At 52.6% G+C, this 97242-nt stretch carries 87 protein-coding genes, 3 pseudogenes and 1 riboswitch; of the genes and pseudogenes, 51 read left to right on the top strand and 39 right to left on the bottom strand.

The annotated features are described in order from the left end of the window. Window positions 1-232 (bottom strand): hypothetical protein (locus ABYK60_RS02245; RefSeq protein WP_372870297.1); only part of this gene is annotated, 232 nt, incomplete at its 3' end. A 260-nt stretch (window positions 233-492) separates the two neighbouring features. On the opposite strand from ABYK60_RS02245, the gene ABYK60_RS02240 reads away from it, so the two are divergent. Continuing rightward, the gene (locus tag ABYK60_RS02240; protein ID WP_372870290.1) at window positions 493-2277 is read left to right on the top strand and encodes an ABC transporter ATP-binding protein/permease; all 1785 of its coding nucleotides are present in this window, start codon (window positions 493-495) and stop codon (window positions 2275-2277) included. Between the two features lie 69 nt (window positions 2278-2346). Beyond that, the gene (locus ABYK60_RS02235) at window positions 2347-2604 is read left to right on the top strand and encodes a hypothetical protein (RefSeq protein ID WP_372870289.1); all 258 of its coding nucleotides are present in this window, start codon (window positions 2347-2349) and stop codon (window positions 2602-2604) included. Here ABYK60_RS02235 and ABYK60_RS02230 read toward each other — a convergent pair. Further along, on the bottom strand, window positions 2601-2804 hold the full coding sequence (locus ABYK60_RS02230) for a hypothetical protein (RefSeq protein ID WP_372870288.1): 204 nt from the start codon (window positions 2802-2804) through the stop codon (window positions 2601-2603). The genes ABYK60_RS02235 and ABYK60_RS02230 overlap by 4 nt on opposite strands. A 262-nt stretch (window positions 2805-3066) precedes the next feature. Between ABYK60_RS02230 and ABYK60_RS02225 the strand changes: the two genes are divergently transcribed. From ABYK60_RS02225 to ABYK60_RS02215, 3 genes are all read left to right on the top strand, one after another. Then, entirely contained in the window at window positions 3067-3672 is a 606-nt protein-coding gene (locus tag ABYK60_RS02225) for a DUF5610 domain-containing protein (RefSeq protein ID WP_372870287.1), read from the top strand. A gap of 112 nt (window positions 3673-3784) precedes the next feature. Then, on the top strand, window positions 3785-4531 hold the full coding sequence (locus tag ABYK60_RS02220; RefSeq protein WP_372870286.1) for a ferredoxin--NADP reductase: 747 nt from the start codon (window positions 3785-3787) through the stop codon (window positions 4529-4531). Between the two features lie 191 nt (window positions 4532-4722). Next, window positions 4723-5316, top strand: a complete 594-nt coding sequence (locus tag ABYK60_RS02215; protein ID WP_372870285.1) for a glutathione S-transferase — start codon at window positions 4723-4725, stop codon at window positions 5314-5316. A gap of 100 nt (window positions 5317-5416) precedes the next feature. Here the strand turns inward: ABYK60_RS02215 and ABYK60_RS02210 are convergent, their stop codons facing one another. Next, window positions 5417-5920: a hypothetical protein gene (locus ABYK60_RS02210; protein WP_372870284.1), complete on the bottom strand. Its 504-nt coding sequence runs from the start codon at window positions 5918-5920 to the stop codon at window positions 5417-5419. A 303-nt stretch (window positions 5921-6223) separates the two neighbouring features. Between ABYK60_RS02210 and ABYK60_RS02205 the strand changes: the two genes are divergently transcribed. The 5 genes from ABYK60_RS02205 to ABYK60_RS02185 all read left to right on the top strand — a co-directional run bounded on the left by ABYK60_RS02205 (window position 6224) and on the right by ABYK60_RS02185 (window position 12772). After that, window positions 6224-7231, top strand: coding sequence for an extracellular solute-binding protein (locus tag ABYK60_RS02205; RefSeq protein WP_372870283.1), 1008 nt, complete (start codon window positions 6224-6226; stop codon window positions 7229-7231). An 81-nt stretch (window positions 7232-7312) separates the two neighbouring features. Further along, window positions 7313-8941 (top strand): ABC transporter permease, encoded by a 1629-nt coding sequence (locus ABYK60_RS02200; RefSeq protein WP_372870282.1) that lies wholly within the window; start codon window positions 7313-7315, stop codon window positions 8939-8941. A 1-nt stretch (window position 8942) separates the two neighbouring features. Beyond that, entirely contained in the window at window positions 8943-9968 is a 1026-nt protein-coding gene (locus ABYK60_RS02195) for an ABC transporter ATP-binding protein (RefSeq protein ID WP_372870281.1), read from the top strand. 53 nt (window positions 9969-10021) lie between these two features. After that, the gene (gene ggt / locus ABYK60_RS02190; RefSeq protein ID WP_372870280.1) at window positions 10022-11728 is read left to right on the top strand and encodes a gamma-glutamyltransferase; all 1707 of its coding nucleotides are present in this window, start codon (window positions 10022-10024) and stop codon (window positions 11726-11728) included. Between the two features lie 108 nt (window positions 11729-11836). Further along, entirely contained in the window at window positions 11837-12772 is a 936-nt protein-coding gene (locus ABYK60_RS02185; RefSeq protein WP_372870279.1) for a Dyp-type peroxidase, read from the top strand. Window positions 12773-12846: 74 nt separating this feature from the next. Here ABYK60_RS02185 and argR read toward each other — a convergent pair whose 3' ends face one another. Further along, complete coding sequence (gene argR / locus ABYK60_RS02180) at window positions 12847-13311, bottom strand: transcriptional regulator ArgR (protein ID WP_372870278.1); 465 nt, start codon at window positions 13309-13311, stop codon at window positions 12847-12849. 285 nt (window positions 13312-13596) lie between these two features. Between argR and mdh the strand changes: the two genes are divergently transcribed. The 8 genes from mdh to ABYK60_RS02140 all read left to right on the top strand — a co-directional run bounded on the left by mdh (window position 13597) and on the right by ABYK60_RS02140 (window position 23505). Next, window positions 13597-14532 carry a malate dehydrogenase gene (gene mdh, locus ABYK60_RS02175; protein ID WP_372870277.1) on the top strand — a complete coding sequence of 312 codons (936 nt, stop codon included), beginning with the start codon at window positions 13597-13599 and terminating at the stop codon, window positions 14530-14532. Window positions 14533-14699: 167 nt separating this feature from the next. Then, window positions 14700-15755, top strand: a complete 1056-nt coding sequence (locus tag ABYK60_RS02170) for an efflux RND transporter periplasmic adaptor subunit (protein WP_372870276.1) — start codon at window positions 14700-14702, stop codon at window positions 15753-15755. Window positions 15756-15757: 2 nt separating this feature from the next. Continuing rightward, window positions 15758-16831 carry an efflux RND transporter periplasmic adaptor subunit gene (locus ABYK60_RS02165; protein ID WP_372870275.1) on the top strand — a complete coding sequence of 358 codons (1074 nt, stop codon included), beginning with the start codon at window positions 15758-15760 and terminating at the stop codon, window positions 16829-16831. 9 nt (window positions 16832-16840) lie between these two features. After that, entirely contained in the window at window positions 16841-19912 is a 3072-nt protein-coding gene (locus ABYK60_RS02160; protein ID WP_372870274.1) for an efflux RND transporter permease subunit, read from the top strand. Window positions 19913-20063: 151 nt separating this feature from the next. Further along, window positions 20064-20654 (top strand): hypothetical protein, encoded by a 591-nt coding sequence (locus ABYK60_RS02155; protein WP_372870273.1) that lies wholly within the window; start codon window positions 20064-20066, stop codon window positions 20652-20654. Window positions 20655-20658: 4 nt separating this feature from the next. Then, window positions 20659-20994, top strand: coding sequence for a cupin domain-containing protein (locus ABYK60_RS02150; protein ID WP_372870272.1), 336 nt, complete (start codon window positions 20659-20661; stop codon window positions 20992-20994). Window positions 20995-21104: 110 nt separating this feature from the next. Continuing rightward, window positions 21105-23024 carry a U32 family peptidase gene (locus ABYK60_RS02145; protein WP_372870271.1) on the top strand — a complete coding sequence of 640 codons (1920 nt, stop codon included), beginning with the start codon at window positions 21105-21107 and terminating at the stop codon, window positions 23022-23024. Between the two features lie 103 nt (window positions 23025-23127). Beyond that, on the top strand, window positions 23128-23505 hold the full coding sequence (locus tag ABYK60_RS02140; protein WP_372870270.1) for a PH domain-containing protein: 378 nt from the start codon (window positions 23128-23130) through the stop codon (window positions 23503-23505). Window positions 23506-23549: 44 nt separating this feature from the next. Here the strand turns inward: ABYK60_RS02140 and ABYK60_RS02135 are convergent, their stop codons facing one another. After that, entirely contained in the window at window positions 23550-24725 is a 1176-nt protein-coding gene (locus ABYK60_RS02135; protein WP_372870269.1) for an AAA family ATPase, read from the bottom strand. A 60-nt stretch (window positions 24726-24785) separates the two neighbouring features. Then, window positions 24786-26306 carry a DUF3612 domain-containing protein gene (locus ABYK60_RS02130; protein ID WP_372870268.1) on the bottom strand — a complete coding sequence of 507 codons (1521 nt, stop codon included), beginning with the start codon at window positions 26304-26306 and terminating at the stop codon, window positions 24786-24788. 158 nt (window positions 26307-26464) lie between these two features. Here ABYK60_RS02130 and ABYK60_RS02125 point away from each other — a divergent pair, with 158 nt between their 5' ends. After that, window positions 26465-27040 carry a malate synthase gene (locus ABYK60_RS02125; RefSeq protein WP_372870267.1) on the top strand — a complete coding sequence of 192 codons (576 nt, stop codon included), beginning with the start codon at window positions 26465-26467 and terminating at the stop codon, window positions 27038-27040. 75 nt (window positions 27041-27115) lie between these two features. On the opposite strand, the gene ABYK60_RS02120 is transcribed toward ABYK60_RS02125, so the two are convergent. After that, entirely contained in the window at window positions 27116-27397 is a 282-nt protein-coding gene (locus ABYK60_RS02120; protein ID WP_372870296.1) for an antibiotic biosynthesis monooxygenase, read from the bottom strand. 50 nt (window positions 27398-27447) lie between these two features. Then, a complete protein-coding gene (locus ABYK60_RS02115; protein ID WP_372870266.1) occupies window positions 27448-29247 on the bottom strand; it encodes an aminopeptidase P family protein in 1800 nt (599 codons plus the stop codon). A 251-nt stretch (window positions 29248-29498) separates the two neighbouring features. Between ABYK60_RS02115 and ABYK60_RS02110 the strand changes: the two genes are divergently transcribed. Both ABYK60_RS02110 and ABYK60_RS02105 read left to right on the top strand, forming a co-directional pair. Beyond that, complete coding sequence (locus ABYK60_RS02110; RefSeq protein ID WP_372870265.1) at window positions 29499-30692, top strand: MFS transporter; 1194 nt, start codon at window positions 29499-29501, stop codon at window positions 30690-30692. An 86-nt stretch (window positions 30693-30778) separates the two neighbouring features. Next, the gene (locus ABYK60_RS02105; RefSeq protein WP_372870295.1) at window positions 30779-31558 is read left to right on the top strand and encodes an ROK family protein; all 780 of its coding nucleotides are present in this window, start codon (window positions 30779-30781) and stop codon (window positions 31556-31558) included. A gap of 34 nt (window positions 31559-31592) precedes the next feature. Here the strand turns inward: ABYK60_RS02105 and ABYK60_RS02100 are convergent, their stop codons facing one another. After that, entirely contained in the window at window positions 31593-34331 is a 2739-nt protein-coding gene (locus tag ABYK60_RS02100) for an ankyrin repeat domain-containing protein (RefSeq protein ID WP_372870264.1), read from the bottom strand. Between the two features lie 411 nt (window positions 34332-34742). Between ABYK60_RS02100 and ABYK60_RS02095 the strand changes: the two genes are divergently transcribed. After that, complete coding sequence (locus ABYK60_RS02095) at window positions 34743-35963, top strand: M24 family metallopeptidase (protein WP_372870263.1); 1221 nt, start codon at window positions 34743-34745, stop codon at window positions 35961-35963. Between the two features lie 356 nt (window positions 35964-36319). Here ABYK60_RS02095 and ABYK60_RS02090 read toward each other — a convergent pair whose 3' ends face one another. From ABYK60_RS02090 to ABYK60_RS02075, 4 genes are all read right to left on the bottom strand, one after another. After that, the gene (locus tag ABYK60_RS02090) at window positions 36320-36790 is read right to left on the bottom strand and encodes an FKBP-type peptidyl-prolyl cis-trans isomerase (RefSeq protein ID WP_372870262.1); all 471 of its coding nucleotides are present in this window, start codon (window positions 36788-36790) and stop codon (window positions 36320-36322) included. Between the two features lie 125 nt (window positions 36791-36915). Next, complete coding sequence (locus ABYK60_RS02085) at window positions 36916-37266, bottom strand: DUF1294 domain-containing protein (RefSeq protein WP_372870261.1); 351 nt, start codon at window positions 37264-37266, stop codon at window positions 36916-36918. Beyond that, window positions 37263-38423 (bottom strand): DUF418 domain-containing protein, encoded by a 1161-nt coding sequence (locus ABYK60_RS02080; protein ID WP_372870260.1) that lies wholly within the window; start codon window positions 38421-38423, stop codon window positions 37263-37265. Before ABYK60_RS02080 ends, ABYK60_RS02085 begins: the two co-directional genes overlap by 4 nt. Before the next feature lie 104 nt (window positions 38424-38527). Next, window positions 38528-39472: a sodium-dependent bicarbonate transport family permease gene (locus ABYK60_RS02075; protein WP_372870259.1), complete on the bottom strand. Its 945-nt coding sequence runs from the start codon at window positions 39470-39472 to the stop codon at window positions 38528-38530. A 107-nt stretch (window positions 39473-39579) separates the two neighbouring features. Here ABYK60_RS02075 and ABYK60_RS02070 point away from each other — a divergent pair, with 107 nt between their 5' ends. The 4 genes from ABYK60_RS02070 to ABYK60_RS02055 all read left to right on the top strand — a co-directional run bounded on the left by ABYK60_RS02070 (window position 39580) and on the right by ABYK60_RS02055 (window position 43407). Next, on the top strand, window positions 39580-40557 hold the full coding sequence (locus ABYK60_RS02070) for a LysR family transcriptional regulator (protein ID WP_372870258.1): 978 nt from the start codon (window positions 39580-39582) through the stop codon (window positions 40555-40557). A gap of 240 nt (window positions 40558-40797) precedes the next feature. Continuing rightward, window positions 40798-41349, top strand: a complete 552-nt coding sequence (locus ABYK60_RS02065) for a hypothetical protein (RefSeq protein ID WP_372870257.1) — start codon at window positions 40798-40800, stop codon at window positions 41347-41349. A gap of 274 nt (window positions 41350-41623) precedes the next feature. After that, entirely contained in the window at window positions 41624-42226 is a 603-nt protein-coding gene (locus ABYK60_RS02060; RefSeq protein WP_372870256.1) for an acetate uptake transporter, read from the top strand. Between the two features lie 317 nt (window positions 42227-42543). Next, window positions 42544-43407 carry a polymer-forming cytoskeletal protein gene (locus ABYK60_RS02055; RefSeq protein WP_372870255.1) on the top strand — a complete coding sequence of 288 codons (864 nt, stop codon included), beginning with the start codon at window positions 42544-42546 and terminating at the stop codon, window positions 43405-43407. A 56-nt stretch (window positions 43408-43463) separates the two neighbouring features. Here ABYK60_RS02055 and ABYK60_RS02050 read toward each other — a convergent pair whose 3' ends face one another. From ABYK60_RS02050 to ABYK60_RS02040, 3 genes are all read right to left on the bottom strand, one after another. Beyond that, complete coding sequence (locus ABYK60_RS02050) at window positions 43464-44363, bottom strand: universal stress protein (RefSeq protein ID WP_372870254.1); 900 nt, start codon at window positions 44361-44363, stop codon at window positions 43464-43466. Between the two features lie 182 nt (window positions 44364-44545). After that, on the bottom strand, window positions 44546-45943 hold the full coding sequence (locus ABYK60_RS02045; RefSeq protein WP_372870253.1) for an insulinase family protein: 1398 nt from the start codon (window positions 45941-45943) through the stop codon (window positions 44546-44548). Further along, window positions 45940-47394 carry a M16 family metallopeptidase gene (locus ABYK60_RS02040; RefSeq protein WP_372870252.1) on the bottom strand — a complete coding sequence of 485 codons (1455 nt, stop codon included), beginning with the start codon at window positions 47392-47394 and terminating at the stop codon, window positions 45940-45942. Before ABYK60_RS02040 ends, ABYK60_RS02045 begins: the two co-directional genes overlap by 4 nt. A gap of 104 nt (window positions 47395-47498) precedes the next feature. Between ABYK60_RS02040 and ABYK60_RS02035 the strand changes: the two genes are divergently transcribed. Next, complete coding sequence (locus ABYK60_RS02035; protein ID WP_372870251.1) at window positions 47499-48320, top strand: M14 family metallocarboxypeptidase; 822 nt, start codon at window positions 47499-47501, stop codon at window positions 48318-48320. A gap of 296 nt (window positions 48321-48616) precedes the next feature. Here ABYK60_RS02035 and ABYK60_RS02030 read toward each other — a convergent pair whose 3' ends face one another. From ABYK60_RS02030 to ABYK60_RS02015, 4 genes are all read right to left on the bottom strand, one after another. After that, complete coding sequence (locus tag ABYK60_RS02030; RefSeq protein WP_372870294.1) at window positions 48617-49531, bottom strand: L,D-transpeptidase family protein; 915 nt, start codon at window positions 49529-49531, stop codon at window positions 48617-48619. 127 nt (window positions 49532-49658) lie between these two features. Further along, complete coding sequence (gene norR / locus ABYK60_RS02025) at window positions 49659-51182, bottom strand: nitric oxide reductase transcriptional regulator NorR (RefSeq protein WP_372870293.1); 1524 nt, start codon at window positions 51180-51182, stop codon at window positions 49659-49661. A gap of 114 nt (window positions 51183-51296) precedes the next feature. Further along, window positions 51297-53573, bottom strand: coding sequence for a nitric-oxide reductase large subunit (locus tag ABYK60_RS02020; protein ID WP_372870250.1), 2277 nt, complete (start codon window positions 53571-53573; stop codon window positions 51297-51299). An 837-nt stretch (window positions 53574-54410) separates the two neighbouring features. After that, window positions 54411-55337 carry an LpxL/LpxP family Kdo(2)-lipid IV(A) lauroyl/palmitoleoyl acyltransferase gene (locus ABYK60_RS02015; RefSeq protein ID WP_372870249.1) on the bottom strand — a complete coding sequence of 309 codons (927 nt, stop codon included), beginning with the start codon at window positions 55335-55337 and terminating at the stop codon, window positions 54411-54413. A gap of 115 nt (window positions 55338-55452) precedes the next feature. On the opposite strand from ABYK60_RS02015, the gene hldE reads away from it, so the two are divergent. From hldE to ABYK60_RS02000, 3 genes are all read left to right on the top strand, one after another. Continuing rightward, window positions 55453-56883, top strand: coding sequence for a bifunctional D-glycero-beta-D-manno-heptose-7-phosphate kinase/D-glycero-beta-D-manno-heptose 1-phosphate adenylyltransferase HldE (gene hldE / locus ABYK60_RS02010; protein ID WP_372870248.1), 1431 nt, complete (start codon window positions 55453-55455; stop codon window positions 56881-56883). A gap of 47 nt (window positions 56884-56930) precedes the next feature. After that, window positions 56931-57752: a hypothetical protein gene (locus ABYK60_RS02005; protein WP_372870247.1), complete on the top strand. Its 822-nt coding sequence runs from the start codon at window positions 56931-56933 to the stop codon at window positions 57750-57752. Between the two features lie 144 nt (window positions 57753-57896). Then, window positions 57897-58385 (top strand): TetR family transcriptional regulator, encoded by a 489-nt coding sequence (locus ABYK60_RS02000; protein WP_372870246.1) that lies wholly within the window; start codon window positions 57897-57899, stop codon window positions 58383-58385. Between the two features lie 68 nt (window positions 58386-58453). Here ABYK60_RS02000 and ABYK60_RS01995 read toward each other — a convergent pair whose 3' ends face one another. Together ABYK60_RS01995 and ABYK60_RS01990 are read right to left on the bottom strand one after the other, a co-directional pair. Next, entirely contained in the window at window positions 58454-58717 is a 264-nt protein-coding gene (locus ABYK60_RS01995; RefSeq protein WP_372870245.1) for a hypothetical protein, read from the bottom strand. Window positions 58718-58972: 255 nt separating this feature from the next. After that, a complete protein-coding gene (locus ABYK60_RS01990) occupies window positions 58973-60244 on the bottom strand; it encodes an alpha/beta hydrolase-fold protein (RefSeq protein ID WP_372870244.1) in 1272 nt (423 codons plus the stop codon). Between the two features lie 149 nt (window positions 60245-60393). Here ABYK60_RS01990 and trxC point away from each other — a divergent pair, with 149 nt between their 5' ends. Together trxC and ABYK60_RS01980 are read left to right on the top strand one after the other, a co-directional pair. Next, complete coding sequence (gene trxC / locus ABYK60_RS01985; protein WP_372870243.1) at window positions 60394-60816, top strand: thioredoxin TrxC; 423 nt, start codon at window positions 60394-60396, stop codon at window positions 60814-60816. Window positions 60817-60882: 66 nt separating this feature from the next. After that, window positions 60883-61761, top strand: a complete 879-nt coding sequence (locus tag ABYK60_RS01980) for a hypothetical protein (protein WP_372870242.1) — start codon at window positions 60883-60885, stop codon at window positions 61759-61761. Window positions 61762-61857: 96 nt separating this feature from the next. Here ABYK60_RS01980 and ABYK60_RS01975 read toward each other — a convergent pair whose 3' ends face one another. Both ABYK60_RS01975 and ABYK60_RS01970 read right to left on the bottom strand, forming a co-directional pair. After that, complete coding sequence (locus ABYK60_RS01975) at window positions 61858-62301, bottom strand: Hcp family type VI secretion system effector (protein WP_372870241.1); 444 nt, start codon at window positions 62299-62301, stop codon at window positions 61858-61860. A 664-nt stretch (window positions 62302-62965) separates the two neighbouring features. Continuing rightward, window positions 62966-63796 (bottom strand): hypothetical protein, encoded by an 831-nt coding sequence (locus tag ABYK60_RS01970; RefSeq protein ID WP_372870240.1) that lies wholly within the window; start codon window positions 63794-63796, stop codon window positions 62966-62968. 264 nt (window positions 63797-64060) lie between these two features. On the opposite strand from ABYK60_RS01970, the gene ABYK60_RS01965 reads away from it, so the two are divergent. Both ABYK60_RS01965 and ABYK60_RS01960 read left to right on the top strand, forming a co-directional pair. Next, the gene (locus tag ABYK60_RS01965; RefSeq protein WP_372870239.1) at window positions 64061-64789 is read left to right on the top strand and encodes a hypothetical protein; all 729 of its coding nucleotides are present in this window, start codon (window positions 64061-64063) and stop codon (window positions 64787-64789) included. Window positions 64790-64861: 72 nt separating this feature from the next. Continuing rightward, window positions 64862-65275 (top strand): GFA family protein, encoded by a 414-nt coding sequence (locus tag ABYK60_RS01960; RefSeq protein ID WP_372870238.1) that lies wholly within the window; start codon window positions 64862-64864, stop codon window positions 65273-65275. A 65-nt stretch (window positions 65276-65340) separates the two neighbouring features. On the opposite strand, the gene ABYK60_RS01955 is transcribed toward ABYK60_RS01960, so the two are convergent. Next, complete coding sequence (locus ABYK60_RS01955; RefSeq protein WP_372870237.1) at window positions 65341-65610, bottom strand: DUF2999 family protein; 270 nt, start codon at window positions 65608-65610, stop codon at window positions 65341-65343. Between the two features lie 276 nt (window positions 65611-65886). Here ABYK60_RS01955 and hflX point away from each other — a divergent pair, with 276 nt between their 5' ends. Next, on the top strand, window positions 65887-67218 hold the full coding sequence (gene hflX / locus ABYK60_RS01950; RefSeq protein ID WP_372870236.1) for a GTPase HflX: 1332 nt from the start codon (window positions 65887-65889) through the stop codon (window positions 67216-67218). Window positions 67219-67257: 39 nt separating this feature from the next. On the opposite strand, the gene ABYK60_RS01945 is transcribed toward hflX, so the two are convergent. Both ABYK60_RS01945 and dbpA read right to left on the bottom strand, forming a co-directional pair. Next, a complete protein-coding gene (locus ABYK60_RS01945; RefSeq protein WP_372870235.1) occupies window positions 67258-68649 on the bottom strand; it encodes a sensor histidine kinase in 1392 nt (463 codons plus the stop codon). 346 nt (window positions 68650-68995) lie between these two features. Continuing rightward, entirely contained in the window at window positions 68996-70372 is a 1377-nt protein-coding gene (gene dbpA, locus ABYK60_RS01940) for an ATP-dependent RNA helicase DbpA (RefSeq protein ID WP_372870292.1), read from the bottom strand. A 248-nt stretch (window positions 70373-70620) separates the two neighbouring features. Here dbpA and ABYK60_RS01935 point away from each other — a divergent pair, with 248 nt between their 5' ends. From ABYK60_RS01935 to ABYK60_RS01925, 3 genes are all read left to right on the top strand, one after another. After that, the gene (locus ABYK60_RS01935) at window positions 70621-70743 is read left to right on the top strand and encodes a hypothetical protein (protein WP_372870234.1); all 123 of its coding nucleotides are present in this window, start codon (window positions 70621-70623) and stop codon (window positions 70741-70743) included. 645 nt (window positions 70744-71388) lie between these two features. Beyond that, the gene (locus ABYK60_RS01930) at window positions 71389-71922 is read left to right on the top strand and encodes a DUF2087 domain-containing protein (protein ID WP_372870233.1); all 534 of its coding nucleotides are present in this window, start codon (window positions 71389-71391) and stop codon (window positions 71920-71922) included. A gap of 88 nt (window positions 71923-72010) precedes the next feature. Continuing rightward, entirely contained in the window at window positions 72011-72427 is a 417-nt protein-coding gene (locus ABYK60_RS01925; RefSeq protein WP_372870291.1) for a GNAT family N-acetyltransferase, read from the top strand. A gap of 401 nt (window positions 72428-72828) precedes the next feature. Here ABYK60_RS01925 and ABYK60_RS01920 read toward each other — a convergent pair whose 3' ends face one another. From ABYK60_RS01920 to metH, 6 genes and pseudogenes are all read right to left on the bottom strand, one after another. Continuing rightward, window positions 72829-73773, bottom strand: a complete 945-nt coding sequence (locus ABYK60_RS01920; protein WP_372870232.1) for a calcium/sodium antiporter — start codon at window positions 73771-73773, stop codon at window positions 72829-72831. Between the two features lie 269 nt (window positions 73774-74042). Continuing rightward, a pseudogene (locus ABYK60_RS01915) lies at window positions 74043-74135 on the bottom strand (Mobile element protein); the annotation flags it as partial. A gap of 60 nt (window positions 74136-74195) precedes the next feature. Beyond that, a complete protein-coding gene (locus tag ABYK60_RS01910; protein WP_372870231.1) occupies window positions 74196-74780 on the bottom strand; it encodes a hypothetical protein in 585 nt (194 codons plus the stop codon). A 220-nt stretch (window positions 74781-75000) separates the two neighbouring features. After that, a pseudogene (locus ABYK60_RS01905) lies at window positions 75001-75138 on the bottom strand (transposase); the annotation flags it as partial. 647 nt (window positions 75139-75785) lie between these two features. Continuing rightward, a pseudogene (locus tag ABYK60_RS01900) lies at window positions 75786-75893 on the bottom strand (alpha-amylase family glycosyl hydrolase); the annotation flags it as partial. A gap of 394 nt (window positions 75894-76287) precedes the next feature. Then, window positions 76288-80028 (bottom strand): methionine synthase, encoded by a 3741-nt coding sequence (metH, locus tag ABYK60_RS01895; protein WP_372870230.1) that lies wholly within the window; start codon window positions 80026-80028, stop codon window positions 76288-76290. 253 nt (window positions 80029-80281) lie between these two features. Between metH and ABYK60_RS01890 the strand changes: the two genes are divergently transcribed. The 8 genes from ABYK60_RS01890 to cobO all read left to right on the top strand — a co-directional run bounded on the left by ABYK60_RS01890 (window position 80282) and on the right by cobO (window position 87690). After that, a complete protein-coding gene (locus tag ABYK60_RS01890) occupies window positions 80282-80965 on the top strand; it encodes a histidine phosphatase family protein (protein WP_372870229.1) in 684 nt (227 codons plus the stop codon). Window positions 80966-81011: 46 nt separating this feature from the next. Next, window positions 81012-81182: riboswitch (cobalamin riboswitch) on the top strand. An 86-nt stretch (window positions 81183-81268) separates the two neighbouring features. Next, the gene (locus ABYK60_RS01885) at window positions 81269-82066 is read left to right on the top strand and encodes an ABC transporter ATP-binding protein (protein WP_372870228.1); all 798 of its coding nucleotides are present in this window, start codon (window positions 81269-81271) and stop codon (window positions 82064-82066) included. Then, the gene (locus ABYK60_RS01880; protein WP_372870227.1) at window positions 82063-83121 is read left to right on the top strand and encodes a FecCD family ABC transporter permease; all 1059 of its coding nucleotides are present in this window, start codon (window positions 82063-82065) and stop codon (window positions 83119-83121) included. The genes ABYK60_RS01885 and ABYK60_RS01880 overlap by 4 nt, the downstream gene beginning before the upstream one ends. A gap of 34 nt (window positions 83122-83155) precedes the next feature. After that, a complete protein-coding gene (gene cobT, locus ABYK60_RS01875) occupies window positions 83156-84184 on the top strand; it encodes a nicotinate-nucleotide--dimethylbenzimidazole phosphoribosyltransferase (RefSeq protein WP_372870226.1) in 1029 nt (342 codons plus the stop codon). A gap of 5 nt (window positions 84185-84189) precedes the next feature. Continuing rightward, on the top strand, window positions 84190-84969 hold the full coding sequence (locus tag ABYK60_RS01870) for an adenosylcobinamide-GDP ribazoletransferase (RefSeq protein ID WP_372870225.1): 780 nt from the start codon (window positions 84190-84192) through the stop codon (window positions 84967-84969). Continuing rightward, a complete protein-coding gene (cobU, locus tag ABYK60_RS01865) occupies window positions 84966-85532 on the top strand; it encodes a bifunctional adenosylcobinamide kinase/adenosylcobinamide-phosphate guanylyltransferase (RefSeq protein ID WP_372870224.1) in 567 nt (188 codons plus the stop codon). Before ABYK60_RS01870 ends, cobU begins: the two co-directional genes overlap by 4 nt. A gap of 3 nt (window positions 85533-85535) precedes the next feature. Further along, window positions 85536-87059, top strand: coding sequence for a cobyric acid synthase (locus ABYK60_RS01860; RefSeq protein WP_372870223.1), 1524 nt, complete (start codon window positions 85536-85538; stop codon window positions 87057-87059). 16 nt (window positions 87060-87075) lie between these two features. Then, a complete protein-coding gene (gene cobO, locus ABYK60_RS01855; protein ID WP_372870222.1) occupies window positions 87076-87690 on the top strand; it encodes a cob(I)yrinic acid a,c-diamide adenosyltransferase in 615 nt (204 codons plus the stop codon). Window positions 87691-88019: 329 nt separating this feature from the next. On the opposite strand, the gene ABYK60_RS01850 is transcribed toward cobO, so the two are convergent. Next, window positions 88020-88688 carry a hypothetical protein gene (locus ABYK60_RS01850; RefSeq protein ID WP_372870221.1) on the bottom strand — a complete coding sequence of 223 codons (669 nt, stop codon included), beginning with the start codon at window positions 88686-88688 and terminating at the stop codon, window positions 88020-88022. Window positions 88689-88914: 226 nt separating this feature from the next. Between ABYK60_RS01850 and mpl the strand changes: the two genes are divergently transcribed. The 5 genes from mpl to ABYK60_RS01825 all read left to right on the top strand — a co-directional run bounded on the left by mpl (window position 88915) and on the right by ABYK60_RS01825 (window position 93320). Further along, window positions 88915-90288, top strand: a complete 1374-nt coding sequence (gene mpl, locus ABYK60_RS01845) for a UDP-N-acetylmuramate:L-alanyl-gamma-D-glutamyl-meso-diaminopimelate ligase (protein WP_372870220.1) — start codon at window positions 88915-88917, stop codon at window positions 90286-90288. A 12-nt stretch (window positions 90289-90300) separates the two neighbouring features. Next, a complete protein-coding gene (locus tag ABYK60_RS01840; protein WP_372870219.1) occupies window positions 90301-90963 on the top strand; it encodes a flavin prenyltransferase UbiX in 663 nt (220 codons plus the stop codon). Window positions 90964-90970: 7 nt separating this feature from the next. Continuing rightward, entirely contained in the window at window positions 90971-91501 is a 531-nt protein-coding gene (gene hpt, locus ABYK60_RS01835) for a hypoxanthine phosphoribosyltransferase (protein WP_126165908.1), read from the top strand. Between the two features lie 83 nt (window positions 91502-91584). Continuing rightward, window positions 91585-92553, top strand: a complete 969-nt coding sequence (locus tag ABYK60_RS01830; RefSeq protein ID WP_372870218.1) for an ABC transporter ATP-binding protein — start codon at window positions 91585-91587, stop codon at window positions 92551-92553. Beyond that, the gene (locus tag ABYK60_RS01825) at window positions 92550-93320 is read left to right on the top strand and encodes an ABC transporter permease (protein WP_372870217.1); all 771 of its coding nucleotides are present in this window, start codon (window positions 92550-92552) and stop codon (window positions 93318-93320) included. Before ABYK60_RS01830 ends, ABYK60_RS01825 begins: the two co-directional genes overlap by 4 nt. Here the strand turns inward: ABYK60_RS01825 and ABYK60_RS01820 are convergent, their stop codons facing one another. The 5 genes from ABYK60_RS01820 to pcnB form a co-directional block, all read right to left on the bottom strand. Further along, the gene (locus tag ABYK60_RS01820) at window positions 93321-93833 is read right to left on the bottom strand and encodes a DUF4124 domain-containing protein (protein WP_372870216.1); all 513 of its coding nucleotides are present in this window, start codon (window positions 93831-93833) and stop codon (window positions 93321-93323) included. Between the two features lie 193 nt (window positions 93834-94026). Beyond that, window positions 94027-94872 (bottom strand): pantoate--beta-alanine ligase, encoded by an 846-nt coding sequence (gene panC / locus ABYK60_RS01815; RefSeq protein ID WP_372870215.1) that lies wholly within the window; start codon window positions 94870-94872, stop codon window positions 94027-94029. Window positions 94873-94879: 7 nt separating this feature from the next. Next, window positions 94880-95674 (bottom strand): 3-methyl-2-oxobutanoate hydroxymethyltransferase, encoded by a 795-nt coding sequence (gene panB, locus ABYK60_RS01810; protein WP_372870214.1) that lies wholly within the window; start codon window positions 95672-95674, stop codon window positions 94880-94882. Window positions 95675-95731: 57 nt separating this feature from the next. After that, window positions 95732-96220 (bottom strand): 2-amino-4-hydroxy-6-hydroxymethyldihydropteridine diphosphokinase, encoded by a 489-nt coding sequence (gene folK / locus ABYK60_RS01805; protein ID WP_372870213.1) that lies wholly within the window; start codon window positions 96218-96220, stop codon window positions 95732-95734. Then, window positions 96217-97242, bottom strand: a 1026-nt coding sequence (gene pcnB / locus ABYK60_RS01800; protein ID WP_372870212.1) for a polynucleotide adenylyltransferase PcnB, incomplete at its 5' end; no start/stop codon positions are given. The genes folK and pcnB, both read right to left, overlap by 4 nt.

Raw genomic sequence — 97242 nt, 5'->3', positions numbered from 1 at the left:
AGCCAAACTTCCGAAGGAATTGATCAGATTGCGTCTGCCTTTTTCCTGTAACTCGGGATTGCCTGATTCCATCATCATCCATACCCAAGTCTGGATTAGCGTAAGAGGTGGGTACTGAACTTTTGAAGAATCCAACATAAATATCCCATAAGTCTTTGTAATTAATTAGATAATTTAATATTTTTTTGGGTTTTCCGGCGCTGGTGTTGCCAGCTACCTTTGGACTGGCCACAGATTAGCAAATTCTTTTTTTATGTATAACCACAAAGGGGGAAGATACCCAAAAAAAAACCTGTCAGTAGTATAAACAGGCTATCCAGTCTACCGCAATGTCAGTCTTAAGAATTACTAATTTACATTTTACAGGTTATTGTGCTGTAAATTGAGGGTTGAGATTTGATGGTTCTGCGGATGCCCTCTTTGTCAAACGCAGACGCGCAAGTATCGGTTGAAGTGTTAATATGACTGTCAAACCATTTGGACAGTCAATCTATGCGCCCATCAGCCTATTTCGAAGGCCCTGTCGATAAACTTAATTGGAAAGTGCTCAGGATGCTCTGGCCTTATTTGCTGGAGTTCAAAGGGCGTATTTTACTTGCGCTCGCTTGTCTGGTGGTAGCCAAGCTTGCCAGCGTGGGCATGCCTTTCTTACTTAAAGCGCTGGTGGATGACCTGGATGAAGGCAGAGTGCAGGCGCTGGTGGCAGTTCCCATAGGTTTGGTACTGGCTTATGGGGGGGCTAGGTTGGTGATGGCGCTGACAGGGGAGATCCGCGATACCCTTTTCGGCCGGGTGACCGAGCGAGCCATCCGGCGATTGGGGCTGGCAGTGTTTGAACATCTGCACCGGCTGGATTTGGATTTTCACCTCGAGCGTCGCACCGGCGGCTTGTCACGTGATATTGAACGTGGAACCAGTGGTGTCAGTTTTCTGATGCGATTTATGGTGTTCAATATCGTACCTACACTGCTGGAAATCTGCCTGGTTGTAGGTATTTTTTTTGTGAACTATGGCTGGCAGTTTGCCGCTATTACTCTGGTTTCAGTCCTGGCTTATATTGGCTTCAGCGTGGTAGCCACTGAGTGGCGCACCGGATACGTGCGAGAGGCGGCCAAGGCCGATTCCGTTTCGAATACCCGCGCCATCGACAGCCTGCTCAATTATGAAACCGTCAAATACTTTAATAATGAAAAGTATGAAGCAGACCACTATGACAAGGCGTTGGAGGCCTGGGAAACAGCCAAGCGCAACAATCGCTTGTCGTTGTTTGTCCTGAACGGTGGTCAGGCCTTTATCATTGCCGCCGCCATGACGGCCATGATGGCGTTGGCAGCAGCTCAGGTCACCGAGAGCAAGATGACTCTGGGGGACTTTGTGCTGATTAATGCCTTTATGATGCAGCTCTTCATGCCGCTCAACTTTTTGGGGTTTGTGTACCGCGAGATTCGCGGTGCTCTGGCCAACATTGAGCGCATGTTTGGCCTGTTGGATCAGACGCCGAAGATTTTGAATAAAGACACAGCACAGGCATTTCAGTGCCAGCGCGGTGAGGTTTGCTTTGAGCAGGTGTCTTTCCGTTATGACGAGCGCCCCATTCTTAACGAGGTGAGCTTTACCCTGGCACCCGGTGAAAAGGTGGCAGTGGTGGGTGACAGCGGTGCTGGCAAGTCTACTCTGATTAAGCTGTTGTTTCGCTTTTATGATGTCACAGGCGGACGTATCTTAATTGATGGTGTTGATATCCGGGATATGACTCAGGATAGTCTGCGCAGGGCTATGGCCATTGTGCCTCAGGACACAGTGCTCTTTAACGACACCTTGTTGGAGAATGTCCGCTATGGGCGTCCCGGTGCCAGCGATGATGAAGTGCGCGAGGTGATTAAGCATGCTCACTTGGCGGACTTTGTGGCCTCGCTGCCCCAGGGGCTTGAGACTAAAGTTGGTGAACGTGGGCTTAAGTTGTCGGGTGGCGAAAAGCAACGGGTGGCCATTGCCAGGGCTATGCTCAAGGGCTCGCCGATTCTGGTGTTTGATGAAGCCACTTCGTCGCTGGACAGCCGCTCCGAGAAAGCCATTCTTGATGCCCTCAGGGAAGTGGCTGTTGGGCACACAAGTTTGGTGGTGGCCCACAGGCTGTCGACCATAGTGGATGCCGACCGTATTGTGGTGCTCAGTCAGGGCAAAATTGCTGAACAGGGCAGCCACAGTGAACTGCTTGCCAAAGGCGGTTTGTACAGCCGTCTATGGCACATTCAACATGAACAAAAGATGAAGTGAAGTTCAGGTGTGATTCAGCAAGCGCCCATCATAATCCTTTAAAAACGTGGGCGTTATAACGGAGTCGCTATGAAAAATATCGCTTTGTTGGTCAATCTGGAAGGTATGCCGGAGAAAGTCACCACGGATTGGAATGCTGTCTCCACAACCTTGAGAAAGCGTCAGGTCAGTCCGGAAGGGCTAGAGGATATCTACGCCGATCTTTGTGCCGGACTCCGGGTATCTACCCGAGGTTTAACACTGGCCAAATTAAATACAGACCTATCACTGGATGGCATTATCGCAGAACGCGAGTCTGCACGCCAAGCCAGTGTCAGCTGCTGCTAATCGTCCTTCGTCGCCAGAGGAGAATCTGGCTTCCACCCTTCGCATAGCAGCAGGGGTTGTTTGTTTGCATCTGCAGGTAATAAGCGAATAATACGGCCATCCCTGAAGCACAGCTGCTCGCCTTCAATTTCCGTCAGTCGGTCGCAATTCTTGCAACTGGCACTTCGGGTTTTTGCTTCTGGTAACTTTGGATTGTTCACGCACGGTATCCTGATATGAGTGAGCGCGATACACCTCTCACATTTATCCTTTTGTGTGAGGTGTGTCAATAAAGGCTGGGCATTATACCTAAGCCTGCTTAACTTTGAATTAAAACTTAAGTCTAACTCTAATTTCCGGCCAACAAATGTAGCAGGTATTCAAAGCTGTTCAGGTTCAGCGCTCATCGGCTTTAATTGGTTAAAGTTGTGCAAAAAATGGTCGATAATAAGGTGGTATGCCATCGAGTTATCGAGGTGTGTTATGGAAATCCGTCCCAGTCAGCAAAATCACGGCGCCGAGGTATCGGCGATTGCCAAGGATAAGTCAACCCAGACTGGTCGTAATCACGGTCAGGATGTTGCCGTCGTCGCCAGTCAGAAAACTGCTGCCCACTCCAGTCGGGCGTTGATGAATGCTGCGATCCTCTCTGCGCAGCAAGAAGTGAGCTTAAGTGCCGCAGACGAGCCCATGGTGCTCTTGTACCGCGCCGCCATTGAAGCTATTAACGAGGAGTTGGCACCCGCCATGGGAGAACAGGCCATTCAGCGTCTGGCAGATGAAGGTGTTGATACCTCACCAGAGGCCACCGCCGGTCGCATAGTGGACTTTGCCACCCAATTTTTTTCCCTGCATCAGTCACAAAATGTCAGTCAGAGCTTCGATGAGCAACTCAGTGGCTTTATGAACATCATAGGTGGCGCAATCGATCAAGGCTTTAAAGAGGCACGGGATATCCTCTCGGGCCTCAAGGTGCTTGAAGGGGATATTGCTGCTGGCGTCGATAAGACTTACGAGTTGGTGCAAAAAGGGTTGCAGGACTTTATCGATAGTTTCAGCAATGCCGGCACTTCTGAGAAAACTGAGTGAAGCTCTCCATGCTGTCTCCGGGCAGTAAGTAAAGGCCTTTTATAAAAAGGGTTTTTATTTCGCTGTCCAGTGCTTATGCTGAAGACTAGGCTATATAGCAGCGAGAGCGAACATGTGGGTAGAAGGCACTATTCAGGGGCGGCGTGACTGGACTGATAAACTGTTCAGTTTGCAAATTAAAGCTGATATTTCCCCTTTTATCGCCGGGCAGTTTATTAAGCTCAGTCTGCAGCATGAAGAGCGACGGGTGGGGCGGGCGTACTCGTTAGTGAACCCTCCCGGCAGCGAATATCTTGAAGTGCTTGCTGTTGCCGTTGAAGACGGCCAGTTATCCCCCAAACTCCAGGACCTCGACGTGGGCGATACTGTGGAAGTATCGGCCACCGCCACTGGGTTTATGACCCTGGATGAATTACCCAGAGCCGACAGGACGGGACGTCAGCTTTGGATGTTGGCTACCGGAACTGCGATTGGTCCCTTTATTTCCATGTTGAAAACGCCTGAACCTGAGGCACGATTTGAGCATCTGGTGGTGGTTTATGGTGTCAGGCACGCCGAAGATTTGGCTTACCTTGCGGATTTACAGGCACTTGCCACGGCTAACCCAAATTTTCATTTGGTGCTTTCGGTTACCCGCGAACCTTTCCCTCAGGCTTTGCAACAACGTATTCCCCAGGCCCTTGCCTCGGGCGAACTGGAAGCTATGACAGGGCTTAGTCTGTCGCCAGAATATTCCCAGGTGATGATTTGCGGTAATCCGGGCATGGTAGCCGAGTGCCAGACGCTGCTGCTTGAGCGTGGGCTGGTCAAAAACCTGCGCCGGGCACCCGGTAATATCACAGTAGAAAAATATTGGTAAATGAGCCCGCGTTGATTTTTCGAGATGACGGTTTGTTCTGGTTGGCAAACCAGCAGCCTTGAAACAAGCAAGCTTGTGTAGTTAAGCCAATCAAATCAAATAGCAAGGGATAAAGATCAAGGGCTTTATCTGGTTCAACATCTGCTAAAAATAACCATAAAAAGTCACACGCTCTAAATAAGGATAAAGTCATGAAACTTCTGTGCTCGGCGCCGTCTCCATACTCACGTTTGGTGCGTATTATGGTGCGATACCTGGAACTCAAGGTTGAAGAGATTGGCACCAATCCGTTCGATAACGGCGACCAGTTGTTGTCGGGTAATCCGCTTGGGCAAATCCCCTGCCTGTTTTTGAACGATGGTTCAGCCCTGTACGACAGTGAAGTCATCAGTCGCTATTTGGATGTGACCTATGCCAAAGGACAGCTGTTTGGAGATCCTAATGCTGACTGGCAGGCGCAGTGTCAGTTTTCGCTGATAAAAGGGCTGATTGACAGTGCGGTGAAGCTGCGTCAGGAGCAGATGCGCGAAGATGAAGGAGTCCGTTCACCTTTCTGGACCGCCCGGTTCGAGCAGGCGCTGTTGCGGGGATTCAGGGAGCTTGAACGTCAGGGCGCAGGCAGTTCAGGACGTATAGATATCCGTGCCATGGCGTTGGTATGTTTGATTGAATACATTGAGTTCCGGCATCCCTCGCTGGAGTGGCGTAACCTCGCGCCAGCATTGGCGCTATGGTTTGACGACATCCGTGAGTTGCCCATTTTTGCCGAGACCCGGCCTAACTGAACCCTAAAAAAGGTTCACTTTTAATACTCAGGCCTGTGACACCCAGGCCTGAGTAACTTTTGGGGCCGGTTTTCTGCCCGCGCCGTGGGCCTGGGTGGCATCAGATGTCGGTGTGCCTGCGGCCCTTGGGCATCATACGTTTGTTGGTTTCGCCGAAATGGCCGTAAAGCTCTTCACTGAGGCCGTACCTTGCCCGTCGATCTGACCCTGGCACTCGCCTATCTTCATAGTGTTCGTAGTGGCATTGGCAGTTGGCCTGCTGGCAACCGGGTAACGGAAGTTGCGGGGCGTCAGCGGATAAAAATCGTTTCCCATCAATGGCTTTTCTGGCTTGGCAGTCCTCATTGCCAGCGGCAACCGCAACACAGTGGAAGGGATGATGACCCTGAGGAATACCTGCACTGTGGCGCACGTGCGCTTTTACGTCTTCCAGCGTTTCGCACAGAGTATGGTCTCTGAATTGGTTGGCAGCATGAATATCCTGTTGATGAAGATTATGTCTGTGTTTGCGTTGGCGCTGATGCCAGTGAGCTGACTGATAGCGGCTGTAGATAAACCAGCCCAGCGTTAATACTGAGGCCAGGATCAGCAACGACAGTGCCATGGGGTCTCACTCCTGAGTCCGAAACAATTAAGTTTCAGTTTAGTTTAGTTTGCGATACTGTGCGGTTATTGACCTTTAACCAGCTTAAGCATCAACAGTAAAATCTTTTTAAATCATGATGTAAGATAACATTTCGACGTTTTTTTGTTGCCAGGTTCCAGTCCTTGAATTACCCTTTATCGAAGTGATAATAATTATCATTAGTTAGATTGATAACGGATGGGGATAGCGGCCTGAGCCTGCTTAAAGCTGGCCTGCATGCAGCTCCATCTTCAATTGGCATACCTATCACCGGAGTTCGTCATGAAAATTTCCAAGGGAGTTCTGCTGGCCGGTCTGGCCTGTTTTGCTGGCTCGAGCATGGCTGCTGACAAGCTGACTGTTTATTCCTATCGTCAGGCATTTCTGATTGAGCCTATTCTGGCGGAGTTTACCAAAGAAACCGGGATTGAAACTCAGGTGGTGTTTGCCAAAGACGGCATTGCTGAGCGCTTGCAGCGTGAAGGCCGGCTGTCACCGGCGGATCTGGTGTTGACCTCTGAATTTTCCAAGCTGATGGAGCTGGTGGATAAGCAACTGGTGGATAAGGTCGACAGTGACGTGCTCAAAGAGAATATTCCGGCGCAGCTGCGCTCCGGCGATGATGACTGGTACGCACTGACCGTCCGGACCCGCAGCCTCTATTCCTCAAAAGAGCGTCTGGGTAAGCTGGATATCGACTATGAAGATCTGGCCAAGCCTGAATTCAAAGGCAAAATCTGTACCCGTAGTGGTAAGCACCCTTACAACATCTCGCTGGTGGCATCCATGATTGCCAATAAGGGCGAAGCTGAGGCCCGTACCTGGCTGGAAGGCCTCAAGGCCAACCTGGCGCGCAAGCCGCAGGGTAATGACCGGGCGCAGGTTAAGGCAGTGAAAGAGGGCCTGTGCGATATTGCCATTGGTAACAGCTACTACTTTGGCGCCATGATGCAAAACCCTGAGCAAAAGAGCTGGGCCGAAGCCGTTTACATTAACTTCCCCAACCAGAAAAACCGCGGTACTCACATCAATGTGTCGGGAATGGCGCTGCCCAAGCATGCTCCAAACCGTGAACAGGCGGTGAAGCTGATGGAGTTTTTGGCCTCGGACAAGGCCCAGCAGGCCTATGCCGAAGTGAACATGGAATACCCGGTAAAGGTCGATGTAAAACCATCTGAGATGGTGGCGTCATGGGGTGAATTTAAAGCCGACAGTCTGCCAATCGGCAAACTTGCCGAGTACCACGGTGCGGCAGTCAAGCTGCTGGATGAAGTGAAGTTCGATCTCTAATGGCGGGATAGCCAGGGGCAGGCGCAAGCCTTCCCCGACTGACAACGGCGCCACGGGAAGGCGCCGTAACCGGAAATATCTATGGTTGTTGGATTGCCCAAGCGCTGGTCGTTTCTGGGTTTTTTTATTGCATTCCTGCTGCTGACTCCGCTGCTTGCTCTGCTGATCACAGCGGCCTTGCCCGATGGTGAGGTTTTTTCGCATCTGTTTGATACGGTTCTGCCCACCTATGTGGCCAACACGGCGCTGTTGATGTTGGGGGTGTCACTGCTGTCGGTGCTGTTTGCCGTGCCAGCCGCCTGGCTGGTTGCCCGCTGCGAACTGCCGGGCAGACAGTTTTTTCAGTGGTCGCTGCTGTTGCCACTGGCCATGCCTGGTTATGTGGTCGCCTACGTGTACACCGATCTCCTGGATTACCCCGGACCGGTGCAGCGCTTTGTGCGGGGCTTACTGGATGCCACAGGCCCCGGCGACTATTACTTCCCAGAAATTCGAAGCCTTGGCGGCGCTACTGTGATGCTGGCGCTGGTACTGTTTCCCTATGTATTTTTACTGGCCCGCACTGCTTTTATGGAGCAGTCGTTAAGCCTGCTGCAAGCATCCCGTATCATGGGCGCCAGCGAGAAGACCAGTTTCTGGCGACTGGCACTGCCTATGGCGAGGCCTGCCATTGCCGCCGGCGTAGCTCTGGTGGCCATGGAAACTGCCGCTGATTTTGCCACTGTCAGCTATTTCGCTGTGCCTACGCTTACTACGGCGGTGTACGACACATGGCTTGGCTATGGCAGTCTGGCATCGGCGTCCAAGCTATCGGTGATTATCCTGGTGGCGGTGTTTTTGCTGATTTACCTTGAGCGATTCGCCAGACGTCGCCAACAGCTGTTTCAGCGCCAGGCCCTGACCGGGCAAATCCCCCGCCTGAACATTGGCCATTGGCGTTGGTTGGGGGTGAGTTATTGCACGGTGCTGCTGTTTGCTTCCTTTTTACTGCCGCTGGCAATATTGCTTGGCTACGCAATCGATTACTTCGATGTGAGTTGGCAAAGCGAGTTTTGGCAATACAGCTGGAACAGCTTTTTGCTGTCGGCCCTGACCGCGCTGCTGTGCGTGCTGTTGGCATTGGCGCTGCTGTTTGTGGGGCGGATAAGCCCAAGACCGATGGATAGCTGGCCTGCCAGACTCGGCGCCACCGGCTATGCGCTGCCGGGCACAGTGCTGGCTATTGGGGTATTGGGGCCGCTGACCTGGCTTGATTTCGGTATCAACGATTTGTGTGCCTGGCTTGGGCTTACAGGTCCGGGGCTGCTGTTTACCGGCAGCACAGTAGCGTTGGTGTTTGCCTTTTGCGTGCGTTTTGTGGCCATTGCCATTGGCGGCATCGAAAACTCCTGGCGCAGGCTGTCGCCCTCATTGGATATGGCGGCGCTCTCCATGGGTAAGGGGCCGATGGCACTGTTTTTTAAGGTGCATTTACCGCTGCTGCGTACCGGCATTCTGGCATCGCTGCTGCTGGTGTTTATTGAAGCCATGAAGGAACTGCCGGCGGCGCTGTTGCTGCGTCCCATCGGCTTTGAAAACCTTGCCACCCATGTGTTTGAGTTCGTATCGGATGAGCGGCTCGAGCAAGGCGCACTTGCCGCCATTGTGATTGTGCTGGTGGGGCTTATCCCACTGATTTTCCTGAATCGAAGTCTTGAGAAGGAGGGCTGAAATGTCCACCCTGCAAATCGACAATCTGCACAGTGATTACCGTGGCGCCGCCGTGCTCAAAGGATTGTCACTGACCCTCACTCAGGGGGAAATAGTGGCTCTGCTTGGCCCAAGTGGTTGCGGTAAAACCACGTTGCTCAGGGCCATTGCCGGACTTCAGGATATCAGCCAGGGCAAGATTGCCATTAATGGCGCTGCGGTGAGTGGCGATGGCGTATTTGTACCGCCAGAGAAGCGCGGTATTGGCATGATTTTTCAGGATTACGCGCTATTCCCCCATCTGACGGTGGCCGACAATATCCTTTTTGGTGTTCGTGGGTTGGACAAGGGCGCGCGGGCGCAACGACTTAATAAAATGCTTGCTTTGATTAAGCTCGATGGGCTTGGCAGTCGCTACCCCCACGAGCTGTCCGGCGGCCAGCAGCAACGGGTGTCGATTGCGCGTGCGCTGGCCTATGAGCCGCAGCTGCTGTTGCTGGATGAGCCTTTTTCCAACATCGATGCCCAGGTGCGCCGTGCGCTGATGCTGGAAATTCGTGCCATCCTCAGGGCTCACAATGTGAGTGCGGTGTTCGTTACCCACAGTAAAGACGAAGCTTTTGCCTTTGCCGATACCTTGGCATTGTTTGAAGAAGGGCGAATAGTGCAGCATGGGGTGCCTGAGGTGTTGTATCAGCTGCCGAAAACGCCTTATGTCGCTGACTTCCTCGGTACCAGCAATTATCTTGACGTCACTGTCAGTGGAGACTGCCTGCACAGTCCCCTTGGCTGCCACACACTGGGCCTGGATGTCAGCGGTTTGCCAGCCAGCGGCCAGTGGCTGTTGCGTCCGGAAGAGATTGAGATTGAAGCGGCAGATGACGGCGAGGGCGAAATTCTCGAGCGACGTTTCCTTGGCAATGGCTGCCACTATCTGGTGCGCCTTGGGCAGCAGGTGCTGGATATTCACAGCCATCTGGCCCATCTGGCCACCGGGAGTCGGGTACGACTAAAGGCGGAGGCAATTTCGCCGGTCATCTTTCCTTAAACAGGTGATTTGCAGCTGAAAACTGTGTACTTTGTGAGCACGGAGGTACTCGCATGAACAGATTTTCTACGCTGACCGCAGCCCTGACTCTGGGCTCGGTATTGGTTTCAGGAGGTGTTTGCGCCATGGACAGGATCACCGGAAAAGCATTTGCGTCCCGCTCTGAGGTATATGCCAGCGGTGGGATGGCGGCCACCAGTCAGCCTCTGGCAACTCAGGTAGCGCTGGATGTGCTTAAAGCAGGCGGCAGTGCCGTGGATGCGGCCATTGCCGCCAATGCCATGCTCGGGCTGGTGGAACCCACGGGGGCCGGTGTCGGCGGCGATCTTTTTGCCATTGTCTGGAGCGCCAAAGACAAAAAGCTTTATGGCCTCAACGCCTCCGGGCGCAGCCCCAAGTCGCTGACACTGGAGATGCTTCAGGCCAAGGGACTTGAGTTTTTACCCCCCTATGGCCCCTTGCCTGTATCTGTACCCGGCGCCGTGGATGGCTGGTTCGAACTCCATGACCGTTTTGGCCATCTGCCGATGAAACAGGTGCTGGCGCCATCGATTCGTTATGCCGAACAGGGCTTCCCCGTCTCAGAACTTATTGCCTATTATTTGGCGGGAAGCGCCCGTAAGCTGGGGCAGTTTCCTGGCTTTAAAGAAACCTATATGCCCGGCGGCAAGATGCCGGCCGTGGGCGAAATCATGAAAAATCCTGCCCTTGCCAATACTTACCGCAAGATAGCCGAAGGTGGCCGCGATGCCTTTTACAAAGGCGACATTGCCCGCAGCATAGACACTTATATTAAGGCCAATGGCGGCTACTTGAGTTATGACGATTTGGCTGGTCACAGCAGTGAATGGATTGAGCCTGTCTCGGTTAATTACCGTGGCTATGATGTGTGGGAATTGCCACCGAGTGGTCAGGGCATAGCTGCGCTGCAAATCTTAAAGAGCCTCGAAGGCTTTGATATTGCCGCCATGGGGCATGACAGTCCCGAATATGTGCACCATTTTGTTGAAGCCAAGAAGCTCGCCTTTGCCGACAGGGCTCGCTTCTATGCCGATATGGCCTTCGTCGAAGTGCCGGTAGCTGAGCTGATTTCCGAGAAATACAACCGCGAACGTGCTCATTTGATCGGCCCAAGAGCTGCCAAGTCGGTTGAGCCGGGCAATCCAAATTTACAGCAGGGGGATACCGTATATCTCACTACCGCCGATGGCGAAGGCAATATGGTGTCGCTCATTCAGAGTAATTTCCGTGGCATGGGATCGGGCATGACGCCACCGGATCTGGGCTTTGTGCTTCAGGATCGCGGGCAGCTGTTTGATTTGACCCCCGGCAGACCCAACTCCTACGCCCCGGGTAAGCGGCCGTTTCACACTATTATTCCCGCTTTTGTCACTAAAGACGGCCAGCCCTGGCTCAGCTTTGGAGTGATGGGCGGCGCAACTCAGCCTCAAATGCACGCACAAATCATCATCAACCTTATTGATTTTGGGATGAACCTGCAGGAGGCAGGAGATGCGCCGCGTATCCTGCATTCAGGTTCCAGTGAGCCTACCGGTGAAGTGATGAGCGACGGCGGCTATGTGAGTCTGGAGTCAGGCTTTTCGATGGAAACACGTCGCGAGCTGGTGAAGAAAGGCCATGTACTTCGTGATGCGCTGGGGGAATTTGGTGGCTATCAGGCTATTGGTGTGGATGTGAAAACCGGCGTGTATCGGGGTGCATCAGAGAGTCGCAAGGATGGGCAAGCGGCTGGATATTAATCATTAACTTGATGTAATCGCGTGTAATGTGCGCCGCTCGGTGATATTTTCCGTTAAAGTACCGGATAATGTGGCCGACAATGACATATTCAGTAAGGTCTTAATAATATGGATAAACAGGCTATGCCACGTGAACAATTGGGGGTGTGCGCTGAGGGGAATCTTCACAGCGTTTATCTGATGTTCAATGCCGCCGATGGCGTTGAGGCGTCACTGCGGGCTTCTCTGGCCAGCGTTGCCCAATACCTCTACGACCTGACAGACCAGTATGCCGACAGTGCTTTTAATGGTTTTGTTGCCGTGGGCGCCAATTATTGGGATAACCTCTTCGCAGGCTCGCGCCCCTCGCTGTTGAAGCCATTTCCGGCCATGCATAACGACAACCGGGATGCACCGGCGATTGAGTACGATTTATTTGTGCATCTGCGTTGTGACCGACTGGATATATTGCATTTGGTGGCCAACGAGGTGGATCAGATGTTGGAAGAACAAGTGGAACTCATTGAGGAAGTACGTGGTTTCCGCTTTATGGACAATCGGGATCTGACTGGCTTTGTGGATGGCACAGAAAACCCCAGAGGGCGCAAACGTCAGGAAGTTGCCCTGGTGGGGGATGAAGAACCGTCTTTTCGGGGAGGCAGTTATGTGCATGTACAAAAGTACGCTCATAACCTGTCGAAATGGCACCGCCTGCCGGTGAAAAAGCAGGAGGACATTATCGGCCGCACCAAAGTCGATAATATCGAGTACGCCTCGATTGATAAGCCGCTTACCAGCCATATCAAGCGGGTGAACCTGAAAGATGAGCAGGGCAGGTCGATGGAGATTCTGCGCCAGAGCATGCCTTATGGCTCAGTGAAAGAACAGGGACTGATGTTCATCTCCGTGTGCCGTACCCCGTTACACTTTGAAAATATGCTGGCTTCCATGGTTCACGGTGATGGTGAAGGTAACCATGATCACCTGATGCATTTTACTCAGGCGCTGACAGGTTCATCCTTCTTTGCACCATCGCTGGATTTCCTGATTCAGGAATTGGATTGAGTCCGGCCAAGAATAGCATCCATAAAAAACGCCTCGATTGAGGCGTTTTTTATGGATGCTATTTGTTGTCGACATCAGTCCGCGTAGTTAAACAGTGACTTCACCGTATCCAGGGTTTCTTCGATGGTCTTGATGCTGGAAGGGCAGATAAAAATGGTATCGTCACCGGCGATAGTGCCAAGGATCCCTTCGGGCTTGCCTATGGAGTCCAGCAGGCGCGCAATTAACTGAGCAGCCCCTGGGCTGGTGCGCACTACTATCATGGCTTGGTTGTGATCGACATCCAGCACTAGGTTTTTCAGCGGACTGCCTGCGGTGGGAACACCAAGTTCTGCAGGCAGGCAGTAAACCATTTCCTGCTTGGCATTGCGGGTGCGCACGGCCCCAAACTTGCTCAGCATGCGAGAGACTTTGGATTGGTTAATGTTGCTGAAGCCTTCGGCCTGCAGCGCATTAACTATCTCACTTTGGGAGCCAAAGCGCTCTTCCTTTAACAACGCCTTGAACGTTCTGACGAGATCATCTTGACTTTTTTGCATAGTAGGCGGCTTTGTAGTTATTCAAAAATCCTGCGCATTCTGCATATTTTTCAATAAAAAGTCAAGGTATTACCAGTTTCTGTGAATAAAAATTCACGCTGACGCAGCCATCCGGATGGCTCGTCAAACAGGTGTTTCAAAATGCTGACAATGGCAAGTAAATTTGTCGCAAAGCCAGACCCTGCGCGACTAAGGGATAATTGAAATTTGTGTGACTATGCTTTAATGTTGCGCCATCAAATACGGATCTACCTCACAAATATCCGAGATATAACGGAGATTACTATGAAAGTTGCTGTTCTTGGTGCCGCCGGTGGTATCGGCCAGGCTCTCGCCCTACTTCTGAAAACCCAACTGCCTGCTGGTTCACAGCTGTCTCTGTACGACATTGCTCCTGTGACACCAGGTGTTGCCGTAGATCTGAGCCACATCCCTACCGCCGTTGAGGTAAAAGGTTTTGCCGGTGAAGATCCAACACCTGCGCTGGAAGGTGCCGATGTGGTACTGATTTCTGCCGGTGTTGCCCGTAAGCCAGGCATGGACCGTTCTGATCTGTTCAACATCAACGCCGGTATCGTGCGTAACCTGATTGAAAAGGTTGCCGTTACCTGTCCGAAGGCGTTGGTTGGTATCATCACCAACCCGGTTAACACCACTGTAGCCATCGCTGCTGAAGTGTTGAAAAAAGCCGGTGTTTACGACAAGAACCGTCTGTTCGGTGTGACCACTCTGGACGTTATCCGCGCTGAGACCTTCGTTGCTGAAGCCAAAGGCGTTGACGTAGCCAGCGTGAAAGTAAATGTGATTGGCGGCCACAGTGGCGTGACCATTCTGCCTCTGCTGTCTCAAATCGAAGGCGTAAGCTTCAGCGATGAAGAAGTGGCTGCTCTGACCAAGCGCATCCAGAACGCCGGTACCGAAGTCGTAGAAGCCAAGGCCGGTGGCGGCAGCGCGACTCTGTCTATGGGTCAGGCGGCTTTCCGTTTCGGTATGTCTCTTATCCGTGGTCTGCAGGGCGAAGCCAACGTGGTTGAATGCGCCTATGTTGACGGCGGCAGCGAGCATGCAGTGTTCTTCGCTCAGCCAGTGCTGCTGGGCAAAAACGGCGTAGAAAAAGTACTGCCTTATGGTGAAGTGAGCGCGTTTGAAGCCAACGCCCGCGACGCCATGCTGGACACCCTGAAAGGTGACATCCAGCTGGGTGTGGACTTTGTTAAGTAAGCCTGACTGATATTAAAAAACGGAGCCTGGTGCTCCGTTTTTTTATGCTTGAAAAGTGGTTCAATTTATTGGCTTTATGTGCAGGTGTATATAAAACTGTTAGTATTTTTACCGGGTAGTTACCTGATTGCAATCAGGTGGCAAAAGCAACATTACAGGAGTTTCCAATGACCAGGTTCAGGCTGTTATCCCTGTTCTGGGTGAGTGTTCTGCCGGGAGTGGGGGGCGTGCACACGGCGTTGGCCGTTGAGGCACCAAGGCCAGTAAAAGTGGCTCAAATCTCTTTGGCTGACGGCGCGAGCCAACGAACTTTGCCTGCTGAGGTGAGAGCCTCTGAACGCGCAGGTTTGTCATTCAGGGTTGGAGGGGAAATTCAATCCATCCATGTGCGCCCCGGTGAAGAGGTGAAGGCGGGGCAGTTGTTGGCAGTGTTGGATCCGGCCCTCTATGAGCAACAGCTTGAAGTGGCTAAAGCCCAGTATGAGCTTGCTCGTGTTTTGTATCAGCGCAATCTGAATCTGGTTGAGCAAGGGGTGGTTTCCCGTAACGATTTTGACAAGTCAAAAAGCGATCATGATGTAGCCAAAGCCGCGCTCGATAAGGCCGAGGTTGAATTGGCCTATACCCGCCTCAAGGCGCCTTATGATGGTGTGATTTCCAAACGCGACAAGCGCCAGTTTGAGTTTGTTCGTGCCCAGGAACCGGTTCTGGGGATACGAAACGAGAACTCGATAGATGTGAGTTTTCAGTTGCCTGAGCAATTCATTGGTGTGATTCAGCGCAATCAGGCCAACGGTGGTCGCATAGTACCGCCTGAAGTCCGTTTCGACAGTCGTGATGCCTGGTTTCAGGCCTCGTTGAAAGAAATGAGCACGGTAGCAGACAGCGCAACAGGCACTTTCACCATGATTTTAACTTTGCCGATGCCACCGCAGCTGAATATCTTGCCGGGCATGTCTGCGTCGGTAAGAGTTACTTTGCCTGCGGCCGATGCTGGCCCTTCTCCAGAGATCCCTGCTGGGGCGATTATCAGTGACTCAGGAAAAACCTGGGTGTTTCGTTGGTTGGCAGATAGCCAAAAAGTAGAAAAAGTAGAGGTCGTTCTGCAGGGGCACAGACTCATTTCGGGGCTGGCTGATGGGGATTTTCTGGTTGTCGCCGGTGCTGAAGAATTAAAAGATGGTCAAGGCGCGGTACGCTGGATCAAGGAGCGGGGACTGTGACGATGAATAGATGGTTTTGTTTGGCACTGCTTCCGCTGATATTGGCTGGCTGCCGACAGGCGCCTGTAATTGAATCCGATCCGGTCAGGGTGAAGGTTTACACCATTCCCCATGCAGAAAATCATGTCAGTCGGGTATTTAACGGGGTGGCACGGGCTCAGGATCTTACCTCACTGGCATTTCGGGTGGAGGGACGAATTGCCCGTATCCCGGTGACTAAGGGGCAGCGGGTAAAAGCCGGAGAGCTGCTGGCGTTGCTTGAGAAAAACGATTTTCAAATCGTGTTGAACGACCGTCGGGCACGATTGGATGTCACGCAAAAGCAAGCTGAGCGTTCCAAAGTACTGGTCGACCAAAAGTTGATGGCTCAGGCCGAATACGATCAAATGCACGCTCAATATCTGGTGGCTCGTGCCGAGGCGCGCCAGGCAGAGCTGATGTTGGAATACACCGAACTTAAGGCGCCCTTCGATGGCGTGGTAGGCGATGTATATCTGGATTCTTTCGAAAACGTGCAGCCTGGCAGTGCGGTATTAAGCATCCATCGACTGGAACAAATTGAAGTGGATGTGCAGGTACCGGATCTTCTGATTGCAGTGTCCCGTCGCAGTGATCCAAAGGCGCAGAAAAAAGCGTTTGATGTGTCATTTGAAGCTTTCCCCGGCAAAACCTTCACCGGACGGTTGTTGGAGGTCAGTACTGAAAAAGATCCGGTTTCCCACACCTATGTTGCCACCATTGCTGTCGATATGGATCCGGACTTCAAAGTCCTTGAAGGGATGCCCGCCAAGGTCACTGTCGATCTGAGTACAGTGACTTACACCTATAGCCGTGAATATCTGATCCCCGTAAGTGCCGTGATTATGAGGGATGGCAGTGACATAGAAATGCAGGATGCTGGAGTCTGGTTGTACGACCCGGTTAGTGGTGTTGTGCAGTTTAAGAATGTCACTGTGGGTGTGATTGTTGGGCACAGCATTGAAGTGACCTCCGGGCTTGAAGATGGCCAGATAGTTGTGGTGCAGGGCCAATCGCGCCTGACTGACGGCCAGAAAGTTGAACTGACTAAAGGATAAGGACAGACAATGAGTGTTGCAGGCTATTTCGTCAAAAACTCAGTCATCAGCTGGATGTTTACCCTTATTCTGCTGATTGGCGGCAGTGTCGCCTTTCTTGGCCTCGGTCAATTGGAGGACCCACCTTTCACCATCAAAGATGCTGTGGTTGTGACCTTGTACCCCGGTGCCACCTCTACTGAGGTGGAAGAAGAGGTCACTTATTCGGTGGAGAAGGCAATACAGGCGTTACCCTACGTTGATAAAATCCGCTCTTTAAGTACATCCGGTCTGTCTCAAATCACGGTGACAATGAAAAATCACTATGGGCCTGAAGAGCTGCCGCAGATTTGGGATGAGCTCAGGCGCAAGGTCAATGATATGGCGCCCAGTTTGCCACCTGGTGCTCAGCCGCCCATGGTGAATGATGATTTTGGTGATGTATTCGGGATCATGCTGATGATCACCGGCAGAGATTACAGTTATCGGGATTTGAAAGACTATGTTGACTATGTAAAGCGTGAGCTTGAATTGGTTCCCGGAGTCGGAAAAGTATCCCTCGCCGGTGAGCAAAAAGAGCAAATTTATGTGGAAATGTCGCTAAATAAGGCGGCGAGTTCGAATCTTGATCCTAACCTGATATCCAATCTGCTCAATTCCCAGAATATGGTTTCCGACGCCGGTAACATTCAGGTGTCAGGTGATAATTTGCGTATTCGCACCAGTGGTGGTTCGCGCTCAGTCGAAGAGTTGCAGGAGTTGATTATTCCCGGCACCAGCGGCGATAAACTGATTTATCTGAAAGATGTCGCCACTGTGCGTCGGGGCTATCAGGAAATCCCCACCAATGTACTGAGCTTCAATCAGAATCGTGCTATCAATCTGGGGATCTCCTTTTCCAGTGGTGTCAATGTGGTGGCGGTTGGTGAGGCAATAGACGCCAAGCTGGCACACATCGATTCAGCCCGTCCGGCAGGGATGAAAATCGAGACCATGTACAATCAACCGGTTGAAGTGGATAAATCAGTTGGCAGTTTTGTCTGGAACCTGATTGCCGCTGTCGTGATCGTTATCGGTGTACTCTTGCTGTTTATGGGGGTAAAGAGTGGCATCCTGATTGGTCTGATCCTGTTTTTAACCTGTCTGGGTACCTTTATCCTTATGTTGCAGGCGCAAATTGAGTTGCAACGTATCTCTCTTGGGGCGCTGATTATCGCGCTGGGGATGCTGGTGGATAATGCCATCGTGGTGGTTGAAGGCATACTCATCGGGCGCCAGCAGGGTAAAACCACCCTGGAGGCCTCAGAGGCCATTGTAAAGCAAACCATGTGGCCGTTGCTTGGTGCGACAGTCATTGCCATTACCGCATTTGCGCCTATTGGTTTGTCGCCGGATGCTACCGGTGAATTTGCCGGCTCTCTGTTCTGGGTGCTGTTGTTCTCGCTGTTCCTGTCGTGGATCACCGCTATTACCATTACGCCCTTTTTCGCCAAGTTGTTTTTCGGTGGGCAGGGTGAGCCGCAGACGGGCGGTGAAACCAAGGACCCCTACGGCGGCGCTTTTTTTGTCTTCTATAAACGCATGCTGGATTTGTGCATGCGTTTTCGATACATCAGCGTGATTGCAGTTGTCATTGCCTTTATTGCTTCTGTGGTGGGTTTTGGTTTGGTTAAACAGTCGTTTTTTCCTCCGTCTACCACGCCTATCTTTTTAGTGGATGTTTGGTTGCCGGAAGGTACGGACATCCGTGAAACGCAAAAGGTAGTGACTGCCATGGAGGACCTGGCGTCTGAATTAGCTGATGTCGAGTTTGTGGCATCAACTGTGGGCAAAGGTTTCCCACGTTTTTTGCTGACCTACGGGCCGGAAAAGAACTATGCCGCCTATGGGCAAATCGCTATCCGCACCAGCTCATTTGATACGCTGGTAGGGGTCATGACAGGATTCCGGGCCCAAATGGAGCAGGGTTTTCCCCAGGCACAGCTTAAGTTCAAACGCCTGGAAGTAGGGCCTTCCACCGATGCCAAGATTGAGGCGCGGATTTCCGGTGCAGATCCGGACGTACTGCGTGCGCTTGGTGTTCAGGTTCAGGCTGTATTCGCATCCACTCCCGGTACTGTCAACGTGCGCCACGACTGGCGTGAACGGGTGAAGTATATTGCGCCGCAGTTTAATGAAACTCAGGCTCGCCGGCTTGGTATTGTCAAAAGTGAGGTCGATGAAGCGATTAAGTTTGCTTTCGCCGGGGTACAGATAGGCGTCTATCGTGAGGGCACAACCCTGTTACCCATTATTGGACGTTTACCGGATGATGAGCGAGTTGAAATTGAATCGTTGGAGAGTATCAGGATTTGGAGCCCTGTACTCAAGACACTGGTGCCCCTGCAACAGGTTGTAGATGGTTTTGAGGTCAAGTTTGAAGACCCCATTATTCAGCGTCGCGATCGCAAGCGTACCTTGACTGTTTTTGCCGACGCAGATTTTGAATATGACATTTTGCCCGCGGAGCTGTTTGCGACGATGCGTGCAGAGGTCGAAGCCATCGAAATGCCTGCAGGCTATGAACTGGTGTGGGGCGGTGAGTTTGAATCCTCCCAGGATGCTCAGGAGTCCTTATTTGCAACGTTGCCATTGGGCTTTTTGTTCATGTTTCTTATTACAGTGTTCCTGTTTAACTCGGTGCGTAAGCCTCTGGTTATTTGGGCCTGTGTGCCGCTTGCCATAATCGGTATTACCCTCGGCCTGTTGGTTTTGGACAAGCCATTCAGCTTTATGGCGCTGTTGGGTATGCTGAGTCTTTCAGGGATGCTGCTCAAGAATGGTATTGTGCTGCTTGATCAGATAAACCTTGAAATCAATGAAGGCAAAGAACCATTTGAAGCGGTATTTGAATCTACCGTCAGTCGGGTAAGGCCAGTGTGCATGGCTGCCATTACTACGATTTTAGGCATGCTGCCGCTGATCACTGATGCTTTTTTTGAAAGCATGGCTGCGGTAGTGATGTTCGGCCTTGGGGTTGCAACCATATTAACGCTCATCATAGTACCTGTGTTCTACCTGATCTTTTTTAAGATCCCGTATCGATCTTATCGGGAGTTCTGATAAGTCCTGCGTCTGTAAGCGACCGTTATTCGGTCGCTTTTTATTTTGGTGTTGCACAGGCAATTATGATGCTTTGATTGCTGGAAAATTGAACACTGTCCAAACCCATGTTAAATTTGCGCGGCAAATGCAAATTTTCATGATGATGGATATGGACAGTTATAAATTCTCTCTGGAAGAGCTGGACAGCTTTAAAGAGCTGTTTGCCATCGGGCAGGGAGATGAATTACCCGAAGCACACAGGTTAACAATTTCCACAGAAGTACCTGAATTGGTCGCGCGCCTGCTGGGGGCGGCCAAGCTGACGCTTCTGGCGGAGGTCAGCCATTACAAGCTGTTTTTCCCTTTATCGATGCGCCTAGATGAATGGGGGCAGTTCAACCCGGAACTGGGGATCCCCGAAGTACTCGATACCCGGGGCAGTGAGAGAAGCTGGCGCTTGACCGACCTTGATGGTGTAGTGGTTAAGGCCAGTGAAGGCGGCGTGCCCCTGCAGGTGCTGTCCCTGTCGAGTTCTGGTGTTACTTTGAAAGAACAGGGTGAGCTTCAGAGTCGCGGTGATATGCAATTGGAATTACCCGGTGGTGAGCTGGTGCCATTGGCAGTGGAGCCGGTGCGTAATGAAAACGGCGTGGTTGCGGCACGTATTCTGGCGAGCTGTGAGGCCCGAGAAGCCCTGAGACGCTTTCTTTTCGGACGTCACAGAGCCATCTATGCGGATCTCTACCGGGATTTAATGTAAGAAAATGCCTAATCTTTTTTCACCTCTGCCGACCGATATTACCAACGAAGTGTTTGACACCCTTGCCGGCTCATCAGGCTGTCGTATCGAGCGTATCGTATCCCATGGTCACACTACTCCTGCAGGAGAATGGTACGATCAGGACGACCACGAGTGGGTGATCCTGCTCAGTGGCAGCGCCGTGCTGGCATATGAAGATGGCAGCCGGCTGACATTGGCACCCGGTGACTATGTCAATATCCCCGCCCATGTGCGCCACCGGGTCGAAGCTACAGCAAAGGATAGCCCCAGCGTTTGGCTGGCGGTGTTTTACCGCCCTTCTGGCGCAGTCGAGGGTTGATTATTTTTTGCGCACAGGCTCATAAGTCTTTTCTGAAAGACTGGCTCTGCTATACTCTGCCTCCGATTTTTTCTCCCGGGCTTTTCCAGCTAAGCAGACGAGTTTGATTCATGAGTACAGAAGGCGTTGAAATTTTCATTCCAGGCAAATTCCAGGCCCAGGCGACCCCTGAGCCGGTAAAGCTTGCCGACAATAAGCTGGAGCTGTTGGCCCCGGCTAAAAACGCCGACTACGGAATTGAAGCCATTCGTCACGGTGCCGATGCGGTTTACATTGGCGCACCGGCCTTTGGTGCCCGCCATACCGCCGGTAACAGCATTGCCGATATCGCCCGTCTGTGCGAGTTTGCCCACCGCTACCATGCCCAGGTGTTTGTGACTGTAAACACCATCATGTTTGACTCTGAGCTTGAACAAGCCCGTCAGCTGATTTGGGATGTGTATGAAGCCGGAGCCGATGCCATTATCGTGCAGGATCTCGGTTTGCTTGAGATGGAACTGCCGCCGATAGCCTTGCACGCCAGTACCCAGATGGACAACCGGGTGCCAGCCAAGGTGGCCTTTCTGGAGCACGTGGGTTTCTCCCAGGCTGTACTCGCCCGAGAGCTCAGTCTGAGTCAGATCCGCGATGTGGCTGCCGAAACCAACTTGCGCCTTGAGTTTTTTATCCACGGTGCCCTGTGCGTGGCTTTCAGTGGCCAGTGCTATATCAGTGAAGCCTATACCGATAATCGCAGTGCCAACCGCGGTGAATGCTCGCAGCAGTGCCGCATGCCGGGCAATCTCAAGACCCGTCAGGGCGAGACCATTGCCACCAACGAGCACATGCTGTCGCTTAAAGACAACAATCAGACCGAAAACCTCGAGGCGCTGATTGATGCCGGTATCCGTTCATTCAAGATAGAGGGGCGTCTTAAAGACTTAAGTTATGTGAAAAACGTGACTGCCCACTATCGTCAGCAGCTTGATGCCATTATTGCCCGTCGCCCCGAATTTGAAAGTGCCTCCCATGGCCGCTGCAGCTACAGCTTTGTGCCGGACCCGGACAAGAGCTTCAACCGCGGTAAGACCGACTATTTTGTTCATGAGCGCAAGCCTGAAATTGCAGATTTCCGTACTCCAAAATACCTTGGCGTTGAGGTAGGGAAGGTCAGCAAAATCGCCAAAGATCATATTGTTGTGGATTCAAACGTCGAGTTTCACAATGGCGATGGTCTTGGCTTCTTTGCCCGTAATTATGAAAAGGCGCGTTTGTCGGACGATAAGCTTACCGGCTTTCGGGTAAACCGTGCCGAAGGCAAACAGTTGTATTTGAAAAGTATTCCAGAAGAGCTGCGGGTGGGCGTCACCCTGTACCGTAACCACGATCAGGAATTTGAGATGCTGCTGGCCAAAGAGTCTGCCGAGCGCCTTGTGACGGTCGATTTCGCGCTGGAAGAAACCCCTGCGGGCCTTTCTCTCTTTGCCGCCGATCGCCACGGCCACAGCGTGACCGTGAGCGCCGATTTTGAAAAGCAGCAGGCCAATGATGTTGCCCGCAACTGCGAAGGTCTGAAAAAGAACCTCGGCAAGCTGGGTAACACCGACTTTATGCTGGGCAAGGTAAATGTGGGCAACGCCGGTGGCGTATTTGCGCCAGCATCCATTATCAATGGCTTGCGCCGTGATGCCATCGAGGCGCTGTCCAAGGCCCGTATCGATGGCTATCAGCGGCCAACCCCATGGGAGCGTGATGACAGTGTGCGCTATCCACAAAAAAGCATGACTTACCTTGCCAACGTGGCCAACCAGAAGGCCAAGGACTTCTTTACCCGCCATGGTGTGGTATCGATTCGCGACGCCTATGAAGTGCGGCCAGTGAAAGGTGATGCACCTTTAATGATCACCAAGCACTGTATCCGCTACAGCTACAACATGTGCCCGAAAGAAGTGCCGGGCATCAAGGCCGAGCCACTGGAAATGGAACTGGGTGGCAAGCAGTTCAAATTGGTGTTTGACTGTCATAAGTGCGAAATGTTGGTTGTTGGCTGATGTGATAACCAAAAAACGGCGACATTGAGTCGCCGTTTTTATTTAGCCTTTACAGACAATAGGTTACTCTTGGTAGATAACAACCGGAGAGCTGGAGGTAAGAATGGGATTTCTCAATGCCCTGATGGGGAATGCAAGCGAAGTGGATTTGGCAGAACTGACTGCTGAGTTGTCACCCATAATGGGAGATAACGAAGAGCTACAGTTGGCCTACAAAGTCGTCAGGGACATGTTTGTATTTACCAACAAGCGCCTGATCCTGATTGATAAGCAGGGCATGACGGGCAAAAAAGTGAGTTATCACTCGATTCCCTATAAGGCGATAGTACATTTTGAGGTAGAAACCGCCGGTACTTTTGATATGGATGCCGAATTGAAACTGTGGATTTCCGGACAACATCAGCCTTTGATAAAAGAGCTGAAACGTGGCACGGATGTCGTAGGTATTCAAAAGACAATTGCTCGGTTCACACTGGGATAAAAGACTGGTTTTTAACCTGATTTAAGCCGCCTTTGGGCGGCTTTTTATCTGCTGTCCAGGTGCCAGTTCCAGCTGGGGGCACTAAGCAAATCCTGGCCTTGCACCGCTGTTTCGCCCAGCGCCTTGTCCAGCTCCAATAGCTGGCAGTTATCATCTTCGATGAGCGCATTGATCAGTCGCTGGGCATGGGATACCACCCACAGCTGGCTCTGGGTTGAGGCGAGGCGGATAAGTCGTGCCAAGGCGGGCAGTAAGTCCGGATGCAGGCTGGTTTCTGGCTCGTTGAGTACCATCAGGGCTGGTGGTCTGGGAGTGAGCAGCGCCGCAGTCAGTAGCAAATACCTTAAGGTGCCATCGGAAAGCTCGGCGGCTCTCAGCGGCCTTAGCAGCCCCTGCTGATGAAAGCGCAGCTCCAGCATGCCACCTTCCAGCGCTGCTATGGTCACCCTGGCACCGGGAAAAGCATCATCTACCGCCCGATGAAGGGTATCGCCGTGACCTATCTCGAAGATGGTTTGAATGGCGCTGGCCAGATCGCTGCCATCGTGGGCCAGCACCGGGGTGCGGGTGCCCAGTTGCATTTGCCGCGCAGGCGCGGTGGCATCGGTGCGAAAGTGATCGTAAAAGCGCCAGGCACGGATATCGTCACGAAGCCGCAATAGCTCAGGTGCTTTATGCGGGTCGGCAAGCTCAGTAAATATGCTGTCACTGAGGGCAATATGCTGACTGAGCACTTCCCAGCGTCCGGCTTGGTTTCGGCCCTTAACTACATGACCACGACGTTCAATCAGGGCGCTGGAAGGGCGATACTTGGCGCCATGCCATATGGCTTCGCGTTTGATTTGTGGGTCAAGGCCAAACAGGGTGGTGCCATCGGGCTTTGGCAGCCCAAGCTCAATCAGATAGCTGTAGTCAGTGCCGGCAAAGCCGAGCCGCACCCGTTTACTTTCCTGTCTGACCGTGGCTTCTATCGGGTATTCTCCCTGCTTTACCGCGCGGCTGAAATGTTCAGGGCCGGCCCAAAAACAGGAATCTATGCCGCCCTCGCGAGCCAATGCAGAGGTGACTCCCCCCTGCGCGGTGAGCGCGAGCAGGCGCAATGCTTTGTATAGATTTGACTTTCCGCTGCCGTTCGGGCCTGTGACCAAGGTAAGTTGCCCGAGGGGCAGTACCAGATCCCGCAGGCTGCGGTAATGTTGAATGGCTAAGGTAGTCAGCATAAAAGCCCCTGCACACCAAAAATTGCTACAGTGTGCCAGAGCGCCTCTGGGGACGCCAGCTTACATACCCTGGCATTCCCCCCCATAGCAGCTCGGTTTTCGTGGGCAGGCGGCACCACGGGAGCAGATCAGCCGGGCACCTTTTTCAATGCCGCGCTCAACCCAGTTGATATTGAGAATGCGGGCAATGCTCATCAGTTGACGACGAATGGGGGCAGGAATATCTCCCTGACCACCGGCCTCAATACAATGGCTCTTGAGAGACTCGGCCAACGTCAGCGCATCCGTGCCCTGGGCATCGATGGCGGGGTTTAAGTCAATGCCGGCGCACAATACATGGTGGTTGCCGGCAAGGTCCGTCACTTTGGTTGACTCACAGCAGTAGATGCGCGGGCTGCCTTCCACATCCAAAATGGATATCTGTGCCGAGGAGCCGCTTGATGGCTCACTGATCATCCGGAACACTGCCCAATGCTGGCAAGGGTCGGGTACCTGACGCATATTGCCCCAGGGTAGTGGAATACCGTTGCCACGGTATACGGCTTTGAGTTTGCCTGGGGCATAAGCATCGAAATAGTGCCAGTGGGGGTAGGGAGATACCACCGTCATACGGCGCATGGCCACCGAGGCAGATACGCCAATTTTTTTATGAGTATCAATTTCATAGCCACCACGTTCCAGGATCTGCCGGAACGGAACCTTAGGGCACAACAGGGCGCCGGCAAAAAAACTGGATTCAAAGTCGCGCCAGGCGCTGAGAATATCCTGAGCGTTTACGGTCGAGGATAGGGTATCCAACTCCCGCGCACTGCCGATGCCACGCCCCACCGCCAGCACATTTTTCAGACCATCTTTATTGTGCAGCACACTGTGGCCGATGTGCACCGCCAGATCGTATTTGAGGCGCTCCGGATTCTTCTTCAACACTTCGTTGATAAAGATGGTGCCCGGCGGCTCAAAATAGGAGGTAACCAGTTGGTGGGTAGATACGCCGTTATCGTCAACCTGCTCTTTTGATGGCTCTTTGAAAAAACGGACTTTCATCCCCATGCGCTTGCAGATGGCGGTGAGATCATCGCCACTCAGATTCAGCTGCTTTTCCCCAACCTCTTCTGCGGCCCGCTCCAGATCCGGAAAATGGTTCTGATGATGTTCCTGATGTGCCCGGATAAGCAAATGGGCAAACTGGCGGCCGCTGATCCCGGTCTGGGACAGCATCTCCGGAATGGCGATTTGCAAAATGTCCCTGGAAAACAGAAAGCCAGGTTCAAGCGCCATACCACTTATCCCACCGCGCCGTCCCTTGTCCGGCGTAATGGCTTCTTCCTCAGGTGCATCATCCAAAAACCAGTCCGGTGACTTCTCAAAAACCGTGGCAATCACTTCCAGCATGGCAGCGCTGGGTACCCGTTTGCCTCTTTCTATCATTGACAGATAAGACACAGAGGGCGCCGACTCAGGATCCACACGCACACATCGGGAAGACAAGTCTTCCATAGTTAAGTGGTTGCGTTTCCTTAGGTTTCTAATTTTCGTGCCCATAAAATGGGACTTGCGCATCAGACTTTTTTCACTGGCCATTTTGTAAAATTCACACTGTGAAATTTTTATTGTGAAATTGTAGTAAAAAATAACATAGACTAAAAATCAAGCGAAATCGACTGGCCGCCCGACAATAGTCACCAGGTCAGATTTTGCTGAGAACCTGACAATAATCTGCGGTGACCGAGGACAAGGCGATGAACATGACCATGATGAATACCCATAGCAATCAGCAACAACTGACACATTTCATCGGGGAAGCCATTGCCGCCGTGGTTAATGGTGCCAAACGGGGAGTGAGCCTTGAAAGCGCCACAGAGTTTCTGGACCGACGCTTTCCACTGACCCGAGGCTCTCACAAGTCGGTAAAGAGCTACGTGGTTTATTACCAACACCTGCTGGCCTTCTTTGACGATGGCAGCCACAGCGGTTTGGAAACCCCTTCGCAGTTTGTTGCACTATGTGGCCACAAGGAAAGCCCTGCGGCCATTTTACTGAAATCCGGTGATATTCACGTTGAAATGACCCTGGATAAAAAAGGTCATATGGGCAGTGCCAATCCAGCCCATATTGAAGATATACAGGTGGAGTCTCCGGGCTTTTGTTTGCGTGACAGTGATGAATGTGCCACTGAAGCCGTGAGCCAGTGCCGTAATTGGCTAAGCCTGTTGCACACAGAGCCTTGCAGTGACAATTGCCGTCAGAGCCGCGATCGCCGCTTTACCGCCAAAGATGGCAGTGACTACTGCCTGCCTTCCCTGGGCTTGTTCTGAGAGTAGTTAACAGGTTAATCCAAACGCCACCGACCGGTGGCGTTTTGCGTCAGCGCGTTGTAAAGCATTAAGTAATCAGCGTGACTGATAACGGCGCTTAATTTCCACCACTTCCACTGTGTAATCACTGTACCACTTATCCTGACCCAGCTTTTGTGCCATCAGGTGCCGACTCTCCTGCTTCCAGGCCTCGATATCTGCTTCGCTGTCCCAATAGGAGATGGCAACTTCCTGATCCCCTTCGGTGACTGCGATAAAGTCGCGGCAACGGAATTGCTCAAACGCCAGCTGCCGAAGACTTGCCGCCATGGCGGAATACTGGGGATCCAGGTCTTTGGCTGTGGCTCTGAAAATCACGGCGTACAAGGTTTTCTCCTTAAATAAAAAGCGCCCGCAGGCGCTTTTTATTAGATAGCTTGAGTGGCCTGTTTGAGCCAGGCCAGCTCATCGCCGGACATCAGCGGCGACAGGGTGGCGTACACCTTCGCGTGATAATCGTTGAGCCAGCTGACTTCCTCTGCGCTCAGCAGCGCCTTCTCGATAAGGCGGGTGTCGATAGGAATAAGCGTCAGGGCATCAAACTCATAGGTTTCACGCTCGGCACCTTTAAGGGCCTCACAGTGACGCACCACAATCAGGTTTTCGATACGGATGCCAAAGCCATCAGCGCGGTAGTACCCCGGTTCGTTGGAGACCACCATGCCCGGCAGCAGCGCCACGCCATTGCTGTTTTTGGCGATGCGCTGTGGCCCTTCGTGCACACTGAGGAAATGGCCAACACCATGGCCGGTGCCGTGGTCGTAATCGAAGCCATGTTGCCACAGGTGCTGGCGGGCAAAGGCATCGAGTTGCTGGCCGGTGGTGCCCTTGGGGAAGCGGGCCTTATCCAGTGCGATATGGCCTTTGAGCACCAGAGTCACCATCTTTTTGTGCTCGTCTGTCACTTCGCCAATGGCCAGGGTGCGGGTCACGTCTGTGGTGCCGTCCAGATACTGGGCACCTGAGTCCACCAGATAGATGCTGTTCATGGTGAGCCTGGCCGGAGTGCCATTGTTGTGGTTGTAATGGCACATGGCGGCATTGGCGCCAGCGGCGGAAATGGTGTCGAAACTGGGCTCGCGGTAGAGTGGGTCGGCGAGACGGAAGCTCTCAAGCTTATCGGCAAGCTCTGCTTCATCATACAGATGACCGGCGGCCACTTCGGTATCAAGCCAGGCGAGGAAGCGGCTTACGGCAACGCCATCGCGAATGTGGCATTCGCGCATGCCTTTGAGTTCAGATTCATTTTTGGCGGCCTTGGGCAGCGCAGCCACATCGAGTGCGGCAAGCAGCTTGGCTCCGGCGTCGCGGGCAGTCAACTGGCCCCAGGCGTTGCTGCTGGCGGGGTCGGCCAACAGCTTTTTGCCGCCAAGCTGTTTGAGCTCAGCTTCAAGGCTGGCTTCGGGTGCCACTGTCACGCCTTCACCCACGTGTTGATGGAAGTCTGCAGGGATTTTTGCTGTGTCGACAAACAGCTGCATCCGGCCGTCCTGCCACAACAGTGCCGAGCCCAGCACCACCGGCAAGCGGGGCACGTCGAAACCGCGAATGTTCAATAGCCAACTGATGGAGTCGAGCGCGGTGATAAGCGCCAGATTGCCACCGGCCTTTTTCACCAGCGCGCCTATCTCGCGGCGCTTCTCCAGGCTGGTCTTGCCCGCAGACTCATCGGAAAACAGCATCACTGGCCTGGCCTCGGGGATTGGGCGTTGCTGCCAGTGTTTATCGACTGGATTTTCGCTGACGGCCACAAGCTCGATACCGGCTTTATCCAGCACGGCTTTGGCCTGTTCATACCAGGCTAGGGTATGCATGCGGGCATCGAAACCCACCCGGGCACCGTCGCCCAAGGTCTCGGCCAGATACTGTGGCTGCGGCGTATCGGTCAGGCTTTCATAGGCATACAGGCTCTCATCTACCTGATCGCGTACCTGCACAGTGTAGCGGCCATCCACAAAAATCGCGGCAGTGTCTTTCATCACAATCGCCATGCCAGCCGAGCCGGTAAAGCCGGTGGCCCAGTACAAACGCTCGTTATGCTCGGGGACATACTCACCCAAATATTCGTCGGCGCGGGGAATGATAAAAGCATCGAGGCGCGAAGCGGCCATTTCGGTGCGAATGGCATCGAGGCGCTTGGCAATTTCGGTTGTTGGGATGGCTGACATGGGAGACCTTTATTAATTGACTGCTTGTGAGTTGCCCACAGGCTCCGGCCGGGGCTTATAGATATGCAGGGATTATCGCAACCGATGCTGACCGCTGCAACCGAAGTGAACGTGAAAAGCTTTAATGCCTCCGGGTCAGATTGCGCCGCTGGCTATTGACTCTGCTGTTGGAGCAATGTTTATTCTGTGTTTCTTTTTTCTTATGGAAGGAGCAGGGCTTGCTCCTTCCTTGGTGTTTTGCAGGAGAACTCATGCCGGTAAATGTTTGGTTGCTGATGCTGGCGCAGGCGCTGGCCATGAGCGCAACCCCGATCATGGTGCTGCTGGGAGGCTTGGTTGGGGCTAAAATCGCCCCTTCACCGGAACTTGCCACCGCGCCCATCGCCATGATGATTGTGGGGCTGGCGGCCTCAGTTATTCCGGTGGGATTGATTGGTCGCAGGTTTGGCCGCAGACGGGTATTTTCGCTCGGCAGTGTGCTCGGTGCCATTGCCGGGCTTGCCGCCGCGGCTGGGGTACATCAGCAGAATTTTGCGCTCTTTTGTTTAGGGGCGCTGTTTTTGGGCGCGGCCGGTGCCGTGGTGCAGCAATACCGTTTTGCCGCCATGGAGGCTGTGTCTCCCGAGCTTGCGCCCAAGGCGGCATCACGGGTGCTGCTTGGTGGTCTGGTGGCGGCTTTTCTTGGGCCTGAACTTGCGGTGCTGGGGGCTGAGTTGGTGCAAGGCTCCTATGCCGGAGCCTTTATTTTACTGTCATGTGTGTCGCTGGCAGCAGGGGGCGTGTTGCTTGCCTATCGCAATGAATCCCAGTGGCAGGCCAGTGGCATGGCATCAGTCACTGAGGCCGATCGCACTCTGCCAGAGCTGCTTGGGCAGAGCCAGCTCTGGGTGGCGCTGGGGGCTGCCGCCATAGGCTATGGCATGATGAGTCTTATCATGACAGCTACGCCACTGCATATGCATCATATGGAGCATCATTCGCTGGAAGACACCAAGTGGGTTATCCAAAGCCATATAGTTGCCATGTACCTGCCGTCGCTGTTCAGTGGCACCCTTATCGCCCGCTTCGGTCAGGGCAATATGATGTTTGCGGGCCTTGCGGCCTATGGCCTCACCATTGCCATGGCCTTGTCCGGCAGCGAGCTGCTGAACTACTGGACCGCTCTGGTGCTGCTGGGTATTGGCTGGAATTTCCTGTTCGTTGCCGGCACCTCGCTGCTGCCGTCATGTTACCGCGGCGGTGAAAAATTTAAGGTGCAGATGTTTAACGACTTCTCGGTATTCGGTTTTCAGGCCATGGCATCCCTTGGTGCCGGAGCACTGCTCACCGGTCTTGGATGGCAGGTATTGCTGGTGGCCTGCCTGCCTTTTATTGGTACCCAATTGATGTTGCTTGCATGGTGGAAACTCAGTAAAAGCAGTGTGTTACATCGTGGTAACAATTAATTTATTCAATCACCCAATCACAACACTGTGTTAAACTTCACTATCCCTGCTCGGGGTCAGAGCAGGGCGTATCAGTGGAGTATATGATGCAAAGGTTAACACTCGATGTGGGGGGAACCAACGGCCTGTTTGAACTCAGGCACGAAGGTCACACAGAACAATACAAATTCCCCACCGGTGATGGTTTCTCAATCCGTGATTTGAACGAGCAGATCCAGGCGTTCGAGCAGGACTTTGGTTTGGACGATTATCGTCTGGCCATTGCTGTGCCCGGTCTGGTGCGGGACAACCGCCTGGTCACCTGCAAGTCGCTGCCCGGTTTGACCGGGCTGAATCCATCGCAAATACAGTGCAGTGGTCAGCTTGCCTTTATCGTTAACGATATGGATGCGGGCATACAGGCTATTGCAGAGCCTCGCCATGACTGTGAAGTACTGGTAATGTGCGGCGCCGGGCTGGGCATGGCCATTGCCATGAACGGCCGGGTGTTCAGCGGCGCCAGTGGCTTTGCCGGAGAATTGGGGCACTGCCGGATCATGACGGAAGGCGGTGAATTATCTCTGGAGCAACTGGCATCGGCGGAACTGCTGCGTGGTCGTAAGCAGATACCGACCGAAGAGCTTGGTCAGGGCGGAACGTATCTGGGCATGGGGTTGGCGTGGGTGGTCAACCTGTTCAATCCCAACCGGATATGGCTCGCGGGCAGCATGATGAACAGTGCCGATTTCTACAAGGGCTGCATGAACAGTCTGCGGGATATGGCATTGGGCGCACCTATGGCGAATTGTCAGGTGCACAGGGTAGATGATATGGAAACCCTGGTGTGCCGTGGATTGGCCGCCATGCTGGATAAGCAGGAAAATTAAACTGAGAAAAAACGCCGCAGTCGCGGCGTTTTTTTTATGCCTGCAGCCGAGGCGGACTCAGGGGCAAATCTTGCCTGTTGTCATCCCAACTGGCCATAAAGCGGATTTCATCTTCATCGCGGCCCAAATGACCAAGAGAGGAGAGTAACTGAGGGCGCGCTGCATCTTGCTGTGCTTTTTGCCTGAGTCCCAGCAGCAGACTGATACTCCACCAAATGATAATGGCCGCAATTGTGTAGGGTAACCAGGCTGGGCGCAGTTGCCAGATCAGAGTAGTGGCCAGGCACCCTGGCAGCAAATACCACAGGCTTAACCGGCCTAGCCCATGTGATAATTTGTGCAGGTGAAACCAGATGCCACTGGGCTTGAGTCTTTCTGATGGTAGTTCGGGGGATGGAATGCCCAGTGCCTTGTAGTGGTCGTAGGCGCTGGTGCCGCTCTTATCCAACACACAGGCATCCGCACCCCGGGTTAACAAAGATGAGGCTCCGGAATGATTCAACATCAGCAGTGCTGTCATCAGAGGTGTTTGGCCATCCTGATTTTGTGCATTCAGCTCACTGCCTGCATCAATTAACTGAGTGCACAGATCCTCCTGATGCATAGCTCCCATGCGCGCGGCATGGTGTAGAGGGGTATCTCCTTTATCATCAATGGTATCCAGTGAAAGCCCTGCACTTAATAACACAGGGAGCAGCGCACCTTGGCCTCTGTAGCACGCGGTATGCAGTAAAGAGGCACCATTAAACCAGCTATGGGCATCAGCGCCCTGGGATAGCAGGTATTCTGACAATGCCAGATGACCATTGGCGACAGCAAAATACAAGGCTGTTGCACCATCGGTATCCCGGCTGTTGAGACGGGCACCGTGGCAAACCAGTAACTGCGCCAGTACCAGGTCACCAAGGTGTCCTACCCAGTTGAGCAGTGGCTGTATTCCCCCGGGGCGCAAGGGTTCTCTGAGTGCTTCAGCTTCTTGCCGTAACCGGCTCAGGGGGCCGAGCAATACGTCCAGACTACGTTGACTGCCAGTCGTTTTTTGGCTGGGAACCTTCAATTGATCCCTGGGGTTGGCCCCCGCTTCCAACAACAGTCGACAAATATCGGTAAAACCGTAAAGTACGGCAATGCCCAACGCCGTATTGCTGTCATGGTTGGTATGAGAAAGACGAACTTCTTTGTCCAGCAGGAAATGCACTATGTCGGTGGCGCCATGGCGACAGGCATGAATAAGCAAGCTATCACCCTGATGATTCAGGATCTGTTTCTCCCGTAACCGGTGCCAGCTTTGCTGAAAAGCATGGGTATCGCCAAGGGCAATCAGCAGCCAAATATGTTCACTGACCGGCAGTTCAAACAGCGCGCTCTGAAATACCCGATGCAGCGCTTCATCTCCGGGGCGCAGTCTGAGCATGGCTTCGAAAACGGTTTCACCGTCGAAATTGGTTTCTGCCGGATTTTCACCGGCGGCAAGCAGCATATGCGCTGCCATCGGGCTCAATTCTTCCAGATAATCGTGCAGAAGCGGTGTGCGATAGCGAAACGGCTTATTGGCTTTAAGCAAGATAGACAGGTTATTCAGCGCATTATGATGGATAGCCGTACCAATGGCTCTGTTGTGGTCAAAGTGTTGAATACGGCGGGTAATAATGGATATCAGCCGGCTGGCTCTGTCATCGGCGACAAGATACTCGATTAAATCAGCGCAGCAATCATCAATATTCAGTGCCAGGGATTCCGACTTCAACAGTAAATAAGCAACCAAACGGAAGGAACCACCGGCGGCTGCGCCTTGCAGTAGTTCAACCATGTCATCGCTGTGTTCCCCAAACTCCAGGCCAATTGACTCCAGGTACTTAAAGCCAACAAGATTGTCTACCTGGGCACAGATCCCGGCGAGCACCATGAGCTGGTCATGGTTCAATACTAAAGGTGAAAGCAGGCGCTCAAGCACCGGTTGGTCGTGATGGCAAATGGCGTGCTTGATTTGTTGCTCTGTGGTGCCCGATGCATAGATGTTATGGGGCCGGATATAAGGGAACCCTCGTCTGTGCAGCTGACCCGCCAGTTCATAATCCAGCGAGAAACAGTGCCAAAGTATAGAGCCGCCATCCTGTAATGTTTTTGCAGGATCCCACCCATTGTCCAGCAGACTCTGGATGAAGGGGATTAGTTTTTTGTCACCCTGACTAAGCAGGTGACTCATCAGATCCAGACCCTGTCCGTCTTTCTCTTCCCGGTCAGCGCCCCGACGCAGCAGCAGGTTAAATACAGACAGGCTGCGATGTAATATGGCATTGAAAACCAGTGGTTCGTCGCCAATGGGAGTATTGGGATTAAGCCCTTGAGTCAGAAGGCGTCCCAATTGGTCGGCATCCTGATTGGCCACAAGACTCTCGAGAGAATCTTCCGGCAAAAAGTGGCTAAGCAAGGCAGAGAGTTCTGTGTCCTGTGGTCGCCGGCCGTGAAAAAAGTAGCTGTCTTGAGTGGTATCCAGAACTGTGCAGCGGCTTTGTACTTTTATGAATTCAACCCCGATAGCCTTTGCAGCACGCATCAGACGGAAATTCATTGCACCATCACTGGCGATATCCAGTCTCAGATGGTTACTGAATGCCTTAAGATCCTCGAGATATTCATGATTTCCCAGCCAGTCGGCTAACCCCAGAAATTCAAGGGCTTGAGATGGTGTCAATGGCTTGATCTGCCGTTTGACTCGTTCGCCATCGGCAGAAGATAAACACAGGCTATATCTGTACAAGTTAGCCGCCATGGCTTCCTCAGTTATTGTGTTGCGGGTTCAATTGCATGGCGTGACGAGGCTTGCAATCCGGGGCTCACAATACTCATAACCCTCAGCGCTGACAACTGAAATTACCCTATACCAGTCAAACCCTTGCAGCAAACGGTATAAGCGGCTTGACCCGGTGACGTTCACAAATTCCGGTTGCCGTTAGGATAATACGCTTCTTATCACCATGACTTTTTAGCAGTGTAACCCATCCGTTACCAAAAAGTGCCGCCCTTTACGGGAGTCAGCATGACTTTTTCAGCACACCTGCAAGATCATGGTATTTGATTGGGAGTAATTCTGATTCACTGTTTGTATACTTTATGCTAAAAAGGCGGGCAGAGCGGTAAAGTGCCATCAGTGGCCTTTCGTAACAGTATCAAGAGGTGATGTATGACCATAGGTGTAGGTGGGTTAACTGCAGAGCAGGCACTGGCCGGACTCAGTGACATGACCGGTGGCATTGAACCCATAGCGGTTGATGAGTTTCAGGGGCGCATTGAGAAGGCGCAGGCATTGATGAAGTCGCTGGGGTTGGATGCGGTTTACCTTAATGCCGGTACCAATCTGTATTATTTTACCGGCACCCGCTGGTATGCCAGCGAGCGCATGGTGGGCGCCATTCTGCCTGCCGAAGGGGCGCTGGAATACATAGCGCCGGCGTTTGAGCTTGATACTCTCAAGGGCTATATGGCCATCAAGGGCAAGGTGAATACCTGGCATGAGGATGAAAGCCCGTATCAGCTGTTTGGTGCTGTTCTGTCCCGTCTTGGTCTGGCGCAGGGGCGTGTGGGCATGGATGAGTCGGCAGCCTTTTTTATCAGTGAAGGTATTCGTGATGCCAATCCTGACCTTAGGGTAGTAAGCGCAAAGGGGGTGACTGCCGGATGCCGGATGCAAAAATCTGCAGCCGAGCTGGCGTTGATGCAACGCGCCAAAGACATGACCCTGGAGGTGCACAAGGCGGCTGCTGCCATGCTGCGCCCCGGCATTAGCGTTGGTGAAGTGGAAGCCTTTATCGATGCTGCGCACCGCAAGGTTGGGGCGGTGGCGGGCTCCTATTTCTGTATCGTGATCTTTGGCGAAGATACGGCCTATCCCCATGGCGTTAAAAACCCCAAGGCGCTGGAAGTTGGCGATACAGTGTTGATTGACACCGGCTGTCAGCTTTACGGCTATAACTCAGATATTACCCGTACCTACGTGTATGGCACTCCAAGCGCCCGTCAGCGCGAACTTTGGAACCTGGAAAAACAGGCGCAGGCCGCGGCTTTTGAAGCGGCAAGACTCGGCGCTCCCTGTGGCAGTGTCGATAAGGCTGCCCGCAGCGTGCTTGAAGCTGCAGGCTTTGGCCCCGGCTATGCGGTGCCGGGTCTGCCACACCGCACCGGCCATGGTATAGGGCTGGATATTCACGAATGGCCTTATCTGGTGGCAAACGATACAACACCACTGGCGCCGGGCATGTGTTTTTCCAATGAACCCATGTTGTGTGTGCCCGGAGAGTTTGGCGTGCGTCTGGAAGATCACTTTTACATGACTGAATCTGGTCCTGAGTGGTTTACTGAGCCGTCATTTTCCATTGACGATCCATTCGGACAGGGCGTTCTTTAAATGTTTAGGGTATCCATGTGAATCTTGTCGTGGCTGAGGCCTGTCTTTGTGCCAATGTCACTGACTGTTGAAGGCATGCCGAGGCATGGTGAAGTTGAATAACGCAGACATGGCGTTGCCAGCAAAGCCCCTTAGGGCGTGGCTTACAGCGGTTTCTGCCGTGTTACCTTCTTTTGAAATCAAAGAGGTGCGAAGGACTAAGGCCATTCGCTGCCAACGGTGCCTTGCATCTATCCGTTGTAAACTCACCCAGAGCAAGCCTGGGACTTATTCACTTCTTAATTGATCATATGTAAAAAACGGAGGCAAAAGCCTCCGTTTTTTGAATAATTACATCAAGATGCCTGAGTAACTTGTTACTCTATCGCTATCAGCTCAACATCAAATATCAGCACTGAACCGCCGGGGATCTTACCCACGCTCCGGTTGCCATACCCCAAACTTGCCGGGATGAAAAAGCGTACTTTATCGCCTTCTTTCATCAGTTGCACGCCTTCGGTCCACCCTTTAATAACCCGGTTCAGCGGGAAGGCGATGGTTTCGCCACGCTCGACCGATGAGTCAAATACAGTGCCATCGATAAGGGTTCCATGATAGTGCACCCGAACCGTGTCGGCTGCCGTTGGATGGCGATCGCCGCTTCCAGCCTGCAGCAGTTCATACTGAAGTCCGGAGGCGGTGGTAATAACGCCGTCCCGCTTGCCATTCTGGGTTAGGAATGCAGCCCCTGTTGCTTCATTTGCGCTGGCGGCTTTCTGGTTATTCATAGTGGTAAAAAAGTAAAAGATAACGCAGGCGATAACGATAACGGCGAGGGCGACTCTCATTGGCTGGAATTCCAAAACATTCATGGATAAAAGTAGCTGTATGGTAAAGGCTCTGGTCGCCATGGTAAAGCGGCCAATGCCGGGGGCGCGCCAGCTATTTGGCTCGTGTTTGACTCAGGGTTCGGTTAGCTAACCGAACCCTGAACGGCGAGGTGCCACCACAGGCCTGCAAGTGATAGTAGATGCAGCGCGGTTAATAACCAGAAGGGCCACAGGAAGCTGCGCTTGCTGGTTTTATGGTTCAGCAAAGTCATCGCCAGGGCAGCTCCTGCGAAGCCGCCGATACCGGCAAGTGCCCATAGTTTGCTTTCTGCAGTCCTTGGCTTGTTGTGTTTCGCTGCGTGCTTATCGAGGCCGAAAACGACAAAAGTAAAAAATCCCAGCAGGGCGTAGGTTGCCAGTACCCAAACCGGTATCCAGTTCACGGCAACAGCAATGGCCAGGGTGAGGTAAAAAATTAATGTAAAAGTGATCATGGGTTTACTTCGCTGGAGTCAGTTTTATTGGTAGCAGAGCCAAAGGCAAGATAACGCCAAAGTCGCTCAAGAGGCCCCTGATTGAAGAGTTTAAGGTAACCGGCAGCAAGTAACATCTGGCATACAGCCCAAAGGGTGGCGGTCAGCAGATAATCGATACGATCAAAGCTTTGCAGCCAGTCCACAAACAGGTAACGGAAGCAGAGAATACCCATCACTGACTGCAAAACATACAGCGACAGTGCCAGTTTTCCTACCTTCTGCAGCCCGCTCAGCACTGCGGCGCGTCCATTACACAGACGAATAATTAAATCGGCGTAGAGCAGGGCAACCGGGATGGCGCTATACACCACTGTTGCCTGTGACAGAGCCTTGATAGCGGGTGTTTTGCTGTGAAACAGCAGCAAATCGACCGCAACGAAGGCAATGGCCGCAAACTGTACCTGAACGCGTGCCGAAGGGGCAAAGCCGGTTTCAAAAAAGCCGCTGCGATAGAGGTAAATACCCAGTAGCATCATTCCTGCCACATACCAGAGAATGGCAATTGGCAGTATCATCAGGTTCACTATCAGCATCTGCATCAGATGCTGTATAAGCTGCTCGGGGTAGCTGCCAATCCAGGGGGCAAGCGCTGTCCAATATTGCTCGCTGCCCCTTGAGGGGAGTGGTTCATCCATTACAGCCTGAGTCAGTGCCAGCATGGACACTAAAGAGATAAAGATAAACAAAATAAGCCGGGAGCGGATTTGATGCAAAGGGCTTTCAAGGTAACTCAAGGCCAACAGGGCAGACAGGCCATAGGTCAGAAGTACATCGCCGGGCCAGATGAAAATGCCGTGTAACAGCCCCAAAACCATTAACACTTTCAGGCGCTTTTTGATGGGCATAAATGGATTGGCGGTCTGTTGGCTGAAGCCTTGGTACTGAATGGCAAGGCCCACGCCGAACAACAGGGTAAAGAGCCCGATAAAGCGTCCTTCAAGAAACATCCGCGAAAAGATTTCCACTCCCATGTCACTGGAGGCTGCCGGTTCAGTCGGGGTGTAGCCATCCAGGCTGTTACCCATAAACAGAATATTCAGAAAGAAGATTCCCAGCACGGCCAAGCCGCGGACAGCATCAATATTCGGGTTGCGGGCAGTAAAAGTTTCAGACATCCATTGTCATCCATCATTATGATTGGCAAGGAAATAACCTTAGCACAAAAACAAAATCGCGAACCAAGGGTTCGCGATGCTTACTTTGTCACCGAGGTTTGGATTCAGAATAACAATCCTTCAATCCAGTGCTTATAGAGCGGTAGCCCAATAAGCACATTTACCGGAAAAGTTATACCGAGAGATGCCAGCATCGCCAACCCGATATTGGCATCTGGAATGGCAGCACGGATAGCGGCAGGTGCTGCTATGTAGGAAGCACTGGCTGTGAGCCCCGCCAGCACCAGCACAGTGCCGGCCGGTAACTCCATTGCCATACCCGCACCAATACCAACCCAGGCCAGCATAAAGGGGGCTATGGCGGCAAACGCCAGCAAACGCCATTGTTTAAGGGGCAAAGGTATACATACCTTGGCGGTAACCAGACCCATTTCCAATAAAAACAGCGCCAGCAAGGTTTTAAAACCGCCCAGTAACATGGGTGCCAGCGGCTCAAGCCCAGCCGGACCATAGAGCCAGCCTATCAACACACCACCAAGCAGCAGTACCACACCGCGACTGGTCATGGCTTCGTGCAGAATATTACCACCACTGGCCTGCGTTGAATTCCCATGACTGAGTTTGCGATGCAGCCAGAGCATAATCACGATGGCTGGCAATTCCAGCAGTACCAGATACAGGGTGGTTTCTGGTCTTAACTCCCAACCGGCGACTTCTGTCATGGCCATCACCACGGCGAATGTACCGGCACTTACTGAACCATAGTGGGCCGCTATGCTCGCCGAGTCAGAGGCATTCAGTTTAACCAGGTGTCTGAGGATGGGAAACAGCGCCAGTGGAATCACAAATCCCAGGCCTATCACGGTAATCAGCTCCAGTGGCTGCAGGCTGGCTGTCTGTCCGTGCAGTGCCATCCCCCCCTTAAGCCCCAGGGTCAGCATGAGCAGAATAGAAAGGGTTTCATAAATGGACTCGGGTACCTTGAGATCCGATTTGATGACACCGGCCAACAGACCTAATGCGAAAAAGGCGATAACAATATCTGGCATCGTCGACTCCGATGGATGGGTGAAGAACTTTGATTGGTGGCGATTTTGCCTTGCTTTGGTTATATTGAAAATTAAATTATTCAATTGGTATGTATAGATAAATATCTATGGCAAATGTTCGCCTTAAACACCTCAGCATGCGGCTTCTGGAGGTGTTTATCACTGTAGTACGCCTGGGAAAGGTATCGGCGGCTGCCCGAAGTCTGCATCTCACCCAGCCTACGGTTTCGCTGCAGCTTAAGAAAATAGCCGAACTGGTGGGAGAGCCTTTGCTGGCAAGCCGGGATGGCAACATGGTACCCACAGAGGTGGGGCAGGAAGTATATAGTGCCGCCTGCGATATACTGTTGCGACTGGATGATCTGGATGGATTTCTCGGCGGTATTCGTGAAGGCAGTTGCGGCCATATTCGCATCGGTCTGGTGACCACGGCCAAATATGTTATGCCCCGGATACTCGGTCCCTTTTATCGTCGTTTTCCCGGGGTGCAAGTGACACTGAGCATAGGTAACCGTGCCCATGTGCTCAGCCGGTTTGAGCAGCAGGAAGATGATTTGTACCTCTTCAGCCATCCTCCTGCTGGTGAGCGTGTGCTGGCATCAAGAATTATCGCTAATCCACTTAAACTGATTGCCCCTCAGGACCATTGGGCTGTGGGGCGAAAGCGATTGGCCTTTGATGCCCTTAAAGGTGAGCGTTTTATCATGCGTGAGCCCGGTTCGGCTACCAGGATGATGTTCGAAAGTTGGCTGAGCGCCCGGGGCATTGAGCTTAGCAACACCATGCAAATAGAGAGCAACGAAGCCATTCGCCTCAGTGTGGCTTCGGGGCTGGGATTATCTGTTATTTCAGCGCATACCCTCAGCGAGAGCGACATGGGACCGGAAAAACCCGCCGTGCTGGATGTTATGGATTTCCCGCTTCGTAGCAACTGGTATTTGGTGGCTCGGCGTGACAAACGCCTGCCTCAAAGTGCATTGCAGCTTATTCGCTTTATGGCTGAACATCTGGAGGAGTGTATCGCCCCCGGCTATGTGGCCGACAATATAGATGCCCTGAACGGTGTTTTTAAGCCTCCGGGATAGCCGGTCTGTTTCTGGTTGTGGTTTGAGCTGGCAGCTACACTTTAGGGTGCTGTATCCGGTTATGCAGCAGAGCCGCGTTGTTGCGAAAGCACCAGTGGTGCCGGACAACTGATTTGCCTTTGACCTTCATGTCGTCAACACATGCAACAACACCGGGAAACCATTACCGGAAGTGGGCATACAGAGGTAAAGGGCGAAGTTGCATGTTCAAGGACGTTTCACTTATCAGAGGATAGTGTTATGACCAACCATACTACACGGTCAAGGGTATTTCCTTGGGCGATTGGGCTGGCCGTGGCAAGTTTCATGATGCCATCGCAGGCAGCAGACAACCAATCAATGCTTGAAGACGCTTTGAGCGCCGCTCCCCCGACATTGCGTGATAAAGTTACAGTGATGGACTGGCAACACAATGTGTTGCAGCAGGGCAGCAGTAATTATACTTGTTTTCCCACTCCCCCCAGCCTAAACGGCAAAGCGCCTATGTGCATGGACGGCCCCTGGATGGCATGGGCTGATGCCTGGAGCAATAAGAAGCCGTTCCAGGCTTCGGGTATCGGGATTTCATATATGCTGGGTGGTGATGGTGGTGCCAGCAACACCGATCCCTATGCATCTGGTAAAACAGATGATAATCAGTGGATAGTGGAAGGGCCGCACTTAATGATTATCGTCAACGATCCCGCTTTGTTGGACAGCTTACCTACCGATCCCTATGAAGGGGGCCCCTATGTGATGTGGAAAGGCACTCCCTATGCGCACATTATGGTACCAGTGGGGCCAAGAAAGTAGTTTCCGTATAAACGCCCGAAAGGGCGTTTTTGTTACCATTGCACCGGCGAACATCCATCAGAACAGCGACTTGGAAACTTGCAAATTATTTGTTTGTAACTTGTTGAAATTACGTGATTTGAGATAGATCAATGCCATCGCTTTCTGCAATTGTGTTTTACCTGCCCCTCCTCTAGAATGCGCCGCCCTCCCAGCCTTCCAAGGCTTCGGCAGGTAAATCAGATCCCGACCCTTGGCATCAGTTTGCCGGCGGTTATTTACTCAGGAGTTCACTATGTCCACCCCTCTGGCCAATCCCGCCCCCCTGGGGCTGATGGGTTTTGGCATGACCACCATCTTACTTAATATCCATAACGCCGGTTATTTCCCGATTGATTCCATGATTTTGGCCATGGGAATTTTTTATGGCGGTTTGGGGCAGGTCATTGTTGGCATTATGTGCTTTTTGCGTGGTGATACTTTCGGTACCACAGCTTTTACTTCCTATGGCCTGTTTTGGCTGACGCTGGTGGGGCTGATTTTGATGCCAAACGCTGGCGTGGCAGCAAGTCCGGCATCCTTTATGGGGTGGTATCTGGCGCTGTGGGGGGTGTTCACCGGCTTTATGTTTATCGGCTCACTGCGTTATGCCCGTGTAAAGCAGTTTATCTTTGGCTCGCTGACGCTGCTGTTTTTCCTGTTGGCAGCCCGCGATTTCACCGGCAGTGAACTCATCGGCACCATTGCGGCCTGGGAAGGCATTCTCTGCGGCGCTTCTGCCATTTATTTTGCCATGGCGCAGGTGATTAACAATGAATATGGCCGCACTGTGCTGCCTATTGGTGAACTCAAGCCAAGAGCAACTGTAGTCTCAGTGACAGAGGCCAAAGCGGCCTGAGTTTTATCTGGTCGCTTTGTCGAAAAAGCCCTCAATATGAGGGCTTTTTTGCAGGTGATCGGCGGCGGGTTAGTGCGGCATGAACGAGTTTGGGCAACATGTTATCCCCATGCTTTTCAGGCAGTGGAGTGAAACAGTACTTTTTTATTTCTTTGCCCCGCAGGATAAAAATGTTTAACATTTGCGCCACATTTTAACGTTGTGTCGACCGGGCCCAGGATAAATTATTGGCTTACAGGCTGGCATAGCGGTTTATGGTCGCATCTTTTCCAAGACGTGGGCCGTCATAATAAATAGAAAAATTGGGTAACAGGACAATGAACAAGGTACAGGGTATTACCTTTATCGGCGCAGGCACCCGCCTGGAAGGTGAGATGACGTTGGAAAGTGCTGCACTGGTGGCCGGCGAGCTCAGGGGAAAAATCAGCTCGGCGGGGCAGATTAAAATTGAACCGGAAGGTCTGATAGACGGTGAGCTGGATTGCCATGAGCTAAGAGTGTGCGGCAGTTTTCGCGGTACCTTGCGTTGCCAGAAACTGGTGATAGTTCATGGTGGTGTTGTTGAAGGCGAAGTGGCCAGTAATGACATGGAAATTTTTGATGGTGGCCAGTTTTTGGGTAGCCGAACCCGCGGCCCTGAAACCGTAGTATTGTCAAATGCACCATCGGCGCTGTTACCGAAAGAAGGTGGCCAAGGCTCTTTGAAATTGATGTTGGGTCTCGCTGCAGGTTTGGGGTTGGGTTGGTTGGTGGTTGCCAAAACGCCTGTTATTGCCAGTATCAGCGATGCAATGAAGGCGATAACTTCGCAGACTGCGCAGGAGTCAGCTGTACAGCCAGTCGCTTCCGGTGCACTGATGGCCGATACAGCAAAGGTGTTGGCTACGCCAGTCCAACAGGAGCAGGTTGAATCTGCACAGCAGAGCGCTCCCGGCTATTTTGTTGAGGATGCAGATGCGATGGAGGCTGCAAATAATGTGCTGCTGGAAAATGCCTTCACTGAAAACAGTGCTGCCGGAACTGTTGCAACAGCAACGACTGATGAAATGCCATCCGAACTTACCGCTTCAGGGGAAGACGCTGTCAATGGCGAAGCCTCTGAGGACGACACATTCGTGGGGCAGGACGCTGTTGCAGAAACGGGTGCCGGTGCTAATCCGATGCAGACAAAGTTTAGGTAACGAGACATGAAAAAATGCGGCATAGGGCCGCATTTTTTCGTTTTAATGCAGCCGTTTTAATGTAGCCGTTGTAACTGCCCGTTGTTTGGCTTTAACGCCAGCACATCACACCTTAAGTGATTCAGTAATTGCTCAGATGCGCGGCCTTTGAATGCGCTGAGCAGACTGGTGTGCTCTGACGCTCCCATTACCACCAGATTACTGTGCCAGCGTTGTGCGGCCTCTGGCACCATGTCATCCGGTAAACCTGCTGCCAGATGTAAGAATTTATCTTCCAGCGCCAGAGGTTGGGCGGTTTGGCGCAGCCGCTGCCAATGTTGTGACACCTGACTTTGATGACTCTCACGCTGCACATCAAAAGATACACTGAGATCATGAGCCTGATAACAGGTGAGCAGATGAAGCTCCATGTTGAAGACCTTTGCCAGTTCGTCTGATACTTCCAGCAGCTGCTGATTGAACAGGCGATGACTCTCGGCGTCATCGTCCACTTCAATCGCGGTGAGTAACTTGCCACTGATTTCCCAGGGCTCACTGCTGATGTACAGCACCGGAACGGGCACTCTCTGTAACAGTTCCCAGTCCTCTGTGTGGCCAAATTCGCAGCGCAATGCTGAATACTCATGATGTTCGAGAATCAACAAATCATATTCTGCCCGTTCCAGTTCATCGAGTACGGCATGGGTTATTGATGTTGCGTGACAGTGCTTGAGAGTTAGCCGCAGATTTTTATCCGGATAGGCAGGGTGCCGCTGCCTTTCGTGGCTAATGATGGCCGGGGCAGTGGTAAAAAGCTGCTGTAACCAATGGTTGACAGTGTTTTGTTTCGGCAACTGAATTCTCAGTACGGTCAGGTCTGCATGGCTCTGATTGGCAAAATAGATAGCTTTTCTCAGCGCAGGCCTGGCATCCAGTCCATCGTCGGTCGCAACCAGCACCCGTGAAAAATGACACATGTGCTTTTACCTCCATGGTGGCTGAAAATAAGAATGAGTGTTAAAAGATTTTAGTCTTTGGTCTTACTCTGAACTAAATACCCTTTTGGACTTGCAGCCCTTGTCTATAGCGGGTTTTAGTCTGTTGGAAGGGTAATGTTGGTTCAATATTTGCCGACGGGCACTCTGTGTGCTAGGCGCTATTATTGTGCACTGTTGATAATGTTCAGCTGCCATCCCGGCAGTTTTGCCTGCAAGTCTTCAGCAATCTTGGCTGCGTCGCCTTTTAACACTATCAGCGGAGGCTGACTCAGGATCAGAGAACCGAATTCTGTTAAGGCAGCCCGATCGGGGGGGAGAGTTTCGACCTCCGGCATTTGTAGCCCTCTTTCAAGCGCCTCCAGCCAACCGACAATAGCTGAGCCGGGGCTGTCCGCTGTTAGTTTTTGCTGTCCTGCCAGGAAGCTTTCCAGCGCATCCAGCTCCGCTGTCGTGGCGCTGTCGTTGGCCAGCAGCGCCAGATGATCCACTATTCCCCGAACAAAGGCTCCGGTACTTTCATTGGCGCTGGCACCATAAAACTTCAGGGTTCTGCTCAGCGGATTATCGATGCAACTGCCGTAAACCCCGTAGGTCAGGCCGCGCTGACTGCGAAGATCATAAAATAAGCGTCCGCTTTGACTGCGCCCAAGCAGTGCAGCCATGGCCATGCAGGTCCGATTGTTGCCTTCCGGCGCGAGGGCGTAGCCCAGTCTAACCTGTGCCTGCACCTGACCGGGCGCATCCAGTAAATAGAGTTGTTTCAATCCGGTTGAAACGGGTGTTAACAGCCGTGGTATTTGTGGTCTTTGCGGAGTGTGTTGCGGCTTTACCGCGCTAATGCTGTCGGCAGGCAATGTTGCAGGAAGCTTGTGTCCGAGCAGCTGCCATCTTGCCTGGCTTTTCAAGCGATTCATTCCCTGTTCCAGCGTTGATTTGTCACCTGTAAAAGGCTTGTTGTAATCCAGATAAGGATGGGATTTGCCAAGCGCGATTTGCGCCCACAGTCTGTCGATGTCACTGCCGGTAAAGGCTTCGATGTGTCGGGCCAGTTTTTGTTCCCGCACAATGCGGTCAAACTCCCGGTCTGATAATTGGCCTATGCCGTTCATCAGTGAATCCGCTCTTAGTTTTAAGGTATCGGGGCTGTCACAGGGACTGAAAAAGCTGAGGCTGTGCAGCCGTGCCTTGATTGTCAGTGCTTCGGCGCAGGCGTCTCCCTCTATGGCTGACAGGCGTGCAAGCGCACCAAGGGCACGGGCCAGTAAATCTGCATTTTTTATCGGTGTGGCAGGGGTGGTGAGCACCAAGTATGCACCATTGAGACGAAAGTCCACCGTCAGCTCGTCAATACGGTGCAAGCTGACGTTGCTCATGTCGGCCCGGATCAGTGGGAAGGGTGGCAGGTCGTCAGGAACCCGGAGGCTGAAGTCGGCCAGCACAGGTGCTGTTACCGGCTCAAACTGCAGCTGTGTATGCTGACAGGCGCACAGTAACAGCAGCGCCATGCTGTTCAGTAGGGTGGCCAGCAGTCGTGTTGTTCGGATATAAGCTGTTTTCACAGTGCCAGCTCCTCCAGTCCATCGGCCCAGTCATCGGGTAACCATTCAAGCAGCCCCTTTCCTAGACGGGTATGCCAGGCGGGCAATAAATCCAGCCTGACGGTGTGGCCATTGAAATACCGCCTTGCCACCCGCTGTAAGTCGGCTGCGGTAACGGCTTCAATCTTTCGCCATGGTGCTTGCAGTGGCGTTGCACTGTCAGCGGCGGATGTTGCAGCCAATTGCTGAGCCAGTTGTTCATCCTGCTGCAGACGTTGCCGATAGTGCATAAGCCACAACGACTTAAGTTCGCACAGACTCTGCGCATTCAGTGGCGTATCTTCTGCTGACTTTATGAGATCGGCAACACCCTGCGCCAGTGTATCCAGGCTTACCCGGGCACGGGGCACCAGCACCAGATTGGTCATGCCATGTAAGTCCATATCCAGTGGTAATGATTGACTGAGCAGGGTCTTGGCACCATTAATACCAGCGCGCTCAAGACCTGATGCCATGCGTTGAAATAAGTGCAGCTCCAGAAGACGGATTGCTGCCGCGTCCGGATGACTGCGGCCTACGGTGTGCCAGGCCAGCAGTAAGCCTGGCCAGGGGGCGCGTTCGTCCACCACTTCACCGTGGCTTGGAGGCCTTGCTTGCCAGGGCGTTTGTTGATTGGCGACAGTCAAGGCGGATTCGCCGAGGGCGAATATGTCACTGCCGGATTGATTGTCCCAGTCGCCAAAGTAGCGCTGCACCAGGGCTTGGGTGTCCACCGGCAGCTTACCTGTAAGCGCGAGGGTAAAGCCGAAAGGTTGGTAGTACCTTTGATGAAATGCCCGCAATGTATCGGGTGTTGCGGCCTGAATATCGTTCCTGGAGCCAATAACGGCGTGACCATAAGGGGTATCGGCTGCCTGGGTGAGCAGGTATTCCATGGCAGCTCGAAAATAAGGTTGGTTGTCGATGGTTTGCACCATCTCGGCCAGCACGGTTTTTTGCTGGTTGGTCACCGCTTCTTCGGAAAGTTCGGGGCGGGAGAAGCGATCGCGCTCAAGTGCTAGGCTGAATGCCAGCGCTTCGGCCGGAATACGGCTGTAATAGCGGGTATCATCGAAGCTGGTGCTGGCATTGAAACTGGCGCCCATGGCATTCATCAGTTTGCTGTAATCATCTCCCGGCGCCAGCGCGCTGCCCTTGAACAGCAGATGTTCAAACAGGTGCGCCCAGCCGGTCTGTCCGGCTGCTTCATGGCGCGACCCGACCGGGAAGCGGCTCGCCATGGCAACGGTCTGCTTGCCATTCCGGGGCAAAAGGTACAGCCCCATACCATTGTCCAACCGGGTGAAGTGTATTGCCGTATCGAGCTGTTCGAGGTGTTTATCGTCGAAGCCGCAATCGACAGCACGGCTTGCCAGCGGAAAGAGTAAAAGCAGCAATAGCGTCAGTCGGTAAGGGGAGGTAAACAGGTCCATGGTTCTTTTTATCCAAGCCTTGGAATGTCATTCAGTTTTTCATCTTTGCTGATATGATGGCAAGGCATACTTTTTCGTCTTCAGTCATTGCAAGGATGTGTTCAATGAGCCGCTCCCCCTTCGAATCCTTTGTCTGGCACAGTGAGATTTTCCAGTGCGACAGCACGGACATCAGTCGTTTTTATGCCTTGTTGGAGCAAGAACAGACCCGTTTGGGGCTTGGTACCAAAAAGCTTGGCAGCGCCGGCGGGCATCCACTGTGGCTGCTGCAATCCCCCGGACAAAAGGCGGGGCTGCCCAATCTGCTGATCAGCGCCGGTTTTCATGGTGAAGAGAGTGCAGGCCCCTGGGGATTGCTGTATTTGCTGTCACAGCTCGATGAGAGCTTGTTTGATCGGGTTAACCTAAGCCTGTTGCCGCTGGTAAACCCCACCGGCTTTGCCAAAGGGCACCGATTTAACCAGTTGGGTGAAAACCCCAATCGTGGTTTTTTTATTGAGAACGGTAAGGCCAAATCCGGGGATGACACCTCCCATGAGGGCAAAATATTGCTGGAGCATGCCCATCTGCTGCAGGTCGCGAGCCGCGACGGCATTCTCACCTGTCATGAGGATGTGCTGCTTACAGACACTTATGTATATACCTTTGAGCCCAGTCAGGTGCCGGGGCGTTTCAGTCATACGTTACGGGATGCCCTTGGACATTATTTCCCAATAGCCCGGGATGGCAGCATCGACGATTGCCCGGTACAGGACGGGATTATTTTCAATCATTTCGATACTTCCTTTGAATCCTTTCTGGTGCGCAGCGGTGCCCGTGTGGGTTGCTGCAGCGAAACCCCGGGGCAACAGAACCTGGATCAGCGTATTCTCGCCAACGCTGCCGCCATGAGTGCCTTTTTGGATATGTTGGTCTTGGCTGAATAACCATTTGTGGCTGACTGTGATGGGGCTCCGCGGATATACGGGGCTCCGCGGATATAGGGGGACTGGCGTGCTTTGAGCGTTAATAACATTAAATGCCCAAATCGCAGCCAAGCTTATGGCGCCCATTGGATTTGACTCGTTACGGCGGGGTTTATGTGCCGGAACCCTGCTGAGTTGTAAAAGTCTGGCTTGGTGATGAAGACCTGTTGGTGAAAGCCCTGTTGGTGAAAGCCATGAATGCTGCACAGTAAAAAGCCGCCCTTGGGCGGCTTTTTCATTTGGATTTACGCATCAACCTAGGGGTTGATGCGGGTTGGCATGCCGGTACGGGTTTCCAGCAGGCGCTTAAGCACGAAGGAGTTGGTTTCTGCGTGTGCCACAAAACGGCTGATGTTGGCAGGCAGCGACAGGGGCACAGGGGCAGCTGAATCAAACTCTTGCTGGGTTCGCGACAACGGCTGGTGCACCTCGAGGTAGCGGGCGCCATCGGGCTCTTCGGTGGCCTTGATGGGCTGATTTACAAACTGCACCCGGGTGCCCACCGGCACACTGTTGAACAAATGCTCGATGTCGGCATCACGCAGACGCACACATCCCTGACTGACCCGCAGGCCAATACCGAAGGTGGCATTGGTGCCATGGATTGCGTAGAGATTACCGATATAGAGCGCGAACAGCCCCATGGGGTTGTCCGGGCCAGCAGGCCACACCGGTGGCAGGGTCACGCCTTTGGCGGCATATTCTTTACGAATGCGTGCTGTAGGGGTCCAGGTTGGGTTTGCGCGCTTGCGCTGTACGCTGGTCACCCAGTTTTCAGGGGTATCACGGCCGACCTGACCAATACCTATGGGCAGTACTTCCACCAGGTTTTTACCCTTGGGGTAGTAGTACAGGCGCATTTCGGCGATGTTGATGACTATGCCTTCCCGTGGCGCTTCCGGCAAAATCAATTGATGCGGAATAATCAGGGTACTGCCCGGACGGGGCAGAAAAGGGTCGACTCCCGGATTGGCTTCCATGATGTTCGACAGTCCCAATTGAAACTGGGTGGCAATGTCTTCGAGGGTGCGCTTGTCTTCGGGCACCACATAGTATTGAACTTCACCCACCAGACGGCTGTCTTTTGGCGGCAGAGGGTAGACAACCGCCAGCGCCGCCTGGCACAGACCGGTAAGTCCAACAAATACGGCTAACTGTAAAAAACGCTTCATTAAATTCATCTGACTCTGTGTTGGCATTCGCTCTTTCCTGAGCACTGCTGAGTGCCTATGGTTTTGCTCCGTGGCAAAGCAGGCATCCTCATCGAAATCGACCAGAATTTCAACTGTTTTTAGACCATTATTTTAAGCCAAGGCGTTTCGCGAGTCTGTGCAGATTACCCGCATCCAATCCCAGCGCTCTGGCGGTTGCTGCCCAGTTGTGTTGGTGGCCGTTAAGACAGGTGGAAATATAGCGATTTTGAAACTCATCAGTGGCTTCTTTGAGCGTTTTGCCATCGAATTGTAGCTGATGGGTTACTGGCGGCTGGTGCGAGGATTCACCGACCGCTTTTCCGATGGTTAACATCGGCACGGTAATCATGACTTCGCCACCTTCGGATGCGGCTCTGGCAAGCGTGGCAGCACGTTTTATTACGTGTTCAAGCTCGCGAACATTACCGGGCCAGTCATAGTGCTTGATACGGGATAAGGTATCCGGACTTAACCTCAGTACAGATAAGCCGAGGGATTTTCGACTTTGCTCGAGGAAGTGGCCGCATAGGGGGCCTATATCCTCCCCGCGCTCACGCAATGGGGGAACATGCAAAGGAAATACGCTTAAGCGATGGTATAAATCAGCACGGAAGCGGCCAGCCAATACTTCTTGTTTAAGATCTTTGTTGGTGGCAGCAATGATACGTACATCCACTTTGAGGCTGCGATCATCACCGATGCGCTGTACATCACCGTATTGCAGTACACGCAGCAGCTTGGCCTGCAGCCCCAGCGGCAGTTCGCCGATTTCATCGAGAAACAGGGTGCCCTTGTCGGCTGTTTCAAATTTACCGCTGCGATGACTGATGGCGCCGGTAAAAGCCCCTTTGACGTGACCAAAAAGTTCGCTTTCGGCAACGGATTCAGGCAATGCGGCGCAGTTTAAGTAAACCAGTGGCTTACCTGCGCGTGGGCTTGATTGATGTACCTCGCGGGCAACCAGCTCCTTCCCTGTGCCTGTTTCTCCCAAAATCAAAACACTCAGATCCGTGCCAGCCACCGCAAGAATTTCCTGACGCAGGCTCTCCATAGCGGCGGTTTTGCCTATCATGGGCTGGCCATCATCGGCTGTTTCGCTGCGTCCCGGGCCTATGAGCGACACCCGTTCCAACTTATCCAGCAGTAGGGCGTTTTTTAGTGATGCAGCACTTAGCGCACCCAGCGCCCTTAAATCCATTAGTCCAAGATTATCAAACTGACTTGGGGAAAAGGCATCCAGTGTCAGAGCGCCTATCAGTTTTTCATCATCGAACAGGGGCAGGCCTATACAGGCATGCACATGCAACCTGTCTTCCTGATTGGGGATAAGACCATCATAGGGATCAGGCAATTCACTGTCTGCAGGAAAGCGTACCAAATCCCCGGCCCGGGCTATGGCCTCGAGTCTGGGATGGTCATCAATGGCAAAGTGGCGTCCGGCAACATCTTCTGCAAGACCGGCAGTGGCCAGCGGAACGAAGTGACGATCGCGAAATTCCAGTAGTGCAGTGGCATCACAGCCAAGGTTGGTTTTTACTGTATCGACCAGGCGGGCAAAGCGGTCCCGGTGGGATAAGCCAGAGGTAATATCCAGGGCTATGCGGGTGAGCAGTGATTGGCTCAGTGACATGGGCGTATGCTGACTCTCGGAGTAAAGATTGTGTGTCAGCATACGCTTATTGCTTGAGATTGTCATTTTGACATGGGGAGCACAGGCTCCCCTTCAGATTTTGGGCAGTTGCTATCAGGCCGTTACGGCCTGACCGGCAGCGGCCTTTTTACCCGCGATGGCTTTGCGAACCACATCCACCAGGAATACGGCCAGCAGTATGCCGCCAACGCTGAATATCACATCGCCGAACACCCGCATCCATACCAGTGTTTCCACTGTGCTGCTGTGGATCACTTCAGGAGAGCGGGCGAACCAGTAGCCGTTTTCGATAACGGCGAAGAACTGGGTGATACCCATCGGCAGCAGAGACATAAACACCATGGCAGCCAGACCCAGGTTCAGGGTCCAGAAAGCGCCCTTGAGCAGCTTGTCATTCCATTGCATTTCCAGCGTCAGACCGCGGACACAAGAGAGCATCAAGCCAATACCCAGCATGCCGTACACACCCATAAAGGCTGCGTGACCATGGGTGGCAGTGGTGTTGAGACCCTGCACGAAGTAGAGGGAAATGGGTGGATTGATGAGGAAGCCAAGCATACCGGCACCTACGAGGTTCCAGAACGCGGTGGCGACGAAGAACATGATGGCCCAGTGATAGCGTTGCATCCAGGGAGCCGCATTGCGCAGACGATAGCTTTCCACGGCTTCATAGCCGATCAGTGCCAGTGGTACCACTTCCAGTGCTGAGAAGATGGAGCCCCAGGCAATGATGGAGTTGGTTGTGCCGGTGAAATACAGGTGGTGCAGCGTACCGATAAGACCACCGGTGAGGAAGATTACCGTGGCAAACAGTACTGCAGCGTTGGCGTTGCGGGCACGGATAAGACCCAGACGTACCAGCAGCAGCGCAATCACAGAAGTTGCGAAGGTCTCAAAGAAGCCTTCAACCCACAGGTGAACTACCCACCAGCGCCAGTATTCAGCCAAAGCCAGGTTGGTGTGTTTGCCCATAAAGAGGCCCGCACCATAGAAGAGGCCGATGGCAACGCAGGAGGCGTAAAGGATCCAGATTACCGGGCGCATTTCACCCTGATCATTGAGCGCAGGACGAATAGCGGCGGTAACCAGCACCAGCCAAATCATCAGGCCTGCCAGCAGTAATAGCTGCCATACCCGACCCAGATCCACATACTCGTAACCCTGATGGCCGAAGAGGAAGTTAGTATCAAGATCAAAATACTGTTGTACACCCAGCCATTCACCGGCCATGGAACCCAGTACAACCACTACCAGCGCTACCCACAGCACGTTCACACCCAGACGTTGGAATTTGGGTTCATAGCCTGACAGGGCAGGAGCGATATACAGACCCGTGCCCAGCCAGGCAGTGGCGATCCAGAATACGGCTAACTGGGTGTGCCAGGTGCGGGTAACTGAGTAGGGTAGGATTTCAGCAAGTGGGATGCCATAAAACTGCTGGCCTTCCACCGCATAGTGGGCAGTGATGCCACCTAATATTATTTGCAGTAAAAACAGACCAATTGCTGTGACAAAATACTTCCCTACCGCTTTTTGTGATGGGGTAGGTTTAAAGCGGAACAGTGGGTCTTCTTTGGCCGGGACCGGAAGAGGCTCTTCACGACCGGCTGCGTGGTACCACACCAGACCACCGATACCGGCAATCAGGGTGACGATACTCAGAATGGACCAGACGATGTTGTCTGAGGTTGGTGTATTGCCCAGCTGAGGGTCATAAGGCCAGTTCGCAGTATAGGTGTAGCTCTCTCCGGGACGTTCGGTGATGGCGGCCCAGGCACTCCAGAACACAAAAGCGGTCAGCTGTTCTCTGTGCTCCATATCGGGGATGGTGCCTTCTTTCATAGCGTACTTTTCACGCAGTGGCTGCATGGCGGCATCGTCACCAAACAGTGCAACATAGTGATTAGCTACTTCTTTCATGGCCAGAATGCGGGTGGCGCTCAGAGATACTTCGATTTTGTCACCGTTGTTGAACAGTGTATTGCGACGCATATCATCGCGCAGCGCCTGTTCAAGCCCGGCCTGCTGACTGCTTTCGAGGCTGGAGAAGTCTTTTCCGTATTGCGCCTTGGCGCTGATATCGAGCCAGGCCTGGGCTTCGCGGTGCAGCCAGTCAGCTGACCAGTCAGGCGCTACGTAAGAACCGTGACCCCAGATTGAACCCAGTTGATGGCCACCCATGGAGCGCCAAACCAATTGGCCGCGGAGAATATCCTGTTTATCAAAAACGACCTGACCGCTCTCATTGGTGTAGGCATCCGGGATTGGCGGCATTTCCCGATAAATCTCACTGCCCAGACTGAGCAGTACAGTGAAGGAGGCTATCAGCACTATAAGTAGTGCGATTGCCGTTTTGCGAAGTGAACTCATTATGGCCTCTCTAGCGCTTGTTCTAATGTCAATTCTACTTAGCAGTAAGTGTGCCAAAATATTATATCTTTAAATAACAACGAATTATGTTATTTATTGAGTTGGGTTGTGTCATAATGACATGCTATATTAGTGTCAAAAGCACAGTTGCATTGTAAATATGACATTGTTTTTGTTTTTGATTTTGATTAGTTGTCATTTTTTCTGGCTTGAGCAATTTCTATTAATCTTGTTGTGTTATTTGGGAGTTGTATTTTTAACTAATTGAATACTCGAGATATGTTTAATGGCGTTTTCAGTTGAGTCTGGCGTGGCAACGAATTTTTTATGGAGTTTTATTGGTGTAAGTGTGCTTCCGGCAGCATGAAACTGTGTATGTCTGGATATGTGGGGTTGGTATTTATTAGAGAAGGTGCGAACAAGTCCTCGTACAGCTCTGGCTATGATTGGTATGGCATTTCGAGGCATTTAACTGAAGGCATGCAGAGCGAGGCATGGTGAAGTTGAATGATGCTATGAAATCCCCGTAGAACGGGGCTTACAGCGGCATCTGCCGCGTTACAGTTGTTGCGAAGGACTCAGGCCATTCGCAGGAACTGTGCCTTACATTTATCCGTTGTAAGCTCACTCAGAGCAAGTACGCGACTTATTCGCACCTTCCTTAGTTGTGCTTCCGTGCTGGTGTATTTGTGTGGCGTAATGATGACCACACCCTGCGTCCTCTTCTCAGGGATGAGGTCTGTAAAGGGGGAGCCTGGTTGGGTGCTGAAGGAAAGGGACTTGGATTAACGTTGGGCACCCTGCCTGAGATGAGGGGAACGGGCAGGGTGCTGATGACTATTTATAGAGTGATGGCCCCTTGGGATCGGGCCGGGTTTTGAAGCGACGGTGCAGCCACATGTACTGTGGCAGATTGCGGGAAATAAGAGTTTCAACCACCTGATTGCCACGGATGGCATCTGTTATTTCGTTCTCACCAGGGAAATTGTCCAGAGCAGGCATAATTTCCATGGTGTAGCCTTTATCATCGGAATTGCGTTCGACATAAAAGGGTAAAACCTTGGCTTTGCCTAATTTGGCCAGGGTGGTTGCACCGGTAATGGTGGCTGCATCGGGTACGGCAAAGAAGGGAATGAATACTGCAGATGAACGGCCGAAATCCTGATCGGCTGTATACCAGACAACCTCAGCATTTCTCAGGCAGCGTACCATCTGACGCAAGTCACGTTTGGGCACCAAGCCCTTATTGGATCTCAGTCGACCTTTTACCTGCAGATACTCCATGACGGCGTTGTTGTGGGGGCGGTAAACGCCTATGCCCGGATGGCACTGACCTAGGATACGGGCGCCCATCTCGAGTGGCAGGCAGTGTACGGCAAACAAAATTACCCCCTGCTCCCCATCCAGTACCTGTTGCATATGCTCTACGCCCTTAATGGTCATATGCTTCTGTACACGGGAATCACTCCACCACCAGGCATTGATGGTATCGAATACCGCCTTGCCGGTTTCTTCGAAATTGCGTTTGTAGAGTGCCTCGCGCTCTGCTTCACTCATTTCCGGGAAACATAATGCCAGGTTACGTTTGGCCGTATTGCTGCGGCCACCAGCAAGCTTTCTGACCAGGGTGCCGAGTCCGGCGCCAAGACGCATCTGCCATGAAAGGGGCAGCATACATAACAGTCGCATCAGGCCGACACCAAACCACAGCAGCCAATATTTGGGGTGATACAGGTGATTGGAAAATTGGGCGCTTTCTACCACTTGGGGTTCACTCTCTGACAAAAATTAGTGGTTATTCTATCGTAAAACACGCACAACAGATGGAGAAAATTGGGTACAATTCGGCATTATTTCAGCCGAAATCGATGTGAGTGATATGAAGGTTACCTTACCAGCTTTTGAAAAGGCCCGGGTTTTGGTGGTGGGCGATGTTATGTTGGACCGCTACTGGGTGGGGCCCACCGGCCGCATATCTCCCGAGGCTCCCGTGCCTGTGGTGCGCATCAACCAGATTGAGGACAGACCCGGCGGAGCGGCCAACGTGGCACTGAACATAGCTACCCTGGGGGGGAAGGTGCAGCTGGCGGGATTGGTTGGTGAGGATGACACAGCGTTGGCGCTGACCAAGGGCGTACAGGCGCTGGGTGTAGAGCCTTGTTGGTTGGCCGTGAGTGATAAGCCTACCATCACCAAGTTGCGGGTGTTGTCCCGTAATCAGCAACTTATTCGTCTCGACTTTGAAGAATCGTTTGATAAGCATCACAGCGATACTTTGCTTCGTCAGGCAGAAACTTCGCTGAATGACGTGGATGTGGTGGTGCTGTCCGACTATGCCAAAGGTGCCATAGCTGAGCCTGTGGACTTTATCGCCAAGGCCCGTGCCAGTGGCGTTAAGGTATTGGTTGACCCAAAAGGCAGCGATTTCTCCCGTTATCGCGGTGCGTTTTTACTGACGCCGAATATGAGCGAGTTTGAAGCAGTCGTAGGGCCTGTGACCAGTGAAGCGGATCTGGTTGAAAAGGCACATAAGCTGCTAAAGGATTTGGCGCTGGATGCGCTGCTGGTGACCCGTTCGGAAAAGGGAATGACGTTGATAACACCTGACGCCCCCGAGCTGCATATCCCCACAGTGGCCCGGGAGGTATACGATGTGACCGGTGCCGGTGATACCGTTATTTCCGCCTTGGCCACAGCCATTGCCGCTGGTGCTGAACTGCCTCAGGCCTGCGCCATCGCCAATACGGCCGCCGGCGTGGTCGTCGGTAAACTGGGTACTTCCACCGTCAGTCGTATAGAGCTGATTGAAGCACTCAAGAGCCATCAGGGCGAGTCTGGTGTTGGGGTTGTGAGTGAAGATCAGCTGATGTATGCCCTCGAGCAGGCAAAACTGCGGGGCGAGCGGGTGGTCATGACCAACGGTTGTTTCGATATCCTCCATGCGGGCCATGTCAGCTATTTAGCGCAGGCTAAGGCCTTGGGTGATCGCCTTATTGTCGCGGTAAACGATGATGAATCTGTGCGCCGTCTCAAAGGTGATGGCCGTCCGGTAAACTCGGTGGACAGGCGTATGGCAGTCCTCGCCGGACTGGCCTCGGTTGATTGGGTGGTTCCGTTCAGTGAAGACACGCCTCAAAGGGTGATAGCCCGATTGCTGCCGGATCTGCTGGTAAAAGGTGGTGACTACAAAGTGGAAGACATTGCCGGTGGCCGTGAAGTCATTGCCAATGGCGGTCAGGTGAGGGTGCTGGGTTTTGAAGATGGGGTGTCGACCACGGCTATCATTCAAAACATCATGAGCCGTCACTGATGATTTTTGTCCGCATGTTGTTATGGGCACTGATATCGGTGCCCGTTATGACCTGGGGACAACAAGACTTTGAGCCGCCAACGGTTTTTGTGGCAGGTAAGAAAGTCACCGTATGTCCCATTGCCGGCTTGAATGAATGCCTGGCGCAATTACCGGCTGATGCCCGGGTACAACTGCCCGATAATCTTTTTAGCCAAATGGGGTATCGGAGTGCTGTTGTGTATCCACTTGTTCATCCTCAACTGGCAGGTTTGGTGTTATGGGCGCCAGAGAGAGAGCACTTTTATCAAACTGCACTGGTCGGCACGCAATTGTTGACCTTAGAGCTGCGTGAGCAGCTTTGGTTAACATTCTGGCATGAAATTGGCCATCTGGAAGTGCGAGCCCTTCAGGGGGATGTGTTGCCAAAGCAATTGAGCGTGCGGGAGCAGGAATGGTTGGCTGATGCCTTTTTATATTGGCATATCGCCAAAGAGCACAGAACACTGCAATTGGCCTGGCAGCAATTTCATCGCAGAAACCTGCAAGTCATTAATGATGTCAGTCATTTGTCTCATTGGAGTTCCCTATATCTCCTCCCTTTGTTGCAGCGCTATTCGGTGGGGGAGCTAGTGTTATATGCTGACTTTTCCGGTTTTTGCCAGGATATTTATCCAAGTCTGCGTTCTTGGTCTGATACCGAAATGGTTGAAGTTTCCCGTTTACTTCAGTATTTGTTCGGCTCATCTACCACACCAAACTTACCTGAATTTCTCTATTGGCGCAGACCCGAAATAGCGCCTGTCATCACGCCCACCCTTGAGCAGTTGATGGGGCCAGTCAGTGCGGGTGATTGGCTGTCCAGGCAGCATTTGTTAATCAAAAGTTGAACGTTTCGCACGTCGTGCGGTTTCAAGCTGAACCCTAGCTGAACAAAGGTCAGATACTCTTGAGAATGACGCTTTTTTGGCAGTAATCCCTTTGATGCTTTGATAAGCTCTGCGCAACAAATATAACAAGGGGGGATACATTTCATGGCGAAACGTTCCAAAGTACAGACTGAGCAAACCATCAATCAGATCATGGATGAGGCGCTCAAGCAAATCCTGAGTATCGGTTTTGATGCTATGTCTTATACGACCTTGTCTGAAGCGACAGGGATCAGCCGGACCGGCATCAGTCACCACTTCCCCAAGAAAACGGACTTTCTGGTCAGATTGGACGCCCGCATTGGTCGTTTATTTTTAGCAGCGTTGGATTTTTCCAGCGCAGAAGCGCTGGAGCGTTCTTGGATGACGGCCATGCGTGAATCACACTATCGTGCGGTATTGAAGCTGTTTTTCAGCCTGTGCGGCTGTAATGATAAAGAGATTACAGTATTTCGTGCCATCAGCAGTGTACGGGAGAGTGCCGCCATTGAGCTGGGTGCCATTGGTGAGAAGACTATCAACCAAATGCTGGGGCGCACCGCCATCATGTTGCTTGCCGAGTCCGAGAGCGCGGTAACCAGTCAGGCAGCCTGAATGCTGCAGGCTGGATGGGATTAAAAAAGGAGCCAACCGGCTCCTTTTTTACGTTTCTAGCTTCAGGTTTATTGCCGTAGGGTGATCATGGGATTGAAGTTTATGTCCCCCCATTCATCTATGGTTGCAAGCCGTGAATCCTGACGTGTAATGGCCAGGGGTCTGTCACCCTGACTTCGTACAAACAGTAGCTGATAACCCAGTTTAGCCAGGGTATACAATGCAAACCTCTGTGAAGTGGATAGTCTGGTCCAGTGCTCCGCGCTGGACAGGATTTTGCTGCGACGGTCGATTCTGTCCCTGTGCCCGCCATGGTTGCTACTTAGCCGCATTGCGTTCCTGCCTCCAACAATGACCCTGAATACTGCCTGTGCAGTTATTCAGTTATAGCGCATGCTGAGGGCGGCGAAAACAGCAATTTTGCAGTCAGAGATAAACGGCAATATCATTTCGCTCTGGTTAATATTTAATCGATTGATTTTGTGGGTGGATTTAATTTACAAAAAATTTACATGCAGCTAAAGCCTGGCAAGGAGATTGGCAGAAAAAGACAGGTGCCAAGCGCACCTGCCGTCGTTTACCGCTAATCAGAATCTTCTTGGATTCAGTTCCCAGTATTGCCAGCTTTCGAGTTGCTGGTTTTCGGCCAGCGCCATTGCGCGTTGATGCAAGGCCCTGGCTTCATCAAGTGCTCCCAGTGCTTTTTTCGCTTCGCTCATTTGGGCGAGCCAATCAGCATGCTGCTGGCCTTCGTTTTCGGCGCGAAGCAGCAGTTCCATGGCTTCTGTTGCCTGCTGATTTTTCAAATAGCTCTTGGCGAAGCCAATACAAAGTTCAGTATGAGACTCAGGAAAGCGTTTCTTTGCTTCTGTCAGGAACTCGGGGATCTTATTCTGCTGTTTGGTAATAAAAAAATATTTTCCAAGATAGTAAGATTGCAACCACTCAAATTGGAACCCGGTCCACAGGTTGCGTTTGGCTTCAAAATGTTCGAGTACTTCCTGATAGCTATCCATCTTCAGAAGTACATCCAAATCTGTGTAGTATGCCGGTGCAAGGTATTCCAGTGCATCCAGCAGCGCCGGCATGGCAGTGGTGTAGTGGGTTTCTTCCGGGTACTGTTTGAACACCACTCTGCTGTTTGGAACATGTTTCTCAATAAGTTCAAACAGAGGTTTTACCCCCATACCCTGTTCGTTTGCCACTGAAAGAAACAGCGGCGGCAATGCCCGGTGTTTCCTGAGGTACTTTTCCATTCTCTTGTTAATACCATAATCGTCGTACCATGCACTTGGGCTCATGGCCATAAAGGCAGAGAACGCCGGGCTGTCGGTCAGCATGGCTTCGAGTGCAAACAGCCCCCCGAGGGAGTAGCCTGCGAGAGCATTTTTACCATTGGTTCGGTATTGGCCGTTTATCAGAGGAACCAGTTCATCATTCAGGTAAGACAACAGAATATCAGCACCGCCAAAGTCTGTGCCTTCGAGCTCTGATGGCCATGTCGTAGACTTTAAATAATCTGCCTGCCCCTGATTGGCTACTCCTACCACCAGCATCGGTGGGATCTTCCCCATACGGGTCAGGTTGTTTACCGCAGCGGACACATGTCGAAACTGAAAATCACCATCGATGACATAGAGCACCGGATAATGGCGTTCAGAGGCATGGTAGCCCTCTGGCAGTGCCACCATATGGCGTCTGTTCTCGCCAAAGTGGCGAGAGGGAAACTGGAATGCTTCACCATAGGTGAGCGCCTGGCCGGATGCGGGGGCCGTTTTTGTGGTTGTCTCAGAAGCTGATGAGGTTAATGAACAAAGCATTGCCGCCGAGAACAGCAAAACGTGAATTCCTGATTTCATTTGATATCCTTGCCATATTGGGCTTTTGAGACTGCTAAGCTGCCAGACTTGGCTGGAAAAGTGAAGAATCTGCTTTGGCATCCGGTATTCAGATTGCCTCTTACCTCAATATTTTTTGTCCGTTCCCCCCATTACTTGGAGAGCATAATATGATCCTCGCTTGTCCTGACTGTCACGGTCTGTGCCGGGTTCCCGATGACAGACTTGATGAAGCCCCCCGCTGTGGCCGCTGTAAAGGGCTGTTGTTTCAAGCCAGACCAATTGAATTGACCGAGAGTAATTTTGAAGCCCATGCACTGAAGTCCGAATTACCTCTGGTGGTGGATTTTTGGGCCTCATGGTGTGGCCCGTGCCAAAGCTTTGCACCGGTATTTACCAGTGTGGCCGCAGAATTTGAACCCTTGTTCCGTTTCGGCAAATTAAACACCGAAAGTCAGCAGGGACTGGCGGCCCGATTCGGCATCCGCTCCATTCCCACTCTGATGGTGATTCAGGGGGGCAAAGTGATTGCACAGCAGGCCGGCGCCTTGCCAAAGCAGGCATTTACCCAGTGGCTTAAACAATTTGTCTGATTTATCAGTCGTATTTACCATCGTTATCTGGCCTTGCGTTCGGGCTTGGCTGTCGGGAGGTGAAAGGTGCTGGATGTTCGTTGTGAAGTAGAAGGTGAGGCGGGGCGGGTATTTTCCGTTTATGGTTTTGCAAAGCTTGATGAAGCTGCGCAGGAGCAATTGCGTCAGTCGCTATTTTGCATCGGTTGTGGCGCACGGGCCTATTTTCGCCGTGCCTCAAGTGACGGTAAGGCCGCTTGTTTTGGTTCGCTCTATCACGCCGATGATTGCCCCGAGTATCGACCTTCATCGGCGCGCAGGGAAGAAGAAAGTGTCATTGCCGAAGTTCGTCATGTTATCGAGCGGGAGGATGGCCTCAGCATTGATTTCGATGCCCCTATAGGCTTGCCCCGCAAAAAGCTCCCCGGTGTCGGTCAAGACAGTATCAGTGAACCGAAACAGGATTATCGGCCCGCGTCATGCGCTGAAGCGGGTAAAAGCACCGCCGAGATTGCCACAAACGCTGACCCGTCGGTTACGGCGCCAAGACTTGGGCTGAAAAAACTGCTGCAAAGTTTGCTGCGTGGCAGTGAGTTGGCAAGCTCAGAACTATGGGTTTATACCGATGAGGTGCACCGCTGGCGGGCTAAAAATTTATTTGTGAACTTTGCTGATGCCGAACCGACTGAAAAGGGGGCTCCACGTATGTATTGGGGGACGCTGTCCCATTCAGATAAGGAAATGAATTGGCTTAACCCGGCTGAATCACGGGAGCTTGGTGTTGCCATTTCGGATATCCGCGACAAGTTGCTAACACGTTTTGGTATTAGTGAACGGCGAGAGCTGGAAGGTGCAGGCATTATTCTTTTTGGCAAGTGCTTTTATACCAAAGACAAAAAGCGAAAAATTATTACGCCATGGAGCCGGGATCTTAAGTGGATTTGGTTGTTGCCTGCAGAAGAGTAATAACATACAGGAGTTGTGGTGCGTCTTGATTTGCCAAGGAGGCGATTTGAGTGCGTATGGCGACAACTTCTTACACTCGAAACGCCCCGACAAGGCTCACCGACATTTGTGACTGCTTGAGCTGATTCTGGTTTCTTCCGGTACACCGGGTTTTCCGTTCGGATCCTGCGGCCGATAGATAATATTTGCCTCATCAAAATGCAGGGTAATGTTTTCCAGCATACGCTGCTCACCGCTGCCGCCAGTGTTGTAGCTGGATACACTGACATTGCGCATATGCATTTGGAAATAATCGACCTCTCCCCTGTCACCTGTATTGGTCGTCATGGTTATCATGGCATCCTGATAAACTCTGTCCATCATCTGCCCCATGAGAATGTCAACGGTGGCACTGTCGGTGTACTTGGTGACGGCAACATCCATGACACACAGGCTACCGGAGGTCGAAGTGCTGTCATTGCTCCAACTCCACGACAATATGTCAATTTCATCACGATGACCCTGGTTTTGGCTTTCGCCTTTAATATCACCCAGTTTCATATAGGCTGCCCCAGATGCAGTTCCCGGAGCCATGGCCAAAAACCAGGCTGCCACTAGGCAAGTTTGTATGAGATAGCTGATTTTCATTGGTTTTCTCCCTATGTTCGTTAAAAGGAGTGACCTGCCAACCTGAGTTGGCCCCTGTGTAAAACCGATTTGTACAGTTCAGAGGCTGCCCTGTGCCAGCAATGCAGTGATTCTGACTGTTGTCGCACCTGGTACAGAGATTGACTGCTGAGCTTAAACCGGGTTTGTTGGTCAGCCTCAGCCTCAGCCTCAGCCTCAGCCTCAGCCTCAGCCTCAGCCTCTGAGTGGCTTATGCCCCGAGTCAGAATACCTTTCAGGTTGTTTCCCTGCGCTGGTGTGATTGCCAAAGGCTGGCAATTTTCCCCGAGCATGCGCCCTGTACAAAGCACCAATAAGTTTAGCTGCCAAGGCTTAGGTTTGCTTAAGGAAGGTGCGAATAAGTCATGTGCTTGCTCTGCGTGAGCTTAAAGTGGGTAGATGCAAGGCACAGCCCGCAGCGAATGCACCCGGTTCTTCGCACTTTCCTTCACAGTCTTGGATATGGCCGGGGAATGGGGCTTGATTTACGGATTGTATTCAGGCAGCTGCTTTAGCGGTATCACCCAGTAAATAGTCGGCCCTGAACCTGATTGGTATATTATTCCAATTCAATCAGTTGGCGGTGATATTCGCGAATAAAAGGTTCGAGTAATGACGCTTCTTGTTCTCCGAAATACTCACGGTGAAACTGCAGGTAATCTTGCAACATGGCATCTTCTGCAAAGACGCTGTCGATAGCTTTTATCATGGCTTTGCCTTGATTGTCTTTACTGCAGGCGATATAGCCTGCCACCGGCACTGTTTGCCCCGCTATCGGTATCGCTTTAAATTCAAATAGCCCGTCAGTGTCGTTCAGATAAGAGCGTACGGAGCGGCTGTAATCAATGGTGGCTGTAATTCGTTTCGCAATGAGCATATCTATGATGCGCTCTGCGGGTTCAGTTCCTCCCCTGATGTAATAATATTGGGGCGTTTTGGCGAATATGCCATCCAGTTCGGAACCGTAACTGCGCCCTTTTACCAGGCCAATCATATTTTGTCCCGCCAGATTAAACTCGGCGGGTGTAAATTCATCAGGCCAGCTTACGGTCTTTGCATCGGGCACAATCAATCGTAATGGCGGATACAGGTTCATGGGGAAACGGCTGAAGTAGGCTTTGGCTTCCCGCTCTGGAGTTTTTATCTGGTTAATCAGGCACGAAGGGCTTTTTTCCAGCATCAGCCAACTGCGATTCAAAGGTACCAGCTGATACAGGAAATGTATGTCTCCATCAGCATGCATCTCCAATGCATTCAATACGTTTGAGTTAAGTGTTTCCTGAGTGAGCTTAATATCCAGGGGGTGATCAGAGTAGAGGGTGATCTGTGTCTGAGCCGCAATGGGGGCTGACAGTAATAACAGGATACCTATGCTGAGAAATTTGGCCATCGCACGCTCGCTATTTTTTTGTCGTACCCATTGCCCCGGCGCATATATAGCAAAGGATAGCCGAATCCTGATGGGCTGGACGGTTGAATTCCAGTCCTGTTCCGACAATGAGTGGATTTGAGCATGATATTTTTATCATCAGAGTCATGCAAACGACTTATGGGCAAGTCTGTAAACTTTGTATAACTTGCGGGGGGATAAGCGTAATTGTCACATCGGAGCAGGAAACGACCATATATCCTGCAAGTAAAAGGAACTTACATCATGATACAAAGATTGATTGCCACCGCCCTGGTATCTGCGGTTGTGGCTTTTGTTTGCACATCATCCCATGCCAATCAGGATAACTCCTGGGTGACGCAGGAGTATATTGATAACTCCGTTGCCTCCATGATCCCTCACACATTGAACAGTCCGGGTTTTGCTCAGTTAGCGGCCTGTGCCGGGCTGAGTCATGAAGATGCCATCGGCGCACTCGAGAAAACCATAAGAAGTTGCTACGGCGCGTATATGAAAGATGCTGATGATAACAGGCTGGAGCAGTGTTTTGACAATATGGCGCAAACCGCGCTGGGGTTATCCGAGCAACAGCTGTCGGCCTGTTATGGGGATGAGCTTGCATTTGACTCATCTGATGAAGATGATGTGCAGGCACAACTGGATACCATACAAACTGAGCTCGACGCAGTGCGGGAAAAAATAGACGACCTCTATCGACCTGGGGAACTGACGGAGCAAGATGAGCAGCGTCTCGATAAACTGTTGGATCAGGAGGCGGTGCTGACACAGAAGCTGGCTTCAATTGCACAAATTCAATATTGGGAACAAATGGGACCAAGTGAGCGCAAGCTGATGGCGTTACAGGAAGAGATAGGTGATAAACAGCCAACAGCTGCACAGATGGCCGAGCTTAAGCGGCTTAGTGAGCAGGTTAGAAAAGAGCAAATGGCAGAGAGCCGCGACATGTTTGAAGCAATCAGTCCACGCCAATAATTGTACTGTGCCGGACCGGTGATTGTTGTGCTGAAAGCCTTTGCCTTGTTGTCCTTACAAAGGAGATAAACCATGACCAAAAAGTCACTCATCGGTGGTTGTTTGTGTGGTGCCGTCAAGGTAGAGGTGGAGCCTCCGGTCAAGTGGGTGGCGCATTGCCATTGCAGCCAGTGCCAAAGAGCACATGGGGCGGCCTTTGTGACCTGGTTTGGCGTGAGTCAGCAACAGGCCTGTATCAGGGATCCGGAAAATTTACTGGCCTGGTATTCATCGTCTGCGCAGGCAAAACGGGGCTTTTGCAAGCGTTGTGGCAGCAGCCTGTTTTTTACCTCCAGTCGGTGGCCGGGTGAACTGCATATTGCCCGTGCGGTTATGGAATCTGAGCTTGATGACTTACCGATGGCACATGTGTTTTATGATACTCACGTCAGTTGGTTTGATGTTAACGATGAACTCCCCAAAAAAACGGCAGCGGATCTGGCGTGACTCTGTGTCTGAGGCCGGTGATGGCGTTTGCATCACCGGACGTTAGCGTATATTCGGTTTAGAACTCAGCGACCCTCGCCTGATTGTGAATCCAGTTTAGCCTTGGCCGCTTCCACTTTTGAAAAATCCAGTCCAAGTTCATCCACCGCGTCTTTAATCAAGCCCGGGTTTTGCATGACCTGCATCATCATGCCTTGCAGCTTGTCCGGGGCAATGCCCAGTTGTCCCAACACCCCCATCGCCATCAGCGGATTTTCGGTCAGGGTTTGAAACAGGTTTCTTACCTGTTCATCACTTACATTGTGCTCTTTGAGCAGTGCAATAATGGGGTTCATGGGTTTTCCTTTACGCATTGGTTTGTTGCAATTGCGACATTTTAACAGACTTGTCGAGTTGGTGCAGGCGCACAGACTCTGCAGTTAATGCAATCTGACAGTGTTTGCACCAAAGCAAAAAGGTTGCCAATAAATAGTCTGTAACCGGCCGAAAAAAATATATTTTTTGCCCCTTAAATGCGCTGGATTGTACCGCAGATTTCGCCTATAAAGGCGGCACACAGCCCTGCAGTAGCTGTTTCCCCCACTGAGTTGGGTCTTTCACCGAGAGTCTTTATGCCCACATCTGTTGATAATGACATAATTCAAGCCCTGCTAATTTCCATCCGCACTCCCAATATCAGTGCAGACGAAGTGGACTGCTCCCTGGCAGAGTTAGGGCGACTCGTCCGTACACTGGGATTTGAAATTTTTGCCAGTGGCTCTCAGCGGCAGCAGTCAACCAAGCGCCTGTCTGTTTTGGGGGCGGGAAAGCTTGAAGAGTTGGCCCGCATGACCGGTGCGCTGGAAGAAGCCGATGACTCGCTGGCCAATATCGATGAATCGGGTTTGGAGCAGTTTTTACAGTCAGCCACCAAGTCGCGTGCTGATGTGGTGGTGTTTGATTGTGACTTAAGTCCGATGCAACTTCGAAATCTGGAAGATGCGTTGGGAGTGCAGGTGTTTGACCGTACCGGCGTTATCATTGAAATCTTCAGCCGCCACGCCAGCAGTAAAACTGCCCGCCTGCAGGTTGAACTTGCACGGCTTAATTATCTGACCCCGAGGCTGAGACGTGAACATGGGGGAGATCGCCAGCGCACAGGCGGGCGCAGCGTGGGTGAAAGCGCACTGGAGTTGGAACGTCGGGCCATCAGGGATAAGCAGGCTGAATTGAGGCGGGAGCTGAAAAAAGTTCAGGAGGTGATGCAGGAGCAAAAGAGCAGTCGCCAGGCAACCCCGACAGCGGCATTGGTGGGTTACACCAATGCTGGTAAGTCCTCATTGATGCGTGCACTTACCGGGTCTGATGTGCTGATTGAAAATAAACTCTTTGCGACCCTGGATACCACGGTAAGGGCATTGGTACCGTCAACCCAGCCGCGGATCTTAGTGTCGGATACCGTCGGCTTTATCAATAAGTTGCCCCATGATTTGGTTCCCGCGTTTCACTCGACCCTTGAAGAGGCCAAAGATGCCTGTTTATTGCTGTACGTGGTGGATGCCAGCGATGGTAATTTCCGCACTCAGCTTGAGGTGGTGCGCTCGGTGCTGGGGCAAATCAGGCTTACAGAGAAAGACAAACTGTTATTGCTCAATAAAGTGGATTGCCTGAGCAAGGATGAGCGTGATGCGTTGTGTAAAGAGTTTCCCGATGCTTTGCAAATCAGTGCCTTGAACAGTGATGATGTCGCTGCTGTGCATCAGGCCATCGTTTCGGCAATAGCAAATCAAATGGTCAGTGCCTGTTTTAATATTCCTTACGGTGCCAGTGCGCTGATGGGGGAAATCCATAATAAAATGCAAGTGCAGGAAGAGGAATATCACGCTCTTGGGATCAGGGTAACCCTTAAAGGCAGGAGTGCTGACTTGGACAGATTGAACAAGCGCCTGTTGCGTGAGTACTAATTTTTGCCTGTTGGAACTTGGCGTTGTGAGTGTGTGATATTAAGAATGTTGAGCCAGATTGGCTTGGTTTGGGAAGCTTATGCTAAAGGTTGAACCTTTGCCCAATTCCGAGGCAACTTGCATGGTTCCATGCAATTTTTTGTTAATAAGGTTATAGCAAATAGATAGCCCCAGACCGGTTCCGCCATTTGCCCGAGCAGTAGTGAAAAATGGTTCAAATATTTTCTGAATGTTGTCAGCGGGTATGCCGCACCCGTTGTCCTTCACCTGCAACATGACCTGATTGTTTAACTCCCACACGGCCACCTCTATTTGTTTGTTGGCATTTGGCGGCAGATCTTTAAAACCGTGATTTATGGCATTGGTAATCAGGTTTGTCAGTACCTGAGCTATGATCCCAGGATAGGTTTGCAAGTAAATTTCTCCTTTTAAATCAAGAGATATTTTTACTCCTTGCTTTTTCAACATGCCGTTTAAAGGTGTAAGCATATGGCGGATATATTCACAAAGCTCGAAAGCTTCCAACTCGTTGGCAGCCTGATCCGCCGCTGTACGTTTGAAGTCCTGCAGCAAGGTTGCTGCGCGTGACAGGTTATCCAGTGCCAGAAACAGGCCCTCTTCAACCGTTTCAATGTACTGTTTAAACGTTTTTGCATCCAGATCGTCTGCTTCGAAGCGGCGGCGGATTTGCCGTAGCTCATCCTGGCAAAGAGAGACTGATGTTACGGCGATCCCAAGGGGGGTATTTACCTCATGGGCCACACCAGCGACCAGACTGCCGAGGGCCGCCAGTTTTTCTGATTCAACCAGTCTGTCCTGCGCCAGGGTCAGATTGGTCAGGGCATTTTGCAGATTTTCGGTCCGTTCTTTTACCTTTTCTTCAAGTGAGGCATTCAGCAATTCCAGTTCAGCCTGGTATATGTGACGTTGCTGAGCACTGATTGCACGGCCGTAAAGATCGGCCATCGCCGCGGCGAAAACCACTTCATCTTCCGTCCATTGCCGTGCAGGGCCGCGATGTTCGCAGCAGATAATGCCAATCATTTTACCGCGATGCCGGATGGGGACATCCAGCATGGAGCTGATGTTTTGTGGTGCCAGATAAACTGATGAAAACTCTGCGGTGGCCTGATGAGTGTGAGCATCATCGGCTGCAATCCTGCGTTCGCTGTCCAGTGCACGAAAATAATTAGGGAAATCATGCCGGGTTAAGGTAAGCGCCTCGGTTTGCTGAATTGAGTCTCTGTCCAGCAATAGGTTACAGGTAATAGATTCGGACGCTGCAGATAATAGCCAAATTCCCGCCCGTTCAATCTGCAGCCCTTCGCAGCAAGAGTATAAAATTAGCTTGGATGCTGCAGACAAATCACCATCATCAATGTCCTTTCGGCGGCTTACTTCCAATAGTATGGCTTCCAAGCTTTCTATCATTTAATGACCTTCTGTTGAATGCATCTGAGTCTGCATTTTCTGCAAGATACGCCGGAACAGTTTATTTGTCTGAACTTTAATCTTAGGTCAGCTATTCGGCTATTAGCCAGATTTTTAATGACATTTAAGAACGTAACTCAAAGCTATCGGCGATTGTGTTACCGATTTTCCGGTGAATGTGTGCAGGGATCTGTTAGGGACTTGGGCGGTGAAGAAAGATAGTTTTTGCCAAATTGATTGCGTAGGGTCTTGGAAAGCTGCCAGCTAAAGCTGGGGCTCCAAAGAAATACCTGCCTATTGATAGCATCTCCAATAAGGCAGGTTTATGCAGTGCAGATTCCAGGGCTTACTTCATCAGCCAGGCGCGGTAGGCTTTACCTTTAATGCGGCCGGAGGTGATTTTTCCCAGTGCTTTTTTGGCGACCTTGCGATTTACCGCAACGTAGGCGCGGTAATCGGTAACCAGAATCTTACCCACTTCGGTGCCTTCAATCCCCTTGTCACCGGTGAGGGCGCCCAGAATGTCGCCGGGGCGCAGCTTGTCTTTCTTGCCACCGTCGATTTGCAGGGTGATCATGGCTGGTGCCAATGGCGTGCTGCCAAGCAGGCTTGCCGACGGCAGCGGCTCGCTTTGAATGTCACGCTCCAGATACTCTTCCAGCAGCGCCATCTTGTAGCCGTCTTTGTCGTTATAGAAAGTAAAGGCCGCGCCCTTGCTGCCCGCGCGGCCGGTGCGGCCAATGCGGTGAATATGTACTTCGGTGTCGTGGGCTACGTGGTAGTTGAATACCGCATCAAGGGCATCAATATCCAGACCGCGGGCGGCAACGTCGGTGGCCACCAGTACGCAGGCACTCTTGTTGGCAAACTGCAGCAGGGTTTCGTCGCGGTCGCGCTGCTCCAGGTCACCGTGCAGCGCCAGCACGCTGAAGCCAAAGGCGGTCAGTTCATCGGCTACCTTCTGGGTTTCGCGCTTGGTGTTACAGAACACCACGGCGCTCTCGGGTTTGCGCTCAAGCAGCAACAGGCGCAGCGCCTGCATCCGCGCGGCATCATCATCCAGATGATAGAAGTGCTGCTCAATAGTGCTCTTTTCGTGGGTCACGGCCACTTTTACCATCACAGGGTTATACATCACCTGTTTGGCAATGGACTGAATTTGCTCAGGGAAAGTGGCGCTGAACAGCAGGGTTTGGCGCTGGCGCGGGCTTCTGGCGATAATCGCATCCAGCTGCGGCTGAAAGCCCATTTCCAGCATGCGGTCGGCTTCATCGAGTACCAGCATATTGAGGTTACTTAAATCGAGGCGATCGCGCTCAAGGTGATCAACGATTCGCCCCGGGGTGCCAACGATGATGTGGGCGCCATGCTCCAGTGAGCCCACCTGCGGCCCCATGGGCACGCCTCCGCACAGGGTCAGCACCTTAACGTTGTGAATGCCACGGGCGAGGGTACGGATTTCCTGCGCCACCTGATCCGCAAGCTCGCGGGTAGGACACAGTACCAGGGTTTGAATGCGAAAACGCTTCACATCCAGCTTGTTCAGTAACCCCAGACCAAAGGCGGCAGTTTTACCCGAGCCGGTTTTGCCCTGACCAATCACATCCTCACCCGCCAGAATGGCCGGCAGGCTCTGGGCCTGAATGGGGGTCATCTCGTGGTAGCCCATGGAGGACAGGTTCTCAAGCAGTTCGGTTTTAAGCTTAAGGGTGGAAAACGCCATTGAAGGCTGGGTGTCTGAAGTGCTCAAGGATGCTGTCCTGTGGTGACTAACCAGGCATTGACCGGGTTATTTGAAATAATGCTGCGCACTAAGCTGCCCATTTAGTACAGGGCGGGGTTGGATTGGAAGAACCATTCAACCGGGCCAAGGTGCTTCAGCGCAGATAGCGGCTGATTGTAACAGTAAAGCGCTGCTTTTGCCTCAAGTAGTGACTTTGTGGGGTTATGGGGTCAACTGGATGGTGCTGGATGCAGCGCCATGCCAAAACGCTGTTCCCTGCACCATTTAGCGCCGAATTCGGACTTCATGGCACAGATGAGATCCCCGCGACCACTCATGCCACAGTGCTGACGGCAAAACTCCTTGGCTGAACCGGGTATAGTCACTGATGCCTGGTTCAGCCAAAAGCTTTAAGCGCCTGAGAATGCTCTTCATCAACAGAAAGGCAGCTGATACTGACAAGGCGCTCTTGCCTTCGCCAATCGGCCTGCCCAGCCGTACTTGCTCACCTTCGGAGGGGCTATCGCTTTTGAGAAACTTTGCTGCGACAGGGTTGCCGGAAAATGCATCGGCGCCACACAAAAACGCTGTTCTGATACAACGAGTTATCATGTGGTCAAAGGGCATGCTGATGTTAAAAAGAGAGCGCCTTAACTTGCGATGGGCTGTAGTCGGGGCAAACTTTGACTCGTTTAAGGAGGCAATTAAAAGCCTGGTCGAGGGTTTACTAAACCTCAAAAGAAATGGTTGCCCTGACGTTGTTCCTTTTATTAGTGGCATCTGGCCTATGGGTACCCGAAGGCTTGCAATCATAATAAACATGGCAAATAATAGCCGCCGGTCGGCAGTTCACCCAGGCATCGCCGCTGCGACATGTGTCGCAGAGCTAAACCTGCTGAAGCGTTTAACATTCAGATACTTGGTATTTTTGTGCCTGTGTCATAAGTCGGCGGTCCTTGGCTCTGTTTCCATTGCAGACGGCTTAAGTGCAGGCACCCTGATAACGGGTATCCATTATGACGAGACAAGTCATTCCCTTTAGCAGCCCGGATATTTCTGCGCTGGCTAAATCCGTGCGTAAGCAATTACAAAGCTGTGACAGCTTCCCCTCCCACCTTGATATGCTCAATATCCTCGCCAAAACGGCAGGGTATCGCAATTATCAACATCTGCGTGATGCGGCCAGCACTGACAATTCTGGCACCGAAATCAATATTGAACGTCTGGATCTGATGATTCCAACCAGGCTGAAACCCTTTATGAGTCAAGAGTATATTCTCAATTCCTGGCCTGTTAAGCGTGCCATTCAGGAGTTGAGCCTGTGGTTTTTCTGGTGCCGCTTTCGGTACCAGCAGCACTACAGTGAGTCGGAAGTCAACGAGGTGATCAAGTGCTTCCTCGGATTTGCCGATTTTGCACTGATCCGGAGGGAGCTGTGCAATCACAAATTGTTGAAGCGCACCGATGACGGTCGCCATTACTGGCGAGCAGCAGCAAAGCCTCCAGAGGAACTTCATTTACTCACTCTTGTGTGGCCAGTCCCAGCCTGACACTGAATTTTACTCAATTTCAGTGACGGCTTGTTTGCTCTTAACCAGGTTGTTGCCACAGGTTATGAATCGATTCGGAGATGACATAGTGAAATTTGAAGTGATGCACGAAGAAGACACCAAGGTGTTTAACGCATTGGTAGAGGGGGTTCGCCAACATATCCACGAGCAGATGGGGGATGAAGGTCCTAAGCCGCTGACCTTGGTTGCCAGAGATGAAGATGGCAGTCTGCTTGGAGGCGTATCGGGACGAACCATCTACAGGAACTTCCTGATAGAGGTTGTTTGGGTTACCAAGCACTGCAGAGGGACTGGGCTAGGGCGTAAGCTTATGGAGATGGCTGAATTGGAGGCCAGGAAAAGAGGCTGTTTGCTGGCCCAGCTGGATACGCTGTCTATCCAGGCTCCTGTTTTTTATCAGAAGCTTGGGTTCGAACTGGCAGGTGTGGTACCCGAATTTCCCGGAAGTCCTGAACGGTATTTTTTGATGAAACAATATCTATGAGGAATTGAAAGCAGGTATGGGATATGCGCACGTTTGCCATTTCTTAAAAAAGCTCAAGCATCATTGCTTGGTGCCTATGTCATCTGGTTTGAAGACAAAGAGTCTGCAAAGAGTCTGTACAGGCATGAGCTTAGGTTTCTGTACCTGTCTTGACTTAGCATAACTGCGCCCCGAAAAGGCGTCATCACCCTACAGAAACGCCCTTCTGACGCAACGGTTAATCACCTGGTAGAAGGGCGTGCTGATGTTAAAAACAGAGGGTGTCATTCACTTGATGACTGGCAATAGCCGTGTCGAGCCTCAACTCAGTTTGATGGTTTCTTCAATGGCTGAACGAGGTTATGCGAAATATCAAATAGGATTGACTGCCCTTTTTTCATCCATTTTTTCAGTGGGTTGTATCATGCAGTGGTGGCATTTTGCACCAGATAACCCATGTACACCAGGTTGGCCAACATCAGGAGTGCGCCTTCTCGGCGGCCAATCCTCAGGCCGGTCCATGCCAGTGGCAGCAGGGCTACCGCAAACCCGAGCATTACTGCAAAATCCACTTTGCTGAAGCCTGCGCTGCTGATGGGATAAACCAGAGAAGCGATACCGAGAATACCAAGAATATTGAAGATGTTAGAACCCACCACGTTACCGATGGCGATATCGCTCTCACCCTTGATGGCGGCAACTACGGAGGTAACAAGCTCAGGCATGCTGGTTCCAATGGCGACGATAGTCAGACCAATTACCACTTCGCTGACCCCGAAATGGCGGGCCAGCTCAACAGCACCGTTTACAAACAAAATGCCACCGCCAACAAGCATACCAATACCGGCGGCGATCATGACCACTGCCAGAAGCGGATTCTTCGGGCCTTTTTCGACTTCTTCTATGTCGGCATCTGAGTCATCGGCATCGCCGCAGCGATAGCTGTAAACCAGATAACCGATCAGTAGTGCAATAAACACTAAACCATCTAAAGTGCCGATCTCTCCATCCATAACGGCAATAATTAACGCTATGGTGACTGCAACCATGATAGGAATATCACGACGGATCATTTGCGATTGCACCTTGATAGGCTTAATCAGGGCAGTAATAGCGAGAATAAGGCCGATGTTGACTATGTTTGAGCCGACCACGTTGCCTAGGGCAATGCCGGAGTTACCGGCCAATGCTGACTTGATGCTCACCGCAAGCTCAGGCGCCGAGGTGCCGAAGGCGACTATGGTGAGACCAATCACAAGCGGGGCAATGCCGAGGCGCAGCGCTATGGCACAGGCACCCCGTACCATGGATTCGGCACCCAGGGTGAGGATGATAAAGCCTCCGAGAATGGACATTAGAATTAGCATTTTGATTTAACTCATCATTTAGTGGTGGCGTTTGAAGGCTCTGTAGAGGTGGAACCTTGTTTGCTTGTCCCGGAAATTGCTCCGGTGATCAAAATTATGGGTGGGTTATTGGAATAAATCTTCTGCCGCTGTTTCCTGTAGATTTGTGGCTGGCTCAAGTGCGATAGCATACTCGGTCAGCGCATTGTCGGCAGCAAAAAAGTCAAAGCGGAAGAGCCCGGATACTCAAAAAAATTATTAAGACATATATGTCTTTGTTATTTATTCACGCCGAATAAAAATGCCCGCCGCACACAGCGACTGATGCAGTGATAGAAAGGCGTGTCTTCCAGACTCACCTGTGTATACCTTGGCCGTGGCATCACCCGCCTCCCCGCTTCCTGACAATGGCTTGTTTAAAGCCTGGTCAAGCCTCGGGGAAGCTACTGACAATTGTGGGTGTCTTTGTTATTGTTATTTTTGGGGAGTTTTAAAACTTTAAAAGAGTATTTGTCTTCCTTGCTGATGCTTAAGTATCCATTTTTAGATAAGTAAACTAATATACTGTCGAGTTTCTGTTTGTTGTTTTTTATTTTTGTTGAGAAGTCATTTATGTTCCATTCGCTGCCGTGGTTTCTATAAAACCATTCCAGCTCTTTTAGAAACAGTCTCTCAATGTTTGTGAAAATGCCACTAAGAGATTCACTGTTTTTAATTTCACACGTAATTTTGTTGAGACTTTCTTTCTCTGTTGGGAATTCATCTAGGAAGCTGTTTTTCAAAGGCTCTAGTACTTCAATGAACTCTTGAAGCGTGATACTTATAGTCGTTTCTATTGCGCCGCTAGCATCCCAAAATGTAATAAAACCTTCTTCTAATTCATAACCATGTTCCTCTCTTACTACACATATACCATTACTCACGGCCTCTAAAAAACTGAGAAAATCACAAGGAGGTAATACAAACAGATACTTAATTAATGGATCGTACCTTTTATCTAAGTAAGCATATATGTTGGGTAGATGCATTTTTTAAACCTTTGCGATGGCTAGCTGGAGTCAAAGAAGACTCAGGATAACCCCAACACTGCGTGGATAAAAGAATCCTTGGTGTTTCCCCCTCTTTCTTCTGGTATGAGTGTCTCAGAGAGGCCTCTATTTTGTTGTAGCTATTGCATGCACTCACTTTAGCCTCAATGGGTAGAACAATCGTCAGGACAGGCATCCGGCTGTATCTGAAGGCGCCACCAAACACTGGCATGTCCCCAGTAGTGACCGCACCAAGCTCCAGCAAACGGAACTCAACCCAATCCCGCCGATGTTCAGAGCTTTTGCCGCTGTAATCGTCCACACCGCACAAAAATGCCCTCCGCACGAAGCGACTAATTCAGTGATAGAAAGGCGTGTCTTCCGGACTCACCTGCGTATATCTTGGCCGTGGCATCACCCACCTCCCCACTTCCTGACAATGGCTTGTTTAAAGCCTAGTCAAGCCCCGGGGAAGCTACCAACAATTATGGGTGTCTCAGTTATTTTATTGGTAGATCTTTAGTATTCAAATTAATTTTTATTTTTGTATTTTGTTGTGATTAAAAATCTTTCTTTTAACAATCTGAAGTAGTTTGTAATTGTTTTATTTCTCAAGATGAATTTTACAAGTATTCCATCTAGAAATGCAGTAATGAAAAACAATCTAAACCATTCGTGTAGGTAAATTAGAGTGGTAATGGTGTTATATAAATAGTCCGAATTTTCTGAGCTGTCAATTTCGATTTTGTAGGCAGTGTAAGCCATTATTGCTGATATCAGGAAGATAATAAGTAAGGCTTTTGGCCACTTAATTTTAAGCAGCCGTAAAGTAACAGTAATTGATAATGCGGTAAGGTACACGCATATAAAGTAACTAGGCGAATCATTGAAAAAAAGCATCCTTGTCTTCCTTTCTGGTTGTTCAAGTCTTTAGTAGGATAGTAGCGTAAAGAGTAAGTAACTTGTCAAATTGTTCATTAACAAAAAACAAAAAGATTTTGTTGTCCTATGTTTTTCATAATTGCGGCCAGAACCCTCGTCCTCGCCACACAAAAACTCCCGCCTGACACAGCGGTTGATTACATGGTAGAAGAGGGTGCTCTCAGCATCTATCTGAAAGACGGGACAGGCATAACACTTTGCTCGAAGGCAGCACCAAATTTAGGCATATCCCCAGTAGTGACCATCGACAGCAAGGCGAGTATGGCAAGGCCATGTGGTTACGAGCGAGAGGTAGGGATACCGAACTGGCATTTTTACAGGGATGTATTTTGCTGTCGTTGAGCTTACAGGGATGTACTTGCAGCGTGTCACGGATGGGGATATGCGAACGGCACATCGCAGGTGATTGGTTGCGGCAAAGCTGGCAGCCAGTTTTCTGCCGATTAGAAGCGAAAGGCATACAGCAAGATTCTGGGCGCTAGCCCAAAAAACAAAAGCCGCTCAATGCGGCTTTTGTTTTTCATTCCCGGAAGGATGATTCGCGACCCTGATCACTCAGGCCGACTTATTCAGGGTCGTAATCAAGCACTGGTGCCAACCATTTCTCAGTTTCAGCTACCGTCATCCCTTTGCGGCGGGCGTAGTCTTCTACCTGATCTTTACCTATGTTGGTCACGCCAAAGTAGCGTGCCTCGGGGTGGGCGAAGTACCAGCCGCTGACTGCCGCAGTGGGGTACATGGCGAAGCTCTCGGTGATATTGAGATCTATACACGCATCGGGTTTGAGCAAATCCCACAAGAGCCCCTTCTCGGTGTGATCCGGGCAGGCGGGGTAGCCGGGGGCGGGGCGGATGCCGCGGTACTTCTCGCGGATAAGCGCCTCGTTGTCGAGGTTCTCATCGCTGGCGTAACCCCAGAACTCTTTACGTACCCGCTCGTGCATGCGCTCGGCGAAGGCTTCGGCCAGACGGTCGGCCAGTACCTTGAGCATGATGGCGTTGTAGTCGTCGTGGTTGGCCTCGAAGCGTGCCAGATGCTCATCGATGCCGTGGCCTGCGCACACTGCAAAGCCGCCGGTGTAGTCGGCCACGCCGCTGTCTTTGGGAGCTACAAAGTCCGACAGACAGAAGTTATCGTTGCCGACCCGCTCGATTTGCATCCGCAGGTGGTGGGTGGTCATCAGCACTTCGCTGCGGCTCTCGTCAGTGTATAGCTCGATATCGTCATGGTTTACGGTATTGGCCGGGAACAGGCCAATCACGCCTTTTGCGGTGAGCCACTTTTCATCGATGATGGTTTGCAGCATGGCCTTGGCGTCGGCAAAGAGTTTACGGGCCTCTTCACCTACCACTTCGTCTTCCAGAATGCGCGGGAATTGGCCGTGCAGTTCCCAGGCGCGGAAAAACGGCGTCCAGTCGATGCGATCGACCAAATCATCCAGCGGGTAGTCTTCAAACACCTGAATTCCAAGTTTATTTGGCACCTTGGGCTGGTAGTTGGCCCAGTCGAGCTGGCAGCGGTTTTCCCGCGCCGCCTTGATGGAGATAATCTCTTTGCGCTTGGCCTGTGACAGGCGTTTTTCGCGCATCACATCGTATTCATCGTAGGTGGCCTTGATGGTGGCTGCGCGGGTCTCTTGGTTGATGAGTTTGCTCACCATGGGCACGGCGCGGGACGCATCGGGGATATAAATGGCGCCGTGGGGGTAGTGGGGCGCAATCTTGACCGCGGTATGGATTTTCGAGCAGGTGGCGCCGCCGATAATGGCAGGCAAGGTCAGGCCTTCACGCTCGAAGGTTTTGACGTTGTGCACCATTTCATCGAGGCTTGGGGTAATAAGCCCCGACATGCCGATAATGTCCACATTCTCTTTTTTGGCGACTTCGACGATTTTCTCCACCGGCACCATAACGCCCAGGTCAATCACCTCATAGCCGTTACAGGCGAGCACCACGCCAACGATGTTTTTGCCGATGTCGTGCACGTCACCTTTTACCGTGACCATCAGCACCTTGCCGTTGCTCTGGCCGGCGACCTTTTCGGCCTCGATAAAGGGGTTTAAGTAGGCCACGGCCTTTTTCATCACCCGGGCTGATTTAACCACCTGGGGCAGGAACATCTTGCCCTCGCCAAAGAGGTCGCCTACTACGTTCATGCCGTCCATCAGCGGGCCTTCAATCACATCCAGCGGCCGGGTGGCCTGCTGACGGGCTTCTTCGGTGTCGGCGTCGATAAATTCGGTAATGCCTTTTACCAGCGCATGCTCAAGGCGCTTGTTCACCGGCAGGCTGCGCCATTCCAAATCCTCTTTTTTACCGGCACCGCTGCCAGCGCCGCCGCGATACTTTTCTGCAATCTCAAGCAGTTGCTCTGTGTTGGTAGAGTCTTCCACCGGGCAGGGCAGGTTAAGCACCACGGCTTCAACCCGCTCCTTAAGCTCGGCGGGAATGTCATCGTAAATCGCCAGTTGCCCGGCGTTCACAATGCCCATGTCCATGCCTTCTTTGATGGCATGGTAGAGGAACACGGCGTGGATGGCCTCACGCACCGGGTTGTTGCCACGGAACGAGAAGGACACGTTGGACACGCCGCCGGAAATCATCGCATGGGGCAGGGTGGCCTTGATGTCGCGCACCGCCTCGATAAAGTCCACCGCGTAGTTGTCGTGCTCTTCGATGCCGGTAGCCACGGCAAAAATATTGGGGTCGAAGATAATGTCTTCCGGCGGGAAGCCGACTTTATCGACCAGAATGCGGTAGGCGCGGGTACAGATTTCAATTTTGCGGGCGCGGGTGTCGGCCTGACCGGTTTCATCAAACGCCATGATGATGGCGGCGGCGCCGTAGCGCTTCACCAACGTCGCCTGCTCGATAAACTTGGCTTCGCCTTCTTTCAGCGAGATGGAGTTAACGATGCACTTGCCCTGCACGCACTTAAGGCCCGCCTCTATGACTTCCCATTTGGAGGAGTCAATCATGATGGGCACCTTGCTGATTTCAGGCTCGGAGGCGACAAGATTCAAAAAGGTGGTCATCACCTCTTCGCCATCCAGCATGCCCTCATCCATGTTGATGTCGATGATCTGGGCGCCGTTTTCCACCTGATCCCGGGCGACATCGAGCGCGGTCTCGTATTGGCCTTCTTTAATCAGCTTCAAAAACTTGGCTGAGCCTGTGACGTTGGTGCGCTCACCTACGTTCACAAAAAGACTGTCGGCACTGATGGTGAGCGGTTCAAGCCCCGCGAGGCGACAGGCAACCGGCAGCTCAGGCAACTTGCGCGGGGCGTGCTTTTCAACGGCTTCGCGGATAACCCGGATATGATCAGGCGTGGTGCCGCAGCAGCCGCCGACTATGTTCAGCATGCCTTCGATGGCCCACTGCACTATGATGTCGGCCATTTCTTCGGGCGTTTCATCGTAGCCACCGAACTCGTTTGGCAGGCCTGCATTGGGGTGGGCCGACACATAGGATTCGCTGATGCGGGAAAGCTCCTCCACGTAAGGGCGCAGCTCTTTTGGCCCCAGGGCACAGTTAAGCCCCATGCTGATGGGCTTGATATGGCGCAGCGAATTGTAAAAGGCTTCGGTGGTCTGGCCGGTCAGGGTGCGGCCGGAGGCATCGGTAATGGTGCCTGAAATCATTACCGGCAGGCGCAGACCAACCTCATCAAAAATGGATTCGATGGCAAACAGCGCGGCCTTGGCGTTCAGGGTATCGAAAATGGTTTCCACCATGATGATATCGGCGCCGCCTTCAATCAGGGCGGCGGTGGACTCGCGGTAGGCGGTTACCAGATCATCGAAGTGGATATTTCGGTAACCCGGGTCATTCACATCCGGGCTGATGGAGCAGGTGCGGTTGGTGGGGCCAAGTACCCCGGCCACATAGCGGGGGATACCGGTTTGGGCTTCCACTTCATCGGCCACTTCACGGGCGATGCGGGCACCAACAAGGTTTATCTCGGCCGAGAGCGACTGCATGTCGTAGTCGGCCATGGCCACAGTGGTGGAGTTAAAGGTGTTGGTCTCGATAATGTCGGCACCGGCCAGCAGATATTCGCGGTGGATGCCCTTGATTATCTCAGGCTGGGTAAGTACCAAGAGGTCGTTATTGCCTTTAACGTCGCAGTGCCAGTCGGCGAAGCGGCTGCCGCGGTAATGCTCTTCCTCCAGTTTGTGGCCCTGGATCATGGTTCCCATGGCGCCGTCGAGGATAAGAATGCGGTTGGAGAGATCCTCGTTCAGTCGCTGTTGACGGCTGTGGGCAAGCGCCTTGGTCGCCTGGGATAACACTGGAGTTGCCATAAAAACACCTGCAAAGTACAAAAAGGTTCAGTCCTGAATGCGCCGCCCCGTGGGGCTTTGGCTTCTTAAACGGCAGAGCCGATAGAGCCAAAAGCCAGTTTACGGCCTGAAACAGGCTATGGCGAGGCTGCTGCGCTGGATTTCTGCGCAGCCTTTGGCCGGGGCAGAAATTTGATTTGGACATTTATACGTATAGACGTCCATAATACGCGAAAAGCGCGCCCCGGAGCAAGTAACGCTCAAGCAGGCCACAGTGCGAAAAAACAGTGCGGAAAACAGTGCGGATAAACAACCAGAGGCGAGCGCCGATATGATTTCCTGTGAGCTGATATTCTGGCGTCACGGCAACTGTGAAGATGAGGGTGTGCTGCGGGGCAAAACCGACAGCGCCCCAGAGCCGTCGGCAATCCAGACCATTGCAGAGCGCGCTGCCAACATGCCTGTGCCCCATGCCATTTTCAGCTCCCCGCGGCGTCGCTGCCTTGAGCTTGCCGAGGCGATGGCACTGCCTTTGGGTCAAGCGGTGCAATTGCAGCCCGGCCTTGCCGAGATGGACTTTGGCGACTGGGATGGCAGAAAGCTTGCCGAGCTGTGGCAGCATGAGCCCATGGAAGCCTGGTGGCAGGACCCCTGGGGCCAGAATGCCAAAAAACAGCTGCCCCCCAACGGCGAGACCATGCAGGCCTTCGAAGCGCGGGTCGATGAAGTTATTGGTCAGATTCTCTGCGATGTGCAGGATGGCGAGCGGCTGTGGCTGGTGACCCATGGCGGTGTTATTCGCCGCACCATGGCTTCAATCCTTGGAGCTGATGGCGTTGCCGGTTTTTATAACAGGCTTGAGATACCTTATGGCGCCTGTGTCCGTACCCGTTGGTTTGCCACTGCACAGGGCTGGCAGGGGCAAGTTATTTGGCAGAATATGGAACTTCAGCCCTAAAGCGCGGATAATCATCACCCTGGCAGTTTTGCCGCCATGATGAAGTTGAACATTATTGGGTAAAGGTGTCGGGGGCCAAGCCAACCCGACGTGAAAAGGGAACCGGGGAGTAGCTGTTGGTACCAGCCCGGACTGTGCCCGCAACTGTGTGAGGTGCTTGTTTTATTTGAAAATGAGCCTTCGAGTCAGAATACCTGCCTTTACCTGTAGAAACCTAACCCATAGATCCGGACGGGTTATCCGGAGGAGTTTTATGCAAATCTACTTTGCTCCCCCGGGCAATACCGCGGGAGATCTTCTGTTATGACCACCTCCATCACGGTGAATGAGCTGTGCTGGCAGGTTAATGGCCGGGCGCTGCTGGACTCGCTCAGCTTTACCCTGAATGGCCGTGGCATGTACGGCGTTATCGGCCCCAATGGCGCGGGCAAGTCATCTTTGTTGCGCTGTTTATACCGCTATATTCGTCCCGATTGCGGCACTGTCCTGCTAAATGGTCAGGGCATAGAGACATTCTCGCGCAAGGCTTTTGCCCGGCTGGTGGCAGTAGTGCCCCAGGAGTTACCGCCAGTATTTGATTTGTCCACTGAGGCTGTTGTGTCAATGGGGCTGATCCCTTACAAGGGTTGGCTGGGCGCAGACAGCGCGGCCGATAAAAAGGCGGTGGCCGAAGCGCTGGCCAAGGTCGGGCTTGAGGGATACGGCAAGCAGCCCTTTGGTAAACTCTCCGGCGGCGAAAAGCAGCGGGCATTGATTGCACGGGCGCTGGTGCAGCGGCCCAAAATACTTATTCTCGATGAGCCGACCAGTCATTTGGATGTGCGCTATCAAATTGAAGTGCTTGAGCTGCTGAAGCGGCTCGATGTGTTTGTGCTCTGTACTATCCATGACTTAAACCTGGCCAGCGCCCTGTGTGATGAGTTGCTGCTGCTGGATCACGGCCGGCTGATTGCCAAAGGCGCGCCAGAGCAGGTACTTACAGAATCCCTGCTCGGCGAGGTGTTTGGGGTGTGCTGCACCGTTGAGCCCCATCCACAGCATGGCAAGCCGCTTATTCATTACTTTTACGGTTACGACAGAAACCAGGGGGCGCATATATGACGGGGATTCGCGCTCTGTTTACGCCCCTTGAGCGCCACGACTATTTGCTGGCTGTGCTGTTGCTGGCCTGTTTGGTGTCTCCGGCGCTGGCCAGTATCTTTGGCGCAGCAGACATTCATTTTACTGATGCCATGTCAGTGTATTTGCATGCCCTGATTGGGGAGCAGCCAAAAGATGTGCCTTATCTCGATAGCCGGATTTTGCTGGAGCTCAGATTGCCACGCATTCTGCTGGCTTTTGTGTGCGGTGCAGGGCTGGCGTTGGCCGGTTGGGCATTGCAGCTGGTGACCCGAAACCCCCTGGCTGACCCTTACTTATTTGGCATCAGCTCGGGGGCATCCCTCGGTGCCATTGTGGTAATGAGTCTGGGCAGCCTGCTGGGTGGTGGCTTTATGGCGCTGGCGGATGGTATCAGCTTGCCGCTGGGCGCCTTTGCCGGTGCATCGGCGTCGGTGCTGCTGGTGCTGGCGTTAAGTGGTTTCGGGCTGCAAAGTCAGGTGGAGCGCATGCTGCTCTCAGGGGTGGCCATTTCGTTTTTGTTCGGTGCCCTTGGCAGTTTGCTGCTGTATTTTTCCAGTCCGCAGGTGACGGCGTCGCTGCTTTTCTGGACACTTGGCAGTTTTGCCCGCGCCAGTTGGGATTTGCTTTGGTTGCCCTGGACCATTTTTGGGGTGTTCATTGGCTTTTTGTGGGTGCTGCGGCGACAATTGCTGGCGCTGTCGGCCGGGGACGAAACCGCCCATGGGCTGGGAGTGCCGGTCGCTAAATTGCGAACAATCAGTTTACTGATGTGTTCATTGATGACCGCTGTGCTGGTGGCCAGTTGTGGTGGTATTGGTTTTGTCGGTTTAATGATCCCGCACACAGTCAGGCTGATGTTTCCCGGGCGTCAGTCGCTTATGATAGTAGTGCTGATGGGCGGCCTGTTTATGATGTGGGTGGATGTGCTGGCCCGCTCGCTGCTGCCTACGCAGGAGTTGCCTGTGGGCGTGATTACCGCCGTGATAGGCAGTGGTTTTTTCCTGTTGTTATTGCTGAGGCGCAAAGGCACCTGACCGGTGGCAAAGCAGCGGGAAATAAGGATAGGCAATGTTTGACATAACACCGCCGGACAAGACAGGGGCGCCGGACATTCAGGCGCGAATCGATGGTAAAACCAAGCCGCCCGGCGCGCTTGGGCAGTTGGAAGTGCTCGCGGCTCAGCTCGCCCGTGTGCTGGGTGATAATGTACAGATAAGCCGTCCGGCCATGTTGGTGTTTGCCGCTGACCATGGTATTGCCAGTGCCGGCGTATCCATAGCGCCGCCTGAGGTGACGGCGCAAATGGTGGCCAATTTTGCCGCCGGTGGTGCTGCCATCAATGTCTTTTGTCGCCAGCTTGGCTGGCAGCTTGAAATTATTGATGCGGGTATGCTCAGTGCGCCTGAAGTCAGTCTGGGGGTTACTGATTGTCGTCTCGGTGCCGGCACAGGGCCTATCCATAAACGTGCCGCCATGACCCCTGGGCAAGTGGAGCGCGGCCTTAATTTGGCTCGCGAGCGGGTAAAGGCTCATGTTGCCGAAGGCTCCAATCTGATTGGTCTGGGGGAAATGGGCATAGGTAACACCTCCAGCGCTGCGGCTGTAATGGCAGCTCTGCTTGGACTTGAGGCCCGGGATTGTGTGGGGCGTGGCACAGGTGTGGATGCCGCGACCCTTAAACGCAAACAAATGCTGGTGGAACAGGCATTGTTGTTGCACATGGATACCCTGAACAGTCCAACCTCTATCCTCGCCAGCGTTGGTGGTTTTGAAATTGTGCAGATGACAGGGGCAATGCTGGCTGCAGCAGAGCTTGGGGTACCTGTGCTTGTTGATGGTTTTATTGCCGGTGCCGCGGCGCTGGCGGCGGTAAAAATGCATCCGCATTGCCGTGATTATCTGATTTTTGCTCATCAGTCGGGCGAACGTGCCCACGGATTGATGTTGCAACACCTTGAAGCAGAACCCCTGCTCGATTTGGGGTTACGTCTTGGTGAAGGGACTGGGGCCGCACTGGCGTTGCCCCTGGTGCAGGCAGCGGCCAATTTCTACCGGGAAATGGCCAGCTTTGATGATGCCGGTATTGAGAAGGTATAAGTTGTATGTCGTTCAAGCGTGAACTCGAGTCATTTTTGTTGGCGCTCACCTTTTTTACCCGTATTCCGGTGCCGGTGCGCCTGGAGTACAGCCTGGAGGGGCTTAGCCGTGCCAGCCGCTATTTTGGTTTGGTGGGCACCCTGGTGGGACTGGTGTCGGCGCTGGTGTTTTATGTCGCCCAATTGGCGTTTCCACCCAGTATTGCCGTGGTGTTGGCAATGGTGACTTCTGTGTTGTTTACCGGTGGCTTTCACGAAGATGGCCTTGCCGATACCGCCGATGGCTTTGGCGGTGCTTTTGAGCGAGAGCGTAAGCTTGACATCATGAAAGACAGCCGTCTTGGCAGCTACGGTGTTCTGGCGTTGGTATTGGCGCTGTTGCTGAAGTTTCAGTTGCTCAGTGAACTGGCGCTGTACTCTGCTTCCAGTGTGGTCGGCGCGCTGATTTTAGGTCATACCCTGAGTCGCGCCTTTGCCGCCAGTTTTATCTTCAGCCACAGCTATGCCCGTGCAGATGAAGCAAGCAAAACCAAGCCACTGGCGCAATCAATGCATTGGGATGAAGTGCTGTTTTTGATGCTGAGCGCGGCAGTGGTGTGTTTGCTGCTGACAGGTATCGGTGCCACCCTGGTGATTCTGGCCGTGCTGTTTGTGACACGAACCCTGCTCGGGCGCTGGCAAAAGCGCCATATTGGCGGCTATACCGGCGATACTCTTGGCGCCAGCCAGCAAATCCTGGAGCTTGTTCTTTATCTGGTGCTGCTGCTTTTGTGGAGCAGGTCGTGATCCATTTGGTCTTGGGCGGTGCCCGCAGTGGTAAAAGCCGTTTTGGCGAACACTGTGTCCGCCAACTGGCGGATGATGGCATTTATCTTGCCACCGCACTTGCCGGTGATGACGAGATGCATAAGCGCATCAAACGCCATCAAGAAGACAGAGCCAATACTGGCGTTAAATGGCAACTGATTGAAGAGCATTACAATTTGTCACAGCAACTTGAGCAACTCTCAACCTGCAATAAGCCGGTGCTGGTAGACTGCTTAACGCTGTGGCTCAGCCAATGTTTGGTTTCCAACCCAAATAGTGTCCGTGAGTCCTGTCATCAGCTTATTGCAACACTGGCAGGATTTCAGGGACAGCTTATCCTTATCAGCAATGAGGTGGGCTCTGGCATAGTCCCCCTGGGTGAGCTCAGCAGGCAGTTTGTGGACGAGGCCGGCTGGCTTAATCAGGCCATCGCAGCCCTGGCCAACCGGGTTACCCTGGTGGTGGCCGGACTGCCGTTAAGCCTTAAGGATGAACCGGTAAAGCTCAACAGCAATACGAGTTTGCCTAAAATGGGAGGATAACCCATGGCATGCGCTTCACTCATGATCCAGGGCACCGCCTCGGACGCCGGCAAGACCACCCTGGTTGCGGGTCTTTGCAGAATATTAGCCCGTGAGGGCATCAGGGTTGCCCCGTTTAAACCACAGAATATGGCGCTCAACAGTGCCGTCACTCAGGATGGTGGCGAGATTGGCCGCGCTCAGGCCTTGCAGGCAATGGCCTGCGGACTTGCCCCTCACACAGACTTCAATCCCATCCTGCTCAAACCAGCTTCAGACAGCCGCGCTCAGGTGATTGTGCAGGGTAAGGCGTTAACACATCTGGAGGCTGCCGAGTTTTTTGGTCCTGCCGGCAAAGGTTATAAAACCATGGCGATGGAGGCTGTGCTGGACTCCCATCAACGATTGTGCGGGCAATATGATTGCCTTTTGGTGGAAGGTGCCGGCAGCCCTGCCGAGATTAACCTGCGTGAAAACGATATTGCCAATATGGGCTTTGCCGAGGCGGTGGATTGCCCGGTGATTTTAGTGGCAGACATTGATAAAGGTGGCGTATTTGCTCAACTGGTGGGCACCTTGGCGCTCTTGTCCGGGTCGGAGCGTGAGCGGGTAAAAGGTTTTGTGATTAACCGTTTTCGAGGCGATTTAACTCTGCTCAAACCCGGGCTCGACTGGCTGGAGGCCCATACCAGCAAGCCGGTGCTGGGCGTGGTGCCTTATCTCCACAATTTACTGTTGGATGCCGAAGATGCGCTGGTGCCATTGTCAGTCGGTGCCAGCCAGAACGAGCGTTTGAAAGTGCGGGTACTGGTGTATCCAAGAACCAGCAACCACACCGACTTTGACCCGCTGCGGCTGCACCCCGGGGTGGATTTTGATTATCTGCAGATCCAGAGCGCCAGCCCGGATGCGCTGACGGGTGCTGATCTGGTGATTCTGCCCGGCAGTAAAAATGTACGGGCGGATCTCGGGTGCCTCAAGGCGAAGGGGTTCGATAAGGCGCTTCGAAAGCACCTGAGGTACGGCGGTAAACTGATGGGTATTTGCGGCGGCTATCAGATGCTGGGGCTGGAAATCGACGACCCACAAGGCATAGAAGACTCACCGGGCAGCTCAGACGGCCTCGAGCTTTTGCCCCTTATCACCGAGCTTAAGTCGGGCAAGGTGCTGGCCAATGTGAACGGTGAGCTGACGTTGGACAAAAAGCCCGTGACAGTCAAAGGCTATGAAATCCACTGCGGCCACACCAGTGTGCTGGGTAAGCTTGCCAGGCCACTGTTTTTGACCGATGAAGCAGGGAACCCTGTATCAGACAGAGGCTGTGTGAGTGATGATAACGCCATATTCGGCACTTACCTGCACGGTCTTTTTGATACGCCAGCGGCGCTGGATGCAGTGCTCGGCTGGGCGGGGTATCGGGGAGAAGAGGTCGCCATTTCATTGGACGAGCATCGAGAGCAGCAGCTTAATCGGTTGGCCGATACCCTGGAGCAGCATCTGGACATGAGCCGGCTCAAGGCCATCTTTTTATCACTTTCAACACGATAATTTGTCAGGAAGCAGAATGACTGATAGCAACACCAAACCCCGGAGTGATGAGCGCCACAAGGCTCGCCAGCAGAAGGTGAAAGAGGCTGTGGATGCAAGGGTGGCCGCCGCCAACGTAGAGAAGGGCGTGCTGATGGTGATTACCGGCAACGGTAAAGGCAAGACCACCGCTGGTTTTGGTACTGTAGTGCGCGCTGTGGGTCATGGCAAAAAAGCTGCGGTGGTGCAGTTTATCAAGGGCAATTGGGATTGCGGTGAGCGCAAGCTGCTGGAAGGCGCTGGCGTGCCCTTCGAAGTGATGGCTACCGGTTTTACCTGGGAGACCCAAAACCGTGAAACCGATACTCAGGCCGCCGAAAAAGCCTGGGCACAAGCTGAAATCTGGCTCAAGGATGAGACGATTGACCTGATCCTGCTCGATGAACTCACCTATATGCTCAGTTACCACTATCTGGATTTGGACAGGGTGCTCAACGCCTTTAACAACCGTCCGCCAATGCAACATGTGATAGTCACAGGCCGTAATTGCCACCGGCAACTGCTGGAGCTTGCTGACACTGTGAGTGAGATTGACTGTGTGAAGCATGCGTTTGAATCAGGAGTAAAAGCCCAGCCCGGCTTTGATTACTGATTTCAGCTGCGTGATTGGCGTTTTGGCGGTATTGCCGTCACAGCGCCACTCCATCACGTAGCGCTGCTACGCTCAGGTTTGTCGCCGCTCGGCGGCTTTGCCAAAAACACCAATCACTGTGCTGACTCTTTCCCGTTGACGGTGAGAGTGTCTGTATTGTCTGCAAGATTTCACCCCATCATGAACGTACGCTCAGGTCTGTCGCTGCTCGGTGGTTTTGTCAAAAGCGTCAACTACTGTGTTGAGTGTTTGGCGTTACGCTCTTCGGGCAACAAAAAGGGCAGGCTGTGCCTGCCCCAGGGGCGCTGAGGTAGATATATCGTTCGGGCTTACTTTACAGTACCGGCCGCTTTGTCCACTTCTTTGCTCAGGTCATTGGTGACCTGGTTGGTAATTGCCTGTTTGACGCTGGCCGGGGTGTTCTCTCCCAAAGCCTTGTCGACACCCTGTGTCACTCCCTGAGTAACGCTTTCGGTCACAGCCTGGGTGGCTTTTTCAAGCACCTTTTGCTGCAGGCGCTCCGGACTGCTGTATTCTGCCAGTTCGGCAGGCCAGCTTGGGGCAACCTCACCCATTTTGTCTTTTACGGCTTGCTGCAATGGTTCAGCAAACACCTGAGTTACATCACCTTTTATCAACATTACAGCCATTTGGTTGGTGTCGCTGTTCCAAACAAAACCTGCTTTTTCAGCCATTTCAGGTACTGGTGTATAGCGGGACACCATGTAGAACAGAGGGCCTTCCTGTTGCAGTTCATTGGCGGTTTGCAGCAGTTTTACTGCAGTGCCGTAATGCTCACCCAGCATGGGCTCAAGGCGGCTTTTAATCATGGGTTGCTCAAGCAGGTTTACCTGATTGGGGTCGAGGCCGACCAAGGGTTTGAGCACAGCCCATAACAACTGGCTCTGGGGTGAGAGCAGCAGCATAGGGGCAACACAGGCCTGCAAAAACAGCAGGCAAACCAGTGACAGTGCCAGGGGGCGCAGCAAAAACGGCATGGGGTTGAATTCCGGTAACAGAAGGTTGGGGTGAATACAGCAAGTGTTAAATCGCGAGCATTTTATCTTTGGCACAGCAAGCCTGCCATGGGGCTCGCGGCGAAATTTTTTTGTGCGTTAGGTCAATGCCATTGACCGAGTCAAGCTCGCGTTTGGGGGGGGGCGAAGGTACAATGACGCTGATTTTTCATTGCGTTGGGCCTTAAGGCCGCTATGGACAGTATCTATGCACGTACATATTCTCGGAATTTGCGGAACCTTTATGGGTGGCCTGGCGCTGCTGGCGCGGGCCATGGGCCACAGGGTCACGGGTTCAGATGCCAACGTCTACCCGCCAATGAGTACCCAGCTTGAAGAGCAGGGCATTGATTTGATTCAGGGTTTTGACCCATCTCAACTAGAGCCTGCGCCGGATCTGGTGGTGATTGGCAATGCCATGAGCCGCGGTAACCCCTGCGTTGAAGCCGTGCTGAATAACGGCCTTGCCTATACCTCAGGGCCTCAGTTTCTGCGCGATCATATACTGCCGGGCCGCTGGGTGCTCGCGGTATCCGGTACCCATGGCAAAACCTCTACTTCCAGCATGCTGGCCTGGATTCTGGAATCCTGCGGCTATGAGCCGGGCTTTCTGATTGGTGGCGTGCCGCAAAACTTTGGGGTATCGGCGCGCCTCGGTAACTCCCCCTTCTTTGTGGTGGAGGCAGATGAATACGACAGTGCTTTTTTCGATAAGCGCTCCAAGTTTGTTCACTATCAGCCGCGCACCCTGGTGATTAATAATCTCGAGTTCGACCATGCTGATATCTTTGATTCTCTTGCCGATATTCAGCGCCAGTTCAACCATGTCATTCGTACTGTGCCCGGCACAGGCAAGGTGATTTGGCCTAAAGACAGCAAGGCGGTGGCCGAGGTTCTGGAAAAGGGGCTGTGGAGCGAGCAGGAAAGCTTCAGTCACAACGACGGCGCCGATTGGTCGGTGCGGCCTCTGGCGGCCGATGGCCACGAGTTTGAGGTGCTGTTTGGTGCACAGGTGCAGGGCGTGCTCGACTGGCAACTCATCGGCGCCCACAACATGGAAAACGCCGTTATGGCTATTGCGGCCGCGCGCCACGTTGGGGTGAAGCCTGAGGCTGCAATTGCCGCACTGAAAGACTTTGCCCCGCCCAAGCGCCGTCTGGAGTTGCTGGGTGAGGTGGCTGGTGTGAGCCTGTACGATGATTTTGCTCACCACCCTACCGCAATTGAGACTACCTTGAAGGGCCTTCGGGCCAAGGTCGGCAACGCCCGTATTCTGGTGGTGCTGGAACCCCGTTCCAACACCATGAAGCGCGGCGTGCACAAGGATACTCTGGCACGTTCCATGGCGCTGGCTGACAAGGCATTTTTGTATCAGGCCGACAATATTGGCTGGGATATCCGCGAGGCCATGGACGCAGCGCCACTGCCGGTGGATGTGGACTATGATATTGATGCCCTGGTGGCTAAGGTTGCCGCTGAAGTGGGTCCCGGCGATCAGCTGGTGGTGATGAGTAACGGCGGTTTTGGCGGTATTCATGGCAAGTTGAAGCTGGCTATCGCTGGGATTGCAGATAAGCGTTAACGAGGAAGATTCATGAGTGAGCTTCGGCCATTGACACCAAAGAAAAACAGCATCAGCCTGGCCTGGACCGGTGCTTCCGGTGCGCCCTATGGTCTGACTTTGCTGAAGTGCCTGCTGGAGGCCGAATATCGGGTGTTTCTGATGGTATCCAGCGCCGCCCGTGTGGTGTTTGCCACCGAGGAGGGACTGAAGCTGTCGGCCGATGGTAAAAAGGCCGAGGCGCAGATCCGCAGTTTCCTTGGCTGCGATGATGGCGAGCTTATTGTGCTTGGCAAGGATGAGTGGTTCTCGCCACCGGCCTCGGGTTCGGCGGCGCCAAAGCAGATGGTGATTTGCCCCTGTTCCACCGGCACGCTGGCAGCAGTGGCTACCGGCATGAGTAATAACCTGCTGGAAAGAGCCGCCGATGTGGTGCTCAAGGAGCGTGGCAAGCTGCTGCTGGTGCCAAGGGAAACCCCTTTCAACGCCATTCACCTGGAACACATGCTGAAGCTGACCCAGCTTGGCGCTGTGGTGATGCCGGCAGCGCCCGGCTTTTATCACAATCCCAAATCGGTGCAGGATCTGGTAGACTTCCTCGTCGCACGCATACTTGACCATTTGGGCATAGACCACAGCCTGACCAACCGCTGGGGCTATGGTGGCGAAGGTGCCACACAAGCATCTGATAATTGAGAGTATTATGAAACACACCATCGAAGAGATGATCTCGGCCGCCGAGATTGACCAAAAACTCAATGAACTGGCCGAGCGTATTAACGCCCATTACCAAAACAGCGAACGCCTGCTGATGGTAGGTCTGCTCAAGGGCTCTGCGGTCTTTATGGCGGATCTGTGTCGCCGTATTCATGGCCACGTGGAAATCGACTTTATGTGCGTTTCCAGCTACGGCAATGCCATGTCCAGCTCCCGTGACGTGAAAATCCTCAAGGATGTGCAGTCAGATATCGCCGGTCGCGATGTGCTGATCGTGGAAGATCTGATTGACTCGGGTAACACCCTGTCCAAGGTACGCGAGTTGCTGATGGTACGCGAGCCAAAGAGCCTGGCGCTGTGCACTCTGCTCGATAAGCCCGAGCGCCGCGAAGTGGATGTACACGTGGATTTCGTCGGCTTTACCATTCCTGACGAGTTTATCGTGGGTTACGGCATCGACTATGCTGAGCAGTATCGCAATCTGCCTTATATCGCCAAAGTAATCCCACTGGAATAACATCTGTGCAGTTGCAGTTCGGGGGCTTGGCCCCCGTTTTTGTTTCAATTGAATTGGTTTAAGCCTGTTGTTGGGGGATAAAGATGACAGACACAGCAGCCGCGCTTGCCATTGCGGGGCTTAAAAAAACCTACAAGGGTGGCGTTGAAGCGGTGAAGGGCATCAGCCTCGAAGTGGCTCAGGGCGATTTCTTTGCCCTGCTTGGTCCCAATGGGGCTGGCAAGTCCACCACCATCGGCATTATCAGCTCGCTGGTACACAAGAGCGCTGGCAAGGTGCAGGTGTTTGGCCACGATCTCGACACTGAACTTGAAGCCGCCAAGCTTTGCATTGGCCTCGTGCCTCAGGAGTTTAACTTCAACCAGTTTGAAACCGTGCTGCAAATTGTGGTTAATCAGGCGGGTTACTATGGCGTGACCCGTCCGGTTGCGCTGGAGCGTGCCGAAAAGTATCTCAAACAACTGGATTTATGGGATAAGCGTAATAGCCCCTCACGTCAACTCTCTGGTGGCATGAAGCGCCGCCTGATGATTGCCCGTGCCCTGATGCACGAGCCCAGATTGCTAATTCTGGATGAGCCCACTGCCGGAGTGGATATCGAACTGCGTCGCTCCATGTGGAGCTTTTTGACTGAGCTGAATCGTCAGGGCGTGACCATTATTCTTACCACCCACTATCTGGAAGAGGCCGAGATGCTCTGCCGCAACATAGGTATCATTGACAAGGGGGAGCTGGTGGAATGCACCAGCATGAAAAAGCTGCTCTCCAAGCTGAATATGGAAACCTTTGTGTTGGACATCCGCCAGGAACTGCAGAGCGCACCGGCGCTTGAAGGCATCCAGTGCCGTCTGGCCGATGGTCACAGCCTTGAAGTGGATATCGCCAAAGATCACAGCCTCAACCAACTGTTTGCCCGGTTGTCTGCCCAAGGCATAGAAGTGTTGTCGATGCGCAATAAGGCCAATCGCCTCGAAGAGTTGTTTGTGGCGTTGGTGGAAGGCGCCAAAAACAAGCCTCAACCCAGGTTGCAGGAGGAGAAAACCGCATCATGAAGGCCCTGTACCTGACCGCATTCAAAAGTATTCTGATTAAGGAAATCACCCGTTTCACCCGCATTTGGGTACAAACTCTGGTGCCGCCCGCCATCACCATGACCTTGTATTTCCTCATTTTTGGTAATCTGGTGGGCAGCCGCATCGGCGAGATGGGCGGCGTGAGCTACATGGAGTTTATCGCGCCGGGCCTTATCATGATGTCGGTTATCACCAACTCTTACTCCAACGTGGCCTCAAGCTTTTTCAGCGCCAAGTTTCAGCGCAACCTTGAAGAGCTGATTGTCGCGCCAGTGCCACACTATGTGATGATAGCCGGCTATGTAGGCGGCGGTGTGGCCCGCGGTCTGTGTGTGGGCTTTATCGTGACTCTGGTAGCTATGTGCTTTGTGGATTTGAGTGTGCAGCATCTGGCGCTGGTGGCGGTGACCGTGTTTATGACCTCGGTGCTCTTTGCACTGGGAGGCCTTATCAATGCGGTGTTTGCCAGGAGCTTTGATGATATCAGCATTATTCCGACCTTTGTGCTGACGCCGCTGACCTACCTTGGCGGGGTGTTTTACTCGCTGTCCCTGTTGCCTGACTTCTGGCGTGGTGTGTCGGCCATGAATCCGGTGGTCTACATGATAAACCTGTTTCGCTATGGCTTTTTGGGCATAGCGGATTTGAGTCTGTGGCTGTCGTTTGCTGTGATGCTGGGCTTTTGCGCGGGGCTTTGGTATCTGGCCTATTACCTGATTTCCAGAGGCATAGGCCTTAGAAGCTGATCAGGGTTTGTCGTTTTCTTTCTCGGCGTCAGCAACTTGCTGGCGCCGCTCTTTGAGCAGGCTGATTGTCCCTTCATTGTTGGTCTTCAGGTTGTTGAAGCGTTGATTCATTTCATCCATTTCTTTTAAAAATGCAGGATCATTCTCCGGTGCGCCGCGCCAAAAGCGCTTGCGGTCGAGCTTTTGTTTTTCACTGGTGCGCAGAATTTCAATGTAGCTGTTTTCTTGTTTCAGGCGGTAAATCTCACCGTCGATTAGCAGCAACAGCTTTTCAGTGGAGATGGTTTTGCCGCTCATCAATGCCATGAGGGGATCGTCAGGATCTTTGAGGCGATCTGAGTCGACTTCACGGGTGAGACCCAGTTCAAATTCAAGCTCACGCTGGTTGTACTCGGTAGGGCACACAGATTGGGAATAGACAACCCGATCACCTTTGATGCACTTGTAAATGGTATCGGCCGCCGACGCTGACAGGGGCAGGGCAAATAACAGAAACAGGGCGATGGCTCTCATATGGCGGTACATCCTTATGAACTTGAAGAATAACAGGCAGGCCAAAACGTCCGGGCTGTTTTGAGTATGCCAGCCTGTAATATGACTCAGTAAGCGTTAAATATCCAGAAAATGTATGGACTTGCTGTTTTTAAGCCAGTGAAAGCCAAACAAAAAAGGGAGCCGGGCTCCCTTTTTTCTATCAGCGCCATCATCAGCGTTTAAACACCAGATTATCAATCAGTCGGGCTTTGCCCATGTAGGCGGCAGCCAGCACCACCAGTTCTTTGTCGGAATCGACGGCTGGAGCCAGAGTGGTGGCGCTGCGCACTTCCAGATAATCAGGGCGGAAACCGGCATCAATGAGTCGTTGATTAGCCACATCTATGGCCAGCGTAATCTGAGTGCCGGCGCCAATGCTGTTTGCCAGTTCATCCAGCGCAGCCTTGAGTGCGGCTGCACGGCTTTTTTCATCTGCGTTCAGATAGCCATTGCGTGAACTCATGGCCAGGCCACTGGGTTCGCGCACTGTGTCTACGCCAACAATTTCAATTGGCAGTGACAGGTCTTCCACCATGGTTCGGATCACCAACAGCTGCTGGAAGTCCTTGCGACCGAATAGCGCCACATCAGGCTGCACTATATTGAACAGCTTAAGTACTATGGTAGCTACACCGCGGAAATGGCCCGGACGGCTGGAACCGCACAGTTCATCTGAAATGCCGGGCACTTCAACAAAGGTCTGGGCGTCCAGCCCTTTGGGATAGATGATGTCCGGCGTTGGGGTAAACAGCAGCTCACAGCCTGCGCTGATAAGGCCTGCCTGATCGTCAGCCAGGGTGCGCGGATAGGCGTCCAGATCTTCGTTTTTGCCAAACTGCATGGGATTGACGAAGATAGAGGCCACTACGTGGTCGGCTCGGCGCTTGGCCTCTTTAACCAGGGTGATATGGCCTGCATGGAGATTACCCATGGTGGGCACAAACGCCACGGTTTCGCCCTTGGCGCGCCATGCGCGCACCTGGGCACGGATTTCAGCGATTACAGCGGTTGTGTACATCTGTGTCTCAATTAAAAGTGTGTTCTTGGCCGGGGAAGCTGCCGTTGGCCACTTCTTCGATATAAGCGCGCACAGCGGCGCGAATTTCACCGGTCTGCTTCAGGTAATTCTTGGAGAAGCGGGGAATATAGCCGCTGGAGATCCCCAGTACATCGTGCATCACCAAAATCTGACCATCGGTATCCTTACCGGCGCCGATGCCGATAACCGGAATGGTCAGTGCTTCGCTGATGGTTTTGGCCAGTGTGGCAGGAATGCATTCAATCACCAGCAGCTGGGCACCGGCGGCTTCCAGCGCCTTGGCTTCGTTCAGAATACGCTGGGCATTGTCGGCATCACGACCCTGCACTTTAAAACCACCAAATACGTGCACTGACTGGGGCGTAAGGCCAATATGCGCACACACTGGCACGCCGCGCTCGGTAAGCATTTTTACGCTTTCCAGCAGCCACTCGCCGCCTTCCAGCTTTACCATATTTGCACCGGCCTGCATCAGCACAGTGGCGTTGGCCATGGTCTGCTCAGGGGTGGCATAGCTCATAAAAGGCATGTCGGCAATAAGCAGCGCGCGCTCAATGCCGCGGCGCACACAGCGGGTGTGATAGGCAATATCCTGAACGGTCACAGGCAGTGTGTCACTGTGACCCTGAAGCACCATGCCCAGTGAGTCGCCAACCAGCAACACATCGACGCCTTCGCTGTCAAAGGCGCCGGCAAAACTGGCATCATAGGCGGTCAGTGCCGTGAACTTTTTCCCTTCCTGCTTGTATTTCAGCAGGGTTGCTGTGGTGACTTTGGACATAATCTTCTTTCTAACAACGGTTGAGACATGGAGTTATAAGCCAACTGAGGTCGGACTTCAATCTTCGCTGGTCAATGGTTGAAGTTCATCGCGCATTGAGGTCGAGATGAGTGCTGCGACCGGCGTGCCACACGGCAGAATGTATGACGGTGCGATATCTGCAAGAGGCACCAACACAAAACTGCGTGCTTTCATGCCGTAATGGGGCAGCGTAAGGCGTTCGCTTTCCATCATCATGTCGCCGTACAGCAGCAGATCCAAATCCAGAGTACGGGCTCCCCAACGAATCAGCCGCTCTCGCCCCTGCTGCGCTTCAATGGCTTGCAGGGCATCCAGCAAAGCGAGTGGCGTAAGCTCGGTATCGAAACTCGCCACGGCATTGACATAGTCAGGCTGAAGCACTTCGCCCATTGGCTTACTGGCGTAATAGGGCGACACGGAAAAACTGCCCGGTGCGGCTAAAGACAACAGGGCCTCACAGGCCCTGTTTAACTGGCTCACTGGCTCGGCGAGGTTGGCGCCGAGAGCCACGAAAACCTGTGTCATGCTTCGCTTCCGCGATGTTCCCTGGTTCCTTCATTTTGGCCAGCTTCACTGCGAGGGCGACGGCGGACCCGACGTTTGCGATTGCGCGGAGCATCAGACTTGGCGCCACTGCGGGCAATTTCACCACGCTCGTCTTCTGAGGCTTCAACAAAATTTTGCCACCACAGAGCAGATTTCTTCAGGCTGCCGCCTTCGATTTCGGCACGCATCAACAAGAGATCATATGCGGCGCGGAATTTGGGGTTTTCCATCAGCTTGAAAGCGCGGGTTCCCTGACTGCGCTCGAATCTCAGTTGCAGTTGCCAGATATCACGGGCAGGCACGCTGAAGCGCTTGGGGATAGCGATAGACTGGCATTGTTGTTCAAGCACATCGCCCATGGCGGCAAAGTAGGCGTCATACAAGGTCAGGCCACTTTCGTGGGCGATTTCTTCGGCACGGCGCTTAAGCGGATACCACAAGAGCGCAGCGTAGAAGAAGGCCGGAGTAACGGGTTTGTCTTCCAATATCCTGAGGTCTGTACTGCGCATCACCAGGCTGGCCATGCGGGCACAGTCGCCCTTGGGCGCTTCGCGCATCATGTCATCCAGCAGCGGGAACAGTGGTGCAAACAGATTATATTCCTGCATCATCTGCAGGTTTGCCTGGGCTTTGCCGGCAAAGAAGAGTTTGAGCACTTCTTCGTACATGCGCGCTGCAGGAATATCTTTAAGCAGCGGTGCCAGCTTGCGAATGGGCGCTGCGGTTACTTCCTCAATCCGCATATTCAGTTTGGTGGCAAAGCGCACGGCACGGATCATTCGTACCGGGTCTTCACGATAGCGGGTGTCGGGATCGCCAATCAGGCGCAGCACGCCATCGTTGAGATCTTCCATGCCGCCACCGTAGCTGCGGATAGAGTAATCACTGATATCGTAGTAGAGGGCGTTAACAGTAAAGTCACGGCGCTCGGCATCTTCATCAATGCTGCCATAGACGTTGTCACGCAGCAGACGTCCTTCGGCATTGGCCTTGGAAATTTT

The organism is Shewanella sp. (assembly GCF_041630135.1).
Lineage (GTDB): Bacteria > Pseudomonadota > Gammaproteobacteria > Enterobacterales > Shewanellaceae > Shewanella.
Note: the sequence above shows the minus strand (reverse complement) of the source record. Positions and strands in the feature narration are given on the sequence as shown.

Bases quoted from the DNA above. Each gene is read 5' to 3' on its own strand.
- ABYK60_RS02240 (WP_372870290.1), top strand. From the start codon at position 493: ATGCGCCCATCAGCCTATTTCGAAGGCCCTGTCGATAAACTTAATTGG.
- ABYK60_RS02235 (WP_372870289.1), top strand. From the start codon at position 2,347: ATGAAAAATATCGCTTTGTTGGTCAATCTGGAAGGTATGCCGGAGAAA.
- ABYK60_RS02225 (WP_372870287.1), top strand. From the start codon at position 3,067: ATGGAAATCCGTCCCAGTCAGCAAAATCACGGCGCCGAGGTATCGGCG.
- ABYK60_RS02220 (WP_372870286.1), top strand. From the start codon at position 3,785: ATGTGGGTAGAAGGCACTATTCAGGGGCGGCGTGACTGGACTGATAAA.
- ABYK60_RS02215 (WP_372870285.1), top strand. From the start codon at position 4,723: ATGAAACTTCTGTGCTCGGCGCCGTCTCCATACTCACGTTTGGTGCGT.
- ABYK60_RS02210 (WP_372870284.1), bottom strand. From the start codon at position 5,920: ATGGCACTGTCGTTGCTGATCCTGGCCTCAGTATTAACGCTGGGCTGG.
- ABYK60_RS02205 (WP_372870283.1), top strand. From the start codon at position 6,224: ATGAAAATTTCCAAGGGAGTTCTGCTGGCCGGTCTGGCCTGTTTTGCT.
- ABYK60_RS02200 (WP_372870282.1), top strand. From the start codon at position 7,313: ATGGTTGTTGGATTGCCCAAGCGCTGGTCGTTTCTGGGTTTTTTTATT.
- ABYK60_RS02195 (WP_372870281.1), top strand. From the start codon at position 8,943: ATGTCCACCCTGCAAATCGACAATCTGCACAGTGATTACCGTGGCGCC.
- ggt (WP_372870280.1), top strand. From the start codon at position 10,022: ATGAACAGATTTTCTACGCTGACCGCAGCCCTGACTCTGGGCTCGGTA.
- ABYK60_RS02185 (WP_372870279.1), top strand. From the start codon at position 11,837: ATGGATAAACAGGCTATGCCACGTGAACAATTGGGGGTGTGCGCTGAG.
- argR (WP_372870278.1), bottom strand. From the start codon at position 13,311: ATGCAAAAAAGTCAAGATGATCTCGTCAGAACGTTCAAGGCGTTGTTA.
- mdh (WP_372870277.1), top strand. From the start codon at position 13,597: ATGAAAGTTGCTGTTCTTGGTGCCGCCGGTGGTATCGGCCAGGCTCTC.
- ABYK60_RS02170 (WP_372870276.1), top strand. From the start codon at position 14,700: ATGACCAGGTTCAGGCTGTTATCCCTGTTCTGGGTGAGTGTTCTGCCG.
- ABYK60_RS02165 (WP_372870275.1), top strand. From the start codon at position 15,758: ATGAATAGATGGTTTTGTTTGGCACTGCTTCCGCTGATATTGGCTGGC.
- ABYK60_RS02160 (WP_372870274.1), top strand. From the start codon at position 16,841: ATGAGTGTTGCAGGCTATTTCGTCAAAAACTCAGTCATCAGCTGGATG.
- ABYK60_RS02155 (WP_372870273.1), top strand. From the start codon at position 20,064: ATGGACAGTTATAAATTCTCTCTGGAAGAGCTGGACAGCTTTAAAGAG.
- ABYK60_RS02150 (WP_372870272.1), top strand. From the start codon at position 20,659: ATGCCTAATCTTTTTTCACCTCTGCCGACCGATATTACCAACGAAGTG.
- ABYK60_RS02145 (WP_372870271.1), top strand. From the start codon at position 21,105: ATGAGTACAGAAGGCGTTGAAATTTTCATTCCAGGCAAATTCCAGGCC.
- ABYK60_RS02140 (WP_372870270.1), top strand. From the start codon at position 23,128: ATGGGATTTCTCAATGCCCTGATGGGGAATGCAAGCGAAGTGGATTTG.
- ABYK60_RS02135 (WP_372870269.1), bottom strand. From the start codon at position 24,725: ATGCTGACTACCTTAGCCATTCAACATTACCGCAGCCTGCGGGATCTG.
- ABYK60_RS02130 (WP_372870268.1), bottom strand. From the start codon at position 26,306: ATGGCCAGTGAAAAAAGTCTGATGCGCAAGTCCCATTTTATGGGCACG.
- ABYK60_RS02125 (WP_372870267.1), top strand. From the start codon at position 26,465: ATGAACATGACCATGATGAATACCCATAGCAATCAGCAACAACTGACA.
- ABYK60_RS02115 (WP_372870266.1), bottom strand. From the start codon at position 29,247: ATGTCAGCCATCCCAACAACCGAAATTGCCAAGCGCCTCGATGCCATT.
- ABYK60_RS02110 (WP_372870265.1), top strand. From the start codon at position 29,499: ATGCCGGTAAATGTTTGGTTGCTGATGCTGGCGCAGGCGCTGGCCATG.
- ABYK60_RS02105 (WP_372870295.1), top strand. From the start codon at position 30,779: ATGCAAAGGTTAACACTCGATGTGGGGGGAACCAACGGCCTGTTTGAA.
- ABYK60_RS02100 (WP_372870264.1), bottom strand. From the start codon at position 34,331: ATGGCGGCTAACTTGTACAGATATAGCCTGTGTTTATCTTCTGCCGAT.
- ABYK60_RS02095 (WP_372870263.1), top strand. From the start codon at position 34,743: ATGACCATAGGTGTAGGTGGGTTAACTGCAGAGCAGGCACTGGCCGGA.
- ABYK60_RS02090 (WP_372870262.1), bottom strand. From the start codon at position 36,790: ATGAGAGTCGCCCTCGCCGTTATCGTTATCGCCTGCGTTATCTTTTAC.
- ABYK60_RS02085 (WP_372870261.1), bottom strand. From the start codon at position 37,266: ATGATCACTTTTACATTAATTTTTTACCTCACCCTGGCCATTGCTGTT.
- ABYK60_RS02080 (WP_372870260.1), bottom strand. From the start codon at position 38,423: ATGTCTGAAACTTTTACTGCCCGCAACCCGAATATTGATGCTGTCCGC.
- ABYK60_RS02075 (WP_372870259.1), bottom strand. From the start codon at position 39,472: ATGCCAGATATTGTTATCGCCTTTTTCGCATTAGGTCTGTTGGCCGGT.
- ABYK60_RS02070 (WP_372870258.1), top strand. From the start codon at position 39,580: ATGGCAAATGTTCGCCTTAAACACCTCAGCATGCGGCTTCTGGAGGTG.
- ABYK60_RS02065 (WP_372870257.1), top strand. From the start codon at position 40,798: ATGACCAACCATACTACACGGTCAAGGGTATTTCCTTGGGCGATTGGG.
- ABYK60_RS02060 (WP_372870256.1), top strand. From the start codon at position 41,624: ATGTCCACCCCTCTGGCCAATCCCGCCCCCCTGGGGCTGATGGGTTTT.
- ABYK60_RS02055 (WP_372870255.1), top strand. From the start codon at position 42,544: ATGAACAAGGTACAGGGTATTACCTTTATCGGCGCAGGCACCCGCCTG.
- ABYK60_RS02050 (WP_372870254.1), bottom strand. From the start codon at position 44,363: ATGTGTCATTTTTCACGGGTGCTGGTTGCGACCGACGATGGACTGGAT.
- ABYK60_RS02040 (WP_372870252.1), bottom strand. From the start codon at position 47,394: ATGGACCTGTTTACCTCCCCTTACCGACTGACGCTATTGCTGCTTTTA.
- ABYK60_RS02035 (WP_372870251.1), top strand. From the start codon at position 47,499: ATGAGCCGCTCCCCCTTCGAATCCTTTGTCTGGCACAGTGAGATTTTC.
- ABYK60_RS02030 (WP_372870294.1), bottom strand. From the start codon at position 49,531: ATGAAGCGTTTTTTACAGTTAGCCGTATTTGTTGGACTTACCGGTCTG.
- norR (WP_372870293.1), bottom strand. From the start codon at position 51,182: ATGTCACTGAGCCAATCACTGCTCACCCGCATAGCCCTGGATATTACC.
- ABYK60_RS02020 (WP_372870250.1), bottom strand. From the start codon at position 53,573: ATGAGTTCACTTCGCAAAACGGCAATCGCACTACTTATAGTGCTGATA.
- hldE (WP_372870248.1), top strand. From the start codon at position 55,453: ATGAAGGTTACCTTACCAGCTTTTGAAAAGGCCCGGGTTTTGGTGGTG.
- ABYK60_RS02005 (WP_372870247.1), top strand. From the start codon at position 56,931: ATGACCTGGGGACAACAAGACTTTGAGCCGCCAACGGTTTTTGTGGCA.
- ABYK60_RS02000 (WP_372870246.1), top strand. From the start codon at position 57,897: ATGGCGAAACGTTCCAAAGTACAGACTGAGCAAACCATCAATCAGATC.
- ABYK60_RS01995 (WP_372870245.1), bottom strand. From the start codon at position 58,717: ATGCGGCTAAGTAGCAACCATGGCGGGCACAGGGACAGAATCGACCGT.
- ABYK60_RS01990 (WP_372870244.1), bottom strand. From the start codon at position 60,244: ATGAAATCAGGAATTCACGTTTTGCTGTTCTCGGCGGCAATGCTTTGT.
- trxC (WP_372870243.1), top strand. From the start codon at position 60,394: ATGATCCTCGCTTGTCCTGACTGTCACGGTCTGTGCCGGGTTCCCGAT.
- ABYK60_RS01975 (WP_372870241.1), bottom strand. From the start codon at position 62,301: ATGAAACTGGGTGATATTAAAGGCGAAAGCCAAAACCAGGGTCATCGT.
- ABYK60_RS01970 (WP_372870240.1), bottom strand. From the start codon at position 63,796: ATGGCCAAATTTCTCAGCATAGGTATCCTGTTATTACTGTCAGCCCCC.
- ABYK60_RS01965 (WP_372870239.1), top strand. From the start codon at position 64,061: ATGATACAAAGATTGATTGCCACCGCCCTGGTATCTGCGGTTGTGGCT.
- ABYK60_RS01960 (WP_372870238.1), top strand. From the start codon at position 64,862: ATGACCAAAAAGTCACTCATCGGTGGTTGTTTGTGTGGTGCCGTCAAG.
- ABYK60_RS01955 (WP_372870237.1), bottom strand. From the start codon at position 65,610: ATGAACCCCATTATTGCACTGCTCAAAGAGCACAATGTAAGTGATGAA.
- hflX (WP_372870236.1), top strand. From the start codon at position 65,887: ATGCCCACATCTGTTGATAATGACATAATTCAAGCCCTGCTAATTTCC.
- ABYK60_RS01945 (WP_372870235.1), bottom strand. From the start codon at position 68,649: ATGATAGAAAGCTTGGAAGCCATACTATTGGAAGTAAGCCGCCGAAAG.
- dbpA (WP_372870292.1), bottom strand. From the start codon at position 70,372: ATGGCGTTTTCCACCCTTAAGCTTAAAACCGAACTGCTTGAGAACCTG.
- ABYK60_RS01935 (WP_372870234.1), top strand. From the start codon at position 70,621: ATGCAGCGCCATGCCAAAACGCTGTTCCCTGCACCATTTAGCGCCGAA.
- ABYK60_RS01930 (WP_372870233.1), top strand. From the start codon at position 71,389: ATGACGAGACAAGTCATTCCCTTTAGCAGCCCGGATATTTCTGCGCTG.
- ABYK60_RS01920 (WP_372870232.1), bottom strand. From the start codon at position 73,773: ATGCTAATTCTAATGTCCATTCTCGGAGGCTTTATCATCCTCACCCTG.
- ABYK60_RS01910 (WP_372870231.1), bottom strand. From the start codon at position 74,780: ATGCATCTACCCAACATATATGCTTACTTAGATAAAAGGTACGATCCA.
- metH (WP_372870230.1), bottom strand. From the start codon at position 80,028: ATGGCAACTCCAGTGTTATCCCAGGCGACCAAGGCGCTTGCCCACAGC.
- ABYK60_RS01885 (WP_372870228.1), top strand. From the start codon at position 81,269: ATGACCACCTCCATCACGGTGAATGAGCTGTGCTGGCAGGTTAATGGC.
- ABYK60_RS01880 (WP_372870227.1), top strand. From the start codon at position 82,063: ATGACGGGGATTCGCGCTCTGTTTACGCCCCTTGAGCGCCACGACTAT.
- cobT (WP_372870226.1), top strand. From the start codon at position 83,156: ATGTTTGACATAACACCGCCGGACAAGACAGGGGCGCCGGACATTCAG.
- ABYK60_RS01870 (WP_372870225.1), top strand. From the start codon at position 84,190: ATGTCGTTCAAGCGTGAACTCGAGTCATTTTTGTTGGCGCTCACCTTT.
- ABYK60_RS01860 (WP_372870223.1), top strand. From the start codon at position 85,536: ATGGCATGCGCTTCACTCATGATCCAGGGCACCGCCTCGGACGCCGGC.
- cobO (WP_372870222.1), top strand. From the start codon at position 87,076: ATGACTGATAGCAACACCAAACCCCGGAGTGATGAGCGCCACAAGGCT.
- ABYK60_RS01850 (WP_372870221.1), bottom strand. From the start codon at position 88,688: ATGCCGTTTTTGCTGCGCCCCCTGGCACTGTCACTGGTTTGCCTGCTG.
- mpl (WP_372870220.1), top strand. From the start codon at position 88,915: ATGCACGTACATATTCTCGGAATTTGCGGAACCTTTATGGGTGGCCTG.
- ABYK60_RS01840 (WP_372870219.1), top strand. From the start codon at position 90,301: ATGAGTGAGCTTCGGCCATTGACACCAAAGAAAAACAGCATCAGCCTG.
- hpt (WP_126165908.1), top strand. From the start codon at position 90,971: ATGAAACACACCATCGAAGAGATGATCTCGGCCGCCGAGATTGACCAA.
- ABYK60_RS01830 (WP_372870218.1), top strand. From the start codon at position 91,585: ATGACAGACACAGCAGCCGCGCTTGCCATTGCGGGGCTTAAAAAAACC.
- ABYK60_RS01825 (WP_372870217.1), top strand. From the start codon at position 92,550: ATGAAGGCCCTGTACCTGACCGCATTCAAAAGTATTCTGATTAAGGAA.
- ABYK60_RS01820 (WP_372870216.1), bottom strand. From the start codon at position 93,833: ATGAGAGCCATCGCCCTGTTTCTGTTATTTGCCCTGCCCCTGTCAGCG.
- panC (WP_372870215.1), bottom strand. From the start codon at position 94,872: ATGTACACAACCGCTGTAATCGCTGAAATCCGTGCCCAGGTGCGCGCA.
- panB (WP_372870214.1), bottom strand. From the start codon at position 95,674: ATGTCCAAAGTCACCACAGCAACCCTGCTGAAATACAAGCAGGAAGGG.
- folK (WP_372870213.1), bottom strand. From the start codon at position 96,220: ATGACACAGGTTTTCGTGGCTCTCGGCGCCAACCTCGCCGAGCCAGTG.